A 112,572-nucleotide genomic window follows, 5' to 3' on the forward strand; every position below is an offset into this window, starting at 1 on the left:
TGCCCCACCGTGGTGAACAACGTCGAGTCCATCGCCTCGGTTCCCGCGATCCTGAACAAGGGCAAGGACTGGTTCAAGGCGATGGGGACGGAGAAGTCCCCCGGCTTCACCCTCTACTCCCTCTCCGGGCACGTCGCCGGCCCCGGCCAGTACGAGGCCCCCCTCGGCATCACCCTGCGCCAGCTCCTCGACATGAGCGGCGGCATGCGCCCCGGGCACCGGCTCAAGTTCTGGACCCCCGGCGGCTCCTCCACCCCCATGTTCACCGACGAGCACCTCGACGTCCCGCTCGACTACGAGGGCGTGGGCGCGGCCGGCTCGATGCTCGGCACCAAGGCGCTCCAGTGCTTCGACGAGACCACCTGCGTGGTGCGCGCCGTCACCCGCTGGACCGAGTTCTACGCCCACGAGTCCTGCGGCAAGTGCACCCCCTGCCGCGAGGGCACGTACTGGCTGGTCCAGCTGCTGCGCGACATCGAGGCCGGCAAGGGCGTCATGTCCGACCTCGACAAGCTGAACGACATCGCCGACAACATCAACGGCAAGTCCTTCTGCGCGCTCGGCGACGGCGCGGCCAGCCCGATCTTCTCCTCGCTGAAGTACTTCCGCGAGGAGTACGAGCGGCACATCACCGGAAAGGGCTGCCCCTTCGACCCGCGGAAGTCGACCCTGTGGGCCGACGGTCCGGCCAAGAACTCCGAGGTGAACGCATGACCGTCGCCACCAGTGCCCCCGCCGGCGGGGGCGAGGCCGCCAAGCCCCCGCAGGACGACCTGGTCACGCTGACCATCGACGGCGCCGAACTGTCCGTGCCCAAGGGGACCCTCGTCATCCGGGCCGCCGAACAGCTCGGCATCGAGATCCCCCGGTTCTGCGACCACCCCCTCCTCGACCCGGCCGGCGCCTGCCGCCAGTGCATCGTCGAGGTCGAGGGCCAGCGCAAGCCGATGGCCTCCTGCACCATCACCTGCACCGACGGCATGGTCGTCCGCACCCAGCTGACCTCCGAGACCGCCGACAAGGCCCAGCGCGGAGTGATGGAGCTGCTGCTCATCAACCACCCGCTGGACTGCCCCGTCTGCGACAAGGGCGGCGAGTGCCCCCTGCAGAACCAGGCGATGTCGCACGGCAACGCCGAGTCCCGCTTCGAGGGGCACAAGCGGACGTACGAGAAGCCCGTCGCCATCTCCACCCAGGTGCTCCTGGACCGGGAGCGGTGCGTGCTGTGCGCCCGCTGCACCCGCTTCTCCAACCAGGTCGCCGGCGACCCGATGATCGAACTGGTCGAGCGCGGCGCGCTCCAGCAGGTCGGCACCGGTGAGGGCGACCCGCTCGAGTCGTACTTCTCCGGCAACACCATCCAGATCTGCCCCGTCGGCGCCCTCACCTCGGCCGCCTACCGGTTCCGCTCCCGCCCCTTCGACCTCGTCTCCTCCCCGAGCGTGTGCGAGCACTGCGCGGGCGGCTGCGCGACCCGGACGGACCACCGGCGCGGCAAGGTCATGCGCCGCCTCGCCGCCGAGGACCCCGAGGTCAACGAGGAGTGGATCTGCGACAAGGGCCGCTTCGCGTTCCGTTACGCGCAGCGCCCGGACCGGCTGACCACCCCGCTGGTACGCGGGACCGACGGGGTCCTCGCTCCGGCGAGCTGGCCCGAGGCCCTGGAGGCCGCGGCCGCCGGGCTCACCGCCGCGCGCGGCCGCGCCGGGGTCCTGACCGGTGGCCGGCTCACCGTCGAGGACGCCTACGCGTACGCCAAGTTCGCCCGGGTGGTGCTCGACACCAACGACATCGACTTCCGGGCCCGCGTGCACAGCGCGGAGGAGACCGAGTTCCTGGCCGCCTCCGTCGCCGGCACCGGCAAGGACCTCGACGGGACGGGCGTCACCTACGCCTCCCTGGAGGCCGCCCCGGCCGTCCTGCTGGCCGGCATCGAGGCCGAGGAGGAGGCCCCCGGGGTCTTCCTGCGGCTGCGCAAGGCCCACCGCAAGCGGGGCCAGAAGACGTACGCGCTCGCTCCGTTCGCCACCCGGGGCCTGACCAAGGCGGGCGGCACCCTGCTGGCCGCCGCCCCCGGCACCGAGCCGGAGTGGCTGGACGCGCTGGCCTCCCGCACCGGTCTGGAGGCCGGCGGCGCCGAGGCCGCCGAGGCCCTCCGGCAGCCCGGGGCCGTCCTCGTCGTCGGGGAGCGGCTCGCCGGGGTGCCCGGCGCGCTGACCGCCGCCGTCCGGGCGGCCACCGCGACCGGGGCCCGGCTGGTGTGGATCCCGCGCCGGGCCGGGGAGCGGGCCGCCGTCGAGGCGGGCGCGCTGCCGTCCCTGCTGCCGGGCGGCCGCCCGGCCACCGACCCCCGGGCCCGCGACGAGGTCGCCACCGCCTGGGGGCTGGAGGCGCTGCCGCACCGCTACGGGCGCGACACCGGCCAGATCGTCGAGGCCGCCGCCACCGGCGAACTGGGCGCGCTGCTGGTCGCGGGCGTCGAGGTCGGCGACCTGCCCGACCCGCGGCGGGCCCGCACCGCGCTGAAGGAGGCCTTCGTGGTCTCCCTGGAGCTGCGGCCCGGCGAGGTCACCGACCACGCGGACGTGGTCCTGCCGGTCGCCGCCGTCGCCGAGAAGGCGGGCACGTTCATCAACTGGGAGGGTCGCGTCCGGCCGTTCGAGGCCGCGCTCAAGCCCGACCAGATGACCCGCCGGCTCGCCCCGGCCGACGCCCGCGTCCTGCACATGCTGGCCGACGCCGCCGACCGGCCGATCGCCCTGCCCGACGTGCACGCCGTGCGCCGGGAGCTGGAGCGGCTCGGCCCCTGGGAGGGCGACCTGGCCCCCGAGCGGTCCACCGGCCCGGCGCCGCTGCCGCGGCCCGGCGCGGGCGAGGCCGTACTCGCCGGCCACCGGCTGCTGCTGGACCTGGGCCGGCTCCAGGAGGGCGACGAGGCCCTGGCCGGCACCCGGCACGAGGCCGCGGCCCGGCTCTCGGCCTCCACGGCCGCCGAGACCGGCGTCAAGGACGGCGACCTCCTCGCCGTCACCGGCCCGGCCGGCTCGGTGGAACTCCCACTGCGGATCACCGAGATGCCCGACCGGGTCGTGTGGCTCCCCCTGAACTCCACCGGCTCCGGCGTCCTCGCCGACACCGGCGCACTGCCCGGCACCCTCGTCCGCATCGGACCGGCGCCGGCCCCGGCCGCCCCCGCCAAGGAGGTGCGAGCGTGAGCAGCCTCGCCCACATCGCGGCGCAGCAGCCGCACGTCCTCGCCGCAGAGGACCTGTCCCTGTTCGGCAGGGACGTCTGGTGGCTCGTCCTCATCAAGGCGGTGTTCTGCTTCGCCTTCCTGATGGTGACCGTGCTGTTCTCCATCGTGTGGGAGCGGAAGGTCGTCGCCTGGATGCAGCTGCGCATCGGCCCCAACCGGCACGGGCCCTGGGGCATGCTCCAGTCGCTCGCCGACGGCGTGAAGCTGATGCTGAAGGAAGACGTCATCGTCAAGCGGGCCGACAAGGTGGTGTACGTCCTGGCGCCGATCATCGCGGCGATCCCGGCGTTCATGGCCATCGCGGTGATCCCGTTCGGCCCGTCCGGCAACGAGGTCTCGATCTTCGGGCAGCGCACCACGATGCAGCTGACCGACCTGCCGATCGCGATGCTGTACGTCCTGGCCGTGGCCTCGGTCGGCATCTACGGCATCGTGCTGGCCGGCTGGTCCTCCGGCTCGACCTACCCGCTGCTCGGCGGGCTGCGCTCCTGCGCGCAGATGATCTCGTACGAGATCGCGATGGGCGCGGCCTTCGCCTCGGTCTTCCTCTACTCCGGGTCGATGTCGACCTCGCAGATCGTGGAGGCACAGGCGGACCGCTGGTACATCGTGCTGCTGCCGGTGTCGTTCATCATCTACGTGATCACGATGGTCGGCGAGACCAACCGCGCCCCCTTCGACATGCCGGAGTCGGAGGGCGACCTCGTCGGCGGCTTCAACACCGAGTACTCCTCCATCAAGTTCGCGCTGTTCATGCTGGCCGAGTACGTCAACATGGTCACCGTCTCGGCCGTCTCGGTCACCCTCTTCCTGGGCGGCTGGCGGGCCCCGGCGCCGATCTCCACGTACTGGGAGGGCGCGAACCACGGCTGGTGGCCGCTGCTCTGGTTCGTCATCAAGGTGCAGCTGCTGCTGTTCTTCTTCATCTGGCTGCGCGGCACCCTGCCCCGCGTGCGCTACGACCAGCTGATGAAGCTCGGCTGGAAGGTGCTGATCCCGGTCTCGGTGGTCTGGCTGATGCTGGTCGCCACCGTCCGGGCGCTGCGCAACGAGCGCTACGACTTCTCGGAGATCGTGCTCTACGTCGGCGGGGCCGTCGTGGCGATCCTGCTGCTGACCTCCGTCGCCGACCACTTCCGCGACAAGCGCGAGAAGACGGCCGCCGAGCAGGCCGGCAAGGCAGCGGCCGCCGAGCCCTTCGACCCGATGGCGGGCGGGTTCCCCGTACCGCCCAAGCCCGGCCAGCACCTGGCACCCGTACCGCGCAGGCGGCCCCGCGCCGAGCGGGAGCTGATCGCCAGCGGCGGGACGAATTCCGACAGTGACCGAGAGGAGGGTTGAGACGTGTCCGACGAAAAGTCCGAAAAGTGGCAGAACCCGGTGGCCGGCTTCGGCGTGACCTTCAAGGCCATGTTCAAGAAGCGCCTCACCGAGCAGTACCCGGAGCAGGAGAAGACCACCGCTCCGCGCTTCCACGGCAGGCACCAGCTCAACCGGCACCCCGACGGTCTGGAGAAGTGCATCGGGTGCGAGCTGTGCGCCTGGGCCTGTCCCGCCGACGCGATCTACGTGGAGGGCGCGGACAACACCGAGGAGGAGCGCTACTCCCCGGGTGAGCGCTACGGGCGGGTCTACCAGATCAACTACGCCCGCTGCATCCTGTGCGGGCTCTGCATCGAGGCCTGCCCCACCCGGGCGCTGACCATGACGAACGAGTTCGAACTGGCCGACGCCAGCCGCGAGTCGCTCATCTACACCAAGGAGCAGCTCCTCGCCGGGCTGACCGAGGGCATGGTCGACACCCCGCACTCGATCTTCCCGGGCACGGACGAGCAGGACTACTACCGGGGCCTGGTGACGGGCGCCGCGCCCGGCACCGTACGGCAGGTGGCGGTCTCCAAGGGCGAGGGCCCGGCCGGGAACGGCGCGGAGAACGGCGCGGAGAACGGCGCGGAGAACGGCGCTCCGGCCGAGGAGGTCGGAGCATGAACGCCTTCGCGGCCGCCGCCACCACGACCTCCACCGGCGAGGCCGTCCAGTTCTGGGTGCTCGCCGTCGTCGCCGTCATCGGCGCGCTCTGCACCATCCTGATGAAGAAGGCCGTGCACAGCGCCCTCTGCCTGGCGGGGACGATGATCGTCCTGGCGGTCTTCTACCTCGCCAACGGGGCGTACTTCCTGGGCGTGGTCCAGGTCGTCGTCTACACCGGCGCCATCATGATGCTGTTCCTCTTCGTGGTCATGCTCGTCGGCGTCACGGCGGCGGACTCGCTGAAGGAGACCATCAAGGGCCAGCGCTGGCTGGCCGCCCTGTGCGGGCTCGGCTTCGGCATCCTGCTGATCGCCGGCCTCGCCAACGCGAAGCTGACCCACTTCAACGGCCTCGGCCGGGTCAACTCCGCGGGGCACGTCGAGGGCCTGGCCCAGCTGATCTTCACCCGCTACATCTTCGCCTTCGAGATCACCGGCGCCCTGCTGATCACGGCGGCCGTCGGCGCGATGGTCCTCACCCACCGCGAGCGCACCGAGCGGGCCGCCACCCAGCGCGAACTCGCCGAGAAGCGGGTCCGCGAGGGCGTGCAGGTCCCGCCGCTCCCGGCCCCCGGCGTCTACGCCCGGCACAACGCCGTGGACATCGCCGGCCTGCTCCCCGACGGCACCCCGTCCGAGCTGACCGTCAGCAAGACGCTGCGCGCCCGCGGCCAGATCCGCGACGTGTCCACCGAGGCCCTGGACGACCTCAAGGCGCTGGAGCAGCGCTCCGCCGAGCGCCTCGGCCGCGACTCCCGAGAGGAGGCCTCGAAGTGAATCCGGTCAACTACCTGTACCTGGCCGCCCTGCTGTTCACCATCGGCGCGGCCGGCGTCCTCATCCGGCGCAACGCCATCGTGCTGTTCATGTGCGTCGAGCTGATGCTCAACGCCTGCAACCTGGCGTTCGTGGCCTTCTCCCGGATGCACGGCAACCTCGACGGCCAGATCATCGCGTTCTTCACGATGGTCGTCGCCGCCGCGGAGGTCGTGGTGGGCCTCGCGATCATCGTGTCGCTGTTCCGTACCCGCCACTCGGCCTCGGTCGACGACGCCAGCCTGATGAAGCTGTAAGGGGCGTTCACAGTGGAGAATCTGATTGCGCTGCTGGTGGGCGCGCCCCTGCTCGGGGCGGCGGTGCTGCTGTGCGGCGGCCGGCGCCTCGACAAGGCCGGCCACTGGCTCGGGACCCTGCTCGCCGCGGTCTCCTTCGGTATCGGCGTGGTCCTCTTCGCCGGCCTGCTGGGGCGCGGCGCCGAGGACCGCACCCTGCACCAGCACCTGTTCAGCTGGGTGCCGGTGGAGGGCTTCCAGGCGGACCTCGCCTTCCAGCTCGACCAGCTGTCGATGACCTTCGTCCTGCTGATCTCCGGGGTGGGCACGCTCATCCACGTGTACTCGATCGGGTACATGGAGCACGACGAGCGCCGCCGCCGCTTCTTCGGTTACCTCAACCTGTTCGTCGCGGCGATGCTGCTGCTCGTCCTCGCCGACAACTACCTGCTGCTGTACTTCGGCTGGGAGGGCGTCGGCCTCGCCTCGTACCTCCTGATCGGGTTCTGGCAGCACAAGCCCAGCGCGGCCACCGCCGCGAAGAAGGCCTTCCTGGTCAACCGGGTCGGCGACATGGGCCTGTCGATCGCCATCATGCTGATGTTCACCACCTTCGGGACCTTCGCCTTCGGCCCGGTCCTCGCCAACGTCGGCAAGACCTCCGAGGGCACGCTGACGGCGATCGGCCTGATGCTGCTCCTGGCGGCCTGCGGCAAGTCGGCCCAGGTACCGCTCCAGTCCTGGCTCGGTGACGCGATGGAGGGCCCGACCCCGGTCTCGGCCCTGATCCACGCGGCCACCATGGTGACCGCCGGCGTGTACCTGATCGTCCGCTCGGGCGCGATCTTCAACGGCGCGCCCGACGCCCAGCTGGCGGTCACCGTCGTCGGCGCGGTCACCCTGCTCTTCGGTGCGATCGTCGGTTGTGCGAAGGACGACATCAAGAAGGCCCTCGCCGGATCGACCATGTCGCAGATCGGCTACATGGTCCTCGCCGCGGGCCTGGGCCCCATCGGCTACGTCTTCGCGATCATGCACCTGGTGACGCACGGCTTCTTCAAGGCCGGCCTCTTCCTCGGCGCGGGTTCCGTCATGCACGGGATGAACGACGAGGTGGACATGCGCAAGTACGGCGGGCTGCGCACGTACATGCCGGTCACCTTCGTCACCTTCGGCCTCGGCTACCTCGCCATCATCGGCTTCCCGGGCCTGTCCGGCTTCTTCTCCAAGGACAAGATCATCGAGGCGGCCTTCGCGAAGGGCGGCACCGAGGGCTGGATCCTCGGCGGAGCGGCCCTCCTCGGCGCCGGCATCACCGCCTTCTACATGACCCGCGTCATGCTCCTCACCTTCTTCGGTGAGAAGCGCTGGCAGCCCGCCCCCGACGCGGACCAGGTGCCGAGCGCCGAGCCGGCCGCCGAGCACGGGGCCGGACGCATGCCGCACCCGCACGAGTCCCCGAAGTCCATGACCGTCCCGATGATCGTGCTGGCCTTCGGCTCGGTCTTCGCGGGTGGCTTCTTCGGGATCGGCGACCGCTTCCTGAACTGGCTGGAGCCGGTCACCGGGCACGCGCACGGCAACCCGCCGATCGGCGCCCTGACCGTCACCCTCTCCACGATGGCGGTCCTCGTCGTCGGCGTCGCCATCGCCTGGTCGATGTACGGCAGGAAGCCCGTTCCGGTCGTCGCCCCGCGCGGCTCGTTCCTCACCCGGGCGGCCCGCCGGGACCTGTTCCAGGACGACTTCAACCACGTCGTCCTCGTGCGCGGCGGAGAGCACCTGACCCGCTCGCTCGTGTACGTCGACCACAGCCTGGTCGACGGAGTCGTCAACGGGACGGCCGCCTCGGTCGGCGGGCTCTCGGGCCGGCTGCGCAAGCTGCAGAACGGCTACGCCCGCAGCTACGCGGTCTCGATGTTCGGGGGCACGGCGATCCTGATCGCCGCGACCCTGCTGATGAGGGCGGTGTGACATGACTTTCCCGCTTCTGACGGTGACGGCCGCGCTCCCCGCGGCCGGCGCGGTCCTCACCGCCGCCGTCCCGGCCAAGCGGCGGACCGCCGCCAAATGGCTCGCGCTGCTGTTCTCCCTGGCGACGCTCGCCCTGGCCGTGCTCGTCGCGGTCCGCTTCGAGCCCGGCGGCGCCCGCTACCAGCTCACCGAGTCCCACGCCTGGATCGCCGACTTCGGCGTCCGCTACGAACTGGGCGTGGACGGCATCGGCGTGGCGCTCATCGCGCTCACCGCCCTGCTGATCCCCTTCGTGATCGGGGCCGGCTGGAACGACGCCGACCCCCTGGAGACCAACTCGTCGCGCTGGCGCCCCACCCAGGGCTTCTTCGCCCTGATCCTGATGGTCGAGGCGATGGTGGTGATCTCCTTCGAGGCCACCGACGTCTTCCTCTTCTACATCTTCTTCGAAGCCATGCTCATCCCGATGTACTTCCTCATCGGCGGCTTCGGGGACCGGGCGCACGCGGGCTCCGACGAGAACGCCGCCGCCCAGCGCTCCTACGCGGCGGTCAAGTTCCTCCTCTACAACCTGGTCGGCGGCCTGATCATGCTGGCCGCCGTCATCGGGCTGTACGTGGTCGCCGGGAACTTCTCCCTCCAGGAGATCACCGCCGCCCGCGCCGCCGGCACCCTCGACATGGCGACCAACACCGAGCGGCTGCTCTTCCTCGGCTTCTTCTTCGCCTTCGCGGTGAAGGCCCCGCTGTGGCCGCTGCACACCTGGCTGCCGAACGCGATGGGCGAGGCCACGGCCCCGGTCGCCGTCCTGATCACCGCGATCGTCGACAAGGTCGGCACCTTCGCGATGCTCCGCTTCTGCCTCGGCCTCTTCCCCGAGGCCAGCAAGTGGGCCACGCCGGTGATCCTCGTCCTGGCCCTGATCAGCATCGTCTACGGCGCGCTGCTCGCGGTCGGGCAGCGGGACATCAAGCGGCTGGTCGCCTACGCGTCGATCTCGCACTTCGGCTTCATCATCCTGGGCATCTTCGCGATGACCTCCCAGGGGCAGTCGGGCGCGACGCTCTACATGGTCAACCACGGGATCTCCACGGCGGCGCTGATGCTCGTCGCCGGCTTCCTGATCTCGCGGCGCGGCTCCCGGCTCATCGCCGACTACGGCGGCGTCCAGAAGGTGGCCCCGGTCCTCGCCGGCACCTTCCTGATCGGCGGCCTCGCCACCCTGTCCCTGCCGGGACTGGCGCCCTTCGTCAGCGAGTTCCTGCTCCTGGTCGGCACCTTCGCCCGGTACCCGGTGGTCGGCGTCATCGCCACCGTCGGCATCGTGCTGGCCGCGCTGTACACCCTGGTCCTCTACCAGCGGACCATGACCGGCCCCGTGAAGGAGGAGGTCCGCTCCCTGCCGGACCTGCGCCCGCGGGAGCTGCTGGTGGTCGCCCCGCTGATCGTGCTGCTGATCGGACTGGGCGTCTACCCCAAGGTGCTGACCGACATCGTCAACCCGTCGGTACGGCACACGATGTCGGACGTGAAGCAGACGGACCCCAAGCCTGAGGTCGCCGTCGAAGCGAAGAACGGGGAGGCGGTCAAGTGAGCACCGCGACCACCGCCCAGGGCCTGCTGACACTGGCGGCCAACGGACCGGCCGACAGGATCCCGGCCCCGCACATCGAGTACGCGCAGCTCGCGCCCACGCTGATCGTGGTGGGCGCGGCCGTCCTCGGCGTCCTCGTCGAGGCGTTCGTCCCGCGCAGGTTCCGCCACCCCGTCCAGGTGTTCCTCGCCGTCGCCTCCCTGGCCGCGGCCTTCGCCGCCGTCGTCGGCCTCGCCGCCGGCGGGTACGGCAGCACCAAGGCGCACATCGCGGCCATGGGCGCCATCGCCGTCGACGGCCCGGCGCTGTTCCTCCAGGGCACCATCCTGCTGGCCTCGATCGTGGCCGTGTTCACCTTCGCCGAGCGCCGCCTGGACCCGAAGGCGCACGGCAACCGGGTGGACTCCTTCGCCGCCCAGGCCGCGTCCGTACCGGGCAGCGACAGCGAGAAGGCCGCCGTCAAGGCCGGGTTCACCACCACCGAGGTGTTCCCGCTGGCCCTGTTCGCCATCTCCGGGATGCTGATCTTCCCGGCGGCGAACGACCTGCTGACCCTGTTCATCGCGCTGGAGGTCTTCTCCCTCCCGCTGTACCTGCTCTGCGCCGTCGCCCGCCGCCAGCGGCTGATGTCGCAGGAGGCGGCCGTCAAGTACTTCCTGCTCGGGGCCTTCTCCTCGGCGTTCCTGCTCTTCGGCATCGCCCTGCTCTACGGCTACGCGGGCTCCGTCTCCTACGCCGTGATCGCGGACGTGGTCGACGGCACCGTCGCCACCGTCGACCCGGCCCTGGCCTCCACCATGGGCAACGACGCGCTGCTCCTGATCGGCGGCGCGCTGATCCTGATGGGCCTGCTCTTCAAGGTCGGCGCGGTCCCCTTCCACATGTGGACCCCGGACGTCTACCAGGGCGCCCCCACCCCCGTGACCGGCTTCATGGCCGCCGCGACCAAGGTGGCCGCGTTCGGTGCCCTGCTGCGCCTGCTCTACGTGGTCCTGCCCGGGCTGCGCTGGGACTGGCGGCCGGTGATGTGGGGCGTCGCGATCGTCACGATGCTCGCGGGCGCGGTGATCGCCGTGACCCAGACCGATGTGAAGCGGCTGCTGGCGTACTCCTCGATCGCGCACGCCGGGTTCATCCTGGCCGGTGTGATCGCCACCTCGGCGGAGGGCGTCAAGTCCGTCCTCTTCTACCTGGGCGCCTACTCCTTCGTGACGATCGGCGCGTTCGCGGTGGTCACGCTGGTGCGCGACGCGGGCGGCGAGGCCACGCACCTGTCGAAGTGGGCCGGTCTGGGGCGGCGTTCGCCACTCACCGCGGCCGTCTTCGCGGTGTTCCTGCTGGCCTTCGCCGGTATCCCGCTGACCTCCGGCTTCGCGGGGAAGTTCGCCGTGTTCAAGGCGGCCGCCGAGGGCGGGGCCGGGGCGCTGGTCGTCGTCGGTGTGATCTCGTCGGCGATCGCGGCGTTCTTCTACATCCGGGTGATCGTGCTGATGTTCTTCAGCGAGCCGAAGGCCGACGGGCCGACGGTGGCGGTGCCCTCGCCGCTGACGATGACCACCATCGCGGTCGGGGTCGCCGTCACCCTGGTGCTGGGCCTGGCGCCGCAGTACTTCCTGGACCTGGCCGGACACGCGAGCACCTTCGTGCGCTGACCCCGTCGCAGGCCGAGGGCCCGGTTCCCCTTCGGGGAGCCGGGCCCTCGTGCGTCCGGGGCCGGGGGCTAGCCGTGGTGGGAGTGCGCGGGGTCGGGCTTGGGGTTGCCGGGGCACTTCAGGGCGGTGTTCCAGTTGTGGAAGCGGCCCGCCGGGTTGTCCCGGTACGCCCACATGTGCAGGTCGTAGTGCTTGGGCATGCCCTCCCAGTGGCCGGGCATGGGCCCGTCGAAGGGCAGCCCGAACATGGTCGGCCGGTCGTCGGTGGTCTTCAGGTCCTGGTCCCGGTCGGCGGACATCCACTCGACCGTCTCCAGCTTGCGGCGGCCGTAGCGGTCCTTCTCCGTGCTGTAGAGGAGCGCGGTCGGGCGGGCGGGGTCCGTCGAACCCCAGTTGGACTCCTTGACGTAGTGGTAGCCCATGGCGCCCACCCCGAAGGGGTTGGTCATGCACTCCTTGCCGTGCGGGAGGTACCCGTCCTTGATCGCCTCCCGCTCGTCGACGTACTTGGCGGTCACCGCCATGGCCGTGGCCATGTCGCGCATCGCCTTCGCGTCGTGCGGGTCGGGCGCCGGTCCGTCCACGGCGTGCGCCGGGGGCAGGGCCGCCAGGACGACGGACGCGGCGGCGACGGCACAGGCGGACAGGGCCTTGAGGCCGCGGACTACGGGCATGGGAGCTCCTGGTGTTCGGGGGTCCCGGAGGGGCTGTCGTTCCACCATCCCGGCGGCTCGCGGGCCGTGCACGCGGCGGGCCGCCGAACGGGGGCCCTACGGAGAGGTGGCCGCGGCGGAGGGGGCGACCGGGGCGAGGCCCGGGGCGGCGGGGGCGACCGGGGCGACGGCCGGGGCGGCCGGGCGGGGGCGGGTGGTGCCGGGTTGGCAGACCACCTTCGGGTTGAACGGCTCGAACCGCCCGGACGGGTTGTCCTTCCACAGCCACAGGTGCAGCGAGTAGTGCACCTTCTGCCCCTTGTAGCGGGCGGGCAGCGGGCCCTTGAAGGGCTCGCCGAAGAGGCTGGGGCGGTCGTCGTCGGTGTCCGTGCGGCCGTCCTTGTCGACGACCATCCATTCGAGCCCCACCAGGTTCCAGTGGCCCTTCCCGTCACCCTCGTAGAGCAGGGCGGTGGGCTTCGCCGGGTCCACGGAACCGTCGTAGGCGTGGTTGAAGTGCGGGTAACCCAGCGCGCCGGGACCGCCGTTCGGGTCCACGACGCAGTACTGGTCGGGCACGTACCCGGCGGCGACGCCGGCGCGGTGCTCGTGGTACTTGGCGGTCGCCCGGTAGGCCAGGGCCAGTTGGGCGGAGGGCGTCAGCCGGGGCCGGGGCGCGCCGGCGGCCGCCGGCGCGGACGGTGCGGCCGCCAGGGTGGCGGCGGCCGCCAGGGCGAGGGGGAGGAGTCTGCCGGTACGAGGGACCATGCAGGCAGCGTCACCGCCCCACCCGGACCCCGCCACTCAGGTGGTGCGGGTGGAGTAGGCGCGGACACCCGGGGTGGCGGAAGGATCCGCCACCCCGGTGCTCACCCGGTGGGCTAGCGGGTGCCCACGATGCGGCCGGTGACCTCGCCGAGGCCGACGCGGGTGCCGTCCGGGCCGGGGGCCCAGGCGGTGAGGGTGACGGTGTCCCCGTCCTCCAGGAAGGTGCGCTTGCCGTCGGCGAGCTCGATCGCGTCGCGGCCGTTCCAGGTGAGCTCCAGCAGCGAACCGCGCTGGTCCACCTCCGGACCGCTGACGGTGCCGGAGCCGTAGACGTCGCCGGTGCGCAGGGAGGCGCCGTTGACCGTCATGTGGGCCAGCTGCTGGGCGGCCGTCCAGTACATGGAGGCGAACGGCGGCCGGGCCACCTCCTGCCCGTTGACGGACACGGTGATGCGCAGGTCGAAGCCGCCGGGACGGTCGGTGGCGGAGTCGTCCAGGTAGGGCAGCAGCGGGAAGTCCCGGGCGGGCGGGGCCACACGGGCCGCGTTCAGGGCCTCCAGGGGGGTCACCCAGGCGGAGACGGAGGTGGCGAAGGACTTGCCGAGGAACGGGCCGAGCGGCACGTACTCCCAGGCCTGGATGTCGCGGGCCGACCAGTCGTTGAGGAGGAACAGCCCGAAGACGTGCTCCTCGAAGTCGCCGAGGGCCACCGGACGGCCCAGCTCCGAGGGGGTGCCGACGACGAAGCCGACCTCGGCCTCGATGTCCAGCTTGACCGACGGGCCGAAGACGGGCGCCGGGTCGGTGGGCGCCTTGCGCTGGCCGGAGGGGCGCACGACGTCCGTGCCGGAGACGACGATGGTCCCGGAGCGGCCGTGGTACCCGATGGGCAGGTGCTTCCAGTTGGGGGTGAGCGCGTCGCCGTCGGGGCGGAAGATGCGGCCGACGTTGGTGGCGTGGTGCTCGCTCGCGTAGAAGTCGACGTAGTCGGCGACCTCGTACGGCAGGTGCAGCTCGACCCCGTCCAGCGGCAGCAGGTGCGGTTCGACCGTCGCGCGGTGGCCCGGGTCGGTGACCCAGGCGGTCAGCGCGCGGCGCACGTCGCGCCAGGCGGTGCGGCCGGCGGCCAGCAGCGGGTTGAGCGAACCCTGGGCGAGCAGCCCGGCGTACGGGGACCCGAGCGCGACGGCCACGGCCCCCGCGTCGAGCACGTACCCGCCGATCCGCACGCCGACCCGGCGGCGCTCCGGCTCACCGGGGGTGGAGAAGACGCCGTAGGGGAGGTTGTGCGGCCCGAACGGGTCGCCCTCGGGGACATCGAGGGGGCTCTGCTGGGGCATGGGGTACTGCCTCGCTTTCGACGCGGTCCGGGGGTGTCCCGGGGGCTGGCTGACACGTTACGTGGCGCATGGGGTCTGTGGGAGGCCGGATTCGGGCGCTATTTGTAGGACTTGTCCAAGGGGGTCCGTATCCTTGGCGCCGTGACTTCCGCCCTCCCCTATGCCTTGATCGCCACCGACCTGGACGGGACTCTGCTGCGCGCCGGTGACACCGTCTCCGCCCGCTCGTGCACGGCGCTCGCGACGGCGCGCGCGGCCGGCGCCCGCCACATCGTCGTCACCGGCCGCCCGGTCCCCCAGATCCGGCACGTCCTGGATGACCTTGGGTATACGGGGCTCGCGGTGTGCGGGCAGGGCGCGCAGGTGTACGACGCGGCGCGCGGACTACTGCTGCACTCCGTCTCCATGGACCGGGGGCTGGCCGAGGTGGCCCTCGGCAAGATCGAGGCGGAGATCGGCGAGGTGTATACGGCCGTCAACCAGGAGGGCCTGGACGCGGAGATGCTGATAGGGCCCGGCTACCGGATGTGGCACCCGCACCTGCCGACGGTCCGGGTGCCGAAGCGGGGGGACCTGTGGTCGGCCCCGATCACCAAGGTCCTGCTCCAGCACCCGAGGCTGGACGACGACGAACTGACACGGGTGGCGCGCGCGGTGGTCGGCGACCTGGTGAACGTCACCATGGCGGGCGAGCACACGGTCGAACTCCAGCCGCCGGGCATCGACAAGGCGAGCGGCCTGGCCCGGGCGGCGGAAGTGCTGGGGGTGGCCCCGTCGTCGACGATCGCCTTCGGCGACATGCCGAACGACGTCCCGATGTTCGCCTGGGCGGGGTACGGGGTGGCGATGGCGAACTCCCACCGCGAACTGGTGGCCGTGGCGGACGAGGTGACCCTGTCGAACGAGGCGGACGGCATCGCGGTGGTGCTGGAGCGGCTGTACGGGTGAGCCCCGCCCGGGAAGGGCCGGCCCCCGGGTCTCACCCCGCCGCCCGCGGCAGCCTGCGCTGCCACGTGCGGTGGTAGAGGGTCTCCTCTCCCTCGCGGCAGACGACCTCGTTCGACGTGGTGAAGCCGCCCTCGTCGCACTGGATCTCGGAGCGGGTCTCGATCCGGACGTCCCAGCCCAGGTCCGGGCGGTGGAGGCGGACGTGCCAGTCGGAGCGGGTGCGGGCGGAGAGGGGGTCCGACTGCTGGATCTCGTACACGTCGGCCGCCTCCTCCTCGTACTCCAGCCCGTCCGGGTAGATCCGCGTGCCCCCGTAGCGGGGGTCGACCTCCAGGCGCCAGGTGCCGCGCGCCACGTCGCGTACGACCAGGCGTTCCGGGCGGGGGTCGTCCAGGGTGGCGGGGTAGGAGACGCCCAGCGGTTCCGCCTGCTCCGGGGCTTCGAAGACGATGCCCTCGGGGGCGGGGGAGGCCGCGCGGACGGGGAGTTCCAGGGTGCTGCCCGCCGGGTCGACGGTCCAGCCGGCCTCCGAGCCGGCGCGCGGCCAGATCCACGGCCAGTACGCGGAGGAGAGCGAGAGGCGGATCCGGTGGCCGGGCGGGAAGCGGTGGCCGATGCCGTTCAGGTCGAAGGTGACGTCCTCCCAGGCGCCTGAGGGCCACGGCACCGCCCGCTCCCGCCCCCGCCGGGCGGAGAGGTTCAGCGCGCCCCGGGTCACCAGCGTGGAGGCCCCGTCCGGGGCCACGTCGCACAGCCGGGCCACGACCTGGCCGTACGGGACGTCCATCCGCAGCCGCAGGGTGACCGACGGGCGGCCCAGGATCTCCACCGGCTCGGCGGGGACGGGGAACTCGAAGCAGGCCGACTTCGCGTCCTCCTCCCGCTGGTCCGGCGGCAGGTCGGCGTCGTTGCCGAAGGGGAAGAAGCGCCCGGCGTCCATCCCGGTGTGCTGCGGCGAGGCCACCGTCACCGGCGCGCCCTGGAGGCCGTACGAGACGGGGACGACCGAGGGGGACGGCCAGCTCCTCTCGGCGGCCCAGTGGCCCGGCAGCCGCGCGTACGTGGTCGCCGGGGGGTGGGAGTCGCTGATCCAGGCGCGCAGCAGCGGCTCGTCCATGACGCCGTTGTCCACCCCCTTCAGCCAGTGGTCCCACCAGCGCAGGGTCTCCTGGAGGAAGCCGATCGCCGGGCCGGGCGGCAGGCCCCGGTCCGGGTACTGGTGCGACCACGGCCCGATCAGGCCCCGGACCCGGCCGTGGGGCAGGGCGGAGACCAGGCGCAGCACCGTGTCCCGGTAGGGGTCGTGCCAGCCGCCCACCGCGAGGACGGCCGCGCCGATGGCCCCGTAGTCCTCGCAGACGCTGCCGTGGCGCCAGTAGTCGTCGCGGGTCTGGTGCGCGAGCCAGGTGTGGATCAGCGGTTCCAGGCCCTCCAGCCGGTCCAGCCACAGGTCCCGCCAGCCGTCGCCGGCGTACAGCGGATCCGGCGGGCGGGCGGCGAAGGCGAGCATGGTGGCCGACCAGGCGTGCATGTCGACGGCGAGGACCGAGCCGCCCATGTAGTGCACGTCGTTGTCGAAGCGGTCGTCGGTGGAGCAGACGGTGACCACCGCCTTGAGGGCCCGCGGTGCGAGGGCGGCGATCTGGAGGCTGTTGAAGCCGCCCCAGGAGATGCCGAACATGCCGACCGCCCCCGTGCACCAGGGCCTGGCCGCCAGCCACTCCACCACCGCGACCCCGTCGGCCAGCTCGCGCGCGTCGTACTCGTCGCCGGGGCGGCCCCCGCTGCAGCCGTGGCCGCGCACGTCCACCCGTACGGAGGCGTAGCCGTGTCCGGCGTACCAGGGGTGGCGCTGCCGGTCGCGGGGGGAGGTCCAGTCGGTCAGCCGGTAGGGGAGGTACTCCAGCAGGGCCGGGACGGGCTCGTCGGTGACCGGGCGCCAGATCCGGGCGTACAGCTCCACCCCGTCGGGCATCGGGATCCGGACATCCTCGTGGACGGTCGCGTAGGGGAACTCGGTGCGGATGATCATGGGGGTTCGGTCACGCTCCCTCGGTGGACGCCTAGTGGACGGGCTGCATCGTGCGCCGCAGCCAGGGCGCCGCCGCGATCACGGCCAGGCCCGCCGCGACCGCGATAGCTCCGTTCACGCCGAAGTAGACGGGGGTGGACACGTGGCCGTAGACCTTGACCACCTGGGCCTGGATGCCGTTGGCGAGGGCCAGTGAGAGGAACCACAGGGCCATCGTCTGGCCGGCGTACGCCGAGGGCGCGAGCTTCGTGGTGGCCGACATCCCGGAGGTCTCCAGCAGGACGTCACCCAGTCCGAGCAGCAGGTACGAGCCGACGATCCACCACGCGGCCATCTTGAAGCCGTCGTCCGCGCCGTGCCCGGCCGTGGGGAGGACCATGAGGAGGAAGGAGAGGCCGCCCAGGACCACCCCGATGGCGATCTTGTTGGAGGCGTGCGGCTGGCGGCGGCCCATGCGCAGCCACAGCCCGGCGACGACCGGCGCCAGGGCCACCTCGAAGGCGCCGAGCGCCGAGGCGTACCAGCCGGCGGGGAAGTGGAAGCCGAGGATCTCGGTGCGGGCGTTCGTGGAGGCCAGCAGCATCATCGTCGAGTAGGCCTGGAAGAGGATGAAGTTGAAGGCGACCGAGGCCAGGAAGAGCACGGCGTACGGGCGCAGCCGCCCGCGCTCGGCGGCCGTCACGCGCGGGCTGCGGAACATGACGGTGAAGTAGACCACCGGGGCGATCACCGAGACGAGGGTGAGCAGGTCCACGAACCGGCCCATCGTCAACCAGCCGATGGCCGCCAGAAGGGTGGCGAGCGCGGCGAGCGCGAGACCTCCGGCGATGATCCGCCGAACGGCCGTCCGCTGCGCGTCGGGGGCCAGGGCGTACGGGGCGGAGCGGCCGCGTCCGGGCAGCCGGCGGCGGCCGAGGACGTACTGGGCGAGCCCGGCGGTCATGCCGACGGCGGCGGCGGAGAAGCCCCAGTGCCAGCCCTGGTGCTCGCCGAGCCAGCCGGTGATCAGGGGGCCGGCGAAGGCGCCGGTGTTGATGGCCATGTAGTAGAGGGCGAAGCCGGCGTCGCGCCGGTCGTCCTCCGTCCGGTACAGCCGGCCGACCATGCTGGCCACGTTGGGCTTGAGCAGGCCGGTGCCGGCGCTGATCAGGCCGAGGCCGGTCCAGGTCATGGCGGCGGTCGGCACGGCCATGGCGTAGTGGCCGCAGGCGATGAGGACGCCGCCCCACAGCACGGCGCGGTAGGAGCCGAGGATCCGGTCGGCGAGCCAGCCGCCGGCCACGGAGACGAGGTAGACCATGGTCCCGTAGGCGGCGGAGACGGAGGCGGCGGTGCCCGGGTCCATGCCCAGGCCGCCGTGGGCCACCGCGTCCGCGAAGTAGAGGACGAGGATGGCCTGCATGCCCAGGAAGGAGAAGCGCTCCCAGACCTCCAGCCCGGAGAGCGTGGCCAGGCCCCCGGGGTGGCCCAGGAAGCCGCGGTCGTCGCCGGGGGGCGAGGGCGGGGGCGGGGTGGCCTCCGGTTCCCTCGGCTCGTCTATGTCGGTCGTCATTCTGGACAAAACAGATTCTCCGGTTGTTTCGGCTCTCACTGAACATACCGGTGTGCATCGGGCGGTGCGCGCCTGTCTCCGGGAGGACCGCCCGGCCACTGCCGGGCAGGTGCTCTGCGTGATCGAAAACAGACCCGATACGCTGGCTTGAGTGATGGCAGCGACACATTGACAATCCATGTGATCGTCATCGGATCGTCAGCAGACAGGAGTACCCCTCGTGACCGTCGTCGGGCCGTTCGGACTGAGCGTGCGGGACCAGGCTCTTGAGGCCGATGTCCAGGCCGGACTGGCCGCTGTCGAAGCGGGTCTGCTGGAGGCCACCAAGAGCGAAGTCCCCTTCATCACCGAGGCCGCGCAGCATCTGGTGCGCGCCGGGGGCAAGCGGTTCCGGCCGCTGCTGGTGATGCTCGCGGCGCAGTTCGGTGACCCCTACGCGCCCGGGATCGTGCCCTCCGCCGTGGTCGTGGAGCTCACGCACCTGGCCACGCTCTACCACGACGACGTCATGGACGAGGCGGACGTCCGCCGCGGGGTGGAGAGCGCGAACGCCCGCTGGGGCAACTCGGTGGCGGTCCTGACGGGTGACTTCCTGTTCGCCCGTGCGTCGCACATCCTCGCGGACCTCGGGCCGGAAGCCGTACGCATCCAGGCGGAGGCCTTCGAGCGGCTGGTGACGGGCCAGATCCTGGAGACGGCCGGTCCGCGCGACGGCCGTGACCCCGTCGCGCACTACCTGGACGTCATCGCCGGCAAGACCGGCTCGCTGATCGCCGTCTCGGGCCGCTTCGGCGCGCTGATGTCCGGGGCCGACGAGTCGGTGGTCGACATCCTGACCCAGTACGGCGAGCGCCTCGGCACCGCCTTCCAGCTGGCCGACGACGTCCTCGACATCGCCTCGGACTCGCACGAGTCGGGCAAGACCCCGGGCACCGACCTGCGCGAGGGCATCCCGACGCTGCCCGTGCTGCGGCTGCGGGAGGCCGCCGAGCGCGAGGGGCGCGAGGAGGACCTGGAGCTCGTCCGCCTGCTGGACGGGGACCTGACGGACGACGCCCGGCACGCCGAGGTGCTCTCCCGGCTGCGGGTGCACCCCGCGCTGGAGCAGGCCCGCCGCGACACCGTCCAGTACGCGCAGGACGCGCGCGCCATGCTCGCCCCGCTGCCGGACTGCTTCGCGAAGTCGGCCCTGGAGGAGCTGTGCGACGCGGTGGTCCACCGCGCCGGCTGAGCCCGCGCGGCAGTACTCACGGAACGGGCCCCTCTGCCCCCGCGACCCCTACGGGTCGGGGGGAGGGGGGCCCTTCCCGTGTCATCCCACGGTCGTACGCGGAGTTGATCCCGGGGACTGACGCCCTCCGCCCGCCGTTTTGGTCAGATGGATCCATCGAAACCCCACCGGATCGGGTGAGTGCGGCGACAACGGTCGCCGCCCTGGACAAGAGGGCAGGGCTCTGAGATGGCAGCGAACACGAAGACCTCGCGCAAGGCCGCGCGCTACGCCGTACCGGTCGCGGTGGCGGGGGTCGCGGCGGCGACCGTCGCGATGGTCCCGGCCTTCGCCAACGCCGGCGGCCCGGACCTGCCCAAGGTGACGGCGCAGCAGCTGATCGAGAAGGTCGCGGCCTCCGACGTACAGCAGCTCTCCGGCAGCGCCAGGATCACCGCGGACCTGGGCCTGCCGAGCCTGGCCACCGGGCTGCTGGGCGGCGCCGGGGTGACGGGCGGCTCCGCCAACCCCGAGGACAAGATCGCGCAGCTGGCGAACGGCACGCACACCCTGCGCGTCGCGGCCGACGGCCCGGACCGCCAGAAGCTCACGGTCCTGGACGGCAAGGACGAGTACACCCTCGTCCACAACGGCAACGACGTCTGGGGCTACGACAGCAAGTCCCACGAGGCCTTCCACGACAAGTCCGGCCGCGCCGCCGGCCAGGACCACAAGACGGCCGACCGGCTCGCGGCCTCCCCGCAGCAGGTCGCCCAGGAGATCCTGAAGAACGCCGGTCCGACCACCGACGTCAGCGTCGGTGACACGGCGCAGATCGCCGGCCGCGACGCCTACCAGCTGGTGCTGAAGCCCAAGCAGGCCGGCTCCACCGTCGGGTCCGTCCAGATCGCGGTCGACGCCAAGAACGGCGTGCCGCTGCGGGTCCAGCTGCTGTCCAGCCAGGGCGGCAAGCCGATCGTCGACGCGGGCTTCACCCAGATCGACTTCGGCAAGCCGGCCGCCGACTCCTTCACCTTCACCCCGCCCAAGGGGGCCAAGGTCACCGAGGGTTCGCACGAGGGGCCGGCTGGCAAGGGCGGCAAGGGCGGCAAGGACGACGAGCGGTTCAAGGCGCTGGAGTCCCTGCCCGGCTTCGGCGGGCTGGCCGGCGGGGAGCACGGCAAGGGAGACGTGAAGGTCCTCGGTGAGGGCTGGTCGACGGTCGCGCGGATCGACTCCGGCGCGGGCAAGAGTCTGGGGGACGTCGAGAACGACAAGAACACCCCGAAGGAGGCAAAGCAGTTCCTGAACTCCCTCGGGGACAAGGTCCACGGGAAGTTCGGCGAGGGCCGGATCCTGTCGACCCGCCTGGTCAACGCGCTGATCACGGACGACGGCAAGGTCTACGTCGGCGCCGTCACCAAGGACCAGCTGGTGAAGACGGCCGACTCCGCCAAGTAGCCGGCGGCGGCCGGTGAGCGGCCGCGGCGATGACGAGGGTGGCCCGGGACGTGTGTCCCGGGCCACCCTCGTGCCGTTCCCCTCCTGCGTACAGCGCGGCCGCTGTACCGTGAGGGGCATGTCGAGACACGTCACCATCCGCCTGGACGAAGAGTTCCACGACCGCCTCAAGGCGCGAGCGGCGGCGTTGGGGACGACGGTCACCGCGCTGATCACCGAGGTCACCGAGCGCGAACTCGACGAGGACCGGAAGAACTTCCTGTCCGGGATAGAGGAGTTCGCGGACCACTGGGGCTACTTCCAGGAGCGGTTCGGCAATTGAAGATCACCATGGAGTGGGCCTGGACCGCGCTGGCCCACCATCTGCCGTCGGATCCCGCCGTATGGGACCCCTCCGGGGTGGCCGCCGCCGTCGCCCGCCACCAGAACGACCTGGTGCTGGTGCCCGAGCAGCCCGCCCCGGACACCGCGTGGCGGGCCGCCGCGTTCCTGCACACCCTCGCCGTCTGCCCGGCGCTGGAATCCCCGATGAACGAGTTCTACGCGGCCGCCGCGACCCGCTCGTACCTGCGGGTGGCCGGTGCGCGGCAGCTGCCCTCGCCCGAGGAGCTCGGCGACCTCGTGGAGGACGCGAAGCTGGGCCGCGCGGACGTGTCCGCGGTCGCGCACCAGCTCCGTGCCCTCATCGAGGAACCGGTCGGAAGGTGACTCAGAAAGTGATCTTCCAGCTGTTGATGTAGCCGGTGTCCTGCGCCGCCACGTCCTTGACCTGGAGCTTCCACACCCCGTTGGCCACCTCGCTGGACGCGTTCACCGTGTAGCTCGCGACCACGTTGGCGCCGGAGTCCGAGCTGGAGTTCTTCAGCCGGTACGCCGTGCCGTCCGGGGCGATCAGGTCGATCACCAGGTCACCGCGGTAGGTGTGGACGATGTTCACGTCGACCTTGGTGGTGGCCGGGGCGTTGCCGCTCACGCCGGAGACCGTGATCGGCGAGGTCACCGCGGCGCCGGGGGAGTCCGGGATGTTCACGTCGGCGGTGTTCTCGAACGACGGCCCCGGCGGGACCGGGACGGCCGCGCCGAGGGTCCAGACCGCGTAGGCGATGGCGTCGGAATTGCGGTCCAGGGCGGTGTCGTTGATGTTCGCCGCGGTGTCGCAGGAGGCGTGGTAGCAGGCGTCGAACGCCTTGCCGGAGGTACCGCCCCACTTCTGGGCCTGCGCCGCCGTCTTGGTGTAGTCGGCGCCGGAGAACAGGCCGCCGACCGGGACGCCCGCGTTCTTGAACGGCGCGTGGTCGGAGCGGCCGTCGCCCTCGGTCTCTATCTCCGTGGGTATGTTCAGGCCCGCGAAGTACGTCTTGAAGGTCTGCTCGATGGTCGGGTCGTCGTCGTAGACGAAGTAGCCCGGGTTCGGGGAGCCGATCATGTCGAAGTTCAGGTAGCCGGAGATCTTCGACTTCTCCGCCGCCGGCAGGCTGTTCACGTAGTACTGCGAGCCGACCAGGCCCAGCTCCTCCGCGCCCCACCAGCCGAAGCGCAGGTGCTTGGTGGGCTGGAGCTGCGCGCGCGAGACGGCCAGCGCCGTCTCCAGCACGGCCGCCGAGCCGGAGCCGTTGTCGTTGATGCCGGGGCCCGCCGTCACCGAGTCCAGGTGGGAGCCGGACATCAGGACCGAGTTCGGGTCGCCGCCCGGCCAGTCGGCGATCAGGTTGTAGCCGGTGGCGCCGCTGGAGGTGAAGGTCTGGAGGGTGGTGGTGAAGCCGGCCGCGTCCAGCTTGCCCTTCACGTAGTCGATCGAGGCCTTGTAGCCGGCCCGGCCGTGGGCGCGGTTGCCGCCGTTGGCGGTGGCGATCGACTGGAACTGCGACAGGTGCGCCTTGACGTTGGCCAGCGGGATGTCGGGCGGCGTCGGCGCGGCGGCGACGGCGGCGGGCGCGGCGGCCGCGGCCCCCGGGGGCGCGGCGAGCGCGGCGGGGGCGGTGGAGGCGAACAGCCCGGCGACCGCTATCGCGGTCACGGCGGTCAGGCGCCGGGAGACGGACAGGCTCATGTGGGGGCTCCGGGATTCCGTGGGGGATGAACCGTCGGGGATGGGACGGAACGTGTGGGAATCGTGCAGGTGAGCGTGAGTGCGTCAGTGCGAGCCTGATGTTCAGCGAGAGTGTGACTGACCGTCAAGAGTGCAATCCGGTCAGGGTCGTTCGGAATACGGACGAGCCCCCGTACGGACGTTCCGTACGGGGGCGCGTGGGGTGAAGGGGGAGCCGGGTCCCGGGCCGCGCGGCGGTTACGCGGGCTCGCGGCTCGGTGCCGGTGCGGAAGCGGCGTCCGCGGCGGCGGCCGCCCGGGCCCCGGCGCCGGCCAGCCGGGCCCGGGACCGGCGGGAGGTCCGCAGCGCGTCCCAGGTCAGCACGAGGAGCGCGACCCAGACCAGGCCGAAGCCGGCCCAGCGCTCGGGCGGCATGGCCTCGTGGAAGTAGAGGACGCCGAGGGCGAACTGGAACACCGGCGCCAGGTACTGGAGCAGCCCCAGCGTGGACAGCGGCACCCGTATCGCGGCGGCGCCGAAGCAGATCAGCGGGATCGCGGTGACCAGCCCCGTCGAGGCCAGCAGCGCGGAGTGCCCGAGCCCCTGTGAGGTGAACGTGGAGCGGCCCTCCACCCCCAGCCACAGCAGGTAGCCGAGGGCGGGCGGGAACAGCAGGGCCGTCTCGGCGGTCAGCGACTCCAGGCCGCCCATGTCGAGCTTCTTCTTGATCAGCCCGTACGTGGCGAAGGAGCAGGCCAGCGCCAGTGAGATCCACGGCGGCCGCCCGTAGCCCACGGCCAGCACCACGACGGCGGCGACGCACACCCCGACGGCCGCCCACTGGGCCCGGCGCAGCCGCTCGCCGAGCACCAGCACACCGAGCGCGATGGTGACGAGGGGGTTGATGAAGTAGCCGAGGCTGGCCTCCACCACGTGGCCGTTGTTGACCGACCAGATGTACAGGCCCCAGTTCAGGCTGATCACGGTCGCGGCCAGCGCGGTCAGCCCCAGCTTGCGGGGCTGTCGCACCAGCTCGGCCATCCAGCTCCAGCGCCGCAGCGCGAGGAGCGCCACCGCGACCACGGCCAGCGACCACACCATGCGGTGGGCCAGGATCTCGACCGCCCCGGACGGCATGAGCAGGGGCCAGAACAGGGGGACCAGCCCCCACATCCCGTACGCGCCGAATCCGTAGAGCAGACCCGTGCGCTGCTCGTTCTCCGCCTTCACGGGACCTCCAGTGCGACTTCCGGCCGGTTTCACAACCTCACGACGGTATCGCCGCACGAGGCTGCTGTCATGCCCGTCGCGTGGAGATACTCATGACATTGCGGAGCCGTGCCGGGTCGGCCCGCAGCCGTCCCGGTGTCGTGCCGGTGTCGCCCGGCAGCCGCCCTGGCCTCAGGCGAGGGCGGCGGTGATGGCCTCGGCGACCGGGGTGGTCGGGCGTCCGATCAGTCGCGCCAGGTCGCCGCTGGTCCCGGCCAGCCGGCCGCGCGAGATCGCCGCGTCCACGTCGACGATGACCGCCGCGAAGCCCTCGGGCACCCCGGCGCCGGTCAGCACGTCCAGGTGGGCCTCGCCCGGCAGCTCGGAGTACGCGACCTCGCGCCCGGACTGCCGCGCCACCTCGGCGGCGTACTCGGACAGGCTCCAGGCGGTGTCCCCGGAGAGCTCGTACACCCGGTTCAGGTGGCCCTCGCCGGTCAGCACCGCCGCCGCGGCCGCCGCGTAGTCGGCCCGCGCCGCCGAGGCGATCCGGCCGTCGCCCGCGCTGCCGATCACCGCGCCGTGCTCCAGGACGCCGGGGAGCTGGGCGGTGTAGTTCTCGTGGTACCAGCCGTTGCGCAGGAAGGTGTAGGGGAGGCCGGAGTCGAGGATGGCCCGCTCGGTGGTGTTGTGCTCGGCGGCCAGCTCGAAGTCCGCCTCGGGGCCGCCCAGGATGCCGGTGTAGGCGAGCTGGGCCACCCCGGCCGCCACGGCCGCCTCGATCACGGCGGTGTGCTGCGGGACGCGGCGCCCGAGCTCGTTGCCGGAGATCAGCAGGACCCGGTCGCCGGCCCGGAAGGCGCCGGCCAGGCTCGCGGGGTCGTCGTAGTCGCCGACCCGTACCTCGATGCCGCGCGCGGCCAGGTCGGCGGCCTTCTCCTCGCTGCGTACGAGGACGGCCAGCTCGGTGGCGGGGACCCGGGTCAGCAGCTCCTCGACGACGAGGCGGCCGAGGGACCCGGTGGCTCCGGTGACGACGATGCTCATGATGCGCTCCTGTGGTGGGTGCGGGGTGCAGCACTATCGTACAGAAAGCGCTAACTTTTAGAAAGCGTTAGGGGGAAGGGGTGAGTGAAGGGGGGCCGGACATGACGGAGCCCGGACCCCCTGGAACGGGATCCGGGCTCGTATGCCGTCGTGGGGCCGCGCCGGCTCTCAGCCGACCACGGTCCAGGTGTCGTTTCCGGTCAGCAGCGTCGCCAGGTCCCCCTTGCCGCGCTGGTCGACGGCCGTCTCCAGCTGCTCGGCCATGAGGGTGTCGTAGACGGGCCGCTCGATGCTGCGGAAGACGCCGATCGGCGTCCGGTGCAGGGTGTCGGGGTCGGCGAGGCGCGACAGGGCGAAGGCGGTGGTCGGGGTGGCGGCGTGGGCGTCGTGGACGAGGATCCGCGACTCGTTCTCCGCGGTGACGGCGACCACCTCCAGGTCCCCGGTCCGCTCGTTGCGGATCACGCCCTTGGCCAGGCCGGCCCCGAAGCGGATCTGCTGCCCGTGCTCCAGGCGGATCACGGCCTCCTCGGCCTGGTCCTTGTCCTTGAGGACCTCGAAGGCGCCGTCGTTGAAGATGTTGCAGTTCTGGTAGATCTCGACGAGGGCGGTGCCGGGGTGGTCGGCGGCCTGGCGCAGGACCTCGGTGAGGTGCTTGCGGTCGGAGTCGACGGTCCGGGCCACGAAGGAGGCCTCGGCACCGAGCGCCAGCGACACCGGGTTGAAGGGGGCGTCGAGGGAGCCCATGGGCGTCGACTTGGTGATCTTGCCGACCTCGGAGGTCGGTGAGTACTGGCCCTTGGTGAGCCCGTAGATCCGGTTGTTGAACAGCAGGATCTTGAGGTTCACATTGCGCCGCAGCGCGTGGATGAGGTGGTTGCCGCCGATGGAGAGGGCGTCGCCGTCGCCGGTGACCACCCAGACGGAGAGGTCGCGGCGGGAGGTGGCGAGGCCGGTGGCGATGGCGGGGGCGCGGCCGTGGATGGAGTGCATCCCGTAGGTGTTCATGTAGTACGGGAAGCGCGAGGAGCAGCCGATGCCGGAGACGAAGACGATGTTCTCGCGGGCGAGGCCGAGCTCGGGCATGAAGCCCTGGACGGCGGCGAGGACGGCGTAGTCACCGCAGCCCGGACACCAGCGGACCTCCTGGTCCGACTTGAAGTCCTTCATCGACTGCTTCGCCTCGGCCTTGGGCACCAGCGAGAGCAGGGTCGGGGCGTCGGTCACCTCAGTCATTGATGGCCTCCTTGAGAACCGTCGCGAGCTGCTCCGCCTTGAAGGGCATTCCGTTGACCTGGTTGTACGACTGGGCGTCGACCAGGTACTTCGCCCGGATCAGGCCGGCCAGCTGTCCGAGGTTCATCTCGGGCACCACTACCTTGTCGTAACGCTTCAGGACCTCCCCGAGATTCCCCGGGAAGGGGTTGAGGTGGCGCAGGTGGGCCTGCGCGACGGGGATCCCCGCGAGGCGCAGCCGGCGGACGGCGGCGGTGATGGGGCCGTAGGTGGAGCCCCAGCCGAGGACGAGGGTGCGGGCGCCGTCCGGGTCGTCGACCTCCAGGTCGGGGACGGTGATGCCGTCGATCTTGGCCTGGCGGGTGCGGACCATGAAGTCGTGGTTGGCCGGGTCGTAGGAGATGTTGCCCGTGCCGTCCTGCTTCTCGATGCCGCCGATCCGGTGCTCCAGGCCGGGCGTGCCCGGGACCGCCCAGGGGCGGGCCAGGGTCTGCGGGTCCCGCTTGTACGGCCAGAAGACCTCGGTGCCGTCCGCGAGCTCGTGGTTGGGGCCCGTGGCGAACTGGACGCTCAGGTCCGGGAGGTCGGCCACGTCCGGGATCCGCCAGGGCTCCGAGCCGTTGGCGAGGTAGCCGTCGGAGAGCAGGAAGACCGGCGTGCGGTAGGTCAGGGCGATCCGGGCCGCGTCGAGCGCGGCGTCGAAGCAGTCCGCCGGGGTGCGCGGGGCGACGATCGGGACCGGGGCCTCGCCGTTGCGGCCGTACATGGCCTGGAGGAGGTCGGCCTGCTCGGTCTTGGTCGGCAGACCGGTCGAGGGGCCGCCGCGCTGGATGTCCACGATCAGGAGCGGGAGCTCCAGGGAGACGGCCAGGCCGATGGTCTCGGACTTCAGGGCCACGCCGGGGCCGGAGGTGGTCGTCACGCCCAGGGCCCCGCCGAAGGCGGCCCCCAGGGCCGCGCCGATGCCGGCGATCTCGTCCTCGGCCTGGAAGGTGCGCACGCCGAAGTTCTTGTGCTTGGACAGCTCGTGCAGGATGTCCGAGGCCGGGGTGATCGGGTACGAGCCCAGGTAGAGCGGCAGGTCCGCCTGCCGGGCCGCCGCGATCAGCCCGTAGGAGAGGGCCAGGTTCCCGGAGATGTTGCGGTAGGTGCCGGTCGGGAAGGCCTTCGTGGCGGGCGCGACCTCGTAGGAGACCGCGAAGTCCTCGGTGGTCTCGCCGAAGTTCCAGCCGGCCCGGAAGGCGACGATGTTCGCCTCGGCGATGTCCGGCTTCTTGGCGAATTTCTGCCGCAGGAAGTTCTCCGTGCCCTCGGTCGGCCGGTGGTACATCCAGGACAGCAGGCCCAGCGCGAACATGTTCTTGCTGCGCTCGGCCTCCTTGCGGGTCAGCCCGAAGTCCTTCAGCGCCTCCACCGTCAGGGTGGTCAGCGGCACCCGGTGGATGCTGTAGGCGTCGAGGGAGCCGTCCTCCAGGGGCGAGGTGTCGTAGCCGACCTTGGCCATCGGGCGCTTGGTGAACTCATCGGTGTTGATGATGATCTCTGCGCCGCGCGGGACGTCCGCGATGTTGGCCTTCAGCGCGGCCGGGTTCATCGCGACCAGCACGTTCGGCGCGTCGCCCGGGGTCAGGATGTCGTGGTCCGCGAAGTGCAGCTGGAACGAGGACACCCCGGGCAGGGTTCCGGCAGGGGCACGGATCTCGGCCGGGAAGTTCGGCAGCGTGGACAGGTCGTTCCCGAAGGACGCCGTCTCCGAGGTGAACCGGTCACCCGTCAGCTGCATACCGTCACCCGAGTCACCCGCGAAGCGGATGATCACCCGGTCGACGCGGCGGATCTCCTTGCCGGCTCCATCGGTCCGAGGCGCGCTGCGCTGCTCACCGATGGCCCCGCCGGCCCCGTCGGCCTGCTCGGCCGGGCTACTGACCTGGCTGGTCACTGAACTGGACCTCCTTCGAGGCATGGGCGTTCGCTCCCAAGGCCAACCCTACGTCCGCGACGTCATCCGTCCCTGGGTCGCCCGCATTCTGGACCGCCCCACACGGGACGATCTGTCCGACAGACGACGTGCTCTACTCGAAATATTCCAAACCACCCGGCCGTCGTGCGGCGGCTTCGCCGTCGCGTGGCTCGATTGCTCCGTTGACAGAGTGTCAGCAGATCATGACCTCAGGTAGGTGAGAACCGCGAGTACGCGCCGGTGATCCCCGTCACTCGGAGACAGGCCCAGCTTCATGAAGATATTGCTGACGTGCTTCTCCACGGCCCCGTCACTCACCACGAGCTGCTTGGCCACAGCGGAATTCGTGCGTCCCTCCGCCATGAGTCCGAGGACCTCGCGCTCGCGCGGGGTCAGCCCGGCCAGCACGTCCTGCTTGCGGCTGCGGCCCAGCAGCTGCGCCACGACCTCGGGATCCAGGGCCGTACCGCCCCGGGCCACCCGCACGACGGCGTCGAGGAACTCGCGCACGTCGGCCACGCGGTCCTTGAGCAGGTACCCCACCCCGGTGCTGGAACCGGCCAGCAGTTCGGTGGCGTACTGCTCCTCCACGTACTGGGACAGCACGAGCACCCCGATCCCCGGGTAGTCGCGCCGCAGCCGCACGGCGGCCCGCACGCCCTCGTCGGTGTGCGTCGGCGGCATCCGCACGTCGGCCACCACCACGTCCGGCAGCGCCCCCTCGGCAGCCAGGTCGGCCACCGTCTTGACCAGGGCCTCCGCGTCCCCGACCCCGGCCACGACCTCGTGCCCGCGGTCGGTCAGCAGCCGCGTCAGGCCCTCACGGAGCAGCACTGAATCCTCGGCGATGACGACCCGCACCCTGTTGTCCACGTTGTGAAGCTCCCGCCCGTTCGCATACCCACTCGGCATGCAAGCATCCCAGCCGAACCTCCGATTCCGGTCCGGCCGGACCAAGAACGGGCGGGAACCCCGGGCCGGGACCGAGAACGGGCGGGCGTGAACCCCGGCACGAACCCCGGCGTAGATCCCGGCGTGAACCTCGGCGGCGGCCTAGTCCCGCCAGGGCAGCTCGGCCGTCACCATCGTGCCGCGGCCCTCCGCCGCGTCCACGACCAGGACGCCGTCCACCGCGTCCAGCCGCTCCGCGAGCCCGGCCGGAACCGCGCCCCGCCCGGCGGGGGCGGACCCGCCGTGGCCGTCGTCCGAGACCCGGATCATCAGCCGCCGCCCGGACCTCCACACGTCCACGGCGGCGCTCCGCGCCCCCACGTGCCCGGCGACGTCCCGCAGCAGCTCGGACACCGTGAAGTACGCGATCCCCTCGATCGCCGGCGCGGGACGGGACGGCAGGTCCACCTCCACCCGTACCGGGACCGCACACCGCGAGGCCACCGACGACAGCGCCGCGTCCAGCCCCCGGTCGGTCAGCACGGCCGGATGGATCCCGCGCGCCAGGTCGCGCAGCTCCTGGAGGGCGATCTTCACCTCCCCGTGGGCCTCGTCCACCAGGCGCGCGGCGGCCCGGGGGTCCTCGGCCAGCTTCTCCTTCGCCAGCCCCAGATCCATGGACAGGGCGGCCAGCCGCGCCTGGGCCCCGTCGTGCAGCTCCCGCTCGATGCGCCGCAGGTCGGCCGCGGCGGTGTCGACGACCACCCCCCGGCCGGACTCCAGCTCACTGACCCGGTCGTCGAGCCGGGAGCGGCCGAGCAGCCCGGTGACCAGCACCCGGTCGACGGTCACCAGACCCCGGACGACCCAGGGGGTGACGAGGGTGACCGCCAGCCCCGCCGCACACGCCCCGGCGATGGCCGGGGGCGAGTCCAGGTAGAAGGTGTAGTCGCCGTTCTGGAACAGCTGGAGCCCGGGCTGGTGGGTGAAGGCCGGGAAGACCCAGAACCAGAGCGGGTACAGCAGCATGCTCCACCCCCAGCTCCACAGCACGAGCGCGACGCAGGAGGAGAACACCGCCCAGGGGAAGTGGATCACCGAGTACAGCACGTGCCGCCAGGCGCTGCCGCTCTTCAGGAGCGCCCCCAGCACCGCCGGCACCCCGCGCTTCGCCGCCCGCACCGGCGCCGGATCCCGGACCGGCACGCGCAGCAGCCCCCGGACCCGGGCCCGCTCCACCCTCCCGAACCCCCGGCACATGGCGAGCACCCCGGCCAGGACCGGAACCCCGACGAAGGTCACGAGCAGCCCGGCCCCGGCGGACACCCCGGCGATCGCGAGCCCGAAGTACACCGTGCTCAGCGGCAGCCCGACCAGCAGGAACAGCAGCTCCCGCCAGGTCCGCCCGGCCACGGGCGCCAGCAACACGTCCCGACCCTTCCCCATACTCCCGACCCGCCCTTCGTCCCGTTCCACAACCCCTCCACCCTCCGCCGACCCCCCACCCCCGAACCATCCGGCGAGTCGGCGTCCGAACCGGGGGGTTAACCCCACCCACCCCCGGCCGAACCCAGCCCCGCCCCGGCCCAATCCAGCCCCGCCGGCGTTTGAGGCGCGGGGTTCGGGGCGGAGCCCCGAGGGCCTTCCAGCCCCGCCGGCGTTTGAGGCGCGGGGTTCGGGGCGGAGCCCCGAGAAACGGAGAAAGGGCGGGGCGGGGAGCAGCTCCGCGCAGCGGCACCCCCCGACCCCGCCCCCAGGCGGCCCCGCCCCCCAGGCGGCCCCGCCCGAAAGGGCCCCCGGTCAGCCCCCCGCGCGCCCGCGCCACGGCAGCTCGGCCACCACCACCGTTCCCGCCCCGGGGGCGGACTCCACCACGAACCCCCCGTCAACGGCCCGCACCCGCTCCGCGAGCCCCGCCAGCCCGCTCCCCCCGGACACCCGCGCCCCGCCCCGCCCGTCATCCGCGACGCGGATCAGCAGCCGCGCCCCCTCCCGCCACACCTCGACCCCCGCACCGCGCGCCGCCGCGTGCTTGCTGACGTTCTGCAGCAGCTCCGACACCACGAAGTACGCGATCCCCTCGATCGCCTCCGCCGGCCGCTCCTCCAGCCGCACCGACACCTTCACCGGCACCAGGCACCGCGCCGCCACCGAGGACAGCGCCGCGTCCAGCCCCCGGTCGGTCAGCACCGCCGGGTGGATCCCCCGCGCCAGGTCCCGCAGCTCCTGAAGCGCGAGCTTGACCTCCCCGTGCGCCTCGTCGACCATCGCCGCCGCGCCCTCGGGGTCCTCCAGCAGCTTCTCCTTCGCCAGGCCCAGCCCCATCGCCAGCGCCACCAGCCGCGCCTGCGCCCCGTCGTGCAGGTCGCGCTCGATCCGCCGCAGGTCGGCCGCGGCCGTGTCCACGACCACCCCGCGCCCCGACTCCAGCTCGGCGATCCGCCGCTCCAGCTCGTCGGACGGCGACAGCAGACCGCGTACCATCGCCCGGTCCAGGTTCGCCATCAGGCGGACGAGGTACGGCAGCACCGGCCACAGCAGGAACAGCCCCACCAGGGCGATACTGAAGGTCAGCACCCCCCACGGCAGCCGGACCAGCTCGAACAGCACGGTCCGCCACGCCACCGGGTCCTTGATCCCCGACCACAGCCAGGGGAAGAACCCGCCGGAGCGGCGCGGCCCCGGCAAGGGGCTCGGCTCGTCGACCCGCACACCCAGCAGGCCCCGCGCCCGGGCACGTTCCAGCACACCGAGCTGGCGGGACAGGTAGAGGCCCCCCACCAGCACCGGCAGGCCGATCACCGTCACGGCCAGCCCGCCCGCCGTCGCGAGCATGACGATCGTGTAGACGAACCCGATCAGCGCCACCGGGAAGTTGGTCAGCAGGTAGACGATCTCCTTCCAGGTGACCGCGTCGAAGGCGGGCCGGACGGGCGGGAGAGCGGGAGCTTGATCGTTCGCGGTCATGCGGTCAGCCTGTCAATTCCACCCCGCCAATGCCATGGGGTGGCCAGGCGCGAGTAAACGGGGGGTAACCCCACCCTGTGCGGACCAGGGCCTAGACTCCCGTCCGTACCAGATCAACGAGAACGTCGACAGTGGCCGAGGAGCGAGGAACGGACGTGCCCGAACCAACGGTATCGAGCGGCGCCGTGACGGGGACCGTGACCGCCGCGGACTACTTCCACGGCTATTCGGTCGTCGGCCTGCTCGCCGTCGTCGGCGTGCTCTTCGTCGCCGTGGCCTTCGGCGCCGGCCGCCTGCTGCGGCCCGTGGTCCCGACCCCCGAGAAGCTGCTGACGTACGAGTGCGGAGTGGACCCCGTGGGGGAGGGCTGGGCGCACACCCAGGTCCGCTACTACGTCTACGCCTTCCTCTACGTCATCTTCGCCGTCGACTCGATCTTCCTCTTCCCGTGGGCGACGGTGTTCGCCGCCGCCGGTTACGGCGCCACGACCCTGGTGGAGATGTTCATCTTCCTGGGGTTCCTGGCCGTCGGCCTGCTCTACGCGTACAAGAAGGGCGTCCTCGAATGGACGTGACACCGGCCGCCGCGGCACCGGAGCCCGTTTCCCTCCCGGAACCCAGGAGGCTGGGGGTCCTCTCCCGCCTGGCCCCCGAGCCGATGAAGGTGGTCCTGAACTGGGGCCGCCGCTACAGCCTGTGGGTCTTCAACTTCGGCCTCGCCTGCTGCGCCATCGAGTTCATCGCCGCGTCCATGGCGCGGCACGACTTCATCCGACTGGGTGTCATCCCCTTCGCGCCCGGCCCCCGCCAGGCCGATCTGATGATCGTCTCGGGCACGGTGACGGACAAGATGGCCCCGGCCGTGAAGCGGCTGTACGAGCAGATGCCCGAACCGAAGTACGTGATCTCCTTCGGCGCCTGCTCGAACTGCGGCGGCCCGTACTGGGACTCGTACTCGGTCACCAAGGGCGTCGACCAGATCATCCCCGTGGACGTCTACGTGCCCGGCTGCCCGCCGCGCCCCGAGGCCCTCCTCCAGGGCATCCTCAAGCTCCAGGAGAAGATCGCCCGGGAGTCGCTGGCCGAGCGGTACGCGGACCGGCCGTCCGTGGCGCAGCTGACCAGCGGCCTGGTGACGCCGCCGCCCGCCCCGGGGGCCGGCGCGTGAACCTCTACGACTCCCTCCCCGACGGCGCGGCGACCGTCTTCGGCGCCGAGGCCGTGGCCTCCGTCGCGTACGACGTCCTCACCGTGGACGTCCCGGCCGGCTCCTGGATCCCCTCGCTGGAGATCGCCCGCGACAAGCTGGGCTGCACCTACTTCGACTGGCTGAGCGCCGTCGACGAACCGGGCACCGGCTTCCGGATCTGCGCGCACGTCGTCGCCCTGGAGGGCGGCCGCGTACGCCGCCTCCTGCTCCGCACGACCGTCCCGCACGCTTCCCCGTCCCTCCCCTCGGCCGTCGCCGTCTACGCGGGAGCGGCCTGGCACGAGCGCGAGACGTACGAGATGTTCGGCGTGGTCTTCACCGACCACCCGCACCTCGTCCACCTCCTGCTCCCCGAGAACTTCGAGGGGCACCCGCTGCGCAAGGACTTCGTCCTGGCGGCGCGCGTCGCCAAGGCCTGGCCCGGTGCCAAGGAGCCGGGCGAGGCCCACGACCCGGACGCGCCCAAGCGCCGTCAGATGCTCCCGCCCGGCGTCCCGGACCCGAACGAGTGGGGCCCCCTCAAGGGCCAGCTCCCCCCGGCCCCGGCCCGCCCGGCCCGCACCCCCCGCGCCGCCGGCGCGGCGGCCCGCACCCCGCGCGAGGGCGCACCGGCCCGCCGCGTCCGCCCGGACGCGGAGCCCCCGACCCCGGACGCGCCCGCCCGCCCGCCCCGCCGCACCCGCTCGGTGACCGACGGCTCGGCAAGCCAAGCCGCCCCGGCGCCCGACGCCGCTGAGCTGGCGGGGGCCCCGGACGCCTCGGCCCCTGCACAGGGCGAACCGCCCGCCGAGCCCCCGCGCCCCGCGCGCCGCACCCGCTCGGCAGCGGACGGCTCCGCGAGCCAGGCGGCTCCGGAGCCGGACGCTGTGGCCCCCGCACCGGGCGAACCGTCGGCAGAGGCCCCGCGCCCCGCGCGCCGCACCCGCTCGGCGGCCGACGGCTCGGCGAGCCAGGCCGCCCCGGCGCCCGGCGCCGACGCCCCCCGCCCGGCCCGGCGCAGCCGGTCCGCCTCGGACGGGTCCGCGAGCCAGGCCTCCGCGCCGGAGCCGGAGGCTCCCAGGCGCCCGGCCCCGCGCAGCGCGGACGCGCCCTGGCACAACCCGAAGCCCGCCTTCGACGAGCCGGCCCCCGAGCCCCGCCCGGAGCCCGAAGCCGGGGCCGACCCCGAATCCGACCACGACCACGACACCACCGGAGGCGACGCGTGAACGACGTCCTCGACGTCGCCCTGCGACTGATCGTCGTCTTCGCCGTCTTCCTCGTGCTCCCGCTCGTCATCGGGCAGACCGAGCACAAGGTGATGGCGCACATGCAGGGCCGCCTCGGCCCCATGTACGCGGGCGGCTTCCACGGCTGGGCCCAGCTCGTCGCCGACGGCGTGAAGTTCGCGCAGAAGGAGGACATCGTCCCGGCCAACGCCGACCGGCGGATCTTCCAGCTCGCCCCCGCCGTCGCGCTGCTGCCCTACCTCCTCGTCCTCATCGCCATCCCCATCGGCCCCAGCGAGGGCGCCGTCGGCCAGGTCATCGACGCCGGCCTCTTCTACGCCCTCGCCGTCATGGGCGTCGGCGTCCTCGGCAGCCTGATGGGCGGCTGGGCTTCCGCCAACAAGTTCTCCCTCCTCGGAGGCCTCCGCACCGCCGCCCAGCTGCTCGCCTACGAGCTGCCGATGCTGCTCGCCGCCGCCTCCGTGGCGATGGCCGCCGGGACGGTGTCCCTGCCCGGCATCGTGAACGCCTTCGAGTGGTGGTGGCTGCCCTGGCAGATCATCGGCGCGCTCGTCTTCTTCACCGCCGGCCTCGCCGAACTCCAGCGGCCCCCGTTCGACATGCCCGTCGCCGACTCCGAGATCATCTTCGGCGCGTACACCGAGTACACCGGCCTGCGCTTCGCGCTGTTCCTGCTCGCCGAGTACGCCGGCATCGTCGTCCTCTGCGCCCTGACCACCGTCCTCTTCCTCGGCGGCTGGCACGGCCCCTTCGGAGCCGACGGCCTCGGCTGGGTGTGGACCCTCCTCAAGACCGCGATCCTGGCCTTCGTCGTCATCTGGCTGCGCGTGAGCTACCCGCGCCTGCGCGAGGACCAGCTCCAGAAGCTCGCCTGGACCGTACTCATCCCGCTCGCGCTCGCCCAGATCGCGCTCACCGGCATCGTGAAGGTGGCGATCCAGTAATGCCCCCGATCCCCGGATCCGGCCTCGCCAAGGGCCTGGCCGTCACCCTGCGCACGATGACCAAGCGCGCGCACACCGCCCAGTACCCCGAGGTACAGCCCGAGCTCCCGCCCCGCAGCCGCGGGGTCATCGGCCTGTTCGAGGAGAACTGCACGGTCTGCATGCTGTGCGCCCGCGAGTGCCCCGACTGGTGCATCTACATCGACTCCCACAAGGAGACGGTGCCCGCCGCCACCCCCGGCGGCCGCGAGCGCAGCCGCAACGTCCTCGACCGCTTCGCCATCGACTTCTCCCTCTGCATGTACTGCGGCATCTGCATCGAGGTGTGCCCCTTCGACGCCCTCTTCTGGTCGCCGGAGTTCGAGTACGCGGAGACCGACATCCACGAGCTCACCCACGAGCGCGACAAGCTGCGCGAGTGGATGTGGACGGTCCCGGCCCCGCCCGCGCTGGACCCCGGCGCGGAGGAGCCGAAGGAGATCGCCGCCGCCCGCAAGACGGCCGAGAAGGCCGAGGCGGCAGCCGCCGCGGCCGCCGCCGAGGCCGGGGCGACCCCGCCCGCCGACGGCACCCCCGACGGCACCCCCGACACCCCGGCGGGAGGCACCGCCTGATGTACGCCGCCCACCTGACCGCGGCAGCGGCCAAGGCAGCGACCGCCGTCGCGGCCGCCGCCCCCGCGGGCCCGGCCCCGGTGCCCGGCCCCGGCTTCCTCTCGCCGACCGGCGTCGAGATCGCCTTCGTCCTCGTCGGCCTCGCCACCCTCGGCGCGGCCCTCGTCACGGTCACCACCAAGCAGCTCGTGCACGCCGCCCTCTGGCTGGTCGTCGCGCTCGGCGGGATCGCCGTCGAGTACCTGCTGCTGACCGCCGAGTTCATCGCCTGGGTCCAGGTCCTGATCTACCTCGGCTCCGTGGTCGTCCTCCTCCTCTTCGGACTGATGCTCACCAAGGCCCCCATCGGCCGCTCCCCGGACGCCGACTCCGGCAACCGGTGGGTCGCCCTCGGCGTCGCCGGCGCCGCCGGCGCCGCACTCGTCTGGGTGGTCGCCGACGCCTTCCGCACCACCTGGATCGACCTCGACGGCCCCGCCCAGGGCTCCACCAAGGTCTCCGGCGAGATCCTCTTCCAGCACTGGGTGCTGCCCTTCGAGGCGCTCTCCGTCCTCCTCCTCGCGGCCCTGATCGGCGCCATCGTGCTCTCCCGCCGCAGCACCCCCGCCGAGGAGGCCGCCGACGCGGCCGACGCCGCCGCCCGCACGGGCACCGAGAAGGGGCAGAGCTGATGCACCTCGCCTACCCCGCGGTCCTCGCGGCCCTGCTCTTCGCCACCGGCCTCTACGGCGTGCTCGCCCGCCGCAACGCCATCCTGGTCCTGATGTCCGTCGAGCTGATGCTCAACGCCGTCAACCTCAACCTGGTGGCCTTCGACGTCTGGCTGCGCGACACCCTGCACGCCGGCCAGGCCCTCACCCTCTTCACCATCGCCATCGCCGCCGCCGAGATCGGCATCGGCCTCGCCATCGTGCTGATGGTGTACCGCAACCGGGGCACCTCGGACGTGGACAGGCTGCGCGACACCGCCGAGCGCCACGAGCCCGGCCGGCCCGACGAACCCACCGCCCGGCCGGAGGTCGCCGCGTGAGCACCACGACCCTCGCGGTCCTCGTCCCCCTCCTCCCGTTCCTGGGCGCGGTGGCAGGACTCCTCCTCGGCCGGACCGCCCCCGGCTTCGTCAGGCCGCTCGCCGTCCTGCCGGCGCTGGCCGCGGCCGTCCTGGCCGTGCTCGTCGCCGTCCGCCACGGCGGCGGCAAGCCGATCGACACCGCCACCGAGCTGACCCCGACCGGCTCGGTGCCCATCGAGCTCTCGCTCCACCTCGACGGCTTCGCCGTCCTGGTCGCGGCCCTGGTCGCAGTGGTCGCCACCTGCGTCCAGCTCTACTCGACGGCCTACCTCCGCGAGGACCCGCGCTACCCGTCGTACGCGGCTCTGGTCTCACTGTTCACCTCCGCCATGCTGCTCGTCGTCTACTCCGGCGACCTCATGGTGCTGCTGGTCGGCTGGGAGATCATGGGCATCTGCTCGTACTTCCTCGTCGGCCACTACTGGGAGACCGAAGCGGCCCGCTCCGCCTCCCTCAAGGCCTTCCTCGTCACCAAGCTCGGCGACGTCCCCTTCCTCATCGGACTGTTCGCGCTCGCCGCCGACGCCGGCTCCTTCCGGATCACCAAGATCCTCGGCACCGTCGCCGCGGGCGGGCTCGACCACCCGACGCTCATCGCGCTGCTCCTGCTCGCCGGCGTCGCCGGCAAGTCCGCGCAGTTCCCGCTGCACACCTGGCTGCCCGACGCCATGGCCGGCCCCACCCCGGTCTCCGCGCTGATCCACGCCGCGACGATGGTCGCCGCCGGCGTCTACTTCATCGCCCGCCTCCTGCCCGTCTTCACGGCCTCCCGGGCCGCCCTGGTGGTCATGGCCGTCATGGCCGCGACCACGATGGTCGGATCGGCCCTCGCCGCCCTGGCCCAGGACGACATCAAGCGCGTCCTCGCCTACTCCACGGTCGGCCAGCTCGGCTACATGACCGGCGCCCTGGCCGTCGGCGACCGCGGTGCCGCCGTCTTCCACCTCCTGTCCCACGGTGCCTTCAAGGCGCTGCTCTTCCTCGGCGCCGGCGTGATCATCCACGCCGCCGGCACGAACTCCCTCGCCGCCATGTCCCGCATGGACGGCCTGGCGGGGCGCATCCCCGACGCCTTCTGGACGATGACGATCGCGCTGCTCGCGCTCGCCGCCATCCCGCCCTTCGCCGGCTTCTTCTCCAAGGAAGCCGTCCTCGTCGCCGCCGAGCACGCCGCCGGCGGCCACTCCGACCTCGCCCCGAGCGCGGCCGGCTGGGTGGTCCTCGTCGCCGGCGTGCTGACCGCGCTGCTCACCGCCGCCTACGCCACCCGGCTGTGGCTGATGGCCTTCCGGGGCCGGGGCGCGGCCGCCCCCGACCACGGCAGGGAGCCCCTCGCCATGACCGGCGTGCTGTGGCTGCTGGCCGTCCCCTCGATCGCCTTCGGCCTGGCCGCCGGCCCCCTCGCCGACTGGTTCGACGGCAAGGAACTCACCCCGACCGTGACCACCTCGGTCCTCGGCACCGGCGCCGCCCTCGTCGGCGTGATGCTGACCTGGGCCCTGTGGCAGCGCGCCACCGCCAGGGCCGCCGCCGGCGTCCGCAACGGAGCCGCCGTCCCCGCGTCCGTCGCCGCGGCCGAATCCGCCGCCGAGACCCCCGAGGTCGCCGAGGTGACCCACGAGCACCCCGTCGTACCGGCCGCCCCCGCGGCCGACCCCGGCCGGGCCCTCCTCGGCCCGCTGCACCGGCACGCCGCCGACGGCTTCCACCTCGACGCCGTCTACGACCGCCTCTTCGTCCGTCCCGTCCGCGCGGGCGCGAGCCTGGTGCGCTTCCTCGACCGCGAGGTCGTCGACACGTACGTCCGCGGCGCGGGCGCCGGACCCCGGCTGCTCGGCAGCCTCGTCCGCCGGGCCCAGACCGGCAACGTGCAGAGCTACCTGAGCGCCCTGCTCGCCGGCGCCGTGGTCCTGGCGATCGCCATCGCCGTCCTCGCCAACCTCAACGCCGGATCGTGAGCCGAGAGTCAGCCGTGATCGATATCAGCCCGTCCGTGATGCAGTTCCTTCTGGCGTTCATCGTGGCCGCACCGCTCCTCGGCGCCGTCGCGGCCCTCCTCCCGGCCCCGCCCGGGCTCAAGGGCAGGAGCCCCGAACAGGCCGTGCTCCGCCACGGCGTCACCGTCACCGGCGTCATCCTCGCCGCGGCCGTCGCCCTCACCCTGGGCTTCGACCACGACGCCCCGTCCCGCTTCCAGGCGACGACGGACATCAGCTGGATCCAGGCGCTCAACATCCGGATCCACCTCGGCGTCGACGGCATCTCGCTCCCCCTCCTCCTGATGACCGCGCTGCTGTTCTTCCTCTGCGCGGTGTACAGCTACTTCAAGCTCCCCGAGGGCGCTTCCCCGAAGGCCTTCGTGGCACTGCTGCTCGTCCTCGAGTCCGGCACCCTCGCGACCTTCGCCGTCCTCGACCTGATGCTGTTCTTCCTCGCCTTCGAGACGGTCCTCATCCCGATGTACTTCCTCATCGCCCGCTGGGGCGGTGCTCAGCGGCAGGCCGCCGCCTGGAAGTTCATCCTCTACACCCTCCTCGGATCCGTGGTCATGCTCCTCGGACTGCTGCTGATCGGACTGAACAGCGGCACCTTCGACATGGTGGCACTCGCCTCTGACAACGGCCGCGGACTGAGCCACACCACCCAGATCCTGGCCGTCCTCGCCATCGGCGCCGGCCTCGCCGTCAAGACGCCGATGTGGCCGCTGCACAGCTGGCTGCCCGACGCCCACACCGCCGCCCCCACCGTCGGCTCCGTGCTCCTCGCGGGCGTCCTGCTGAAGATGGGCACGTACGGGTTCGTCCGCATCCTGCTCCCCGTCACCCCCGACGGCATGCACACCTTCGCCCCCTACCTCGGCGCCTTCGCCGCCGTCGGCATCGTCTACGGGTCCCTCGCCTGTCTCGCGCTGACCCGCAAGGGCGCCAAGGGCGACCTGAAGCGCCTCATCGCGTACTCCTCCGTCGGCCACATGGGCTTCGTCCTGCTCGGCATCGCGACGATGACCCCCACCGGCGTCAACGGCGCGCTCTTCGCGAACATCGCCCACGGCCTGATCACCGGCCTCCTCTTCTTCCTGGTCGGCGCCCTCAAGGACCGCTACGGCAGCAGCGACCTCGACACCCTCGCCGGAGCCACCGGCGCCGCCCTCTACGGCCGCGCCCCCCGCCTCGGCGCGCTCCTGGCCTTCGCCGCCGTCGCCTCCCTCGGGCTGCCCGGCCTGGCCGGGTTCTGGGGCGAGATGCTGGCCCTGTTCGGCGCGTTCGACCCGGCCGAGGGCCTGTCCCGACCGGCCTTCCTCACCTACATGGCCGTCGGCGCGTTCGGCACCCTGCTCACCGCCGCCTACCTGCTGATCGTCGTACGGCGCGTCTGCATGGGCGACCCGAAGGCCGGACCCGAGCTCACCCTCGCCGACGTCCACCGCTACGAGTTCGCCGCCTGGACCCCGCTCGTCGCCCTCACCGTCCTCGCCGGCCTGTGGCCCGCCACCCTCCTCGGCCTGACCGACCCGGCCGTCCAGAAGCTCCTCGCAGGAGGCAACGCATGACGGCCCTGACGGCCCTGGCCGCCGACACCCCCAGCCTGGTCCAGTCCGTCGACTGGCTCGCGATCACGCCCGTGGTCGTCCCCGCCGCCGTCGCCCTGCTCGTCCTGGTCGCCGACCTCTTCACGCCCGAGGCCCGCAAGCCGGTCCTCGGCTGGGTCTCCGTCGCCGGCCTGGCCGCCGCCACCGCCGCCCTGCTGCCGCTGCGCGCCGGCGACCGCACCACCTTCTGCCTCACCGCCGACCCCGGCGCGTGCAGCTACACCGCCGACCACTTCGCGCTCGTCGTCCAGTTCCTGGTCCTCGCCGGAGCCCTGGTCACCGCGCTGCTGTCGGTCACCGGCGTCCGCGACGGCCGCATCCCGGCCGGCGAGTACTGGTTCCTGCTGCTCTCCTCCGCCGCCGGCGCGGCCCTGCTGCCCGCCTCCCGCGACCTCGCCACCCTGATCGTCGCCCTGGAGGTCGCCTCCCTGCCCGCCTTCGCCCTCGTCGGCATGCGGCGCGGCGACCGGATGTCCTCCGAGGCCGCCCTCAAGTTCTTCCTGTCCTCGGTCACCGCCACCGCCGTCTCCCTGATGGGCGTCAGCCTCGTCTACGCCGCCACCGGCACCCTGCACCTGACGCGGGTCGCCGACCGGCTGGAGGACGTCCCAGGGCAGCTCGACACCCTGGCCATGGCGGGCGTCGCCCTCACCCTGGTCGGCTTCGCCTTCAAGACCGCCGCCGTCCCCTTCCACTTCTGGGTCCCCGACACCTACGTGGGCGCCCCGCTGCCCGTCGCCGGCTACCTGTCGGTGATCGGCAAGGCCGTCGGCTTCACCGGCCTCATCCTCGTCACGGTGATCGCCTTCCCCGCCTACTCCGACGTCTGGGGCCCCGCGCTGGCCGTCCTCGCCGCGCTCACCATGACGCTCGGCAACGCCGCCGCCCTGCGCCAGTCCCCGGACCGGCCGCAGAGCGCCGTCCGGCTGCTCGCCTGGTCCTCCGTCGGCCAGGCCGGCTACCTGCTGGTCCCGATCGCGGCGGCCGCGTACTCCGACCGCGACCAGATCGGCTCGACCGTCGCCTACGCGCTCATGTACGCCGCCGTGAACCTCGGTGCCTTCGCCGTCGCCGCGCTGGTCGCGCGGACCAAGCCGCTGCACCGGATCAGCGACTACCGCGGCCTGTACGCCGAGCGCCCCGCCGCCGCCCTGTCACTGGCCTTCTTCCTGCTCTGCCTGGCCGGGCTGCCGCCGGGCATCATCGGCCTCTTCGCGAAGGTCACCGTCTTCCGGTCCGCCGTCGACGCCGGCCTGGGCTGGCTCGCCGTGGTCATGGCCGTCAACGTCGTGGTCGCTCTGTACTACTACCTGCGCTGGACGGCCCTGCTCTTCCGCAGCCCGCAGACCGAGGGGCAGCCCACGGCCGTCGCGAAGGCCCCCTGGCCCCTCACCGCCGCCATCGCGCTCACCGCCGTGACCGCCCTGGCCCTGTCCGGCGCCCCGCAGCTGGTCCTGCGCTTCGCCTCGGGCGGCCTCTTCCCGCTGTAACCGGCCCCGCCCGCACGCCCTCACCCGTACGGAGCAACACCCGTCGCCGCCCCCGGCCCCTGCCGGGAGGGCGGCGGGGCCCCGCCCTGCCCCGGGAACCCGGCGCCCCCACCTCGCGTTGACAACAGAGGGAGGGTCCACTGGACCGAAGACCCTCAGATCCACGACGGGGCTCCCCTGACGCACCACTTGGAGGGCGTACCGTGCACCGCCGGCATAACGGGCTGAAGACCGCCGTACTCCTCGGCGGGATGTCCGCACTCATCATCGTCATCGGCAGCTTCTTCGGGCGGGGCGGCCTCGTCGTCGCGGTCCTCGTGGCCCTGGCGACCAACGCGTACGCGTACTGGAACAGCGACAAGCTGGCTCTACGCGCGATGCGCGCCCGGCCCGTCAGCGAGTTCGAGGCCCCCGAGCTCTACCGCATGGTCCGCGAGCTCTCCACGTCCGCGCGCCAGCCCATGCCCCGCCTCTACATCTCGCCGACCGAGGCCCCCAACGCCTTCGCCACCGGCCGCAACCCGCGCAACGCCGCCGTCTGCTGCACGGAGGGCATCCTGCGCATCCTCGACGAGCGGGAGCTGCGCGGGGTCATCGGACACGAGCTGAGCCACGTCTACAACCGCGACATCCTCATCTCGTCGGTCGCCGGGGCGCTGGCCTCCGTGATCATGTTCCTGGTGAACTTCGCCTGGCTGATCCCGGTCGGCCGCTCCAGCGACGACGAGGGCCCCGGCATCTTCGGCATGCTGCTGATCATGCTCCTCGGCCCGCTGGCCGCGTCCGTGATCCAGCTCGCCATCAGCCGCTCCCGCGAGTACGAGGCGGACGCCTCCGGAGCCCAGCTCACCGGCGACCCGCTCGCCCTGGCCGGCGCCCTGCGCAAGCTCGACGCCGGCACCAGACAGCTTCCGCTGCCCCCCGAGCCCCGGCTGGAGACGGCGAGCCACATGATGATCGCCAACCCCTTCCGGCCCGGCCAGGGCTTGTCCAAGCTGTTCTCGACACACCCTCCGATGGCCGAGCGCATCGCCCGGCTCGAACAGATGGCAGGCCGCAGCCAGTGAAAACCATCCTGAACGTCATTTGGCTCATACTCAGCGGGGTCTGGCTGTTCCTCGGCTACTGCGTGGCCGGCCTGATCCTCTGCATCACCGTCATCGGCATCCCCTTCGGCATCGCGGCCTTCCGCATCGCCGTCTACGCCCTCTGGCCCTTCGGCTACATCACCGTCGAGCGCCGCGACGCGGGCGCGCCGTCCTGCGTCGGCAACGTCCTGTGGCTGGTCCTGGCCGGCTGGTGGCTGGCGCTGGGCCACATCGCCACCGGCATCGCCCTGTGCGTCACGATCATCGGCATCCCCTTCGGCATCGCCAACTTCAAGATGGTCCCCCTCTCCCTCCTCCCCCTGGGCCGCGAAATCGTCCCGACGGACGCCCCCTTCGCCTCCCGGTGACGGCTCCCGGCCGGAGTTATCCACAGGCCGGGACGACTGTCAGAGGTCTGCGTCACCATGAACACATGAACGAGACCGAGCAGTTGCTGGAGCAAGTCACAGGCCGCGTACGAGACTCCGTGCGCGAGGACGGAAAGCCCCTTCCCGTGCCCCTGGCGGAAGGGGAGATCGACCGGGCGGCGCGCGACCTGGGCTTCGCCCCGCCGCCCCTGCTCGCCGCGCTCTACACGCGCGTCGGCGACGGCGGATTCGGGCCCGAGTACGGACTGCTGCCGCTGCGTCAGGCCATAGCGGAGTACGAGGCGGGCCGCGCGTCCGACTGGGGCTGGCCCGAGGGCGTCCTGCCCATAGCGGACCTCGGCTGCGGCATGTCCGCCTGCGTCGACTGCCGCTCCGAGAGCGCCCGCCTCCTGCTCTTCGAGCCCAACCCCGGGGATCCCGCCCTCGCCTGGTACCACCTCTCCCCGGGCCTGGATCACTGGCTGCGCGACTGGCTCGACGGCACCGGCTGGTTCCGCGAGGAGGACGAGTGGGACGGGGAGGAGGAGGAACAGGGCCTCTGGGCGGAGTTCAGCTCCCGGATCTGACCCGGCCCCGCACCGCGTAGGCCAGAGCGCCCAGCGCCAGTACCACCGCACCCGAGACCGCCGAAGCGGCGGGCAGGGCGCAGGCCAGCAGCACACAGCCGGACAGCCCCGCCGCTGCCACGGCACGCCCCTTGACATCTGAACCGAGAGTCCAGGCGGAGGCGTTCGCGATCGCGTAGTAGACCAGCACTCCGAAGGAGGAGAAGCCGATCGCGCCCCGCAGATCGGCGGTGGCCGCGAGCACCGCCACCACCGCACCCACGGCCAGCTCCGCGTGGTGCGGCACCTGATGCCGGGGATGTACGGCGGCCAGCGCGCGCGGCAGATGGCCGTCCCGGGCCATCGCCAGCGCGGTCCGCGACACCCCGAGCACGAGGGCCAGCAGAGAGCCCAGCGCGGCCAGCGCCGCGCCCACCCGGACGACCGGGACCAGTCCGGGCAGGCCGGCCGCGCGGACCGCGTCGGCCAGCGGGGCGGACGACCCCGCCAGCCCGTCGGCACCGAGCACCGACAGGGCCGCCACCGCCACGGCGGTGTACACCAGCAGGGCGATCCCCAGCGCGAGCGGCACCGCGCGCGGGATTGTGCGCTCCGGATCACGCACCTCCTCGCCCAAGGTGGTGATCCGGGCGTAGCCCGCGAACGCGAAGAACAGCAGGCCCGCGCCCTGCAACAGCCCGGCGGCGCCGCCCCACTCCCCGCCGGCCACCCGGCCCGCCCCCGCCGCGCCCGAGCTCAGGCAGGCCACGACGACCGCCGCCAGCACCGCCAGTACGGCCGCCACGGTCAGCCGGGCGATCCGGGCCGACTTCCGCACCCCGCCGTAGCCCGCGGCGGTCAGGGCCACCACCGCCGCCACGGCCGTCACATGCTCCCGGCCCGGCCACACGTACGCCCCGACGGTCAGCGCCATCGCCGCGCAGGAGGCCGTCTTGCCGACGACGAAACCCCATCCGGCCAGGTACCCCCAGAAGGGGCCCAGCCGCTCGCGCCCGTACACGTAGGTCCCGCCGGAGGACGGATAGCGGGCGGCGAGCCGCGCCGAGGAGTGCGCGTTGCAATAGGCCACGAGGGCCGCCACAGCCAGGGCGGCCAGGAGCCCGCCCCCCGCCGCGCGGGCCGCCGGGGCGAGGGCGGCGAAGATACCGGCGCCGACCATCGCGCCGAGCCCGACCACGACGGCGTCGGACACCCCCAGGGTGCGTTTCAGCTCGTTGTCCACGGCCGGGAGGGTAGCCGGGCTAGATGACGCCCTCCTTGCCGGGCAGCGGTGTCCTCTTGCGCTCCCAGCCCTCCAGCGCGGTCAGGCAGGCGTGGTCCAGGTGCCGCAGCCCGCTCAGGTCGAGCCGCACCGCCGGCCCGTGCGGCAAGGCCTCCAGGGAGTCCAGCAGCTTCGGCAGCCGCAGGAAGCTGGCGTTCCCCACCACCCGCACGCACAGCTCCTCGCCCTCCCACACCTCCTCGACGTGCACGTGGGAGGTCTCCCAGGCGGCCTTGGCCACGGCGAGGCCCAGCCCGACCAGCACCCCCTCGAAGAGACTGGTGGCCAGGATCGAGACGGCCGTCACCACCAGCACCACCGCCTCGCCCCGGTGCGTGCGCCACAGGGCGGCCACCGCCCGCGCCGGAAGCAGCTTCCAGCCCGCGTGCAGGAGCACCCCGGCGAGCGCCGCGAGCGGCACCACCTCCAGCACCTGCGGCAGCGCCACCGCGAACAGCAGCAGCCAGCCGCCGTGCAGGATCCGGGACGCCCGGGTGCGCGCCCCGGCCTCCACGTTGGCGGAGCTGCGCACGATGACGGCGGTCATCGGCAGGGCCCCGAGCAGCCCGCACACCGCGTTGCCGACGCCCTGCGCGACCAGCTCACGGTCGTAGTCGGTCCGCGGCCCGTCGTGCATCCGGTCGACGGCGGCGGCGCTGAAGAGGGTCTCGGCGGAGGCGATCAGCGCGAGCGCCACCACGGTCCCCACGGCCCCGACGGAGGCCAGCTCACCGAAGTCCGACCAGCCCGGCGGCGCCACCGCGTCCAGCACCCCGGTCACCCGGACGGTCTCCACAGGCAGCCGCAGAGTCATGGCCGCGGCGGTGGCGGCCGCGACCCCGACCAGAGCGCCCGGTACGACGCGCAGCCGGGCCGGCACCCGCCGCCACAGCACCAGGACGGCGATGGTCCCCGCCCCGAGCCCCACGGCGGCCCAGTCGGCCTGCGCCCCGAGCTCGTGCACCCCGCCCAGCTTGGCCAGGGTCTTCCCGGGGGCCGGCACCCCGCCCAGGGCGTACAGCTGCCCGGCGATCAGCACGAGCCCGATCCCGGCCAGCATCCCGTGCACCACGGCCAGGGAGATCGCCCGGAACCACCGCCCGAGCCGCAGCGCGCCCAGCCCCAGCTGGACCATGCCCGCGGCCAGCACGAGAACCCCCAGGGCGGGCAGGCCGTAGGCGCCCACGGCCTCGTAGACGAGCACGGTCAGACCGGCGGCGGGCCCGCTGACCTGGAGGGCGCTGCCCCGGAACCAGCCGGTGACCAGACCGCCCACCACCCCGGTGACGATCCCCAGCTCGGCAGGGACACCGGAGGCGACGGCGACCCCGACGCACAACGGCAGCGCCACCAGCGCGACGACGACGGACGCCCCGAGGTCCGCTCGGAAAGTGCCGGCCCCAGGCATGCGGGTACCCCCTCGTGAGGACGGTGACGGATGTCACCCAGCCTGTCGGGCGCGTCCGGCCGCGCCCAGTGGCCACCGGGGGGCCGGACGGGAGCGTGCGCCGTTCACGCCGGGCACACGCCACGGGCGCCGAAACGGCGAAGGGCACAACGCGGGCGCCCGCCGGAGAGGTCCCGGCGATCCGCCCCCGTTGTGCCCCACGGGGTCCGATCAGCGACGTACGCGCAGGTCAGCGGTAGTTCACGAACTGGATGGCGAAGTCCAGGTCCTTGCCCTTGAGCAGGGCCTGGACGGCCTGGAGGTCATCGCGGCTCTTGGAGCTGACGCGCAGCTCCTCGCCCTGGACCTGGGCCTTGACGCCCTTGGGGCCCTCGTCCCGGATGATCTTCGCGATCTTCTTGGCGTTCTCCTGGGAGATGCCCTCCTGGATCGTCGCGAAGATCTTGTACTCCTTGCCGGACAGCTGCGGCTCGCCGGCGTCCAGCGCCTTCAGCGAGATCCCGCGCTTGACCAGCTTGGTCTGGAACGCGTCGAGGATGGCCTTGACCCGCTCCTCGCCGTTCGCCTCCATCAGGATCTTCTCGCCGGACCAGGAGATGGAGGCACCGGTGCCCTTGAAGTCGTAGCGCTGCGAGATTTCCTTGGCGGCCTGGTTGAGGGCGTTGTCGACCTCCTGCCGCTCGACCTTCGAGACGATGTCGAAACTGGAGTCGGCCATGTGCTGTGGCTCCTTGAAGTCGGCTGTGGTGTGCCCCGGAGGGCCGCGGCCGGACATCCCCGGCCCGCTCCGCAAAGCCTAGCCACCGCACCCGCGTGAGGCGCTGATCAATCCGGTGGCGAAGCACCCCCGCACATCAGGTATCGTTTACGTCGTTGCCGAGGAACAACGCCGAAAGGCGGAGGAACCGAGGCGACATCCCATGGCGGTGTGCCCGAGTGGCCAATGGGAGCGGACTGTAAATCCGTCGGCTTAGCCTACCCAGGTTCGAATCCTGGCGCCGCCACGCGAGTGGAACCCCCGTTCATCTGCGGAAACGCAGTGGGCGGGGGTTTCTTCGCATAGCCGCGGACGGGCTAGGGAGCGGTCACCGTCAGGTGGTAGGTCGTGTCGACCCGGAAGCCGTCGGCGGCCGCCGCGTCGATCTCCAGGACGAACTGCCCCGCCGGGAGCGGGTCGAGGGCGCACCACAGCCCCCAGGCGACCTGGGGTATCCCCAGGGCGGGGAAGGGCTTCGAGGTGAACTCGCGCAGGGGGAGCGGAGAACCGTTCAGCGCCGCCGAGGCCCGCGTCGTCTCCAGCCGCAACGGCTTCGTCAGGAACGGCACCGCCGGGCGCCGGGTGTTCAGCACGGGGAAGAACAGCGGACGCCCCGTCGGGACGTCGCACCGGCGCACCACCCGGCCGCCGTAGGTGCCCGCCAGGAACCACACGTCCCCCGGCTGGCGCCGCCCGGCGTACGCGCCGGTCGTGTCCGCCACCGGGCTCTCCTCCTGCGGGGCCGACAGTGCCCACTTCCACCACCGGGCCGCCAGCCGGCCCCCCTCGGCCACGCTGACCTGCCAGTTCCCGTCACCCATGCCGCGTCCCGGTCCCCCCTGCGGCCGCCCCCTGCGGCCGGATTCCGGGTGACCCTATCGGCCCCCCGCCGCGCACCGAAGCGGACGGCCGGTCGTTCACGGGGCGTGAGATGGACTTCGGACACACGCGGAAAAGCCGCGGGCGGGGTACTGGCGGCCCTGCTCGGTGCCGGGATCCCGGCCCTGGTCGGGGCGGCGCTGCACGGCCACGCGGGGGAGCCCTACCGGGAGACGCGGCTCTACTTCGGCACCCAGCGCACCGACGGCCGCCCGCCCGTCGCCAAGGGGGAGTTCATGCGCTTCCTGGACCGCGAGATCACCCCGGACTTCCCCGAGGGCCTCACCCTGCGCGACGGGTACGGCCAGTGGCGCGACGGGGACGGCACGATCGTCCGCGAGGCCTCCTACGAAGTCGTGCTGCTCTACCCCGAGAAGGAGGCCGCCGCGCGCGGCAGCCGCGTGGAACGGATCCGGCGGGCCTACGAGGAGCAGTTCCGGCAGGACTCGGTCGGACGCTCCGACGACGAGCTCGAAGCCGACTTCTGACCGGCCCCGGACGGCTTCTGACAGCCCGTCGGGGACGCAGGCCGAGGGGCCCGGCTCAGTTGCCGGCCACGTCCTTCACGGCGACCGCCACCGGCGTCGAACCCGACAGCAGCTCCAGCGTCAGACCGGCCGTCGCCGGGGTCTCGACCAGCTCGGCGAGGACCGCCGCCACGTCGTCGCGCGTCACACTGCCCGGCCCGGTGCGCGCCTCCAGCCGGACCAGCCCCGTACCGGGATCGTCGGTCAGCACACCGGGGCGCACGATCGTCCACTCCAGACCCAGCCGGGTCCGCACGTGGTCGTCGGCCTCGCCCTTCGCCCGCAGGTACGCGTCGAAGACCTCGGCCCCCTCGTGCCGGGCGTCCGCACCCATCGAGGAGACCATCAGGAAGCGGCGCACTCGGGCCCGTTCGGCGGCGTCGGCGAACAGCACCGCCGCGCCCCGGTCCACCGTCTCCTTGCGCGCCGCACCGCTGCCCGGACCGGCCCCGGCGGCGAACACGGCCACGTCGGCGCCCTGCAGGATGCCCGCCACGTGCTCGACGGAGGCCGACTCCAGATCGCACAGCACTGGTTCGGCGTCGGCCTCGCGCAGATCGGCGCCCTGTTCCGGGTCCCGGATGATCCCGGCGACCTCGTACCCGCGCGCGGCGAGCAGGCGCTCCAGCCGCAGCGCGATCCGACCGTGTCCACCCGCGATGACGATGCGCATGTCCCGACCGTACGACGACCGGGCCGCCCCCGCCCGCGAACGCCCGGGCGCGTTCAGGGACCGGGCTCCATACGGCCCTGCCGGGGCAGGTCCAGGGCCACCGCGACCGCCGAGTCGCAGTACTCCCGTACGGCACTCGTCCGGGCTACCACCCGGCCCCGGTGGATCACGATCCGGCTGTAGGCCAGCGACAGCACCCCGGCGATCCGTTCCCCGCGCACGGCGAGGAGCTCCGCCGGGAAGCCGGCCTCCACCCGTACCTCCGGCAGGGCCATGACCTCGCGGGCGGCGGCGCTGACCGACGCGTACGCCTCGGCGGGGCGCAGCCCGCCCTGGGAGGCCAGCAGGTAGGCGGCTTCGAGGGGGTCGCCCCGCCCGACCGGGTTCCCCGCGTCCCGCAGCGCCCCGCTCCCGGCGGCCACCCGGACCCCGGCGGCGCGCAGCAGGCGTACGGGGGCGGTGCGCAGGCCGCGCCGCTCCAGCGCGGCGCAGTCGCCCTGGGGCAGGCAGGTGACGCGTACGCCGGCCGCCGCGAGCTGGTCGGCGGCGCGGGAGGCGGCGTCCAGCGGGAGCCGGGACAGGCCGCCGCAGGGGCCGATGGTCACCCCGGGCCTCAGCCCCCCGGCCATCGCCGCCAGCCGGGCGAGGCGGCCGGGATCGTCACCGTCCGTGTGCAGGTCCACGGGACAGCCGTGCTCGGCGGCCAGTTCCAGGACCGCCTCGACGAAGCCCGTCGGGTCGGGGTCCAGATCGGGGCAGCCGCCGATCACCGAGGCGCCCATCTTGACGGCGTCCCGCAGCATCGCGAGCCCGTCGGCGCCGGCCACCCCGGTCAGCAGCCGGGGCACGGCGACCGTGGTCAGGTCGGTGAGCCCCCGCAGGGAGCGGCGGGCCTGGAGGGAGGCCTCCAGCGGGGCCAGTCCGTGCACGTCGCCGATCCGGACGTGGGAGCGCACGGCGGTGGCACCGTGCCCGAGCTGGAGCAGTGCCGCCTCGGTGGCCCGGCGCTGGACCTCGTCCGGGGCGTACGAGACGGGGCCCTCGCCGTCGGCGGTCAGGGCGGTGTCCCCGTGGGCGTGCGGTTCGGCGGGGGCGGGCAGGAGCAGGTAGCCGCGCAGGTCCACCCTGGCCAGGGCGGGGGCGGGGAGGCTGCCCGCCGTGCCGACGGCCTGGATGCGGCCGCCGCCGAGCCGGACGTCGACGGTGCGGCCGTCGGTGAGCCGGGCCCCCGTGAGCAGGAGCCCCGTCGGCGGTTCCGCGTCGGGGGCGCCGCCGCCGGGAGTGCGGGCCGGACCGCGCCCGGGGCCGTCGGCGGGCCCACGGCCCGGGCCCCCGGCGGAAGCACGGCCCGGCCCCCCGGAGCCCCGGGAGGGGCCGCCGGCGGAGCCCTTCGGCGGACCACCGCCGTGGCCTGCGGCAGGGCCGCCGGACGGGCCCCCGGCCGGGTTGCGCGGGGAGGGGGACGGCTGCTGCGGCTGGCTGTCGGACATCGCGCTCCTGCGGGGGGCTCGGGCGGTTCCTGTGCCGTGGCCGCAGCCCGCGGCCCAAGATCACGCAGCGTGCTCAGAGCCTAGGGCGCGGGGCTGCCCGGTTCGCGGAAGAGCGCAATAGTCGTACCGGTGTGGTGCCCGCACGCCCCGGTGCTCCACGGACGCGCCCGCGCACGGTGGCCGGGGCGGGTTCGCGCAGTCGCGGCGCGGGGAGCGCTTGTGACCCCGGCCACAAAAAGGCCCGTTTGTGCCTCCCGGGGCGCCCGCGACTGATCGAGAAAGACGTGCGGAGGTCTTCCGAGCCCAGTCCCCCCAAAGGATTTGGGCGATCGGCGCGCAACCGTGTAATGTCTTCCTCGCTCGCCCCAATAGCTCAGTCGGTAGAGCGTCTCCATGGTAAGGAGAAGGTCTGCGGTTCGATTCCGCATTGGGGCTCTGGTGAGAGAGGTTCCCCGCCCTCGGGCGGGGAACGGATCTCATCAAAGCGGCGTAGCTCAGTCGGTAGAGCAAGCGGCTCATAATCGCTGTGTCACCGGTTCAAGTCCGGTCGCCGCTACCAACACCCAGTAGCCGATTGCGGGGTCGGTCTCCCGATCGGCTACTCTTTTATGCGTTCATCCGTCCCATAGTCCGTCAAGGAGCACTCACGTGGCTGCCACCGACGTCCGCCCGAAGATCACGCTGGCCTGCGTGGAGTGCAAGGAGCGGAACTACATCACCAAGAAGAACCGGCGTAACAACCCGGACCGCATGGAGATGAAGAAGCACTGCCCGCGCTGCAACTCGCACACCGCGCACCGCGAGACCCGCTAATCACTGGCGAAGTCTCCATATAGGCACAGTCACGAGGTCGTCCCCTTCCAGGGGGGCGGCCTCGTGTCGTTTCCGCACCGGTTCCTTGATCCGGAGTCCGTTCAAGCAGGAGGTAGTGAGCCATGGCCCTCGACCAGAGCTTCGTGGGGCGGACCTACCCGCCCACCGACCCGTACGAGGTCGGCCGGGAGAAGATCCGCGAATTCGCGGTCGCGGTGGGTGACCTGAATCCCGTCTACACCGACCCCGAAGCCGCCAAGGCGCTCGGCCACCAGGACGTGATCGCCCCGCCGACCTTCGTGTTCGCCATCACCTTCGCGGCGGCGGGCCAGGTCGTCGAGGACCCCCAGCTCGGGCTGGACTACAGCCGCGTCGTGCACGGCGACCAGAAGTTCGCGTACGTCCGCCCCGTGCGCGCGGGCGACCGGCTCACCGTGACCTCCACCATCGAGGCCGTGAAGTCCCTCGCCGGCAACGACATCATCGACATCCGCGGCGAAGTCCACGACGAGTCCGGCGAGCACGTGGTGACCGCGTGGACCAAGCTCGTGTCCCGCGCCCCCGAGGAGGCCTGAGATGACCGCGCAGATCCAGTACGCCGACGTCGAGGTCGGCACCGAGCTCCCGGCGGCGTCCTTCCCCGTGACCCGTGCCACGCTCGTCCGCTACGCGGGCGCCTCCGGCGACTTCAACCCGATCCACTGGAACGAGAAGTTCGCCAAGGAGGTCGGGCTGCCGGACGTCATCGCGCACGGCATGTTCACGATGGCCGAGGCGATCCGCGTCGTCACCGACTGGGTCGGCGACCCGGGCGCGGTCGTCGAGTACGGCGTCCGCTTCACCAAGCCGGTCGTGGTCCCGAACGACGACCAGGGCGCGCTGATCGAGGTCACCGCCAAGGTCGCGCAGAAGCTGGACGACAACCGCGTACGGGTCGACCTGACGGCGATGAGCGCCGGACAGAAGGTCCTGGGCATGTCCCGCGCGGTGGTCCGGCTGGCCTGAGCGGCCGCCGGCCGCCGGCCGCCGGGCTGAGGCGCGGGGGGAGACCCCCGCGCCCCCCGACCCCCAGCCCGCCCCCCCTCGACCCGCGCCCCCGACCCCTTGACTTAGTTAGTGATTGAGTACTAACTTCCTATGCATGGCAAGGATGAGTGCGGACGAGCGGCGCGAGAGCGTCATCCGCGCCGCGATCCACGAGTTCGCGCGCGGCGGCTACCACGGGACCTCCACGGAGGCGATCGCCAAGCGCGTCGGGGTCTCGCAGCCGTACCTCTTCCGCCTCTTCCCGGGCAAGAAGGCCATCTTCCTGGCCGCCGCCGGCCGGTGCCTGGAGAACACCCGCAGGGTGTTCGCCGAGGCCGCCGACGGGCTGCACGGCGAGGAGGCCCGCGCCGCCATGGGCGAGGCGTACGTCCGGCTGATCGCCGAGGAACCGGCGATGCTGCAGATGCAGCTCCAGATGTACGTCACCGTGGCCGCCGCCGAGGCCGCCGGGGACCGCGAGCTCGGTGACCTCGTGCGGGCCGGATGGCTGGAGCTGTGGGACACCGTCGGCATCCCGCTCGGCGACGTCCACCAGACCACGGCCTTCATGGCCCAGGGGATGCTCATCAACACCCTGTCCGCCATGGGGTTCCCCTCGGGCCACCGCATCTGGGACGGCTTCCCGGGCGGCGTCGACAAGGCGGCCGGCGCGGCCGGCGCGGCCGGTGTCGCCGAAGCGTCCGGCGGCAGCGCGGTCTGACGCGCGGGGTCCTGTGCGGCCCCGCGTTCTTCTTGGCCAGCAAAGTTAGTCAGCAATAACTAACAAACAGCTTCAGGGGGAAGCATGACCCAGCAGAAACTCGGACCGTCCGCGGTCTGGGCCCTCGTCCTCACCGGCGCAGCCGGTTTCATGGCCGCCCTCGACAACCTCGTCGTCACCACCGCCCTCCCCGCCATCCGCGCCGACCTCGGCGGCAGGCTGGAGGACCTGGAATGGACGGTGAACGCCTACACCCTGACCTTCGCCGTCCTGCTGATGTCCGGCTCCGCCCTCGGCGACCGCTTCGGCCGCCGCCGGCTCTTCACCGCCGGCCTCGCCCTCTTCACCGCCGCCTCCGCCGCCGCGGCCCTCTCTCCCGGCATAAGCGAGCTCATCGCCGCCCGCGCCGTCCAGGGCGTCGGTGCCGCCGTCATGATGCCGCTCGGCCTCACCCTCCTCACCGCCGCGGTCCCCGCCGCCCGGCGCGGCACGGCCCTCGGGATCTACGGCGCCGTCACCGGCCTCGCCGTCGCCTCCGGCCCCCTCATCGGCGGCAGCCTCACCGAACACGTCTCCTGGCAGTGGATCTTCTGGCTCAACGTGCCCATCGGCCTCGCCCTGATCCCGCTCGCCCGTCTGCGCCTCGCCGAGTCCGCCGTCCCGGACGCCCGGCTCGACGTCCCCGGCACCCTCCTCATCAGCGGCGGCCTCTTCGGCATCGTCTACGGCCTGGTCAACGCCAACGCGCACGGCTGGACCAGCGCCCCCGTCCTCACCGGCCTCATCGCCGGCGGCGCCCTCACCGGCGGCTTCATCCACCACGGGTTCCACAACGCCAATCCCGTCCTGCCCATGCGGCTCTTCCGGAACCGCGGCTTCCTCGGGATCAACCTCGCCAGCCTGCTGATGTACCTCGGCATGTTCGGGTCGATCTTCCTGCTCAGCCAGTTCCTCCAGGGCGTCGCCGGCTACTCGCCCACCGAAGCGGGCCTGCGCATGCTCCCCTGGACCGGCATGGGGATCGTCGTCGCCCCGCTCGCCGGGATCCTCGCCGACCGGATCGGCGGCCGTCCCGTCGTCGCGGCCGGCCTGGCCCTCCAGGCCCTCGGCCTCGGCTGGTTCGCCCTCGTCCTCAGCCCCGACGTCTCCTACGCCGCCCAGCTCCCGGCCCTCGTCCTCAGCGGGATCGGCATGTCCCTGTATTTCGCACCGGCCAACCACGTGCTCATGTCCACCGTGGCCCCCGCCGACCAGGGCAAGGCCTCCGGCACCAACAACGCCCTCCGCGAGGTCGGGGGCGCCCTCGGCGTGGCCGTCCTCGCCTCCGTCTTCTCCGCCCACGGCGGCTACCGGACCCCGCGGACCTTCACCGACGGCACCGTCCCCGCCCTGTGGATCGGCGCCGCCGCCGTCGCCCTCGCCGCCGCCCTGACCCTGCTGCTCCCGCGCCGGACGAACACCGCACCCGCCCCCGCGACGGACCCGGCCCCCGCCCCGGCCCACGCCGCCTGACCTGCGAGAAGGAGCCCCGCCATGCCCGACATCCCCTGGTCCACGCCCACCGCCCCCGCCCCGGACGCCGAGGTCTACGTCATGGCCTCCCGCTTCGAGACCGACACCCTCACCGGCGCCCTCAGGTTCTTCCTCAAGGCGCCCGGGATCATCGCCCAGATCCGCAAAGCACCCGGTGCCCACGGCGTCGCCCTGCGCGCCCGCGTCCTGCGCCGGACCTTCCTCACCCTCTCCGCCTGGGAGGACCGCGACGCCCTGTACCGCTTCGCCCGCAGCGAGCCCCACCGCTCCAGCTCCCGCGCCGCCGCCGCGTACATGCGGGAGTCCGCCTTCACCTTCTGGACCGTTCCCGCCGGCGAACTCCCCCTCACCTGGGCCGAGGCCGAGCGGCGACTGGCAGAGCGGAAGCAGGGCCACTGAGTGCCCCGCCGGGATGCGAGGGGGACGGACCGTACTCTTGTCCACGTGCAGGAACTCCACGACGCCCCCCTCGCCCCGCTGACCACCTTCCGCCTCGGCGGCCCCGCGGCCCGGCTGGTCACCGCGACCACCGACGCCGAGGTGATCGAAACCGTCCGCGCCGCGGACGCGAGCGGCACCCCGCTCCTGGTCATCGGCGGCGGCAGCAACCTCGTCATCGGCGACGAGGGCTTCGACGGCACCGCCCTGCGCATCGCCACCACCGGCTTCACCCTGGGGTCCCCCATGCCGGAGGCCAGGGGAGGCACCACCCTGGAGCTCGCCGCCGGCGAGAACTGGAGCGACGCCGTCACCCGCACCGTCGAGGCAGGCCTCGCCGGCATCGAGTGCCTCGCCGGCATCCCCGGCTCCGCCGGCGCCACCCCGATCCAGAACGTCGGGGCGTACGGCCAGGAGGTCTGCGACACCATCACCGAGGTCGTCGCCTACGACCGCGCCACCGGCGAGACGGTCACCCTCACCGCCGCCGAATGCGCCTTCCGCTACCGCAACAGCCTCTTCAAGGACCGGCCCGACCGCTACGTCGTCCTGCGCGTGCGCTTCGCCCTGGAGGACGCGGGCGGCCTCTCCGCGCCCATCAAGTACCCCGAGACGGCCCGCGCCCTCGGCGTCGAGGCCGGCGACCGCGTCCCCGCCGCCACCGCCCGCGAGACGGTCCTGCGCCTGCGCGCCGGCAAGGGCATGGTCCTCGACCCCGCCGACCACGACACCTGGTCCGCCGGCTCCTTCTTCCACAACCCGATCCTGACCGACGAGGCCTACGCGGCCTTCCTCGTCCGCGCCCAGGACCGCCTCGGCCCCGACACCGTCCCGCCCGCCTACCCGGCCGGCGAGGGCCGTACGAAGACCAGCGCCGCCTGGCTGATCGACAAGGCTGGCTTCACCAAGGGTTACGGCACCGGACCCGCCCGCATCTCCACCAAGCACACCCTCGCCCTCACCAACCGCGGCGAGGCCACCACCGAGGACCTGCTGACCCTGGCCCGCGAGGTCGTCGCCGGAGTCCGCGAGGCCTTCGGCGTCACCCTCGTCAACGAGCCGGTGACGGTCGGCGTCCGCCTCTGAGATGAACTGCCCCCTGCACGGGGCCGGCACGGACCCCACGCGCCTGGTGGGACGCCGGATCAGCCGCGTCGTCGCGTCCTGGCACATCTGCGAGGGCGAACGCTCCGAGGCCCCCCTCGACGTCTGGCTGATCGACAGCGCGGGCGAATCCACCCGGATCACCACCGGATCCGACTGGTGCCTCATCGTCGAGTCCGCCCCGCCCCACGAGCCCTACGACATGGGGGAGTGGGGCCGGGTCGAGGTCGGCGAGGACCTCGGCGACCACCCGTTCCTGCGCCACCTCGGCCAGACCGTCGAATCGGTCGCCGAGTTCGCCCTGCCCGAGCAGGGCCGCACCCACCTGGAGATCGGCTTCCCCGACGGCCGCCGGGTACGGGCCGACTGCCACGAAGGCGACCTGCGGCTCACCCGCTGAGCCAGTGCTCGATCCCGTCCAGCAGCTTCGCCTTGACCTCGTCCGGCGCCGCCGAACCCCGCACCGACTGGCGGGCCAGCTCCGCGAGCTCCGCGTCCGTGAAGGCGTGGTGGCGCCGCGCGATCTCGTACTGGGCCGCCAGCCGCGACCCGAAGAGCAGCGGGTCGTCCGCGCCCAGCGCCATCGGCACCCCGGCCTCGAAGAGGGTGCGCAGCGGGACGTCCTCGGGCCGCTCGTAGACGCCGAGCGCCACATTGGACGCGGGGCAGACCTCACAGGTGATCTGCCGGTCCGCGAGCCGCTTCAGCAGCCGCGGGTCCTCCGCCGCCCGGACGCCGTGCCCGATGCGGGAGGCGTGCAGGTCGTCGAGGCAGTCGCGGACCGAGGACGGGCCGGTGAGCTCACCGCCGTGCGGGGCCGCCAGCAGGCCACCGTCCCGGGCGATGGCGAAGGCCCGGTCGAAGTCGCGGGCCATGCCCCGGCGCTCGTCGTTGGAGAGGCCGAAGCCGACGATCCCCCGGTCGGCGTACCGGACGGCCAGCCGGGCGAGCGTACGGGCGTCCAGGGGGTGCTTCATCCGGTTGGCGGCGATCAGCACCCGCATCCCCAGGCCCGTCTCCCGGGAGGCCGCCTCGACGGCGTCGAGGATGATCTCCACGGCCGGGATCATGCCGCCCAGCAGCGGGGCGTACGAGGTGGGATCCACTTGGATCTCCAGCCAGCCGCTGCCGTCCCGGACGTCCTCCTCGGCGGCCTCGCGGACCAGCCGCCGGATGTCCTCGGGCTCGCGCAGGCAGGAACGGGCGGCGTCGTAGAGCCGCTGGAAGCGGAACCAGCCGCGCTCATCGGTCGCCCGCAGTTTGGGCGGCTCCCCGGCGGTCAGGGCGTCCGGCAGCCGGACGCCGTACTTGTCGGCCAGCTCCAGCAGGGTCGACGGGCGCATCGAGCCGGTGAAGTGCAGGTGCAGGTGGGCCTTCGGCAGAAGCGTGAGATCGCGTACGTGCTCCATCTGGTGATCCTGCCGCATCGGTCACCCGATTGGCAGCGCATTACCTGAACGGGACGTTGCCCGAACACGAATATGACGCCCGACGCGCCGGAGCGGCGCCGCCCCGCGTGGGGTGACGCCGCTCCGGAGGGGGTGTGCTTACGCCTTGGCCTCGGCCAGGAGGTTCTGGATCCGGGTCACGCCCTCGACCAGGTCCTCGTCGCCCAGGGCGTAGGACAGGCGCAGGTAGCCCGGGGTGCCGAAGGCCTCGCCCGGGACGACCGCGACCTCGGCCTCGTCCAGGATCAGCGCGGCCAGCTCGACCGAGGTCTGCGGGCGCTTGCCGCGGATCTCCTTGCCGAGCAGTTCCTTGACCGACGGGTACGCGTAGAACGCGCCCTCGGGGGTCGGGCAGAAGACGCCGTCGATCTCGTTCAGCATCTTGACCATCGTCTGGCGGCGGCGGTCGAAGGCCTTGCGCATCTCGGCCACGGCCTCCAGGTCGCCCGAGACGGCGGCCAGCGCGGCCACCTGGGCCACGTTGGAGACGTTGGAGGTGGCGTGCGACTGCAGGTTCGTCGCGGCCTTGATGACGTCCTGGGGGGCGATGACCCAGCCCACGCGCCAGCCCGTCATGGCGTACGTCTTGGCGACGCCGTTGACGATGATGCACTTGTCGCGCAGCGCCGGGACGAGCACGGGCAGCGAGGTGAACTTCGCGTCGCCGTAGACCAGGTGCTCGTAGATCTCGTCGGTCAGCACCCACAGGCCGTGCTCGGCGGCCCACTCGCCGATCGCCTTCGCGTCGGCCTCGGAGTACACCGCGCCCGTCGGGTTGGACGGGGAGACGAACAGGACGACCTTGGTGCGCTCGGTGCGCGCCGCCTCCAGCTGCTCGACGGAGACCCGGTAGCCGGTGGTCTCGTCGGCGACGACCTCGACCGGGACACCGCCCGCGAGGCGGATCGACTCCGGGTAGGTGGTCCAGTACGGGGCCGGGACGATGACCTCGTCACCCGGGTCGAGGATCGCCGCGAAGGCCTCGTAGATGGCCTGCTTGCCGCCGTTGGTCACCAGGACCTGGGCCGCGTCCACCTCGTAGCCGGAGTCGCGCAGCGTCTTGGCGGCGATGGCCTTCTTGAGCTCGGGCAGGCCGCCCGCCGGCGTGTAGCGGTGGAACTTCGGGTCGCGGCAGGCCGCGACCGCCGCCTCGACGATGTAGTCCGGGGTCGGGAAGTCGGGCTCGCCCGCGCCGAAGCCGATCACCGGGCGCCCGGCGGCCTTGAGGGCCTTGGCCTTGGCGTCGACGGCGAGGGTCGCGGACTCGGAGATGGCGCCGATACGGGCGGACACCCGGCGCTCGGAGGAAGGCGTTGCAGAGGTCATGCGGCCAATCGTCCCAGACGCTCCGGAGCCCCCGCACAACGTTTCAGTCACCGGACGGAGCAGGTCCGGATGTTCTCTGTTCGACGTCAGGCCCAGGACCACGTATGCTCTGCTGTCGTTGGTCCTCACCAAACGCCCCGGGGCGTGAGCACTCCGTGCACTCGTCCGGATGCGGTAGGTTGGGGAGCACAAAGGGTCGTAGCTCAATTGGTAGAGCACTGGTCTCCAAAACCAGCGGTTGGGGGTTCGAGTCCCTCCGGCCCTGCTCCACACTCCTCTCGGATGTGTGCGCAGGTACGTATTTCGATGCAACGCCGTGCGGCGCAACCGGGCGCGGCTACGGCCACGACCCGGATTCAGGTGAGAGACGTGACGGACGCCCTGGGCTCCATCGACATGCCTGATGCCGACAGCGACACTCGCGAGAAGAAGGCCCGCAAGGGCGGCAAGCGCGGGAAGAAGGGCCCTCTGGGCCGCCTCGCGCTTTTCTACCGCCAGATCGTCGCGGAACTCCGCAAGGTCGTCTGGCCCACGCGCAACCAGCTCTCGACGTACACCACCGTGGTGATTGTCTTCGTCGTCATCATGATCGGTCTGGTGACCGTGATTGACTATGGGTTCCAGGAAGCCATCAAGTTCGTCTTCGGCTGATCCCCGCGGAGGGCGGCGCCTTGATGGGTGCCGCCCGTTTTCGCATGTTCCACCACCTTTTGTATCCAGGAAGAAGCAGCCACCGTGTCTGACCCGAACCTGAACGCGAGCCACGACTCCGTCGAGTCCGTCGAGGACGAGCTCGACATCGTCGAGGCGGCAGACGCTGTGGACCCCGACGAGGTTGAGCTCGCCGACGCCGAGGCCGGCATCGCCGCCGAGGCCGCCGCGCTGCACGTCGAGGACGAGGCCGACGAGGCCGACGAGGACGAGGCCGACGCCGAGGAGGACGACGAGGACTCCGAGGACGAGGGCGACGTCGAGGACGCCGCGGCCGAGGACGAGGAGGAGGCCGAGGAGGCCGCTCCCGCCGAGCCCGTCGACCCGATCCAGGCCCTCCGTGACGAGCTGCGCCTGCTCCCGGGCGAGTGGTACGTCATCCACACCTACGCGGGCTACGAGAAGCGCGTGAAGGCGAACCTGGAGCAGCGCGCCGTCTCGCTGAACGTCGAGGAGTTCATCTACCAGGCCGAGGTGCCCGAGGAAGAGATCGTCCAGATCAAGAACGGCGAGCGCAAGAACGTCCGGCAGAACAAGCTGCCCGGCTACGTTCTCGTCCGCATGGACCTGACGAACGAGTCCTGGGGCGTCGTCCGCAACACCCCCGGTGTCACCGGCTTCGTCGGCAACGCGTACGACCCGTACCCGCTGACCCTGGACGAGATCGTCAAGATGCTCGCCCCCGAGGCGCAGGAGAAGGCCGCCAAGCAGGCTGCCGAGGAGGCCGGTCTGCCCGCGCCCGCCGTCAAGCGCACCATCGAGGTCCTGGACTTCGAGGTCGGCGACTCGGTCACCGTCACCGACGGCCCGTTCGCGACGCTCCAGGCGACGATCAACGAGATCAACCCGGACTCGAAGAAGGTCAAGGGCCTCGTCGAGATCTTCGGCCGCGAGACCCCGGTCGAGCTGAGCTTCGACCAGATCCAGAAGAACTGATCCAGATCTTCTGAGCGACGCTTCCGAAGCAGGTCAGACCGGCCCGAAAAAGGCGGTCTGACCTGCTCGGTTTTTAGCCCCGCACCGATACCCGTTATCGTGGTGCGGTATGCCTCCATCCGGATGACCGGAAGGCGGCTGGAAAACTCTCACTAGGACCCGGAGAGAGCAATGCCTCCCAAGAAGAAGAAGGTCACGGGGCTTATCAAGCTCCAGATCAAGGCCGGCGCGGCCAACCCGGCTCCGCCGGTCGGCCCCGCGCTCGGTCAGCACGGCGTCAACATCATGGAGTTCTGCAAGGCCTACAACGCCGCGACCGAGTCGCAGCGTGGCATGGTCGTGCCGGTGGAGATCACGGTCTACGAGGACCGCTCCTTCACCTTCGTGACGAAGACCCCGCCGGCCGCGCGCCTCATCCTGAAGCACGCTGGCATCGAGAAGGGCTCCGGCGAGCCGCACAAGACCAAGGTCGCGAAGCTCACGCGTGACCAGGTCCGCGAGATCGCCACGATCAAGATGCCCGACCTCAACGCGAACGACCTGGACGCCGCGGAGAAGATCATCGCCGGCACCGCCCGTTCCATGGGTGTCACGGTCGAGGGCTGATCAGCCCCCTCGCAGTTCCCCAGTGGTAGGGCCAAGCGCTGGTCCGTACCACGACTCCATGCCTGAAGCACTTACACAGGAGCAGAAGTGAAGCGCAGCAAGACTCTCCGCGCTGCGGACGCCAAGGTCGACCGGGAGAAGCTCTACGCTCCCCTCGAGGCCGTCCGTCTCGCCAAGGAGACCAGCACCACCAAGTTCGACGCCACCGTCGAGGTTGCCTTCCGCCTGGGTGTCGACCCGCGCAAGGCCGACCAGATGGTCCGCGGCACCGTGAACCTCCCGCACGGCACCGGTAAGACCGCCCGGGTCCTGGTCTTCGCGACCGGTGACCGTGCTGCGGCCGCGGAAGCCGCCGGCGCCGACATCGTCGGCGACGACGAGCTGATCAACGAGATCGCCAAGGGCAACCGCCTGAACGAGTTCGACGCCGTCGTGGCGACCCCGGACCTCATGGGCAAGGTCGGCCGCCTCGGCCGCGTGCTCGGTCCGCGTGGTCTCATGCCGAACCCGAAGACCGGCACCGTCACCATGGACGTCGCCAAGGCTGTCACCGACATCAAGGGTGGCAAGATCGAGTTCCGCGTCGACAAGCACTCGAACCTGCACTTCATCATCGGCAAGGTCTCCTTCTCCGATGAGCAGCTGGTCGAGAACTACGCGGCGGCCCTGGACGAGATCGTCCGTCTGAAGCCGTCCGCCGCCAAGGGCCGCTACATCAAGAAGGCCGCCCTCAGCACCACGATGGGCCCCGGCATCCAGCTGGACTCCAACCGCACCCGGAACCTCCTCGTCGAGGAAGACCCGGCTGCTGTCTGATGGGGATGAGCCTCACGGCTCGCCTGAACGGCTGAACCGGCCCCCCGCCTCCCTCACGGGAAGCGGGGGGCCGGTTTCGTTCGTCCCGGGGTGCCCCGGAAATCACGTGCGACTTTCCCGTCCCTTTACCGTATGGTCGGACGGTTGATCGAACGCACCAGGGGTGGGGACTCCATGCTCACGCACCACAAGAAGACCGCCGTGGCCGCACTGGCGGCCGTACTGCTCGTCGGCGGCGCCACGACCGCCTGTGAGGGCGGCAAGAAGGACGACGGGGGCAAGGCGGGGGCCGCTCCGTCCGCGGCGCCGTCCACCGGCGCACCGGCGGCGGGCAAGCCCGCGGGCGGGGCCGGCGAGGCCGCCCCGGCCGCGTACCTGGAGAAGGTGAAGAAGAAGTCCGAGGAGATCACCTCGCTCCGCTACACCATGACCGGTACCGCGCAGGGCCAGCCGGTCAACGCGGACGTCTCGCTGCGCGTCAAGCCGGCCGTGGCCATGTCCATGAAGATGACCACGCCGGGCGAGGACGCGGCGGCGGAGATCCGCCTCGTCGACGGGGTCATGTACATGGGCTCCGAAGGCGCGTGGCTCAAGCTCGACGTGAAGGGCGCGAATCCGGAGGCCGCCAAGCAGCTGGACGGCCTCGGCGCCGGTTCGGGCAACGCCGCCGAGAACCCCGGCGACCGCGCCGGTGACCTGCTGGGCGCCAAGGACCTCAAGACCGTCGGCGAGGAGACCATCGACGGCGTGAAGACCCGGCACGTCTCCGGCACGGTCACCGTCGAGCAGATGCGGGCCTCCCTCGCCTCCCTCGCTCCCGAGGCCAGGGAGCGCCAGGAGAAGTCCGTCAAGAAGCTGGAGGGCGAGGGCATCACCAGCATGAACATGGACATGTGGATCGACGAGAGCGACCACACCAAGCAGGTCCGCACCCGCGCCGAGTCGGCCAAGGGCCCGATGGACATGACGATGAAGTTCCTGGACTTCAACAAGCCGGCCGACATCGCCGCCCCGCCGGCCGACCAGGTCCTGGACTTCGGCGCCAAGGGCTCCGGCCAGGGCTGACCCCTCGGCCTCCGGACCCGTCGGGGGGCGGGTCCGGGGGGCGATTTGCTCCGCGTCGCATGCTTCGCGTACTCTTCCACAGAAGCCAAAGACCGCTGGTCGTTGCCGCGCCCGTAGAGGGTGTGGTGGCCGAAGGATCCGCTACTGCGGACGACCCGCGCAGGTGACTGTGGAATCGTTCCTGGAAAATTTTTCCGGTTGAGCTACGCCCTGGCGCCTGCGTCGGGGCGTTTTGTATGTCAGCCCCTTCTGAGCGGTCCTCATCACCCGGAAGGAGGCCGACGCTCTATGGCAAGGCCCGACAAGGCTGCCGACGTAGCCGAGCTTGAGGACAAGTTCCGCAGCTCGAACGCCGTTGTGCTGACCGAGTACCGGGGTCTCACCGTGAAGCAGCTCAAGACGCTGCGTCGTTCGCTCGGTGAGAACGCCCAGTACGCCGTGGTGAAGAACACGCTGACCAAGATTGCGGCGAACAACGCCGGGATCACCTCGCTCGACGACCAGTTCACTGGTCCGACGGGTGCCGCCTTCATCACCGGTGACCCGGTGGAGTCGGCCAAGGGTCTTCGTGACTTCGCCAAGGAGAACCCGAACCTGATCATCAAGGGCGGTGTCCTTGATGGTAAGGCGCTGTCCGCCGATGACATCAAGAAGCTTGCGGACCTCGAGTCCCGCGAGGTTCTGCTCAGCAAGCTGGCCGGCGCGTTCAAGGGCAAGCAGTCCCAGGCTGCCTCGCTCTTCCAGGCGCTGCCGTCGAAGTTCGTCCGCACCGCGGAAGCGCTTCGCGTCAAGCTCGCCGAGCAGGGCGGTGCCGAGTAATTCGGCTCGCGCACTGATCCACGCCGCCTAGTGCGTGGGTCGTAGCGGGCCGTTACGCCCGCCTCTCTAGACATATCGGCACCTGCCGAATTAGTGGAAGGATCGCCCATCATGGCGAAGCTCTCTCAGGAAGACCTCCTCGCCCAGTTCGAGGAGATGACCCTCATCGAGCTCTCCGAGTTCGTGAAGGCCTTCGAGGAGAAGTTCGACGTCACCGCCGCCGCGGCCGTCGCCGTTGCCGCCCCGGGTGCCCCCGGCGCCGGCGCCGTTGCCGAGGTCGAGGAGAAGGACGAGTTCGACGTCATCCTCACCGCCGCCGGTGACAAGAAGATCCAGGTCATCAAGGTCGTGCGCGAGCTGACCTCCCTGGGTCTGAAGGAGGCCAAGGACCTCGTCGACGGCACCCCGAAGCCGGTCCTCGAGAAGGCCAACAAGGAAGCCGCTGACAAGGCCGCTGAGGCCCTCAAGGCCGCTGGCGCCTCGGTCGAGGTCAAGTAACACCTCTGAGGCCGCCTGACGGCCTCAACCAAGGGCGATCACCCGTAAGGGTGGTCGCCCTTTGGCGTATTCGCAGTGCCTGACTTGCCCTGGTCTCGTTGGGGAGTAGGGTGATCTTCGTTGCCCCGACGCAGGGTCCGGAGATGATCCGCTCGGAGCACGGGGCCTTGACGAACGGCCAGCGGCGCGCAATTCTCAGACCCGTCGCGAGGTCGCCCGGTCGGATCCGGGATCCGAGGCATGGATCGACTACGAAGAGGGCAGTACTCATACGCGCTCTGTGTACGGGCGCTGCGGCAACGGCCGCGGTGTTGGTTGGACGCGGTGTTGGTTGAGGACGTGGGGAAGGGCCTGTTGCCGGTTTCCGGAAACCTGGTCTGGACATCAGTGAGCCAAGTGGCTACACTGACCCTTTGCGCTGCCTGTTAGCTGTCCCCTGCCCGTCGCCAGGGGCATGCCCACGCTCGAGCACACCGGATTGATACGCCCTGACCTGGTCTTTTAGTCCAGCTGGGGAGGCTCTGTCTTCTGTGTCGGCTGGGACCGGTACGCGCGTAGTGAGTCCGAGCCCTCGGAAGGACCCCCTCTTGGCCGCCTCGCGCAACGCCTCGACCAATACGAACACCGGTGCCAGCACCGCCCCGCTGCGCATCTCCTTTGCAAAGATCAAGGAGCCCCTCGAGGTTCCGAACCTCCTGGCGCTGCAGACCGAGAGCTTTGACTGGCTGCTCGGCAACGCCGCCTGGAAGTCTCGCGTCGAGTCGGCGCTTGAGAGTGGACAGGACGTCCCCACCAAGTCCGGTCTGGAAGAGATCTTCGAGGAGATCTCGCCGATCGAGGACTTCTCCGGGTCGATGTCGCTGACGTTCCGCGACCACCGGTTCGAGCCGGCGAAGAACTCCGTCGACGAGTGCAAGGAGCGCGACTTCACGTACGCGGCGCCGCTCTTCGTCACCGCCGAGTTCACGAACAACGAGACCGGTGAGATCAAGTCTCAGACGGTCTTCATGGGCGACTTCCCGCTCATGACCAACAAGGGCACCTTCGTCATCAACGGCACCGAGCGCGTCGTCGTGTCGCAGCTCGTCCGTTCCCCGGGTGTCTACTTCGACTCCTCCATCGACAAGACGTCCGACAAGGACATCTTCTCCGCCAAGATCATCCCCTCCCGGGGTGCCTGGCTGGAGATGGAGGTCGACAAGCGCGACATGGTCGGCGTCCGCATCGACCGCAAGCGCAAGCAGTCCGTCACCGTCCTCCTGAAGGCTCTCGGCTGGACCACCGAGCAGATCCTCGAGGAGTTCGGCGAGTACGAGTCCATGCGCGCCACCCTGGAGAAGGACCACACCCAGGGCCAGGACGACGCGCTGCTCGACATCTACCGCAAGCTGCGCCCGGGCGAGCCGCCGACCCGCGAGGCCGCTCAGACGCTGCTCGAGAACCTCTACTTCAACCCGAAGCGCTACGACCTCGCGAAGGTCGGCCGCTACAAGGTGAACAAGAAGCTCGGCGCCGACGAGCCGCTCGACGCCGGTGTGCTCACCACCGACGACATCATCGCCACGATCAAGTACCTCGTGAAGCTCCACGCGGGCGAGACCGAGACCGTCGGCGAGTCGGGCCGGGAGATCGTCGTCGAGACCGACGACATCGACCACTTCGGCAACCGTCGTATCCGCAACGTCGGCGAGCTCATCCAGAACCAGGTCCGTACGGGTCTCGCCCGTATGGAGCGCGTCGTGCGCGAGCGCATGACCACCCAGGACGTCGAGGCGATCACGCCGCAGACCCTGATCAACATCCGGCCGGTCGTCGCCTCCATCAAGGAGTTCTTCGGCACCAGCCAGCTGTCGCAGTTCATGGACCAGAACAACCCGCTGTCGGGCCTGACGCACAAGCGTCGTCTCAACGCCCTCGGCCCGGGTGGTCTGTCCCGTGAGCGGGCCGGCTTCGAGGTCCGTGACGTCCACCCGTCTCACTACGGCCGCATGTGCCCCATCGAGACGCCCGAAGGCCCGAACATCGGTCTGATCGGTTCGCTGGCCTCCTACGGCCGCATCAACCCGTTCGGCTTCATCGAGACCCCGTACCGCAAGGTCGTCGACGGTGTCGTCACCGACGAGGTCGACTACGTCACCGCCGATGAGGAAGACCGCTTCGTCATCGCCCAGGCGAACGCCCGCCTGGACGACGAGATGCGCTTCGCCGAGGGTCGCGTCCTGGTCCGCAAGCGTGGCGGCGAGGTCGACTACGTCGAGCCGTCCGACGTGGACTACATGGACGTCTCGCCGCGCCAGATGGTGTCCGTCGCGACCGCGATGATCCCCTTCCTCGAGCACGACGACGCCAACCGCGCCCTCATGGGCGCGAACATGATGCGTCAGGCCGTTCCGCTCATCAAGGCGGAGGCCCCGCTCGTCGGCACCGGCATGGAGTACCGCTGTGCGGTCGACGCCGGCGACTCGATCAAGGCGGAGAAGGACGGTGTCGTCCAGGAGGTCTCGGCCGACTACATCACCGTCGCCAACGACGACGGCACGTACACCACGTACCGCGTCGCCAAGTTCTCCCGCTCGAACCAGGGCACCTCGGTCAACCAGAAGGTCATCGTCAACGAGGGTGACCGCATCATCGAGGCCCAGGTCCTCGCCGACGGTCCCGCGACCGAAGAGGGCGAAATGGCCCTCGGCAAGAACCTGCTCGTCGCGTTCATGCCGTGGGAAGGCCACAACTACGAGGACGCGATCATCCTGTCGCAGCGCCTCGTGCAGGACGACGTCCTCTCCTCGATCCACATCGAGGAGCACGAGGTCGACGCCCGTGACACCAAGCTGGGCCCCGAGGAGATCACCCGGGACATCCCGAACGTCTCCGAGGAGGTCCTCGCCGACCTCGACGAGCGCGGCATCATCCGCATCGGTGCGGACGTCGTCGCCGGCGACATCCTCGTCGGCAAGGTCACGCCCAAGGGTGAGACCGAGCTGACCCCGGAAGAGCGCCTGCTCCGCGCGATCTTCGGTGAGAAGGCCCGCGAGGTGCGTGACACCTCGCTCAAGGTTCCTCACGGTGAGATCGGCAAGGTCATCGGTGTCCGCGTCTTCGACCGCGAGGAGGGCGACGAGCTTCCCCCGGGCGTGAACCAGCTGGTCCGCGTCTACGTCGCCCAGAAGCGCAAGATCACCGACGGTGACAAGCTCGCCGGCCGTCACGGCAACAAGGGTGTTATTTCGAAGATCCTTCCGATCGAGGACATGCCGTTCCTCGAGGACGGAACTCCGGTCGACATCATCCTGAACCCGCTGGGTGTCCCGTCCCGAATGAACCCGGGACAGGTCCTGGAGATCCACCTCGGCTGGCTCGCCAGCCGCGGCTGGGACGTCTCCGGCCTCGCGGACGAGTGGGCGCAGCGCCTCCAGGCGATCGGCGCCGACCAGGTCGCCCCCGGCACCAACGTCGCCACCCCCGTCTTCGACGGTGCGCGCGAGGACGAGCTGGCCGGCCTGCTCCAGCACACCATCCCGAACCGCGACGGCGAGCGCATGGTGCTCCCGACCGGTAAGGCGCGCCTGTTCGACGGCCGCTCCGGCGAGCCGTTCCCGGACCCGATCTCGGTCGGGTACATGTACATCCTCAAGCTGCACCACCTGGTCGACGACAAGCTCCACGCCCGTTCGACCGGTCCGTACTCGATGATCACGCAGCAGCCGCTGGGTGGTAAGGCGCAGTTCGGTGGTCAGCGCTTCGGTGAGATGGAGGTGTGGGCGCTTGAGGCTTACGGCGCCGCGTACGCGCTCCAGGAACTCCTGACGATCAAGTCCGACGACGTGACCGGCCGCGTGAAGGTCTACGAGGCCATCGTCAAGGGCGAGAACATCCCCGAGCCGGGCATTCCCGAGTCCTTCAAGGTGCTCATCAAGGAAATGCAGTCGCTCTGCCTCAACGTGGAGGTGCTGTCCTCGGACGGCATGTCCATCGAGATGCGCGACACCGACGAGGACGTCTTCCGCGCGGCGGAGGAGCTCGGTATCGACCTGTCCCGGCGCGAGCCGAGCAGCGTCGAAGAGGTCTGACGGGCCTGGCCGGGGGATCCGATCGATCCCCCGGCCGCCCCGGGACCGTTCAGACCATGATTGAGACTCGACCCCGAAAGAGGGATTGACGCACAGTGCTCGACGTCAACTTCTTCGACGAGCTGCGGATCGGCCTTGCCACCGCGGACGACATCCGAACCTGGTCGCACGGCGAGGTCAAGAAGCCGGAGACCATCAACTACCGCACCCTCAAGCCCGAGAAGGACGGACTCTTCTGCGAGAAGATCTTCGGTCCTACCCGGGACTGGGAGTGCTACTGCGGCAAGTACAAGCGTGTCCGCTTCAAGGGCATCATCTGTGAGCGCTGTGGCGTCGAGGTCACGCGCGCCAAGGTGCGTCGTGAGCGCATGGGCCACATCGAGCTCGCCGCTCCCGTCACCCACATCTGGTACTTCAAGGGCGTCCCGTCGCGCCTGGGCTACCTGCTGGACCTCGCGCCGAAGGACCTCGAGAAGGTCATCTACTTCGCCGCGTACATGATCACGTTCGTCGACGACGAGCGCCGTCAGCGCGACCTGCCGTCGCTGGAGGCCCACGTCTCCGTCGAGCGCCAGCAGATCGAGAACCGCCGCGACGCCGACCTCGAAGGCCGCGCCAAGAAGCTCGAGAGCGACCTGGCCGAGCTCGAGGCCGAGGGTGCCAAGGCCGACGTGCGCCGCAAGGTGCGCGAGGGCGCCGAGCGCGAGATGAAGCAGCTCCGTGACCGCGCCCAGCGCGAGATCGACCGCCTCGACGAGGTGTGGAACCGCTTCAAGAACCTCAAGGTCCAGGACCTCGAGGGCGACGAGCTCCTCTACCGCGAGCTGCGTGACCGCTTCGGCACGTACTTCGACGGCTCGATGGGTGCCGCGGCGCTGCAGAAGCGCCTGGAGTCCTTCGACCTGGAGGAGGAGGCCGAGCGCCTCCGCGAGATCATCCGTACCGGCAAGGGCCAGAAGAAGACCCGTGCGCTCAAGCGCCTCAAGGTCGTCTCCGCGTTCCTGCAGACCAGCAACAGCCCCAAGGGCATGGTGCTCGACTGCGTGCCGGTCATCCCGCCGGACCTGCGTCCGATGGTGCAGCTCGACGGTGGCCGCTTCGCGACCTCCGACCTGAACGACCTGTACCGCCGCGTCATCAACCGCAACAACCGCCTGAAGCGCCTTCTCGACCTCGGTGCCCCCGAGATCATCGTGAACAACGAGAAGCGCATGCTCCAGGAGGCCGTGGACGCGCTCTTCGACAACGGTCGTCGCGGCCGCCCGGTGACGGGCCCCGGCAACCGCCCGCTGAAGTCCCTCAGCGACATGCTGAAGGGCAAGCAGGGTCGATTCCGTCAGAACCTTCTCGGTAAGCGTGTGGACTACTCCGCGCGTTCCGTGATCGTCGTCGGTCCGCAGCTGAAGCTGCACCAGTGTGGTCTGCCCAAGGCCATGGCGCTGGAGCTCTTCAAGCCGTTCGTGATGAAGCGCCTGGTCGACCTGAACCACGCGCAGAACATCAAGTCGGCGAAGCGCATGGTCGAGCGCGGCCGCACGGTCGTGTACGACGTGCTCGAAGAGGTCATCGCCGAGCACCCGGTCCTGCTGAACCGTGCGCCCACGCTGCACCGTCTCGGCATCCAGGCCTTCGAGCCCCAGCTGGTCGAAGGCAAGGCCATCCAGATCCACCCGCTCGTCTGCACCGCGTTCAACGCGGACTTCGACGGTGACCAGATGGCCGTCCACCTGCCGCTCTCCGCGGAGGCGCAGGCCGAGGCCCGCATCCTGATGCTGTCCTCGAACAACATCCTCAAGCCGGCCGACGGCCGTCCGGTCACGATGCCGACGCAGGACATGGTCCTGGGTCTGTTCTTCCTGACCACCGACGGTGAGCTCCGTGACGTCAAGGGCGAGGGCCGCGCGTTCGGCTCGACCGCCGAGGCGATCATGGCGTTCGACGCCGGCGAGCTCGCGCTCCAGTCGTCCGTCGACATCCGCTTCCCGGTGGGCACCATCCCGCCGCGCGGCTGGGTGCCGCCGGTCGCCGAAGAGGGCGAGCAGGAGTTCCAGCCGGGCGACAGCTTCCGTCTGAAGACGACCCTGGGCCGTGCGCTCTTCAACGAGCTGCTGCCCGAGGACTACCCGTTCGTCGACTACTCGGTGGGCAAGAAGCAGCTCTCCGAGATCGTCAACGACCTGGCGGAGCGCTACCCCAAGGTCATCGTGGCGGCGACGCTCGACAACCTGAAGGCGGCCGGCTTCCACTGGGCGACCCGTTCGGGCGTCACCGTGGCCATCTCCGACGTCGTCGTGCCCGAGGCCAAGAAGGCCATCGTCGCGGGCTACGAGGCGATGGACGAGAAGGTCCAGAAGCAGTACGAGCGCGGTCTGATCACCAAGGACGAGCGCACGCAGGAGCTCATCGCGATCTGGACCAAGGCGACCAACGAGGTCGCCGAGGCGATGAACGCGAACTTCCCCAAGACGAACCCCATCTTCATGATGGTTGACTCGGGTGCCCGAGGAAACATGATGCAGATGCGACAGATCGCCGGTATGCGTGGTCTGGTGTCGAACGCGAAGAACGAGACCATCCCGCGTCCCATCAAGGCCTCGTTCCGTGAGGGCCTCACCGTTCTGGAGTACTTCATCTCCACGCACGGTGCCCGTAAGGGTCTGGCGGACACCGCCCTGCGTACCGCCGACTCGGGTTACCTCACCCGTCGTCTGGTGGACGTCTCGCAGGACGTCATCATCCGCGAGGAGGACTGCGGTACCGAGCGCGGCCTCAAGCTCAAGATCGGCACCAAGGACGAGACGGGTGTCCTCCGCAAGGCGGACGACGTCGAGACCTCCGTGTACGCCCGCATGCTGGCCGAGGACGTCGTCATCGACGGCAAGGTCATCGCGCCGGCGAACGTGGACCTCGGTGACGTGCTCATCGACGCCCTCATCGCGAACGGCGTCGAGGAGGTCAAGACCCGCTCGGTCCTGACCTGTGAGTCCGCCGTCGGCACCTGTGCCTTCTGCTACGGCCGCTCGCTGGCCACCGGCAAGCTGGTCGACATCGGTGAGGCGGTCGGCATCATCGCCGCCCAGTCCATCGGTGAGCCCGGTACCCAGCTGACGATGCGTACCTTCCACACCGGTGGTGTGGCCGGTGACGACATCACGCAGGGTCTGCCGCGTGTCGTCGAGCTCTTCGAGGCCCGTACCCCGAAGGGTGTCGCCCCGATCTCCGAGGCCGCCGGCCGCGTGCGGATCGAGGAGACCGAGAAGACGAAGAAGATCGTCATCACGCCCGACGACGGCAGCGAGGAGACGGCGTTCCCGATCTCCAAGCGCGCCAAGGTCATCGTGCACGAGGGCGACCACGTCGAGGTGGGCCAGAAGCTCACCATGGGTGCCACCAACCCGCACGACGTGCTGCGCATCCTCGGCCAGCGTGCCGTCCAGGTCCACCTGGTCGGCGAAGTCCAGAAGGTCTACAACTCGCAGGGCGTGTCGATCCACGACAAGCACATCGAGATCATCATCCGGCAGATGCTCCGCCGCGTGACGATCATCGAGTCCGGCGACGCGGAGCTCCTCCCGGGCGAGCTCGTCGAGCGCTCCCGCTTCGAGACCGAGAACCGTCGTGTGGTCACCGAGGGCGGTCACCCCGCCTCCGGCCGTCCGCAGCTGATGGGTATCACCAAGGCCTCGCTGGCGACGGAGTCCTGGCTGTCGGCCGCCTCCTTCCAGGAGACGACCCGAGTCCTGACGGACGCGGCGATCAACGCCAAGTCCGACAGCCTCATCGGCCTCAAGGAGAACGTCATCATCGGTAAGCTCATCCCGGCCGGTACGGGTCTGTCCCGCTACCGCAACATCCGGGTGGAGCCGACCGAGGAGGCCAAGGCCGCGATGTACTCGGCCGTCGGCTACGACGACATCGACTACTCCCCCTTCGGCACCGGCTCCGGCCAGGCTGTCCCGCTGGAGGACTACGACTACGGCCCGTACAACGGCTAACAGCTCGTAAGAGGAAGCCCCCCACCGCTCCGAGAGGAGAGGTGGGGGGCTTCTTCGTGTCCGGGGGAGGGAGGGCCGCGGGGGGTGGGAGGGGCAGGGGTGGGAGGGGCGGTGGCCGCCCCTCCCACCCCTCCCGTCAGAGGCGCTCGCGGCGGCGGCGGAGGTGGGACGCCGTGGTGACCGAGGTCAGGGTCAGGAGGGCCAGGGTGGCCGCTGCCAGGCCCGGGGTGAGGCCCTTGGGGGTGTAGGTGCAGGAGAGGTGGCGGGTGCCCGGGGTGAGGGGGATGGCCAGGAGGCCGTGGAAGTCCGTGGTGGGGGAGGAGCACTGCCAGCCGGGGATGTCCGTCGTGGCGAAGACGGCCGTGCCGGTGGCGGCCGGCGGGAGGGTGGCCTCGATGGTGTGGCCGCCGACGCGGACGTCGGTGGCGCCCGTGGTGGTGAGGTCCCGGACGCGGGTGTCCAGGGCCGTGCGGTTCAGGCAGCCGATCGGGTGCGGGCCCGCCGTGGCGTTCTCGGTGCGGGTCTCCACCGTCGCCGTGACCGTGCCGGACGCGGGGACCGGGCCCAGGGGGAGGACGCCGGTCATCCGGTCCTCCAGGGGGAGGGAGCGGTCGCCGGTGCGGAGGGTGCCGTAGAGGGCGGGGGAGTACCAGTAGGCCTCCGAGCCCGGGGTGCAGGCGGCCGTGTAGGTCTGGGAGGCCTCCGTGCCCGTGCGGGCGGCCGCGGGGACCTCGTAGACCGTCGCCCCCAGGACGTTCTCCTGGCGGGCGTAGACGCTCTCCGCCGGGTTGGGGGAGGTGTACGGGGCCGGGCGGACCGTCACCAGGGGAGGGGCGGCCTGCCTGGTCGCCGTCCAGGTGCCCGGGGCGGTGCCCGGGCGGACCCGGGCGCCGATGGAGAAGATCGCGTCGAGCACCGGGTTGTCGGCGCCGAAGAAGGTCCGGCCGTCGTTCTTGTAGCCGTAGCCCAGCGGCTCCAGGGCCTTGTACGTGGCCTCCGGCAGGTAGCTGCTGTAGTACTGCGGCCCCTCCGAGCGCAGGGCCAGGGCGTCGTTGTACGAGGTCTGCGGCGCGCCCGAATCCGTCCGGTAGGCGGGCCAGCCGTCCACCTGGCGGACCGCTTCGTAGTGGTTCGTGATCGAGCGGTTGGAGGTCGGCGCGGGCGCCGCCCAGCGTTCGCGGGACCGGCGGGCGTCCGCGTTCGCCGCCGCGACCGTGGACTCGGCGAAGACCACGCCGATCATGAGCAGCGCGGCGACCGGGATCAGCACGCGCCGCTTCTCGCCCAGCGCGAGCAGGGTCAGGGCCAGCAGGGACAGGGCGCCGCCGCCCAGGACCGCCGGCCAGGTCCAGCCGCCGAAGTCGTTCGTGTGGCGGAGCACGAAGGTGGCGACGACGAGGAGGCCGGCCGCCAGGGCCAGGTGCGGCGGGCGCGGGCGGTTGGCCAGGGCCAGCCAGGCCAGGACCACGACCATCCCGCTGAACACGAAGGTCTCGCGGTACGGGTTGCCGTTCGGCACCGCCAGGCCGTGCCACACGTACTGGGTGGGCGGGAACTGGAAGGAGACCAGGACCAGCAGGGCGGCGCCCGCCCAGACCAGGCGCGTGCGGGCGGCGATGCGGCTGTTGAGGAGGAAGGTTCCCGCCAGGATCAGGCCCAGCGAGGCCACGTACAGGCGCGGCCGGCCGCCCCACAGGTGGGTGGCCGGGAGCATGCCGGCCAGGAAGACCTCGATGCGCACCGGGTCGAAGGCCGCGGCCTTCGTGGGCTGCGAGGCGCCGCTGGAGAGGAAGGAGGGGAGGAGGAGGGGGAGGGTCAGGAGGATGCCCGTCGCCGCGGCGGTGGCCGCGCGCCACAGGGCGCGCAGGCGCTGCGCCCCCGTCATGTCGAGGGTCAGCATCCGGACGGCCAGCAGGACGCACGCGGCCATCGTGGCCATCATCGCCGTGTAGAAGTTCCCGTACCAGGCGAGAGCGACGAGCAGGGCGGCGCCCGGCCAGCGCCGGCCCTCCAGGCACCACTCGACGGCGATGCCCAGCAGCGGCAGGGCCACCAGGCCCCACAGCCACATCGGGATGTACGAGGCGTCGCTGAGCGCCCAGCCGCACAGGCCGTAGCAGGCGCCGAGGACCCCGCGCTGCCACCACGGGCCGGCCTGGAGCTTCCCCAGGTAGACGGTCATCAGCGCGGCGGCCGCGCCCATCGTCACCGGGGTGATCAGGAAGACGGCCAGGTCGACGTGGGCGCGCGGGACGAGGACGGCGAGCCAGGAGAACGGGTTGCCGAGGTAGGTGTAGTAGTCGGACAGGAACTGCTGTCCGAAGCCGCCGCGCCAGCTGAAGAGGACGTCGCCGGCGGCCTGGCCGTGCAGCAGGTCCCACAGGGCGCGGTGGAAGGGCACGTACTGGTTGGCCTGGTCGTTGATGGCCCGGCCGGTGTCGCCGAAGGGGAAGCTGCCGCGGGCCGCCCAGGCCGCGCAGAAGGCGCCCGAGGTGACGAGGAAGGCCAGCAGGGGACCGTACAGGCGGGAGAGGGCGCCGCCCCGCCGGGGCGACGGGGCGCCTCCGCCGGGGGGCGGGGATGCGGCCGTCTTCGGCTCCGAGGTGACCGTCCCCAATGTCCTGCTCCTGGCGCTCGTACGTTTTGAACTGACTCGCTGGGATTCGCTGGCAGTGTAGTTCGCCCGCACTACCACGCCGGTGTGACCTGCGCGCGCCCGCCCCGGCGACGACACGCCACACCCAAGGGGCGCCTGAGCTGCGCGGCCGTGCGGACGGTGGCGGCGAGGCTTATGTTTTGACCGGAGTGGATGCGGTGGGTACGCTCAGACCTTGTGCCTGGGGTGTGCCTGGGCTCCCGCGCGTGTCCATCAACCGCGTGGCGAGCCGCATCGGCCACCGAGATTCATGCGTCTCCGCGCTTGCGCGGAGCTCCGCCGGATCCGACACACCCGACCGCGTGGGTCGGAAAAGTTCCAGGTTAGCTTCACTACACGGCACACAGAAACCGGAGAAGTAGTGCCTACGATCCAGCAGCTGGTCCGGAAGGGCCGGCAGGACAAGGTCGAGAAGACGAAGACCCCCGCGCTCGAGGCCTCGCCTCAGCGTCGTGGTGTCTGCACGCGTGTGTTCACGACCACCCCGAAGAAGCCGAACTCGGCGCTCCGTAAGGTCGCGCGTGTGCGTCTGACCTCCGGCATCGAGGTCACCGCTTACATTCCGGGTGAGGGACACAACCTGCAGGAGCACTCCATCGTGCTCGTGCGTGGTGGCCGTGTGAAGGACCTGCCGGGTGTTCGTTACAAGATCATCCGCGGTGCGCTTGACACCCAGGCTGTCAAGAACCGCAAGCAGGCCCGCAGCCGCTACGGCGCCAAGAAGGAGAAGTAAGAATGCCTCGTAAGGGCCCCGCCCCGAAGCGCCCGGTCATCATCGACCCGGTCTACGCCTCTCCTCTGGTGACCTCGCTCATCAACAAGATCCTCCTGAACGGCAAGCGCTCCACCGCCGAGCGCATCGTTTACGGCGCCATGGAAGGCCTCCGCGAGAAGACCGGCAACGACCCGGTCATCACGCTGAAGCGCGCGCTGGAGAACGTCAAGCCGTCCCTCGAGGTCAAGTCCCGCCGTGTCGGTGGCGCGACCTACCAGGTTCCCGTCGAGGTCAAGCCGGGTCGTCAGTCGACCCTGGCCCTCCGCTGGCTCGTGGGTTACTCCCGCGCCCGCCGCGAGAAGACCATGACCGAGCGCCTGATGAACGAGCTTCTCGACGCCTCGAACGGCCTCGGTGCGGCCGTCAAGAAGCGCGAGGACACGCACAAGATGGCCGAGTCCAACAAGGCCTTCGCGCACTACCGCTGGTAGTCGCAACCCACATCGAGACCGAGAGAAGACTGAAGCCTTATGGCTACCACTTCGCTTGACCTGGCCAAGGTGCGCAACATCGGCATCATGGCCCACATCGACGCGGGCAAGACGACCACCACCGAGCGCATCCTGTTCTACACCGGTGTGTCGTACAAGATCGGTGAGGTCCACGACGGCGCCGCCACGATGGACTGGATGGAGCAGGAGCAGGAGCGTGGTATCACCATCACGTCTGCCGCTACCACCTGCCACTGGCCGCTCGAAGATGTTGACCACACCATCAACATCATCGACACCCCGGGTCACGTCGACTTCACCGTCGAGGTAGAGCGTTCGCTCCGCGTCCTCGACGGCGCCGTCACCGTGTTCGACGGTGTGGCCGGCGTCGAGCCCCAGTCCGAGACCGTTTGGCGTCAGGCGGACCGCTACGGCGTGCCGCGTATCTGCTTCGTCAACAAGCTCGACCGTACGGGCGCCGAGTTCATGCGCTGCGTCGACATGATCAAGGACCGCCTCGGCGCGGTTCCGATCGTCATGCAGCTGCCGATCGGCTCCGAGGCGGACTTCAAGGGCGTCGTCGACCTCGTCCGCATGAAGGCCCTCGTGTGGTCCGCCGAGGCCACCAAGGGTGAGATGTACGACGTCGTCGACATCCCGGACACCCACACCGAGCTGGCCGAGGAGTGGCGCGCCACCCTCGTCGAGCAGGTCGCCGAGAACGACGAAGAGATGATGGAGCTCTTCCTCGAGGGCACCGAGCCCACCGAGGAGCAGCTGCACGCGGCCGTCCGCCGCATCATCCTGGGTTCCGGCAAGGGCAAGGGCGAGCCCACGATCACCGCGGTGTTCTGCGGTACGGCGTTCAAGAACAAGGGCGTCCAGCCCCTGCTCGACGCCGTCGTGCGTTACCTCCCGTCGCCGCTCGACATCGAGGCCATCGAGGGCCACGACGTCAAGGACGCCGAGGTCGTCGTGAAGCGCAAGCCGTCGGACGAGGAGCCCCTCGCCGCGCTCGCGTTCAAGATCATGAGCGACCCGCACCTCGGCAAGCTCACCTTCGTCCGGGTTTACTCGGGCCGCCTGGAGGCCGGCACCGCGGTGCTGAACTCCGTCAAGGGCAAGAAGGAGCGCATCGGCAAGATCTACCGCATGCACGCGAACAAGCGTGAGGAGATCGACGCGGTGGGCGCCGGCGACATCGTCGCCGTCATGGGCCTGAAGCAGACCACCACCGGTGAGACGCTGTGTGACGACAAGGCGCCCGTGATCCTGGAGTCCATGGACTTCCCGGCTCCGGTCATCCAGGTCGCCATCGAGCCCGCTTCCAAGGGTGACCAGGAGAAGCTGGGTGTCGCCATCCAGCGTCTCGCGGAAGAGGACCCGTCGTTCCACGTCCACTCGGACGAGGAGACCGGCCAGACCATCCTCGGCGGTATGGGCGAGCTGCACCTCGAGGTGCTGGTCGACCGTATGAAGCGCGAGTTCAAGGTCGTCGCCAACGTCGGCAAGCCGCAGGTCGCGTACCGCGAGACGATCCGCAAGGCCGTCGAGCGTCACGACTACACCCACAAGAAGCAGACCGGTGGTACCGGTCAGTTCGCCAAGGTGCAGATCGCGATCGAGCCGATCACGGACGCCGATGGTCCGGCGTACGAGTTCGTGAACAAGGTCACCGGTGGCCGCGTGCCGAAGGAGTACATCCCTTCGGTCGACGCCGGTGCGCAGGAGGCCATGCAGTTCGGCATCCTCGCCGGCTACGAGATGACGGGCGTCCGCGTCACGCTTCTCGACGGTGGCTACCACGAGGTCGACTCCTCCGAGCTCGCCTTCAAGATCGCCGGTTCGCAGGCCTTCAAGGAGGCCGCGCGCAAGGCTTCTCCCGTGCTCCTCGAGCCGATGATGGCCGTCGAGGTCACCACGCCGGAGGAGTCCATGGGTGACGTCATCGGTGACATCAACTCCCGCCGTGGCCAGATCCAGGCCATGGAGGACCGTCACGGAGCCAAGATCGTCAAGGGCCTCGTGCCGCTTTCGGAGATGTTCGGCTACGTCGGAGACCTCCGCAGCAAGACCTCGGGTCGCGCCAGCTACTCGATGCAGTTCGACTCCTACGCCGAGGTTCCCCGGAACGTCGCTGAGGAGATCATCGCGAAGGCCAAGGGCGAGTAACTCTTCCGAGTACACGCTTTAGGCTTGCCACCGGAGCCTCTGGGGCAACAGGAGCAACCCTCCCGTTGCCCCGGGGGAGCCGGCTATCCAGCAAAGATCACCTGGCGCCGACGATCAAGGCGTACAGAACCACTCTCAGGAGGACCCCCGTGGCGAAGGCGAAGTTCGAGCGGACTAAGCCGCACGTCAACATCGGCACCATCGGTCACATTGACCACGGTAAGACGACCCTCACGGCCGCCATTACCAAGGTGCTGCACGACAAGTACCCGGACCTGAACGCGGCGTCGGCGTTCGACCAGATCGACAAGGCTCCTGAGGAGCGCCAGCGCGGTATCACCATCTCCATCGCGCACGTCGAGTACCAGACCGAGGCGCGTCACTACGCCCACGTCGACTGCCCGGGTCACGCGGACTACATCAAGAACATGATCACCGGTGCCGCGCAGATGGACGGCGCCATCCTCGTGGTCGCCGCCACCGACGGCCCGATGCCGCAGACCAAGGAGCACGTGCTCCTGGCCCGCCAGGTCGGCGTTCCGTACATCGTCGTCGCCCTGAACAAGGCCGACATGGTGGACGACGAGGAGATCCTGGAGCTCGTCGAGCTCGAGGTCCGTGAGCTGCTCTCCGAGTACGACTTCCCGGGCGACGACCTGCCGGTCGTCCAGGTCTCCGCGCTGAAGGCGCTCGAGGGCGACAAGGAGTGGGGCGACAAGCTCCTCGGCCTGATGGACGCCGTGGACGAGGCCATCCCGACCCCGCCGCGTGACACCGACAAGCCGTTCCTGATGCCCGTCGAGGACGTCTTCACGATCACCGGTCGTGGCACCGTCGTCACCGGCCGCATCGAGCGTGGTGTCCTGAAGGTCAACGAGACCGTTGACATCATCGGCATCAAGCAGGAGAAGACCACCACCACGGTCACCGGCATCGAGATGTTCCGCAAGCTGCTCGACGAGGGCCAGGCCGGTGAGAACGTCGGTCTGCTCCTCCGTGGCATCAAGCGCGAGGACGTCGAGCGCGGCCAGGTCATCATCAAGCCCGGTTCGGTCACGCCGCACACCGAGTTCGAGGCCGCCGCGTACATCCTGTCGAAGGACGAGGGTGGCCGTCACACCCCGTTCTTCAACAACTACCGCCCGCAGTTCTACTTCCGTACCACGGACGTGACCGGCGTCGTGACCCTCCCCGAGGGCACCGAGATGGTCATGCCGGGCGACAACACCGACATGTCCGTCCAGCTGATCCAGCCGGTCGCCATGGAGGAGGGCCTGAAGTTCGCCATCCGTGAGGGTGGTCGTACGGTCGGCGCCGGCCAGGTCACCAAGATCACGAAGTAATTCGTGTTCTGACCTGGTAGCCCGCACCAGCGGGCACCATGTTCGACGCGAGGGCCCCTTCCCCACCGCCAGCGGTGGGGGAGGGGCCCTCGTCATGTGAGGACGCGTACAGGGGTGGGGAGCATGGACCGGCAGATATCCGACGAGGAGTGGGCGCGCTTCAGCGAGGAGGTCGCGCGGGAGAGCGCCGACGCGCCGAAGGAGCCGTCGGCGCGGGCGCGGATGGTCACCGAGCGGCTGCGGCGCGAAGAGGCGGAACGGGCACGGGCCGGGCGCCGCCGGTTCGGCCGGGCGCCGAAGCCGGGGGCGGGGGACCCGCCCGGCTGGCGTACGGGGCCGGCCTGGCAGGAGATGCGGGGCCGCGGGCGCGCGAAGCGCCGCGTCAAGGCCGCGGCGGCGATCGTCGTCATCGCGGGGCTCGCGCTGGTCGCCCTGCGGCCGGAGCTGGTCATCGACAAGCTGACCGGGAAGGCCACGGCCCGCCAGGAGGCCCGGGACGCCGGTCCGCTGGCCGCGGAGACGGCGCGTCCGACGGCGGCACCGGGCGCGGTGCCCGCGGACCGCCCGACGCTGAAGGAGCCCTTCCGGGGCTCGCCGGCCGCGCAGTGGGCCGACGGCGCCGCCGCGATCGAGGTGCCCCCGGCCGAGGGTGTGAACGGGGTGCCCAAGGAGGGCGTCGCGCAGGGGCTGGCCATGGCGAAGCAGTTCCTGGTGGCGGCCAACCTGGACCCGGCGGTCCTGCGGGGCGAGCGGCCGACGGCGGCGCTGGACCTGCTGGACCCCAAGGACACCAAGCGGCGCCAGGAGACGGCGCGGGCGTACGAGCACCCGAGTCGGGAGAACGACCCGCTGGAGCTGTTCACCCGCTACAACCCCGCCGAGCTGAAGCCGGTCGGCGAGGTCGTGAAGGTGCGGGGCCGGATGTGGGTGGAGGCGGGCGAGAAGCCCGGCCAGGCCGACGTGAAGGTGGACTACAGCTTCGTCTACCCGTTCGTGAAGATCGGCGGCAACCCGGAGGACGTCGCCAGGACCATCGTCCGCCGCGAGATCACCTTCCAGGTCTTCCACGGCCGCGGATGGGACATGACCGAGGGCAGGCTCTGGCTGTACGGGTCCGCTCAGGACATCGCCAACAGCGACTGCGGCCGGTTCGACGGCTACGTGCACCCGAGCTTCTTCTCCGACCCGCGCGACAGCGGACCGGCGCCTTCCGGCAGCCCGGTGGACCCGTACGACCGCTCCAAGAGCATCGGGACGGACAGGACCGAGGAGTGCGGGACCGCATCCCGGTCCTGACCAGGGATCCCCGCCGCGTGCCGCGGTTTGACGTGATCGCTCGGCGGGGTATTCTCTTCGGCCCGATTGGCCAGGTACGTGTCTCGTATGGCAGACTACTCAAGTTGCTCGGCTGTGTGCCGATGCTGCGCGCCTCCCGCCGGGAGGACCGGAAGCGAGTCCCACAGTACTCGTCGTCCTTAATCTGCCTCTCGGGGCAGCAATGAGGGCGGACGTACGGGAATCTTCTGGGAAGCGTCAGCACGGTCCGCACCAGGCACTCGGTGGGTGTTTCTCCCCCCGATGCGCGGTCCAGGCCGCACCCCCTTTGATGAGGGAGTTCCCGTATGGGGATTTTCTCGGAGGGAGTGCGACACGCCCGACCGCGTGGGTCGGAGGAGAGGCCGCGGAACCCCGTTCCGCAGCCGGCCGGGAGCCAGAGCGTTTCCACATAGAGACAGGACTACGGAGTAGCCATGGCGGGACAGAAGATCCGCATCCGGCTCAAGGCCTACGACCACGAGGTCATCGACTCCTCGGCGAAGAAGATCGTCGAGACGGTGACCCGCACTGGTGCGTCGGTCGCGGGCCCGGTGCCGCTGCCCACTGAGAAGAACGTGTACTGCGTCATCAAGTCGCCGCACAAGTACAAGGACTCGCGCGAGCACTTCGAGATGCGCACGCACAAGCGCCTGATCGACATCCTCGACCCGACGCCCAAGACCGTTGACTCGCTGATGCGCCTGGACCTTCCGGCCGGCGTTGACATCGAGATCAAGCTCTGAGAGGCGTCGAGAAGATGGCTAAGCAGATCAAGGGCGTCCTGGGCGAGAAGCTCGGCATGACCCAGGTCTGGGACGAGAACAACCGTGTCGTCCCGGTGACCGTCGTCAAGGCCGGGCCCTGTGTCGTTACCCAGGTCCGTACCAACGACATCGACGGCTACGAGTCGGTCCAGATCGCCTTCGGCGAGATCGACCCGCGCAAGGTGAACAAGCCCCTCAAGGGCCACTTCGCCAAGGCCGACGTGACCCCGCGCCGCCACCTGGTGGAGCTCCGTACCTCCGACGCCAGCGAGTACACGCTCGGCCAGGAGATCACGGCTGCCGTGTTCGAGTCCGGCGTCAAGGTTGACGTCACGGGCAACAGCAAGGGCAAGGGCTTCGCCGGTGTCATGAAGCGCCACAACTTCCGGGGCCTCGGCGCCGGTCACGGTGTGCAGCGCAAGCACCGCTCCCCCGGTTCGATCGGTGGCTGCGCCACCCCTGGGCGTGTCTTCAAGGGCATGCGCATGGCCGGTCGCATGGGTAACGAGCGCGTCACCACCCAGAACCTGACCATCCACGCGGTTGACGCGGAGAAGGGTCTGCTCCTCATCAAGGGCGCGGTCCCCGGTCCGAACGGCGGCCTCGTCCTGGTCCGTACCGCGGCCAAGGGGGCTTGAGGTAATGAGCACCATTGACATCCTTTCGCCGGCTGGCGACAAGGCCGGTACCGTCGAGCTCCCCGCGGAGATCTTCGACGCGAAGACCAGCGTTCCGCTGATCCACCAGGTCGTCGTCGCCCAGCTGGCCGCTGCCCGTCAGGGCACGCACAAGACCAAGACCCGTGGCGAAGTCCGTGGTGGTGGCAAGAAGCCTTACCGCCAGAAGGGCACCGGCCGCGCCCGTCAGGGTTCGACCCGCGCTCCGCAGTTCGCCGGCGGTGGCGTCGTCCACGGCCCGCAGCCGCGTGACTACTCGCAGCGCACCCCGAAGAAGATGAAGGCCGCCGCCCTCCGCGGTGCCCTCTCGGACCGTGCGCGTCACTCCCGCATCCACGTCGTCACCGGCGTGGTCGAGGGTGCCGCCTCCACCAAGGCCGCGAAGACGCTGTTCGGCAAGATCTCGGAGCGCAAGAACCTGCTCCTGGTCGCCGAGCGCTCTGACGAGCTGGCGTGGCTGTCCGCCCGCAACCTGCCCCAGGTTCACATCCTGGAGCCGGGCCAGCTGAACACGTACGACGTGATCGTCTCTGACGACGTGGTCTTCACCCAGGCCGCGCTCGAGTCCTTCGTGTCTGGCCCCAAGGCCGATGAGACCGAAGGGAACGAGGCCTGATGTCTGAGGCGACCGTTACCAGCAAGACCTTCACCGACCCGCGCGACCTGCTGATCAAGCCGGTCGTCTCGGAGAAGAGCTACGCGCTGCTGGACGAGAACAAGTACACGTTCATCGTCGCGCCCGGCGCCAACAAGACCCAGATCAAGCAGGCCGTCGAGGCGGTCTTCTCGGTCAAGGTCACCGGGGTCAACACGATCAACCGTCAGGGTAAGCGCAAGCGCACCAAGACCGGTTTCGGCAAGCGCGCCAACACCAAGCGCGCCATCGTGACCCTTGCCGAGGGCAACCGTATCGACATCTTCGGCGGCCAGGCCTCCTAACGGAGGTCTAGTCGTCCGGAATCGGACGAGGACTGAGAAATGGGTATCCGCAAGTACAAGCCGACGACCCCGGGCCGTCGTGGCTCCAGCGTCGCCGACTTTGTCGAGATCACGCGGTCCACGCCGGAGAAGTCGCTGGTCCGCCCCCTGCACAGCAAGGGCGGCCGTAACAACACCGGTCGTGTGACCGTTCGCCACCAGGGCGGTGGCCACAAGCGCGCCTACCGCGTGATCGACTTCCGTCGTCACGACAAGGACGGCGTGCCGGCCAAGGTCGCGCACATCGAGTACGACCCCAACCGCACCGCGCGCATCGCGCTGCTGCACTACGCCGACGGCGAGAAGCGCTACATCATCGCGCCGCGCGGTCTGCAGCAGGGTGACCGGATTGAGAACGGCCCCACGGCCGACATCAAGCCGGGCAACAACCTCGCGCTCCGCAACATCCCGGTCGGTACCACGATCCACGCGATCGAGCTCCGCCCCGGTGGCGGCGCCAAGTTCGCGCGTTCGGCTGGTGCCTCCGTGCAGCTGCTGGCGAAGGAGGGCGTGATGGCCCACCTCCGCATGCCGTCCGGTGAGATCCGTCTCGTCGACGCGCGCTGCCGCGCCACGGTCGGCGAGGTCGGCAACGCCGAGCAGTCGAACATCAACTGGGGCAAGGCCGGCCGCATGCGCTGGAAGGGCGTTCGCCCGACCGTCCGCGGTGTCGCGATGAACCCGGTTGACCACCCGCACGGTGGTGGTGAGGGCAAGACCAGCGGTGGTCGCCACCCGGTCTCCCCGTGGGGTCAGAAGGAGGGTCGTACTCGCTCGCCGAAGAAGGCTTCGAGCAAGTACATCGTCCGCCGCCGCAAGACGAACAAGAAGCGCTAGGAGCGGGTTTAGATGCCGCGCAGTCTCAAGAAGGGGCCCTTCGTCGACGACCACCTCGTAAAGAAGGTGGACGCCCAGAACGAAGCCGGCACCAAGAACGTCATCAAGACCTGGTCCCGTCGCTCGATGATCATCCCCAGCATGCTGGGTCACACGATCGCGGTGCACAACGGCAAGACCCACGTCCCGGTGTTCGTCACCGAGTCGATGGTCGGCCACAAGCTCGGCGAGTTCTCGCCGACTCGCACCTTCCGCGGCCACGTCAAGGACGACCGGAAGTCGAAGCGCCGCTAATCGCGGGGTGGTTACGACTATGACTAACACCGAAGGGACAACCATGGAAGCCAGGGCCCAGGCGCGGTACATCCGCGTCACGCCCATGAAGGCCCGCCGCGTGGTGGACCTCATCCGTGGCATGGATGCCACGGAGGCTCAGGCGGTCCTGCGTTTCGCCCCGCAGGCCGCGAGCGTGCCGGTCGGCAAGGTGCTTGACAGCGCCATCGCCAACGCCGCGCACAACTACAACCACCCGGACGCCTCCACGCTGGTCATCAGCGAGGCGTACGTGGACGAGGGCCCGACCCTGAAGCGGTTCCGTCCGCGTGCCCAGGGCCGTGCCTACCGGATCCGCAAGCGGACCAGCCACATCACCGTGGTCGTCAGCAGCAAGGAAGGTTCCCGGTAATGGGCCAGAAGGTAAACCCGCACGGGTTCCGACTCGGCATCACCACGGACTTCAAGTCCCGCTGGTACGCCGACAAGCTGTACAAGGACTACGTCAAGGAAGACGTCGCCATCCGTCGGATGATGACGTCCGGCATGGAGCGCGCCGGCATCTCGAAGGTTGAGATCGAGCGCACCCGTGACCGCGTGCGTGTGGACATCCACACCGCTCGTCCCGGCATCGTCATCGGCCGCCGCGGCGCCGAGGCCGACCGCATCCGCGGTGACCTCGAGAAGCTCACGGGCAAGCAGGTCCAGCTGAACATCCTCGAGGTCAAGAACCCCGAGCTCGACGCTCAGCTGGTTGCTCAGGCCGTCGCCGAGCAGCTCTCCTCCCGCGTCTCCTTCCGTCGTGCCATGCGCAAGAGCATGCAGGGCACCATGAAGGCCGGCGCCAAGGGCATCAAGATCCAGTGCGGTGGCCGTCTCGGCGGCGCCGAGATGTCCCGCTCCGAGTTCTACCGCGAGGGTCGTGTGCCGCTGCACACGCTGCGCGCGAACGTGGACTACGGCTTCTTCGAGGCCAAGACCACCTTCGGCCGGATCGGCGTGAAGGTCTGGATCTACAAGGGCGACGTCAAGAACATCGCCGAGGTTCGCGCCGAGAACGCTGCGGCCCGTGCGGGTAACCGCCCGGCCCGTGGTGCCGGCGCTGGCGACCGTCCCGCCGGCCGTGGTGGCCGTGGTGGCGAGCGCGGCGGCCGTGGTGGCCGCAAGCCGCAGCAGGCTGCTGGTGCCGAGGCCCCCAAGGCCGACGCCCCCGCCGCCGCTCCGGCTGAGAGCACCGGAACGGAGGCCTGACCGACATGCTGATCCCTCGTAGGGTCAAGCACCGCAAGCAGCACCACCCGAAGCGCAGCGGTATGGCCAAGGGCGGTACTGAGGTCTCGTTCGGCGAGTACGGCATCCAGGCGCTCACCCCCGCCTACGTGACGAACCGCCAGATCGAGGCGGCTCGTATCGCGATGACCCGCCACATCAAGCGTGGCGGCAAGGTCTGGATCAACATCTACCCGGACCGCCCGCTGACGAAGAAGCCCGCCGAGACCCGCATGGGTTCCGGTAAGGGTTCCCCCGAGTGGTGGATCGCGAACGTGCACCCGGGCCGGGTCATGTTCGAGCTGTCCTACCCGAACGAAAAGATTGCGCGTGAGGCTCTCACTCGTGCGGCCCACAAGCTGCCGATGAAGTGCCGCATCGTCAAGCGCGAGGCAGGTGAGTCGTGATGGCGACGGGAACCAAGGCGTCCGAGCTCCGCGAGCTCGGCAACGAGGAGCTCGTTGCCAAGCTTCGCGAGGCCAAGGAAGAGCTGTTCAAGCTCCGTTTCCAGGCGGCCACCGGTCAGCTGGAGAACAACGGCCGGCTCAAGTCCGTCCGTAAGGACATCGCTCGCATCTACACCCTGATGCACGAGCGTGAGCTCGGTATCGAGACGGTGGAGAACGCCTGATGAGCGAGAACAACGTGACTGAGAAGACCGAGCGCGGCTTCCGCAAGACCCGTGAGGGTCTGGTCGTCAGCGACAAGATGGACAAGACCGTCGTCGTCGCCGTCGAGGACCGCGTCAAGCACGCGCTGTACGGCAAGGTCATCCGCCGTACGAACAAGCTCAAGGCTCACGACGAGCAGAACGCTGCCGGTGTCGGCGACCGCGTCCTCATCATGGAGACGCGTCCGCTGTCGGCGAGCAAGCGCTGGCGCATCGTCGAGATCCTCGAAAAGGCCAAGTAATTAGTCCGAGGGGCCTTCCCTCGGATTCGTTCCGCCAGGCTCGGCCGGGGCTCCGTGAAGGAGCCCCGGCCGGGAACCGGCAGACAAACAGGAGATAGACGTGATCCAGCAGGAGTCGCGACTGCGTGTCGCCGACAACACTGGTGCCAAGGAGATCCTTTGCATCCGTGTTCTCGGTGGCTCCGGTCGCCGCTACGCGGGCATCGGTGACGTCATCGTCGCCACCGTCAAGGACGCGATCCCCGGCGGCAACGTGAAGAAGGGTGACGTCGTCAAGGCGGTCATCGTTCGCACCGTCAAGGAGCGCCGCCGCCAGGACGGCTCGTACATCCGCTTCGACGAGAACGCCGCCGTCATTCTGAAGAACGACGGCGACCCTCGCGGCACCCGTATCTTCGGCCCCGTCGGCCGTGAGCTGCGCGAGAAGAAGTTCATGAAGATCATCTCGCTCGCGCCGGAGGTGCTGTAAGCATGAAGATCAAGAAGGGCGACCTGGTCCAGGTCATCACCGGTAAGGACAAGGGCAAGCAGGGCAAGGTCATCGCGGCCTTCCCGACCGAGTCCCGCGTCCTGGTCGAGGGTGTCAACCGGGTCAAGAAGCACACCAAGGCTGGGCAGAACCAGGCCGGCGGCATCGTGATCACCGAGGCCCCCGTCCACGTGTCCAACGTCCAGCTGGTCGTGGAGAAGGACGGCAAGAAGGTCGTCACCCGCGTCGGTTTCCGCTTCGACGACGAGGGCAACAAGATCCGCGTTGCCAAGCGCACGGGTGAGGACATCTGATGGCTGCCACTCCGCGTCTGAAGACGAAGTACCGCGAGGAGATCGCGGGCAAGATGCGTGAAGAGTTCTCCTACGAGAACGTCATGCAGATTCCCGGCCTCGTCAAGATCGTCGTGAACATGGGTGTCGGCGACGCCGCCCGTGACTCGAAGCTGATCGACGGTGCCATCCGCGACCTGACGACGATCACCGGTCAGAAGCCGGCCGTCACGAAGGCCCGCAAGTCCATCGCGCAGTTCAAGCTGCGCGAGGGTCAGCCGATCGGCTGCCACGTCACCCTCCGTGGTGACCGCATGTGGGAGTTCCTGGACCGTACGCTGTCGCTCGCGCTGCCGCGTATCCGTGACTTCCGTGGTCTGTCGCCGAAGCAGTTCGACGGCCGTGGCAACTACACCTTCGGTCTCACCGAGCAGGTCATGTTCCACGAGATCGACCAGGACAAGATCGACCGTACCCGGGGTATGGACATCACCGTGGTGACCACGGCGACCAACGACGCTGAGGGCCGCGCGCTCCTCCGTCACCTCGGCTTCCCCTTCAAGGAGGCGTAAGCGAGATGGCGAAGAAGGCTCTCATCGCGAAGGCTGCCCGCAAGCCCAAGTTCGGTGTGCGTGCGTACACCCGCTGCCAGCGCTGCGGTCGCCCCCACTCCGTGTACCGCAAGTTCGGCCTCTGCCGCGTGTGCCTCCGTGAGATGGCTCACCGTGGCGAGCTGCCGGGCGTGACCAAGAGCTCCTGGTAAACCCCCTTCACCCTTTGGGTGTTGAGGTTTTCCAGACGCTCTCGGTAAGCATCAGGTCGGCGGACCGCCCTGCCCGCATGCCGTAGGCTTGTGGGGTTGGGCGTCCGCCGCCCTATCGACTTACTACGCCGTAGGTCCCCGTGCCGCACCCGTCCCGCCACCGAGTGGGGAGAGGGATGGCACATACAGGAAACCCCGGCGAGAGAGGCCGAAGGCCACTTTCATGACCATGACTGACCCGATCGCAGACATGCTCACGCGTCTGCGTAACGCTAACTCGGCGTACCACGACACCGTCGTGATGCCGCACAGCAAGATCAAGTCGCACATCGCGGAGATCCTCAAGCAGGAGGGTTTCATCACCGGCTGGAAGGTCGAGGACGCCGAGGTCGGCAAGAACCTCGTCCTCGAGCTGAAGTTCGGGCCGAACCGTGAGCGCTCCATCGCGGGCATCAAGCGGATCTCGAAGCCCGGTCTGCGCGTGTACGCGAAGTCCACCAACCTGCCGAAGGTCCTCGGTGGCCTGGGCGTGGCGATCATCTCCACGTCGCACGGTCTCCTGACCGGTCAGCAGGCAGGCAAGAAGGGCGTAGGTGGGGAAGTCCTCGCCTACGTCTGGTAGTCGGGAACGGAGGAAAAGCAATGTCGCGAATCGGCAAGCTCCCCATCCAGGTTCCCGCCGGTGTGGACGTCACCATCGACGGCCAGACGGTCGCGGTGAAGGGCCCCAAGGGTTCCCTCACGCACGTCGTCAAGGCGCCGATCGAGATCGTCAAGGGTGAGGACGGCGTTCTGAACGTCACCCGCCCGAACGACGAGCGTCAGAACAAGGCCCTGCACGGCCTGTCCCGCACGCTGGTGGCGAACATGATCACCGGCGTGACCGCGGGTTACGTCAAGGCTCTCGAGATCAGCGGTGTCGGTTACCGCGTGGCCGCGAAGGGCTCCGACCTGGAGTTCCAGCTCGGCTACAGCCACCCGATCCTCGTCGAGGCGCCCGAGGGCATCTCGTTCAAGGTCGAGTCGCCGACCAAGTTCTCGGTCGAGGGCATCGACAAGCAGAAGGTCGGCGAGGTCGCCGCCAACATCCGCAAGCTGCGGAAGCCCGACCCGTACAAGGCCAAGGGTGTCAAGTACGCCGGCGAGGTCATCCGCCGCAAGGTCGGAAAGGCTGGTAAGTAGCCATGGCATACGGTGTGAAGATCGCCAAGGGCGACGCGTACAAGCGCGCTGCCAAGGCTCGCCGCCACATCCGCATCCGCAAGAACGTCTCGGGTACGGCGGAGCGTCCGCGCCTCGTCGTGACGCGTTCGAACCGCAACATCGTTGCGCAGGTCATCGACGACCTCCAGGGCCACACCCTGGCGTCCGCGTCGACCCTGGACGCTTCGATCCGCGGTGGCGAAGGCGACAAGAGCGCCCAGGCCCAGGCCGTCGGCGCGCTCGTCGCCGAGCGTGCGAAGGCTGCCGGCGTCGAGACCGTCGTCTTTGACCGCGGTGGCAACCGATACGCCGGGCGCATTGCCGCTCTGGCTGACGCCGCCCGCGAAGCCGGGCTGAAGTTCTAAGCCCCGGTTCCGGGACTCACGGACGTAACAGAGAGAGGTAATCCAATGGCTGGACCCCAGCGCCGCGGCAGCGGTGCCGGTGGCGGCGAGCGGCGGGACCGGAAGGGTCGCGACGGTGGCGCTGCCGCCGAGAAGACCGCTTACGTTGAGCGCGTTGTCGCGATCAACCGCGTCGCCAAGGTTGTCAAGGGTGGTCGTCGCTTCAGCTTCACCGCGCTCGTCGTGGTGGGTGACGGTGACGGCACCGTAGGTGTCGGTTACGGCAAGGCCAAGGAAGTTCCCGCGGCCATCGCCAAGGGCGTCGAGGAAGCCAAGAAGAACTTCTTCAAGGTTCCCCGCATCCAGGGCACCATCCCGCACCCGATCCAGGGCGAGAAGGCGGCCGGCGTTGTCCTGCTGAAGCCTGCTTCCCCCGGTACCGGTGTTATCGCCGGTGGCCCGGTGCGCGCCGTTCTGGAGTGCGCCGGCGTTCACGACATCCTGTCGAAGTCGCTCGGCTCCGACAACGCGATCAACATCGTGCACGCGACCGTGGAGGCCCTCAAGGGCCTGCAGCGTCCCGAGGAGATCGCGGCTCGCCGTGGTCTGCCGCTCGAGGACGTCGCCCCCGCGGCCCTGCTTCGTGCGCGTGCTGGGGCGGGTGTCTGATGGCCCGCCTCAAGATCACGCAGACGAAGTCGTACATCGGCAGCAAGCAGAACCACCGCGACACCCTTCGTTCGCTCGGGCTCAAGCGCCTGAACGACGTGGTCGTCAAGGAGGACCGTCCCGAGTTCCGCGGCATGGTGCACACCGTCCGCCACCTCGTGACGGTTGAGGAGGTTGACTAATCATGGCTGAGAACAGCCCGCTGAAGGCTCACAACCTCCGTCCGGCCCCCGGTGCCAAGACCGCGAAGACCCGTGTCGGTCGTGGTGAGGCGTCGAAGGGTAAGACGGCTGGTCGTGGTACCAAGGGTACGAAGGCCCGCTACCAGGTTCCGCAGCGCTTCGAGGGTGGGCAGATGCCCCTCCACATGCGCCTGCCGAAGCTGAAGGGCTTCAAGAACCCGTTCCGCACCGAGTTCCAGGTTGTCAACCTGGACAAGCTCGGTGCCCTCTACCCCGAGGGTGGAGAGGTCACGGTGGCCGACCTGGTCGCCAAGGGCGCGGTTCGCAAGAACAGCCTCGTCAAGGTCCTGGGCCAGGGCGAGATCTCCGTGGCGCTGACGGTTTCGGTTGACGCCGTCTCCGCCTCCGCCAAGGAGAAGATTGCCGCCGCCGGCGGCACCGTGACCGAGCTCGTCTAAGACGAACTCTGTGACAAATAGCTAGAAACCCGACCGGGGATGCCTCACATATGGGGCATCCCCGGTTGGTCGTTCCACGGGGGGCGCAGTCGCCGGTAAGGTGGCCTGCACCTTTGCTTGTACGTAATCGTCGATCCTCAGACCGTCACCTCTGACGCAGTAGCGCGGGGGTCGCAGGAGGCACCGTGCTCACCGCGTTCGCCCGGGCGTTCAAGACGCCCGACCTGCGCAAGAAGCTGCTCTTCACACTCGGCATCATCGTGCTGTATCGGCTCGGGTCCCACATCCCGGTACCCGGCGTGAGCTACAAGAACGTCCAGATCTGTGTGGACCAGATGGGGAGCAGCAACAGCCTCTTCGGTCTGGTCAACATGTTCAGCGGCGGCGCGCTGCTGCAGATCACGATCTTCGCGCTCGGCATCATGCCGTACATCACCGCGAGCATCATCCTGCAGCTGCTGACCGTGGTCATCCCGAAGCTGGAGAACCTCAAGAAAGAGGGACAGGCCGGCACCTCGAAGATCACTCAGTACACGCGTTATCTGACGGTCGCGCTCGCGATCCTCCAGGGCACCGGCCTGGTCGCCACCGCGCGTACCGGCGCCCTGTTCGGCACCTGCCCCGTCGCTCGCGAGATCGTCCCGGACCGCTCGATCTTCACCACGGTCACCATGGTGGTCACCATGACCGCCGGTACCTGCATCGTCATGTGGCTCGGTGAGCTGATCACCGACCGCGGCATCGGCAACGGCATGTCGATCCTGATGTTCATCTCGATCGCGGCCGGCTTCGTCACCGCTCTCTGGACGATCAAGCTCCAGGGCAAGATCGCTGATGGCTGGGTGGAGTTCGCCGTCGTCATCCTCGTCGGACTCGCGATGGTGGCCCTCGTGGTCTTCGTCGAGCAGGCCCAGCGCAGGATCCCCGTCCAGTACGCGAAGCGCATGATCGGCCGCCGTGCCTACGGCGGTACGTCCACCTACATCCCGCTCAAGGTGAACCAGGCCGGTGTCATCCCGGTCATCTTCGCCTCGTCGCTGCTGTACATCCCGGCCCTGATCGTGCAGTTCAGCGGCTCGACCGCCGGCTGGGCGACCTGGATCCAGAAGCACTTCGTCAAGGGCGACCACCCGTACTACATCGCCGCCTACTTCCTCCTGATCGTCTTCTTCGCGTTCTTCTACGTGGCGATCTCGTTCAACCCCGAGGAAGTTGCCGACAACATGAAGAAGTATGGTGGGTTCATCCCGGGCATCCGCGCCGGCCGGCCTACCGCTGAGTACCTGAGCTACGTACTCAACCGGATCACCTGGCCGGGCTCGCTGTACCTGGGTCTCATCGCTCTAGTGCCGACAATGGCGTTGGCCGGCTTCGGAGCGAACCAGAACTTCCCGTTCGGCGGGACGAGCATCCTGATCATCGTGGGTGTGGGTCTGGAAACCGTGAAGCAGATCGAGAGCCAGCTCCAGCAGCGCAACTACGAAGGGTTCCTCCGCTGATGCGAATCGTCCTCGTCGGACCCCCCGGGGCGGGCAAGGGAACGCAGGCCGCGTTCCTTGCCAAGAACCTGTCGATCCCGCACATCTCCACGGGCGACCTCTTCCGCGCCAACATCAGCCAGGGCACCGACCTGGGTGTGCGCGCCAAGGCGTTCATGGACGCCGGCGAGCTCGTCCCGGACGAGATCACCATCGGCATGGCCAAGGACCGCATGGAGCAGCCGGACGCCGCGAACGGCTTCCTGCTCGACGGCTTCCCGCGCAACGTCGCCCAGGCCGAGGCCCTGGACGAGATGCTCACCGGTGCCGGCATGAAGCTGGACGCCGTCCTCGACCTGGAGGTCGAGGAGGACGAGGTCGTCAAGCGGATCGCCGGCCGGCGCATCTGCCGCCAGGACTCCGCGCACGTGTTCCACGTGATCTACGCGGCCCCGAAGACCGAGGGTGTCTGCGACCACTGCGGTGGCGAGCTGTACCAGCGCGGTGACGACTCCGAGGACACGGTCCGCAACCGCCTCGAGGTCTACCACACGCAGACCGAGCCGATCATCGACTACTACAAGGCCCAGGGTCTGCTGGTGACCATCTCCGCCCTCGGTGAGGTGCACGAGATCACCAAGCGGGCGATGGACGCCCTGAAGAAGTAGTCACCCCCCAGTAGTGCCGGTACGGCCGCGATGTCCCCAGGACATCGCGGCCGTACTGTTGAAGCGACCCGTTTTCGAAGGTGGAAGGTCCGTCCATGGTTCAGCTGAAGACCCCCGAGCAGATCGCGAAGATGCGCGAGGCAGGGCTGGTCGTCGCCGCGATCCACGCGGCGACCCGTGAGGCGGCCGTGCCGGGCGCCACGACGCGGGACCTGGACATGGTGGCCCGCAAGGTCATCGCGGACGCCGGGGCCAAGTCGAACTTCCTCGGTTACGGCGGTTTCCCCGCGACCATCTGCACCTCGGTGAACGAGGTCGTCGTCCACGGCATCCCGGACGACAAGACGGTCCTCAAGGACGGCGACATCATCTCCATCGACGCCGGCGCGATCGTTGACGGCTGGCACGGGGACGCGGCCTACACGGCCTTCGTGGGCACCGGTCACGCTCCGGAGCTGGTCGAGCTCTCCCGGGTCACCGAGGAGTCGATGTGGGCCGGCATCGCGGCCATGAAGGCGGGCAACCGCCTCGTGGACATCTCGAAGGCCATCGAGGGCTACATCAAGCGCCAGCCCCGCCCGTCCACCGGTGAGCACAGCCTCGGCAAGTTCGGGATCATCGAGGACTACGGCGGCCACGGCATCGGCACCGAGATGCACATGGACCCCCACCTGCTGAACTACGTCTCGCGCAAGCGGGGCAAGGGCATCAAGCTGGTCCCGGGCCTCTGCCTGGCGATCGAGCCGATGGTGTCCCTGGGCACCGCCCAGACGGAGGTACTCGCCGACGACTGGACGGTCATCACCACGGACGGCACCTGGTCCTCGCACTGGGAGCACTCGGTGGCCCTCACGGAGGCCGGCCCGATCGTCCTGACCAGCCCGGACTGCGGCAAGGCGAAGCTCGCGGAGTACGGCGTGACGACGGCGCCGGACCCCCTCGGCTGATCCGGGACCCCCTCCGGCATCCGCCGGTTAATGATCTAGACTCTGGGGCAAACTTTCCGGATTCGTCTTTCTGGGTGCCCTGACGTAGACTGACTCGTCGGCTCACGTGCATTCGCATGTCCGTGGGCTGATCAAGGTAGCCGATTCGAAAGGCGAAGCGTGGCCAAGAAGCAAGGTGCCATCGAGATCGAGGGCACCGTGATCGAGTCCCTCCCGAACGCCATGTTCAAGGTGGAACTCCAGAACGGTCACAAGGTCCTCGCGCACATCAGCGGCAAGATGCGTATGCACTACATCCGCATCCTTCCCGATGACCGGGTCGTTGTGGAGCTGTCTCCGTACGACCTGACGCGTGGCCGGATCGTCTACCGATACAAGTAGATCTTGCCCCCGCACCCCGCTCCGGCGCGGGTGGTGGCACTGACCCGGAGAACCTCACCAACATGAAGGTCAAGCCGAGCGTCAAGAAGATCTGCGACAAGTGCAAGGTGATCCGCCGTCACGGCCGGGTCATGGTCATCTGCGACAACCTGCGCCACAAGCAGCGCCAGGGCTGACGCACGCCGACCGACCTGCCTTCCGCAGTTCTTCGCGCGACGTAAGAAAACGTACATAAGCAGAACCCGCCCAGCCCTCAGGGGCCGGCGGCACCTCCGGCGGGGGCCGGGGACCCGGACGTACCACCGCCCATCAGGGTGGTCGGCGGTCGGGAGCGGTTCTGTTGCAGACCCCCGAACACACAGGAGCCATTGAATGGCACGCGTTTCCGGTGTTGACATCCCGCGCGAAAAGCGTGTGGAGATCGCACTCACCTACGTCTTCGGTATCGGGCGCACCCGGTCCAAGGAGATCCTCGCCTCCACCGGCGTGAACCCGAACACCCGCGTTCGTGACCTGGCCGAAGAGGACCTCGTCAAGATCCGCGAGTACGTGGACGCCAACCTCCGTACCGAGGGTGACCTCCGCCGCGAGATCCAGGGCGACATCCGCCGCAAGATCGAGATCCAGTGCTACCAGGGCATCCGCCACCGTCGTGGCCTGCCCGTGCACGGTCAGCGCACCAGCACGAACGCGCGTACCCGCAAGGGCCCGCGTCGCGCGATCGCCGGCAAGAAGAAGCCGGGCAAGAAGTAGTCCTGTTCAGCGGTCTTGCGCTGTAGGACCGACCACCTCCCGTAGGAGTAAGAGATGCCCCCCAAGGGTCGTCAGGGCGCTGCCAAGAAGGTGCGCCGCAAGGAAAAGAAGAACGTCGCTCACGGGCACGCCCACATCAAGAGCACGTTCAACAACACCATCGTTTCGATCACGGACCCGTCCGGCAACGTGATCTCCTGGGCCTCCGCCGGCCACGTCGGCTTCAAGGGCTCGCGCAAGTCCACCCCCTTCGCCGCGCAGATGGCCGCCGAGTCGGCCGCCCGCCGCGCGCAGGAGCACGGCATGCGCAAGGTCGACGTCTTCGTCAAGGGTCCCGGCTCCGGCCGTGAGACCGCGATCCGCTCCCTCCAGGCCACCGGCCTCGAGGTGGGTTCGATCCAGGACGTCACCCCCACCCCGCACAACGGCTGCCGCCCGCCCAAGCGTCGCCGCGTCTGACGCAGCGGACGCACCCGTGCGTTCTTGAGTGTCCGGGCGGCACGAACCCTTCGGGGGACGTGCCGCCCGTACCCTTGTAAGACCGCGGCCTCCGGGCCGCACCCCGTCGGGCGTCAAATAGTGGGCGTCCACGACTTGAAGGAACAGACATGCTTATCGCTCAGCGTCCTTCGCTGACCGAAGAGGTCGTCGACGAGTACCGCTCGCGGTTCGTGATCGAGCCGCTGGAGCCGGGCTTCGGCTACACCCTCGGCAACTCCCTGCGCCGTACCCTCCTGTCCTCCATCCCGGGTGCCGCTGTCACCAGCATCCGCGTGGACGGCGTCCTGCACGAGTTCACCACCGTGCCGGGCGTCAAGGAAGACGTCACGGACATCATCCTCAACATCAAGCAGCTGGTCGTCTCCTCGGAGCACGACGAGCCGGTCGTGATGTACCTGCGCAAGCAGGGTCCCGGCCTGGTCACCGCTGCCGACATCGCGCCCCCGGCCGGTGTCGAGGTGCACAACCCGGACCTGGTCCTCGCCACGCTCAACGGCAAGGGCAAGCTGGAGATGGAGCTGACCGTCGAGCGCGGTCGCGGCTACGTCTCCGCCGTCCAGAACAAGCAGGTGGGCCAGGAGATCGGCCGTATCCCGATCGACTCCATCTACTCGCCGGTTCTGAAGGTCACCTACAAGGTCGAGGCGACCCGAGTCGAGCAGCGCACCGACTTCGACAAGCTCATCGTCGACGTCGAGACCAAGCAGGCCATGCGCCCGCGCGACGCCATGGCGTCCGCCGGTAAGACCCTGGTCGAGCTGTTCGGTCTGGCCCGCGAGCTCAACATCGACGCCGAGGGCATCGACATGGGCCCGTCCCCCACGGACGCCGCCCTGGCCGCCGACCTGGCGCTGCCGATCGAGGAGCTCGAGCTCACGGTCCGCTCGTACAACTGCCTCAAGCGCGAGGGCATCCACTCCGTGGGTGAGCTCGTCGCCCGCTCCGAGGCCGACCTGCTCGACATCCGCAACTTCGGTGCGAAGTCGATCGACGAGGTCAAGGCGAAGCTCGCCGGCATGGGCCTGGCCCTGAAGGACAGCCCGCCCGGATTCGACCCGACCGCCGCCGCCGACGCCTTCGGCGCCGACGACGACGCGGACGCCGGTTTCGTCGAGACCGAGCAGTACTAAGAGAAGACTTTCCCGGGGCGTCCGCCCCGGGGGAACTGACACCGGTACCTGACACGGCCGGTGCAGATATGAAGGAGTAACACCATGCCGCGTCCCGCTAAGGGTGCCCGTCTGGGCGGCTCCGCCGCGCACGAGAAGCACCTTCTCGCGAACCTCGCGAAGGCGCTCTTCGAGCACGGCCGCATCACCACCACCGAGGCCAAGGCCCGCCGCCTGCGTCCCTACGCCGAGCGTCTGGTCACCAAGGCCAAGAAGGGCGACATCCACAACCGTCGCCTGGTGCTGCAGACGATCACGGACAAGAGCATCGTGCACACGCTGTTCACCGAGATCGCCCCGCGCTACGAGAACCGCCCCGGTGGTTACACGCGCATCACCAAGATCGGCAACCGTCGTGGCGACAACGCCCCGATGGCCGTGATCGAGCTGGTCGAGGCCCTCACGGTCGCCCAGCAGGCCACCGGTGAGGCCGAGGCCGCCACCAAGCGCGCCGTGAAGGAGGCCGAGGCCGCTGCCGAGGCCCCCGCCGCCGAGGAGACCAAGGAGGCCTGATCCCCCGGGATCACGCTTGCTTGATCGGCTCTGAACGGGCCCGCCCCTTCCCGGGGCGGGCCCGTTCTGCATTTCCGAGCGTCTGAGAGGATCTGTCACGTGAGTGACGAGGTGGAACCCGGGCACGTCCGGGTACGGCTGGACCTGTCGTACGACGGCAAGGACTTCTCCGGCTGGGCGAAGCAGCGGACGCTGCGGACCGTCCAGGGCGAGCTGGAATCGGCCCTGAAGACCGTGATGCGGCTGCCCGACCCGGTCGAGCTGACCGTCGCCGGGCGCACCGACGCCGGTGTGCACGCCCGCGGGCAGGTCGCGCAGTTCGACATCGCGGAGGAGGTGTGGGCCGAGCACGAATCCCTGCTGCTGCGCCGCCTCGCCGGGCGCCTCCCGCACGACATCCGGGTGTGGAAGGTCGCGGAGGCCCCCGAGGGGTTCAACGCGCGGTTCTCCGCCATCTGGCGCCGCTACGCCTACCGCGTCGGCGACCACCAGGGCGGGGTGGACCCGCTGCGCCGCGGGCACGTGCTGTGGCACCAGTGGCCGCTGGACGTGGACGCCATGAACGAGGCCTCCCGCGCGCTGCTCGGCGAGCACGACTTCGCCGCGTACTGCAAGAAGCGCGAGGGCGCCACGACCATCCGCACCCTCCAGCAGCTCAGCTGGGAGCGGGGCGAGGACGGGATCGTCACCGCGACCGTCCGCGCCGACGCCTTCTGCCACAACATGGTCCGCTCGCTGGTCGGCGCCCTGCTGCACGTCGGCGACGGCCACCGGCCCGTGGAGTGGCCCGGCCGGGTCCTGGCCGCGGCCGTACGGGACTCCTCGGTGCACGTGGTCAAGCCGCACGGGCTGACCCTGGAGGAGGTCGGCTACCCGGCGGACGAGCTGCTCGCCGCCCGCAGCAAGGAGGCGCGGAACATGCGCACCCTGCCGGGCAAGGGCTGCTGCTAGCGGTTAACGCGTTTGGGTCCGGAGCCGCCGGACCGGGAGAATGCCCGGCATGGGACATCTCGAAGCCAGCCACCTGGAGTACTACCTTCCCGACGGGCGGGTCCTGCTCCCCGACGTCTCCTTCCGTGTGGGGGAGGGGTCGGTGGTGGCCCTGGTCGGCGCCAACGGGGCCGGCAAGACCACGCTGCTCAAGATGATCTCCGGGGAGCTGCAGCCGCACGGCGGCGCGGTGACCGTGACCGGCGGGCTCGGCGTGATGTCGCAGTTCGTGGGCTCGGTCCGGGACGAGACGACCGTCCGGGACCTGCTGGTCTCGGTGTCCCAGCCGCGGATCAGGGAGGCGGCGAAGGCCGTGGACCGGGCCGAGGAGCTGATCCTCACCGTCGACGACGAGGCCGCGCAGATGGCGTACGCCCAGGCGCTCAGCGACTGGGCCGACGTCCAGGGCTACGAGGCGGAGACGCTCTGGGACGTCTGCACGATGGCCGCACTGGCCATCCCCTACGACCAGGCCCAGTTCCGCGAGGTGCGCACGCTCTCCGGCGGTGAGCAGAAGCGGCTGGTCCTGGAGGCGCTGCTGCGCGGGCCGGACGAGGTGCTGCTGCTCGACGAGCCGGACAACTACCTCGACGTCCCGGGCAAGCGCTGGCTGGAGGAGCAGCTGCGGGCGACCCGCAAGACGGTGCTGTTCGTCTCCCACGACCGGGAGCTGCTGACCCAGGCCGCCGAGAAGATCATCAGCCTGGAGGCGAGCCCGACGGGCTCCGACGTCTGGGTGCACGGCGCGGGCTTCGGCACCTACCACGAGGCCCGCAAGGAGCGCTTCGCGCGTTTCGAGGAGCTCAAGCGGCGCTGGGACGAGGAGCACGCGCGGCTGAAGGCCCTGGTGCTGCGGCTGCGCAACCAGGCGGCGAGCAGCCCCGACATGGCCTCGCGCTACCACGCGATGCAGACCCGCTTCAAGAAGTTCGAGGAGGCCGGCCCGCCGCCGGAGCCGCCGCGCGAGCAGGACATCACGATGCGGCTCAAGGGCGGCCGTACCGGCGTGCGCGCGCTCACGGTGGAGAACCTGGAGCTGACCGGCCTGATGAAGCCGTTCTCCCTGGAGGTCTTCTACGGGGAGCGGGTCGCGGTGCTCGGCTCGAACGGCTCCGGCAAGTCGCACTTCCTGCGGCTGCTGGCGGGCGAGGACGTCAAGCACACGGGTGTCTGGAAGCTGGGCGCACGGGTGGTTCCCGGCCATTTCGCGCAGACCCACGCCCATCCGGAGCTGTTCGGCCGCACGCTCGTCGACATCCTGTGGACGGAGGCGGCCAAGCCCCTGGGCCAGGCGATGGGTGCCCTGCGCCGCTACGAGCTGGAGCGGCAGGCGGAGCAGCCGTTCGAGCGGCTGTCGGGAGGCCAGCAGGCCCGGTTCCAGATCCTGCTGCTGGAGCTGGCCGGCACCACGGCGCTGCTGCTGGACGAGCCCACCGACAACCTCGACCTGGAGTCCGCGGAGGCCCTCCAGGACGGCCTGGAGTCGTACGAGGGCACGGTGCTGTGCGTGACCCACGACCGCTGGTTCGCCCGCACGTTTGACCGTTACTTGGTCTTCGGTTCAGACGGTGTTGTCCGGGAGACTCAGGAGCCCGTCTGGGACGAACGTAGGGTCGACCGCAAGCGCTAGGGGGCCGACCTCCCCGCGCGGGTCGACGGGGAGGCTTCGTGGGGCTTCGGCCTAGCATCTGGCTCATGCGCATCTGGCTCACGCGGAGTGGCCGGCCGGTCACGGGCGACCGGCTCGCCGCCTGGCTGCTCGGGCCGGCGCCGCGGTCCTGGCGGGCGGTGGCGCTGGTGCTGCTGGTGTCCGTGTCGGTGTCGACGAGCCTGCGGGGGAACTGGGGCTCGGACAACGCCTTCGTGGTCAAGGCGGCGGACGCGCTGCTGGAGGGGGTCTCCCCGTACGAGGACCGGCGCTTCCTGTACCCGCCGAGTGCCGTGCTCATGGCGGTGCCGGAGGCGCTGGTGCCCACGGGGGTGCTGCGCTGGCTGCTGCCGGCCGGGATCTCGGGTCTGGTCGCCCTCGGCTGGTGGGCGGCGCTGCGGCTGTTCTCGGTGCCCTCGCGCTCGCGGTTCGCGGTCGGGGGGCTCGCGCTGCTGGGGCTGCTGTACAAGCCGTACCTGAACCTGGTGCTGATCGGGAACTGGACGGCGGTCTCGGCGGCGGCCCTGCCGGTGGCGCTGCTGCTGGCGCACCGCAGGTCCTGGGCGGCGGCGGGGCTGGTGGTGGGGCTGGCGATCGCCTGCAAGCCGATGCTGGTGCCGGCCGGGCTGCTGTTCGTGCTGGCCCGCCGGTGGCGGGGGCTGGCCGTGGCGGTGGCGGTTCCGGCGGGGCTGTCGCTGGCGGGGGCGCTGCTGATGCCGAGCCCGACGCTGTTCTTCACCAAGACGCTGCCCTTCCTGTTCCAGGGGCAGGACGGGTACGCGCTGCCGTGGGACGCCTCGCCGATCGCGGTGCTGCCACGGCTGGGGGTGCCGCAGCCGGTGGCGGTGGCGGTGGCCTTCGCGGGGGCCGGGGCCGGGCTGTGGGGGGCCTGGCGGCGCTGGCGCCGGCCGGATTCCGCCGAGGTGGACGGGGGTGAGCTGCGGCTCGCGGAGACGGCCTGCATGGTGATGCTCGCCGCATTCCTGGTCTCCCGTCCCTCCTTCGACCACTACCTCCTGGTGGTGCTCCCGCTGCTGCTGGCCTCGGGGGTCCGGCCGGGCTCGATGCCCCGCTCGCCCTGGTTCTGGCTGGCCCTCACGCCTCAGCTGGCCCTGGTCCCGTGGCCCTCGGAGCTGGCCCACAAACGGCGTGCGTTCAAGGACGCGGCGACCCTGTGCGGGCTCGCGTATCTGCTGGGGCGTCGTGCGCTGCGCTCCGGTCGGGTTATTCTGGGGCCAGTAACAACTGCGGGGTCCCCACCCAGGACCGAACCGGAGTGCGCCGCGACGCCAGCAGAATCGGCATCGCGGACCGCGTTTTGACCCGTACGGGTCTGAATGGGTATCCTGCTGGTTTGTTATGCGTATTGGCTTTCTCATTCTCACGTGAAAGGGCCTTACGCCGGTCCACCGGACCGATGACCAGCGGTTTTCGCTCGGGTGCGTCCCCGATGTGAACGAGGGCTGTCGTGATCGTCCGTGGTGACCCTGTCAGGACCCTTCCCGCGGGGCTCAGGCCCTATGGGATGACCCACCACTGAAGAAGCGAAGGCATACGCGTGCGTACGTTCAGCCCCAAGCCCGGCGACATCTCGCGCCAGTGGCTCGTCATTGACGCCCAGGACGTCGTCCTCGGCCGTCTGGCGACCCAGGCCGCCACCCTCCTCAAGGGCAAGCACAAGCCGACTTACGCCCCCCACATGGACATGGGCGACTTCGTCATCATCATCAACGCCGACAAGGTTCACCTGTCCGGCAACAAGGCCTCCCAGAAGATGGCCTACCGCCACTCCGGCTTCCCGGGCGGTCTGCGCTCCGTGCGTTACGACGACCTGCTGGCGAACAACCCGGAGAAGGCCGTCGAGAAGGCCGTCAAGGGCATGCTCCCCAAGAACTCCCTGGGCCGTCAGATGCTCTCGAAGCTGAAGGTCTACTCGGGCGACCAGCACCCCCACGCTGCCCAGCAGCCGGTGCCGTTCGAGATCACCCAGGTCGCGCAGTAGTTCCGGCCACCCCCTAAACACAGAGAATTCTGAGGAGCATCGTGGCCGAGACCACCGCCGAGACCCCCGTCGACGAGTTCGAGGGCGTCGAGGAGTACACCACCGAGTCGGACGTCGTCGTCGAGGGCGACTACACCTCCGAGTCCCTTGCCGGTCGCTTCGGTGACCCCCAGCCGGCCGCCGGCCTGGGCCGTCGCAAGAACGCCATCGCCCGCGTCCGGATCGTTCCGGGCACCGGCAAGTGGAAGATCAACGGTCGCACCCTTGAGGACTACTTCCCCAACAAGGTGCACCAGCAGGAAGTCAACGAGCCCTTCAAGCTCCTCGAGCTTGACGGCCGCTACGACGTCATCGCCCGCATCTCGGGTGGCGGCGTCTCCGGTCAGGCCGGCGCCCTGCGCCTCGGCGTGGCCCGCGCGCTGAACGAGGCGGACGTGGACAACAACCGCCCGGCGCTGAAGAAGGCCGGCTTCCTCTCCCGCGACGACCGTGCGGTCGAGCGCAAGAAGGCCGGTCTCAAGAAGGCCCGTAAGGCTCCGCAGTACAGCAAGCGTTAATCTGCGCCTGCTGTTCAGCAACGAAACCGCCCCGGCAGCACTCTCTGTGCTGTCGGGGCGGTTCGTTTACCGCCAAAAGCGGCAAACAACTGTCACTAGCGGTTACCAAGCGAAGCGTGAACTCGGGAGGACAACAGTGGGACGACTCTTCGGGACGGACGGTGTACGAGGCGTCGCCAACGCGGATCTGACGGCTGAGCTCGCGCTCGGCCTCTCCGTGGCGGCCGCGCACGTACTGGCCGAGGCGGGCACCTTCGCGGGCCACCGCCCCACCGCGGTGGTCGGCCGCGACCCCCGCGCCTCTGGCGAGTTCCTGGAGGCCGCCGTCGTCGCGGGCCTCGCCAGTGCCGGCGTGGACGTCCTGCGCGTCGGTGTGCTGCCCACCCCGGCGGTGGCGTATCTCACCGGTGCGCTGGGCGCCGACCTCGGCGTGATGCTCTCCGCGAGCCACAACGCCATGCCCGACAACGGCATCAAGTTCTTCGCGCGCGGCGGCCACAAGCTCGCCGACGACCTTGAGGACAGGATCGAGTCCGTCTACGAGGAGCACCGCACCGGCGCCCCCTGGGACCGGCCCACCGGCTCCGGCGTCGGCCGGGTCTCGGAGTACGACGAGGGCTTCGACAAGTACGTCGCCCACCTGATCGGCGTCCTGCCCAACCGCCTCGACGGCCTGAAGATCGTCCTGGACGAGGCGCACGGCGCGGCCGCCCGCGTCTCGCCGGAGGCCTTCGCCCGGGCGGGTGCGGAGATCGTCACCATCGGCGCCGAGCCCGACGGCCTGAACATCAACGACGGCTGCGGCTCCACCCACCTCGGCCTGCTCAAGCAGGCCGTCGTCGAGCACGGGGCGGACCTCGGCATCGCCCACGACGGCGACGCCGACCGCTGCCTCGCGGTGGACGCCGAGGGCAACGAGATCGACGGCGACCAGATCCTCGCCGTGCTCGCCCTCGCCATGCGCGAGGCCGGCCAGCTGCGCGAGAACACCGTCGTCGCCACCGTCATGTCGAACCTGGGCTTCAAGCTGGCCATGGAGGCCGAGGGCGTCCACTTCGTCCAGACCGCCGTGGGCGACCGGTACGTCCTGGAGGCGATGAAGGAGCACGGCTACGCGCTGGGCGGCGAGCAGTCCGGCCACGTGATCATCCTCGACCACGCCACCACGGGCGACGGCACCCTCACCGGCCTCATGCTGGCCGCGCGGATCGCCGCCACCGGCCGCTCCCTGGCCGAGCTCGCCGGGGTCATGACGCGGCTGCCGCAGGTCCTGATCAACGTCAAGGACGTCGACAAGTCCCGCGTCTCCACCTCCGCCGAGCTGGCCACCGCCGTCACCGAGGCGGAGCGCGAGCTCGGGTCCACCGGACGGGTGCTGCTGCGTCCCTCGGGCACCGAGCCGCTCGTCCGGGTGATGGTGGAGGCCGCCGACATCGAGCAGGCCCGCGCGGTCGCCGGCCGCCTCGCGGACGTGGTGAAGTCGGCCCTCGGCTAGGACGCACCCCGCCGCGGCCGCCCGGGGGATGCCCCGCGGCGGCCGCGGCGGCGTTCTCAGAGCTTGCGCAGGCTCAGCTTGGTGACCTTGTGGTCCGGTCCCTTGCGGACGATCAGGGTGGCGCGGCCGCGGGTGGGGGCCACGTTCTCCAGCAGGTTGGGCTTGTTGATGGTGCGCCACATCGTCTTCGCGTACTCCAGGGCCTCCTCCTCGGAGACCTGGGTGTACTTGCGGAAGTAGGAGAACGGGTTCTGGAACGCCGTCTCGCGCAGCTTGCGGAAGCGGTTGAGGTACCAGCGCTCGATGTCCTCGGGACGGGCGTCCACGTACACGCTGAAGTCGAAGTAGTCGGCGAGGCCGACCCGGGTCCGGCCGTCCTTGCCCGGCAGGGCCGGCTGGAGGACGTTGAGCCCCTCGACGATGAGGATGTCCGGGCGGCGGACGACGAGCCGCTCGTCCGGGACGATGTCGTAGATCAGGTGCGAGTAGACCGGGGCGGTGACCTCGTCCTTGCCGGCCTTGATGTCGGCCACGAACTTGGTGAGCGCGCGCCGGTCGTAGGACTCGGGGAAGCCCTTGCGGGAGGTCAGGCCGCGGCGCTGGAGCTCCTTCATCGGGTAGAGGAAGCCGTCCGTCGTGATCCGCTCGACGCGCGGGTGCTCGGGCCAGCGGGCCAGCAGGGCCTGGAGCAGGCGGGCCACGGTGGACTTGCCGACGGCGACCGATCCGGCGACGCCTATGACGAACGGGGTGCCCTGCTGGGCGCCGTGGCCGTTGCCGCCGGCGTCGCCGAGGAAGGTGTTCAGGGTGCCGCGCAGGTTGCTGGTGGCGCCCACGTACAGGTTGAGCAGGCGCGAGAGCGGCAGGTAGACGTCGCGCACCTCGTCGAGGTCGATGACGTCACCGAGGCCGCGCAGCCGCTCGACCTCCTCCGCCGTCAGGGGCAGGGGGGTGCGCTCGCGCAGGGCGCTCCACTCCGCCCGCGTGAGGTCGACGTAGGGGGAGGGCTCCGGTACCCGGCGGGGACCGGGACGCTCCGTCGCGTGCTCCGGAGTACAGCGCGTCGGCGATGTGATCACACCGCCCATTGTCGGGGCTCGGGGGCCCTCGTGGGTGGTGGGGTCGGTCACGTGGCGGGTCCGGGGCGCCGTAACGCCCAGGTGGCGCGGTTGTGTACGACCGGGTCTCGATCGGAAGCCCGTCCTGTCTCGTCCGGATCACGATTTCCCGGTGTGACCGGGAAGATCCCGCGGAAGTGCCTTTAACACCGGTCGCTTGATCGAGCAAGTCGTACATTGTTCGTCACCGCGACGTTGACCGGCGTCAGGCGGTGATCTGCTTCCTGGGGGAGAGCTTCACGTGGGTACCACGTCTGTGCGCCGCGGCGTCCTGGCCGCGGCCGCCGTTTCCTTGTGCCTGCTGGCCGCCGGCTGCGACTCCGGCGGTCCCGGTGCGTCGGCCGGCGGCGGGAGCGGCGCGCGTACGGAGGCCGCCCCGGGGGACAAGGCGAAGTCGGCGGCGGCGCTCACCAGGATGCTGGTCGCCCCGGCCGACCTGCCGGAGTACACGGTGGAGGAGGAGTTCCGGAAGGCCGATCCGGAGCGGAAGGCGGAGACGGACAAGGCGGCTTGCGAGCCGCTCGTGCGGGCCCAGGCGAACATGCCGGTCGGCAAGGTGGGGGGCACCGCGGCCGTCGCCGTCCTGGGGAAGGCCAAGCAGGCCGCCGCCGACGCCAGTGAGGACGAGAAGCTCGACGCGCTGCGCCAGAGCGCGGGGAGGACGGGGACCACCGTGTTCCTCGACTCCTACGCCGGCAAGGGCGCCGAGGAGGCCTTCGCGACGCTCAGGAGCGCCGTCACGTCCTGTACGGGCGGCTACACGGCCTTCGGCGGGTCCAAGAGCGTCAGGGTCGAGCAGGTGCTGCCGGTCACCCAGGACCCGGCCGGGGACGAGTCGCTGGCCTGCCGGCTGGTGCTGGGCATGAGGGACGGCCAGAAGATCAACATGCAGTTCGTGTTCGTCCGCAAGGGCGACGTCCTGGCCACCTTCGAGGTGCTGAGCGTGCTCGGCGACGCCCCGCTGCCGCCCAGGGCGGTCGTCGACGCGCAGTCCCGGAAGCTCGGATGAGAGCCGTCCGCGCGCGGCGTGCGGCCGCGCTGACCCTCTCAGGGCTCGTACTGGCCGTGCTGGCCACCGGATGCGGGACCGGCCGGCCCACGGTGATCGTGGTGGAGGCCGACGGCCCGGCCGCCGAGGTGCCCTCCACCACCGGACCGGCCCGCAAGGGGCAGCAGGCCGTCTCCCCGCCGAAGGGGTGGCCCCAGGAGGCGCCGGAGCGCCTGCTGGTGGCGCAGGGGGACCTGCTGGACCACAAGGTCACCGTGGAGCTCCACGACGGAGCGGCGGCGAGCACGGACCGGCCCGAGTGCCGGGAGCTGGCCCGTGCCGTCTCCGGGTTCCTGCCGGCGGGACGGACCGGCTGGGCCCGGGCCTCGGTGGTCGCGGTGGCGTCGGCGCTGCCCGACGACGCGTCGGAGAAGCAGAAGCGGGCGGCCGCGCTGGACACGGCGAGCTCGACGGTGACGGTGGTGACCCTCGCCTCGTACGCGGGGGAGGCCGCGCACGGGCACTTCCTCGAGGTGCAGACGGCCGGGCGGGCCTGTGAGGGCGGGTACGCGGCGACGGTGAACGGGGAGACCGTCACGGTCACCCGGATCGTCCCGCACGCGGCGTACGGCGGTGACGAGGCCCTCGCGTACACCGTGGAGGCGGAGCGCGACGGGGAGCCGTACGAGACCGAGCTGATGGTGGTGCGCAAGGGCGGCACCCTGGTGAACTTCCACGCCAGCCGGCTGTCCGGCGAGGCGCGGCTGGCGGCGCCCGCGATCGAGGCACAGGTCAGGAAGCTGGGCTGACGCCCTGACGCCCTGACGCCCTGACGCCCTGACGCCCTGACGCTCCGAAAAGGGTCAACCCCGCGCCGGTGGATTCCCCGGGCGGGGTTTTTCGTCCTGTTCGGGTACCCGACAGACACCCAACTCAGGCGTACCCTGCGGCCTATGTGCGGAATTGTGGGATACGTGGGAGCGCAGTCGGCGCTCGATGTGGTCATCGCCGGACTGAAGCGGCTGGAGTACCGCGGCTACGACTCGGCCGGGGTCGCGGTCCTCGCCGACGGGAAGCTCGTCAGCGCCAAGAAGGCCGGGAAGCTCGTCAACCTGGAGAAGGAGCTCGTCGCGCAGCCGCTCCCGGCGGGCTCCACGGGCCTCGGGCACACCCGGTGGGCGACCCACGGCGGGCCCACCGACGTCAACGCCCACCCCCATCTGGACAACTCCGGCCGGGTGGCCGTCGTCCACAACGGCATCATCGAGAACTTCGCCGCGCTGCGCGCCGAACTGGCCGAGCGCGGGCACCGGCTGGAGTCCGAGACGGACACCGAGGTGGTCGCGCACCTGCTGGCCGAGCGCTTCGAGGCGGTCCGGGGGGCCGGGGGCGCGGCGGGGCTGGCGGAGGCGATGCGGCAGGTGTGCCGACGGCTGGAGGGCGCGTTCACGCTGGTCGCGGTGCACGCGGACGAGCCGGACGTGGTGGTCGGCGCGCGCCGGAACTCCCCGCTGGTGGTGGGCGTTGGGGAGGGTGAGAACTTCCTCGCCTCGGACGTGGCCGCGTTCATCGCCCACACCCGGTCCGCGATCGAGCTGGGGCAGGACCAGGTCGTCGAACTCCGCCGCGACGGGGTCTCGGTGACCGGCTTCGACGGTGCGCCCGCGGCCGTGCGGGCGTACCACGTGGACTGGGACGCCTCGGCGGCCGAGAAGGGGGGTTATGACTACTTCATGCTCAAGGAGATCGCCGAGCAGCCGAAGGCGGTCGCCGACACCCTCCTGGGCAGGATCGACGCGAGCGGCCTGCTGACCCTCGACGAGGTGCGCATCCCCGCCTCGGTGCTCCGTGAGGTCGACAAGGTCGTGATCGTGGCGTGCGGTACGGCGTACCACGCGGGCATGATCGCGAAGCTGGCCATCGAGCACTGGACCCGCATCCCGTGCGAGACCGAGCTGGCCAGCGAGTTCCGCTACCGCGACCCGATCCTGGACCAGCGGACGCTGGTGATCGCGATCTCGCAGTCCGGCGAGACGATGGACACCCTGATGGCGCTGCGCCACGCCCGCGAGCAGGGTGCCCGGGTGCTGGCCGTCTGCAACACGAACGGCTCGACGATCCCGCGCGAGTCGGACGCCGTGCTGTACACGCACGCCGGGCCGGAGGTGGCCGTCGCCTCGACCAAGGCGTTCCTGACGCAGCTGGTGGCCTGCTACCTCGTCGCCCTCTACCTCGGGCAGGTGCGGGGCACGAAGTGGGGCGACGAGATCGAGGCGGTGATCCGGGAGCTGTCGGACATCGCCGCGGCCGTGGACCGGGTCCTGGAGACGATGGAGCCGGTACGGGCCCTCGCGCGGTCGCTGGCCGACAAGGACACGGTGCTGTTCCTGGGCCGGCACGTCGGGTACCCGGTGGCGCTGGAGGGTGCGCTCAAGCTCAAGGAGCTGGCGTACATGCACGCCGAGGGCTTCGCGGCGGGCGAGCTCAAGCACGGGCCGATCGCGCTGATCGAGGAGGACCTGCCGGTGGTGGTCGTCGTCCCGTCGCCGCGCGGCCGCTCGGTCCTGCACGACAAGATCGTCTCGAACATCCAGGAGATCCGGGCGCGCGGGGCGCGGACCATCGTGATCGCGGAGGAGGGCGACGAGGCCGTCGTCCCGTACGCCGACCACCTGATCCGCATCCCGGCGACGCCGACGCTGCTCCAGCCGCTGGTGGCGACGGTCCCGCTCCAGGTGTTCGCGTGCGAGCTGGCGACCGCGCGCGGCAACGAGGTGGACCAGCCGCGTAATCTCGCGAAGTCCGTCACTGTGGAGTAGTAGGGGTTGTTGCTGTGATTGTCGGTGTGGGGATTGACGTGGCCGAGATCGCGCGGTTCGGCGCGGCGCTGGAGCGGACGCCGCAGATGGCGGAGCGCCTCTTCCTCCACACCGAGTTGACGCTGCCGAGCGGCGAGCGGCGCGGAGTCGCCTCGCTCGCCGCCCGGTTCGCGGCCAAGGAGGCCCTGGCCAAGGCGCTGGGCGCGCCCGGCGGGCTGCTGTGGACGGACGCCGAGGTGTACGTCGAGGACAGCGGGCAGCCCCGGCTGCGGGTGTCCGGCACGGTCGAGGCGCGGGCCCGGGCGCTCGGGGTGAAGTCCTGGCACATCTCGCTGAGCCACGACGCGGGGATCGCGTCGGCGGTGGTGATCGCCGAGGGCTGATCCCCCTCGGGTGCGGCACGCTGGGGGCATGCGTACTGCTTACAGCGTGGAGACCGTACGGGCCGCCGAGCGCGAGCTGATGGCCCGTCTGCCGGAGGGCGCCCTGATGGCGCGGGCGGCGGCCGGGCTGGCCGCCGTGTGCGCGGAGCTGCTGGCGCGGGGCCGGGGACGGGTCTACGGGGCCCGGGTGGTGCTGCTGGTCGGGCCCGGGGACAACGGTGGTGACGCCCTGTACGCCGGCGCGCGGCTGGCGCGGCGCGGGGCCGGCGTGACGGCGGTCCCGATGGACCCCGAGCGGATGCACCCGGGCGGGCTGGCCGCGCTGCGGGCCGCCGGGGGCCGGGTCGCGGCGTCGGTGCCGGGGCGGGCCGACCTGGTCGTGGACGGGCTGCTCGGGATCGGTGGGCGGGGCGGGCTGCGGCCGGCCGCGGCCGCGCTGGTGGAGCGGATCCCGGCGGGGGCGGCGGTGGTCGCGGTGGACCTGCCGAGCGGGGTGGACGCGGACACCGGGGAGGTGGCGGGCCCGGCGGTGACGGCCGACGTCACGGTGACCTTCGGGGCGTACAAGCCGGGGCTGCTGACCGACCCCGGGGCCTCACGGGTGGGGGCGGTGCGGCTGGTGGACATCGGGCTGGACCTCGACGGGGCGGCCGTCGCGCTGGAGGCCCCGCAACACGCCGATGTGGCAGCGCTGTTGCCGGTGCCGACGGCGTCGAGCGACAAGTACCGGCGGGGCGTGGTCGGGGTCGTCGCCGGGTCGGAGCAGTACCCGGGCGCGGCGGTGCTCGCCGTGGCGGGGGCCCTGCGCGGCGGTGCGGGTGCGGTGCGGTACGTGGGGCCGGCGGCGGACGCCGTGCTGGCCCGCTTCCCGGAGGTGCTGGTCGGGCGGGGCCGGGTGCAGGCCTGGGTGGTCGGGCCGGGGCTGGGTTCGGGGCGCGAGGCGGAGGTCGGGCGGGCCCTGGCGGACACCGACGTGCCGGTGCTGGTCGACGCGGACGGGCTGCGCGGGCTGGACGCCGGGGTGGTGCGGGGGCGCCGGGCCGCGACCCTGCTGACCCCGCACGCGGGGGAGGCGGCCGCGCTGCTGGGGGTCGCGCGGGAGACCGTGGAGGCCGGCCGGCTGGCCGCCGTACGGGAGCTGGCGGGGCGGTACGGGGCGGCGGTGCTGCTGAAGGGGTCGACGACGCTCGTCGCCCCCGGCGGGGGCGGGGCCGTGCGGGTGAACCCGACGGGGACGCCGTGGCTGGCCACCGCCGGGAGCGGGGACGTGCTGTCGGGTCTGGCGGGGGCGTTGCTCGCCGCAGGGCTCGGCGGGGTGGACGCGGGTTCGGCGGCGGCCTATCTGCACGGGCTCGCGGGGCGGTTCGCCGCCGGCGGGGCGCCGGTGGTGGCCCAGGAGGTGGCG

General features: G+C 70.5%; 113 protein-coding genes, 4 tRNA genes and 1 pseudogene (2 of these 118 only partly in view). 95 read left to right on the plus strand and 23 right to left on the minus strand.

Going from position 1 to position 112,572, the window contains the following annotated elements; all coding sequences use genetic code 11:
* The 9 genes in view from nuoF to nuoN are tightly spaced (at most 23 nt apart) and all read left to right on the plus strand, a layout consistent with a single transcriptional unit that may run on beyond the window.
* On the plus strand, positions 1–714 hold the 3' portion of the coding sequence (gene nuoF / locus ABT403_RS06730) for an NADH-quinone oxidoreductase subunit NuoF (protein ID WP_344163267.1). It extends 651 nt beyond the left edge of the window; 714 of the gene's 1,365 nt are visible here — the last part of the coding sequence; the start codon falls outside the window, past its left edge; it ends in the stop codon at positions 712–714.
* On the plus strand, positions 711–3,215 hold the full coding sequence (locus ABT403_RS06735) for an NADH-quinone oxidoreductase subunit G (protein WP_344163270.1): 2,505 nt from the start codon (positions 711–713) through the stop codon (positions 3,213–3,215). The genes nuoF and ABT403_RS06735 overlap by 4 nt, the downstream gene beginning before the upstream one ends.
* A complete protein-coding gene (gene nuoH, locus ABT403_RS06740) occupies positions 3,212–4,597 on the plus strand; it encodes an NADH-quinone oxidoreductase subunit NuoH (protein ID WP_344163273.1) in 1,386 nt (461 codons plus the stop codon). Before ABT403_RS06735 ends, nuoH begins: the two co-directional genes overlap by 4 nt.
* Positions 4,598–4,600: 3 nt before the next feature.
* Complete coding sequence (gene nuoI / locus ABT403_RS06745; protein WP_344163276.1) at positions 4,601–5,245, plus strand: NADH-quinone oxidoreductase subunit NuoI; 645 nt, start codon at positions 4,601–4,603, stop codon at positions 5,243–5,245.
* On the plus strand, positions 5,242–6,063 hold the full coding sequence (locus tag ABT403_RS06750; protein WP_344163279.1) for an NADH-quinone oxidoreductase subunit J: 822 nt from the start codon (positions 5,242–5,244) through the stop codon (positions 6,061–6,063). The genes nuoI and ABT403_RS06750 overlap by 4 nt, the downstream gene beginning before the upstream one ends.
* Positions 6,060–6,359, plus strand: coding sequence for an NADH-quinone oxidoreductase subunit NuoK (gene nuoK / locus ABT403_RS06755; protein WP_045946785.1), 300 nt, complete (start codon positions 6,060–6,062; stop codon positions 6,357–6,359). The genes ABT403_RS06750 and nuoK (ABT403_RS06755) overlap by 4 nt, the downstream gene beginning before the upstream one ends.
* A 12-nt stretch (positions 6,360–6,371) precedes the next feature.
* Complete coding sequence (gene nuoL / locus ABT403_RS06760; RefSeq protein ID WP_344163282.1) at positions 6,372–8,312, plus strand: NADH-quinone oxidoreductase subunit L; 1,941 nt, start codon at positions 6,372–6,374, stop codon at positions 8,310–8,312.
* A 1-nt stretch (position 8,313) separates the two neighbouring features.
* Positions 8,314–9,906, plus strand: a complete 1,593-nt coding sequence (locus ABT403_RS06765; protein WP_344163285.1) for an NADH-quinone oxidoreductase subunit M — start codon at positions 8,314–8,316, stop codon at positions 9,904–9,906.
* A gap of 23 nt (positions 9,907–9,929) precedes the next feature.
* Complete coding sequence (gene nuoN, locus ABT403_RS06770) at positions 9,930–11,558, plus strand: NADH-quinone oxidoreductase subunit NuoN (RefSeq protein WP_425580270.1); 1,629 nt, start codon at positions 9,930–9,932, stop codon at positions 11,556–11,558.
* Between the two features lie 68 nt (positions 11,559–11,626).
* Here nuoN and ABT403_RS06775 read toward each other — a convergent pair whose 3' ends face one another.
* The 3 genes from ABT403_RS06775 to fahA form a co-directional block, all read right to left on the minus strand.
* Positions 11,627–12,232 (minus strand): hypothetical protein, encoded by a 606-nt coding sequence (locus ABT403_RS06775; RefSeq protein WP_344163291.1) that lies wholly within the window; start codon positions 12,230–12,232, stop codon positions 11,627–11,629.
* Positions 12,233–12,328: 96 nt separating this feature from the next.
* Positions 12,329–12,979: a hypothetical protein gene (locus tag ABT403_RS06780; RefSeq protein WP_344163294.1), complete on the minus strand. Its 651-nt coding sequence runs from the start codon at positions 12,977–12,979 to the stop codon at positions 12,329–12,331.
* Between the two features lie 113 nt (positions 12,980–13,092).
* Entirely contained in the window at positions 13,093–14,319 is a 1,227-nt protein-coding gene (gene fahA / locus ABT403_RS06785; protein ID WP_344163297.1) for a fumarylacetoacetase, read from the minus strand.
* A 141-nt stretch (positions 14,320–14,460) separates the two neighbouring features.
* Between fahA and ABT403_RS06790 the strand changes: the two genes are divergently transcribed.
* Positions 14,461–15,267: an HAD family hydrolase gene (locus ABT403_RS06790; protein ID WP_344163300.1), complete on the plus strand. Its 807-nt coding sequence runs from the start codon at positions 14,461–14,463 to the stop codon at positions 15,265–15,267.
* Between the two features lie 31 nt (positions 15,268–15,298).
* On the opposite strand, the gene ABT403_RS06795 is transcribed toward ABT403_RS06790, so the two are convergent.
* Both ABT403_RS06795 and ABT403_RS06800 read right to left on the minus strand, forming a co-directional pair.
* Positions 15,299–17,299, minus strand: coding sequence for a CocE/NonD family hydrolase (locus ABT403_RS06795; RefSeq protein ID WP_344163303.1), 2,001 nt, complete (start codon positions 17,297–17,299; stop codon positions 15,299–15,301).
* A 31-nt stretch (positions 17,300–17,330) separates the two neighbouring features.
* Positions 17,331–18,851 (minus strand): peptide MFS transporter, encoded by a 1,521-nt coding sequence (locus ABT403_RS06800; RefSeq protein ID WP_344163306.1) that lies wholly within the window; start codon positions 18,849–18,851, stop codon positions 17,331–17,333.
* A 220-nt stretch (positions 18,852–19,071) separates the two neighbouring features.
* Between ABT403_RS06800 and ABT403_RS06805 the strand changes: the two genes are divergently transcribed.
* The 4 genes from ABT403_RS06805 to ABT403_RS06820 all read left to right on the plus strand — a co-directional run bounded on the left by ABT403_RS06805 (position 19,072) and on the right by ABT403_RS06820 (position 22,230).
* Positions 19,072–20,082, plus strand: a complete 1,011-nt coding sequence (locus ABT403_RS06805; protein WP_344163308.1) for a polyprenyl synthetase family protein — start codon at positions 19,072–19,074, stop codon at positions 20,080–20,082.
* 228 nt (positions 20,083–20,310) lie between these two features.
* Positions 20,311–21,522 (plus strand): LolA family protein, encoded by a 1,212-nt coding sequence (locus tag ABT403_RS06810; protein ID WP_344163311.1) that lies wholly within the window; start codon positions 20,311–20,313, stop codon positions 21,520–21,522.
* Positions 21,523–21,640: 118 nt separating this feature from the next.
* A complete protein-coding gene (locus ABT403_RS06815) occupies positions 21,641–21,844 on the plus strand; it encodes a ribbon-helix-helix domain-containing protein (protein ID WP_344163314.1) in 204 nt (67 codons plus the stop codon).
* Entirely contained in the window at positions 21,841–22,230 is a 390-nt protein-coding gene (locus tag ABT403_RS06820; RefSeq protein ID WP_344163317.1) for a hypothetical protein, read from the plus strand. Before ABT403_RS06815 ends, ABT403_RS06820 begins: the two co-directional genes overlap by 4 nt.
* Before the next feature lies 1 nt (position 22,231).
* Here the strand turns inward: ABT403_RS06820 and ABT403_RS06825 are convergent, their stop codons facing one another.
* From ABT403_RS06825 to ABT403_RS06860, 8 genes are all read right to left on the minus strand, one after another.
* Positions 22,232–23,572, minus strand: a complete 1,341-nt coding sequence (locus ABT403_RS06825) for a M28 family metallopeptidase (RefSeq protein ID WP_344163320.1) — start codon at positions 23,570–23,572, stop codon at positions 22,232–22,234.
* A gap of 237 nt (positions 23,573–23,809) precedes the next feature.
* Entirely contained in the window at positions 23,810–24,781 is a 972-nt protein-coding gene (gene rarD / locus ABT403_RS06830) for an EamA family transporter RarD (RefSeq protein ID WP_344163323.1), read from the minus strand.
* 171 nt (positions 24,782–24,952) lie between these two features.
* Positions 24,953–25,807: an SDR family oxidoreductase gene (locus ABT403_RS06835; protein WP_344163325.1), complete on the minus strand. Its 855-nt coding sequence runs from the start codon at positions 25,805–25,807 to the stop codon at positions 24,953–24,955.
* 168 nt (positions 25,808–25,975) lie between these two features.
* Positions 25,976–27,043, minus strand: a complete 1,068-nt coding sequence (locus ABT403_RS06840) for a 2-oxoacid:ferredoxin oxidoreductase subunit beta (protein ID WP_344163328.1) — start codon at positions 27,041–27,043, stop codon at positions 25,976–25,978.
* Positions 27,036–28,982: a 2-oxoacid:acceptor oxidoreductase subunit alpha gene (locus ABT403_RS06845; RefSeq protein WP_344163331.1), complete on the minus strand. Its 1,947-nt coding sequence runs from the start codon at positions 28,980–28,982 to the stop codon at positions 27,036–27,038. The genes ABT403_RS06840 and ABT403_RS06845 overlap by 8 nt, the downstream gene beginning before the upstream one ends.
* Positions 28,983–29,204: 222 nt before the next feature.
* A complete protein-coding gene (locus tag ABT403_RS06850; RefSeq protein WP_344165775.1) occupies positions 29,205–29,864 on the minus strand; it encodes a response regulator transcription factor in 660 nt (219 codons plus the stop codon).
* Positions 29,865–30,056: 192 nt separating this feature from the next.
* Positions 30,057–31,370, minus strand: coding sequence for a sensor histidine kinase (locus ABT403_RS06855; protein ID WP_425580238.1), 1,314 nt, complete (start codon positions 31,368–31,370; stop codon positions 30,057–30,059).
* Positions 31,371–31,694: 324 nt separating this feature from the next.
* A complete protein-coding gene (locus ABT403_RS06860) occupies positions 31,695–32,861 on the minus strand; it encodes a sensor histidine kinase (RefSeq protein ID WP_344163336.1) in 1,167 nt (388 codons plus the stop codon).
* 155 nt (positions 32,862–33,016) lie between these two features.
* Between ABT403_RS06860 and ABT403_RS06865 the strand changes: the two genes are divergently transcribed.
* The 13 genes and pseudogenes from ABT403_RS06865 (at position 33,017) to ABT403_RS06925 (ending at position 45,052) form a co-directional block, all read left to right on the plus strand.
* Positions 33,017–33,436: an NADH-quinone oxidoreductase subunit A gene (locus ABT403_RS06865; protein ID WP_344163339.1), complete on the plus strand. Its 420-nt coding sequence runs from the start codon at positions 33,017–33,019 to the stop codon at positions 33,434–33,436.
* The gene (locus tag ABT403_RS06870) at positions 33,427–34,029 is read left to right on the plus strand and encodes an NADH-quinone oxidoreductase subunit B (RefSeq protein WP_344163342.1); all 603 of its coding nucleotides are present in this window, start codon (positions 33,427–33,429) and stop codon (positions 34,027–34,029) included. Before ABT403_RS06865 ends, ABT403_RS06870 begins: the two co-directional genes overlap by 10 nt.
* Positions 34,026–35,279, plus strand: a complete 1,254-nt coding sequence (locus tag ABT403_RS06875; protein ID WP_344163345.1) for an NADH-quinone oxidoreductase subunit C — start codon at positions 34,026–34,028, stop codon at positions 35,277–35,279. The genes ABT403_RS06870 and ABT403_RS06875 overlap by 4 nt, the downstream gene beginning before the upstream one ends.
* Positions 35,276–36,244: a complex I subunit 1/NuoH family protein gene (locus ABT403_RS06880; RefSeq protein WP_344163347.1), complete on the plus strand. Its 969-nt coding sequence runs from the start codon at positions 35,276–35,278 to the stop codon at positions 36,242–36,244. Before ABT403_RS06875 ends, ABT403_RS06880 begins: the two co-directional genes overlap by 4 nt.
* Positions 36,244–36,858, plus strand: a complete 615-nt coding sequence (locus ABT403_RS06885) for a NuoI/complex I 23 kDa subunit family protein (RefSeq protein WP_344163349.1) — start codon at positions 36,244–36,246, stop codon at positions 36,856–36,858. The genes ABT403_RS06880 and ABT403_RS06885 overlap by 1 nt, the downstream gene beginning before the upstream one ends.
* A complete protein-coding gene (locus ABT403_RS06890; protein ID WP_344163352.1) occupies positions 36,858–37,529 on the plus strand; it encodes an NADH-quinone oxidoreductase subunit J family protein in 672 nt (223 codons plus the stop codon). The genes ABT403_RS06885 and ABT403_RS06890 overlap by 1 nt, the downstream gene beginning before the upstream one ends.
* Positions 37,529–37,759, plus strand: a pseudogene (nuoK, locus tag ABT403_RS39010) (NADH-quinone oxidoreductase subunit NuoK); the annotation flags it as partial. The gene ABT403_RS06890 and the pseudogene nuoK (ABT403_RS39010), both read left to right, overlap by 1 nt.
* A complete protein-coding gene (locus ABT403_RS06900) occupies positions 37,678–39,888 on the plus strand; it encodes an NADH-quinone oxidoreductase subunit 5 family protein (protein ID WP_502966006.1) in 2,211 nt (736 codons plus the stop codon). The pseudogene nuoK (ABT403_RS39010) and the gene ABT403_RS06900, both read left to right, overlap by 82 nt.
* A gap of 14 nt (positions 39,889–39,902) precedes the next feature.
* Entirely contained in the window at positions 39,903–41,480 is a 1,578-nt protein-coding gene (locus ABT403_RS06905) for a complex I subunit 4 family protein (protein WP_344163361.1), read from the plus strand.
* A complete protein-coding gene (locus tag ABT403_RS06910; RefSeq protein WP_344163364.1) occupies positions 41,477–43,009 on the plus strand; it encodes an NADH-quinone oxidoreductase subunit N in 1,533 nt (510 codons plus the stop codon). Before ABT403_RS06905 ends, ABT403_RS06910 begins: the two co-directional genes overlap by 4 nt.
* A 203-nt stretch (positions 43,010–43,212) precedes the next feature.
* The gene (gene htpX, locus ABT403_RS06915) at positions 43,213–44,076 is read left to right on the plus strand and encodes a zinc metalloprotease HtpX (RefSeq protein ID WP_344163367.1); all 864 of its coding nucleotides are present in this window, start codon (positions 43,213–43,215) and stop codon (positions 44,074–44,076) included.
* Complete coding sequence (locus ABT403_RS06920) at positions 44,073–44,465, plus strand: YccF domain-containing protein (RefSeq protein ID WP_344163370.1); 393 nt, start codon at positions 44,073–44,075, stop codon at positions 44,463–44,465. Before htpX ends, ABT403_RS06920 begins: the two co-directional genes overlap by 4 nt.
* 65 nt (positions 44,466–44,530) lie before the next feature.
* On the plus strand, positions 44,531–45,052 hold the full coding sequence (locus ABT403_RS06925; protein WP_344163373.1) for an SMI1/KNR4 family protein: 522 nt from the start codon (positions 44,531–44,533) through the stop codon (positions 45,050–45,052).
* On the opposite strand, the gene ABT403_RS06930 is transcribed toward ABT403_RS06925, so the two are convergent.
* The 3 genes from ABT403_RS06930 to ABT403_RS06940 all read right to left on the minus strand — a co-directional run bounded on the left by ABT403_RS06930 (position 45,036) and on the right by ABT403_RS06940 (position 48,439).
* Positions 45,036–46,274, minus strand: coding sequence for an APC family permease (locus ABT403_RS06930; protein WP_344163376.1), 1,239 nt, complete (start codon positions 46,272–46,274; stop codon positions 45,036–45,038). The two genes, ABT403_RS06925 and ABT403_RS06930, sit on opposite strands and share 17 nt — an antisense overlap.
* Before the next feature lie 19 nt (positions 46,275–46,293).
* On the minus strand, positions 46,294–47,721 hold the full coding sequence (locus ABT403_RS06935) for a SulP family inorganic anion transporter (protein WP_344163379.1): 1,428 nt from the start codon (positions 47,719–47,721) through the stop codon (positions 46,294–46,296).
* 229 nt (positions 47,722–47,950) lie between these two features.
* On the minus strand, positions 47,951–48,439 hold the full coding sequence (locus tag ABT403_RS06940; RefSeq protein WP_344163382.1) for a YajQ family cyclic di-GMP-binding protein: 489 nt from the start codon (positions 48,437–48,439) through the stop codon (positions 47,951–47,953).
* Between the two features lie 204 nt (positions 48,440–48,643).
* Here ABT403_RS06940 and ABT403_RS06945 point away from each other — a divergent pair.
* A tRNA-Tyr gene (locus ABT403_RS06945) sits at positions 48,644–48,725 on the plus strand.
* Positions 48,726–48,795: 70 nt separating this feature from the next.
* Here ABT403_RS06945 and ABT403_RS06950 read toward each other — a convergent pair.
* On the minus strand, positions 48,796–49,299 hold the full coding sequence (locus ABT403_RS06950; RefSeq protein ID WP_344163385.1) for a hypothetical protein: 504 nt from the start codon (positions 49,297–49,299) through the stop codon (positions 48,796–48,798).
* Between the two features lie 105 nt (positions 49,300–49,404).
* On the opposite strand from ABT403_RS06950, the gene ABT403_RS06955 reads away from it, so the two are divergent.
* Positions 49,405–49,845: a DUF3574 domain-containing protein gene (locus ABT403_RS06955; RefSeq protein ID WP_344163388.1), complete on the plus strand. Its 441-nt coding sequence runs from the start codon at positions 49,405–49,407 to the stop codon at positions 49,843–49,845.
* 55 nt (positions 49,846–49,900) lie between these two features.
* On the opposite strand, the gene ABT403_RS06960 is transcribed toward ABT403_RS06955, so the two are convergent.
* Together ABT403_RS06960 and ABT403_RS06965 are read right to left on the minus strand one after the other, a co-directional pair.
* Positions 49,901–50,557: an SDR family oxidoreductase gene (locus ABT403_RS06960; RefSeq protein ID WP_344163391.1), complete on the minus strand. Its 657-nt coding sequence runs from the start codon at positions 50,555–50,557 to the stop codon at positions 49,901–49,903.
* A 53-nt stretch (positions 50,558–50,610) separates the two neighbouring features.
* A complete protein-coding gene (locus tag ABT403_RS06965) occupies positions 50,611–52,047 on the minus strand; it encodes an amidohydrolase family protein (RefSeq protein ID WP_344163394.1) in 1,437 nt (478 codons plus the stop codon).
* A 362-nt stretch (positions 52,048–52,409) separates the two neighbouring features.
* Between ABT403_RS06965 and ABT403_RS06970 the strand changes: the two genes are divergently transcribed.
* The 10 genes from ABT403_RS06970 to ABT403_RS07015 all read left to right on the plus strand — a co-directional run bounded on the left by ABT403_RS06970 (position 52,410) and on the right by ABT403_RS07015 (position 58,082).
* Positions 52,410–52,482, plus strand: a tRNA-Thr gene (locus tag ABT403_RS06970).
* A 48-nt stretch (positions 52,483–52,530) separates the two neighbouring features.
* Positions 52,531–52,606, plus strand: a tRNA-Met gene (locus tag ABT403_RS06975).
* Positions 52,607–52,695: 89 nt separating this feature from the next.
* Positions 52,696–52,860: a 50S ribosomal protein L33 gene (gene rpmG / locus ABT403_RS06980; protein ID WP_007265873.1), complete on the plus strand. Its 165-nt coding sequence runs from the start codon at positions 52,696–52,698 to the stop codon at positions 52,858–52,860.
* Positions 52,861–52,982: 122 nt separating this feature from the next.
* The gene (locus tag ABT403_RS06985; protein ID WP_344163401.1) at positions 52,983–53,435 is read left to right on the plus strand and encodes an FAS1-like dehydratase domain-containing protein; all 453 of its coding nucleotides are present in this window, start codon (positions 52,983–52,985) and stop codon (positions 53,433–53,435) included.
* A 1-nt stretch (position 53,436) separates the two neighbouring features.
* Complete coding sequence (locus tag ABT403_RS06990) at positions 53,437–53,865, plus strand: MaoC family dehydratase (protein ID WP_045945265.1); 429 nt, start codon at positions 53,437–53,439, stop codon at positions 53,863–53,865.
* A 136-nt stretch (positions 53,866–54,001) separates the two neighbouring features.
* Positions 54,002–54,607: a TetR/AcrR family transcriptional regulator gene (locus tag ABT403_RS06995; RefSeq protein ID WP_344163407.1), complete on the plus strand. Its 606-nt coding sequence runs from the start codon at positions 54,002–54,004 to the stop codon at positions 54,605–54,607.
* 84 nt (positions 54,608–54,691) lie between these two features.
* On the plus strand, positions 54,692–56,119 hold the full coding sequence (locus ABT403_RS07000) for an MFS transporter (protein ID WP_344163410.1): 1,428 nt from the start codon (positions 54,692–54,694) through the stop codon (positions 56,117–56,119).
* A 21-nt stretch (positions 56,120–56,140) separates the two neighbouring features.
* On the plus strand, positions 56,141–56,539 hold the full coding sequence (locus ABT403_RS07005) for a DUF3291 domain-containing protein (RefSeq protein ID WP_344163413.1): 399 nt from the start codon (positions 56,141–56,143) through the stop codon (positions 56,537–56,539).
* A 45-nt stretch (positions 56,540–56,584) separates the two neighbouring features.
* On the plus strand, positions 56,585–57,664 hold the full coding sequence (locus ABT403_RS07010) for a UDP-N-acetylmuramate dehydrogenase (protein ID WP_425580239.1): 1,080 nt from the start codon (positions 56,585–56,587) through the stop codon (positions 57,662–57,664).
* Between the two features lies 1 nt (position 57,665).
* Positions 57,666–58,082, plus strand: coding sequence for a hypothetical protein (locus ABT403_RS07015; protein WP_344163419.1), 417 nt, complete (start codon positions 57,666–57,668; stop codon positions 58,080–58,082).
* Here ABT403_RS07015 and ABT403_RS07020 read toward each other — a convergent pair.
* Positions 58,072–59,091 carry an adenosine deaminase gene (locus tag ABT403_RS07020; RefSeq protein WP_344163422.1) on the minus strand — a complete coding sequence of 340 codons (1,020 nt, stop codon included), beginning with the start codon at positions 59,089–59,091 and terminating at the stop codon, positions 58,072–58,074. The genes ABT403_RS07015 and ABT403_RS07020 overlap by 11 nt on opposite strands.
* A gap of 138 nt (positions 59,092–59,229) precedes the next feature.
* Positions 59,230–60,456 (minus strand): pyridoxal phosphate-dependent aminotransferase, encoded by a 1,227-nt coding sequence (locus ABT403_RS07025; RefSeq protein WP_344163425.1) that lies wholly within the window; start codon positions 60,454–60,456, stop codon positions 59,230–59,232.
* Between the two features lie 192 nt (positions 60,457–60,648).
* Between ABT403_RS07025 and ABT403_RS07030 the strand changes: the two genes are divergently transcribed.
* The 10 genes from ABT403_RS07030 (at position 60,649) to ABT403_RS07075 (ending at position 73,972) form a co-directional block, all read left to right on the plus strand.
* A tRNA-Trp gene (locus tag ABT403_RS07030) sits at positions 60,649–60,721 on the plus strand.
* Positions 60,722–60,825: 104 nt separating this feature from the next.
* Entirely contained in the window at positions 60,826–61,107 is a 282-nt protein-coding gene (gene secE / locus ABT403_RS07035; protein WP_042801552.1) for a preprotein translocase subunit SecE, read from the plus strand.
* Positions 61,108–61,191: 84 nt separating this feature from the next.
* Positions 61,192–62,103 carry a transcription termination/antitermination protein NusG gene (nusG, locus tag ABT403_RS07040; RefSeq protein WP_344163432.1) on the plus strand — a complete coding sequence of 304 codons (912 nt, stop codon included), beginning with the start codon at positions 61,192–61,194 and terminating at the stop codon, positions 62,101–62,103.
* 171 nt (positions 62,104–62,274) lie between these two features.
* A complete protein-coding gene (gene rplK, locus ABT403_RS07045) occupies positions 62,275–62,709 on the plus strand; it encodes a 50S ribosomal protein L11 (RefSeq protein WP_042818558.1) in 435 nt (144 codons plus the stop codon).
* Between the two features lie 87 nt (positions 62,710–62,796).
* On the plus strand, positions 62,797–63,525 hold the full coding sequence (gene rplA / locus ABT403_RS07050) for a 50S ribosomal protein L1 (protein WP_042818557.1): 729 nt from the start codon (positions 62,797–62,799) through the stop codon (positions 63,523–63,525).
* Between the two features lie 144 nt (positions 63,526–63,669).
* Positions 63,670–64,590 (plus strand): SCO4651 family lipoprotein, encoded by a 921-nt coding sequence (locus tag ABT403_RS07055; RefSeq protein ID WP_344163437.1) that lies wholly within the window; start codon positions 63,670–63,672, stop codon positions 64,588–64,590.
* Between the two features lie 288 nt (positions 64,591–64,878).
* Positions 64,879–65,409, plus strand: a complete 531-nt coding sequence (gene rplJ, locus ABT403_RS07060) for a 50S ribosomal protein L10 (protein WP_042818555.1) — start codon at positions 64,879–64,881, stop codon at positions 65,407–65,409.
* Between the two features lie 111 nt (positions 65,410–65,520).
* Complete coding sequence (gene rplL, locus ABT403_RS07065; protein ID WP_079429292.1) at positions 65,521–65,907, plus strand: 50S ribosomal protein L7/L12; 387 nt, start codon at positions 65,521–65,523, stop codon at positions 65,905–65,907.
* A gap of 587 nt (positions 65,908–66,494) precedes the next feature.
* Complete coding sequence (rpoB, locus tag ABT403_RS07070) at positions 66,495–69,977, plus strand: DNA-directed RNA polymerase subunit beta (RefSeq protein WP_344163454.1); 3,483 nt, start codon at positions 66,495–66,497, stop codon at positions 69,975–69,977.
* A 95-nt stretch (positions 69,978–70,072) separates the two neighbouring features.
* Positions 70,073–73,972: a DNA-directed RNA polymerase subunit beta' gene (locus ABT403_RS07075; RefSeq protein ID WP_344163457.1), complete on the plus strand. Its 3,900-nt coding sequence runs from the start codon at positions 70,073–70,075 to the stop codon at positions 73,970–73,972.
* A 136-nt stretch (positions 73,973–74,108) separates the two neighbouring features.
* Here the strand turns inward: ABT403_RS07075 and ABT403_RS07080 are convergent, their stop codons facing one another.
* The gene (locus ABT403_RS07080; protein ID WP_344163460.1) at positions 74,109–76,589 is read right to left on the minus strand and encodes a YfhO family protein; all 2,481 of its coding nucleotides are present in this window, start codon (positions 76,587–76,589) and stop codon (positions 74,109–74,111) included.
* 400 nt (positions 76,590–76,989) lie between these two features.
* Here ABT403_RS07080 and rpsL point away from each other — a divergent pair, with 400 nt between their 5' ends.
* The 41 genes from rpsL to glmM all read left to right on the plus strand — a co-directional run bounded on the left by rpsL (position 76,990) and on the right by glmM (position 105,859).
* A complete protein-coding gene (gene rpsL / locus ABT403_RS07085) occupies positions 76,990–77,361 on the plus strand; it encodes a 30S ribosomal protein S12 (protein WP_007265893.1) in 372 nt (123 codons plus the stop codon).
* Between the two features lie 2 nt (positions 77,362–77,363).
* A complete protein-coding gene (gene rpsG / locus ABT403_RS07090) occupies positions 77,364–77,834 on the plus strand; it encodes a 30S ribosomal protein S7 (protein WP_007265894.1) in 471 nt (156 codons plus the stop codon).
* A gap of 39 nt (positions 77,835–77,873) precedes the next feature.
* Entirely contained in the window at positions 77,874–80,006 is a 2,133-nt protein-coding gene (gene fusA / locus ABT403_RS07095) for an elongation factor G (protein WP_344163465.1), read from the plus strand.
* A 149-nt stretch (positions 80,007–80,155) separates the two neighbouring features.
* Positions 80,156–81,349, plus strand: a complete 1,194-nt coding sequence (tuf, locus tag ABT403_RS07100) for an elongation factor Tu (protein WP_042812325.1) — start codon at positions 80,156–80,158, stop codon at positions 81,347–81,349.
* Positions 81,350–81,472: 123 nt separating this feature from the next.
* The gene (locus ABT403_RS07105; RefSeq protein ID WP_344163469.1) at positions 81,473–82,645 is read left to right on the plus strand and encodes a hypothetical protein; all 1,173 of its coding nucleotides are present in this window, start codon (positions 81,473–81,475) and stop codon (positions 82,643–82,645) included.
* A gap of 455 nt (positions 82,646–83,100) precedes the next feature.
* On the plus strand, positions 83,101–83,409 hold the full coding sequence (gene rpsJ / locus ABT403_RS07110; RefSeq protein WP_003948644.1) for a 30S ribosomal protein S10: 309 nt from the start codon (positions 83,101–83,103) through the stop codon (positions 83,407–83,409).
* A 14-nt stretch (positions 83,410–83,423) separates the two neighbouring features.
* Positions 83,424–84,068 (plus strand): 50S ribosomal protein L3, encoded by a 645-nt coding sequence (gene rplC, locus ABT403_RS07115; RefSeq protein ID WP_045945285.1) that lies wholly within the window; start codon positions 83,424–83,426, stop codon positions 84,066–84,068.
* A 4-nt stretch (positions 84,069–84,072) separates the two neighbouring features.
* Positions 84,073–84,723 carry a 50S ribosomal protein L4 gene (rplD, locus tag ABT403_RS07120; RefSeq protein WP_007265900.1) on the plus strand — a complete coding sequence of 217 codons (651 nt, stop codon included), beginning with the start codon at positions 84,073–84,075 and terminating at the stop codon, positions 84,721–84,723.
* Positions 84,723–85,046, plus strand: a complete 324-nt coding sequence (rplW, locus tag ABT403_RS07125; protein WP_007265901.1) for a 50S ribosomal protein L23 — start codon at positions 84,723–84,725, stop codon at positions 85,044–85,046. The genes rplD and rplW overlap by 1 nt, the downstream gene beginning before the upstream one ends.
* 39 nt (positions 85,047–85,085) lie before the next feature.
* On the plus strand, positions 85,086–85,922 hold the full coding sequence (gene rplB, locus ABT403_RS07130) for a 50S ribosomal protein L2 (protein ID WP_007265902.1): 837 nt from the start codon (positions 85,086–85,088) through the stop codon (positions 85,920–85,922).
* Positions 85,923–85,934: 12 nt separating this feature from the next.
* Positions 85,935–86,216: a 30S ribosomal protein S19 gene (gene rpsS, locus ABT403_RS07135; RefSeq protein ID WP_007265903.1), complete on the plus strand. Its 282-nt coding sequence runs from the start codon at positions 85,935–85,937 to the stop codon at positions 86,214–86,216.
* A gap of 43 nt (positions 86,217–86,259) precedes the next feature.
* Positions 86,260–86,607, plus strand: coding sequence for a 50S ribosomal protein L22 (gene rplV, locus ABT403_RS07140; RefSeq protein ID WP_007265904.1), 348 nt, complete (start codon positions 86,260–86,262; stop codon positions 86,605–86,607).
* Positions 86,607–87,446 carry a 30S ribosomal protein S3 gene (gene rpsC, locus ABT403_RS07145; protein WP_007265905.1) on the plus strand — a complete coding sequence of 280 codons (840 nt, stop codon included), beginning with the start codon at positions 86,607–86,609 and terminating at the stop codon, positions 87,444–87,446. Before rplV ends, rpsC begins: the two co-directional genes overlap by 1 nt.
* Positions 87,447–87,451: 5 nt before the next feature.
* On the plus strand, positions 87,452–87,871 hold the full coding sequence (gene rplP / locus ABT403_RS07150) for a 50S ribosomal protein L16 (RefSeq protein WP_007265906.1): 420 nt from the start codon (positions 87,452–87,454) through the stop codon (positions 87,869–87,871).
* The gene (rpmC, locus tag ABT403_RS07155) at positions 87,871–88,095 is read left to right on the plus strand and encodes a 50S ribosomal protein L29 (RefSeq protein ID WP_007265907.1); all 225 of its coding nucleotides are present in this window, start codon (positions 87,871–87,873) and stop codon (positions 88,093–88,095) included. Before rplP ends, rpmC begins: the two co-directional genes overlap by 1 nt.
* Positions 88,095–88,376 carry a 30S ribosomal protein S17 gene (gene rpsQ / locus ABT403_RS07160; RefSeq protein ID WP_030008467.1) on the plus strand — a complete coding sequence of 94 codons (282 nt, stop codon included), beginning with the start codon at positions 88,095–88,097 and terminating at the stop codon, positions 88,374–88,376. The genes rpmC and rpsQ overlap by 1 nt, the downstream gene beginning before the upstream one ends.
* A gap of 100 nt (positions 88,377–88,476) precedes the next feature.
* Positions 88,477–88,845 (plus strand): 50S ribosomal protein L14, encoded by a 369-nt coding sequence (gene rplN, locus ABT403_RS07165; protein WP_003956455.1) that lies wholly within the window; start codon positions 88,477–88,479, stop codon positions 88,843–88,845.
* 2 nt (positions 88,846–88,847) lie between these two features.
* The gene (rplX, locus tag ABT403_RS07170) at positions 88,848–89,159 is read left to right on the plus strand and encodes a 50S ribosomal protein L24 (RefSeq protein WP_007265909.1); all 312 of its coding nucleotides are present in this window, start codon (positions 88,848–88,850) and stop codon (positions 89,157–89,159) included.
* Entirely contained in the window at positions 89,159–89,710 is a 552-nt protein-coding gene (rplE, locus tag ABT403_RS07175; protein ID WP_344163486.1) for a 50S ribosomal protein L5, read from the plus strand. Before rplX ends, rplE begins: the two co-directional genes overlap by 1 nt.
* A 5-nt stretch (positions 89,711–89,715) precedes the next feature.
* A complete protein-coding gene (locus tag ABT403_RS07180) occupies positions 89,716–89,901 on the plus strand; it encodes a type Z 30S ribosomal protein S14 (protein ID WP_003956452.1) in 186 nt (61 codons plus the stop codon).
* A 223-nt stretch (positions 89,902–90,124) separates the two neighbouring features.
* A complete protein-coding gene (rpsH, locus tag ABT403_RS07185) occupies positions 90,125–90,523 on the plus strand; it encodes a 30S ribosomal protein S8 (RefSeq protein ID WP_007265911.1) in 399 nt (132 codons plus the stop codon).
* 20 nt (positions 90,524–90,543) lie between these two features.
* Complete coding sequence (gene rplF / locus ABT403_RS07190) at positions 90,544–91,083, plus strand: 50S ribosomal protein L6 (RefSeq protein ID WP_344163490.1); 540 nt, start codon at positions 90,544–90,546, stop codon at positions 91,081–91,083.
* 2 nt (positions 91,084–91,085) lie between these two features.
* The gene (gene rplR / locus ABT403_RS07195) at positions 91,086–91,469 is read left to right on the plus strand and encodes a 50S ribosomal protein L18 (protein ID WP_030026334.1); all 384 of its coding nucleotides are present in this window, start codon (positions 91,086–91,088) and stop codon (positions 91,467–91,469) included.
* A 45-nt stretch (positions 91,470–91,514) separates the two neighbouring features.
* On the plus strand, positions 91,515–92,117 hold the full coding sequence (gene rpsE, locus ABT403_RS07200) for a 30S ribosomal protein S5 (RefSeq protein ID WP_007265914.1): 603 nt from the start codon (positions 91,515–91,517) through the stop codon (positions 92,115–92,117).
* Positions 92,117–92,299 carry a 50S ribosomal protein L30 gene (gene rpmD / locus ABT403_RS07205; RefSeq protein WP_005313525.1) on the plus strand — a complete coding sequence of 61 codons (183 nt, stop codon included), beginning with the start codon at positions 92,117–92,119 and terminating at the stop codon, positions 92,297–92,299. The genes rpsE and rpmD overlap by 1 nt, the downstream gene beginning before the upstream one ends.
* Before the next feature lie 2 nt (positions 92,300–92,301).
* Positions 92,302–92,757, plus strand: coding sequence for a 50S ribosomal protein L15 (gene rplO / locus ABT403_RS07210; protein WP_344163495.1), 456 nt, complete (start codon positions 92,302–92,304; stop codon positions 92,755–92,757).
* Between the two features lie 185 nt (positions 92,758–92,942).
* A complete protein-coding gene (gene secY / locus ABT403_RS07215; protein ID WP_344163497.1) occupies positions 92,943–94,256 on the plus strand; it encodes a preprotein translocase subunit SecY in 1,314 nt (437 codons plus the stop codon).
* Positions 94,256–94,903 (plus strand): adenylate kinase, encoded by a 648-nt coding sequence (locus ABT403_RS07220; RefSeq protein WP_344163500.1) that lies wholly within the window; start codon positions 94,256–94,258, stop codon positions 94,901–94,903. Before secY ends, ABT403_RS07220 begins: the two co-directional genes overlap by 1 nt.
* A gap of 95 nt (positions 94,904–94,998) precedes the next feature.
* Positions 94,999–95,850 (plus strand): type I methionyl aminopeptidase, encoded by an 852-nt coding sequence (gene map / locus ABT403_RS07225; RefSeq protein ID WP_344163503.1) that lies wholly within the window; start codon positions 94,999–95,001, stop codon positions 95,848–95,850.
* 159 nt (positions 95,851–96,009) lie between these two features.
* Positions 96,010–96,231: a translation initiation factor IF-1 gene (gene infA / locus ABT403_RS07230; protein WP_003956442.1), complete on the plus strand. Its 222-nt coding sequence runs from the start codon at positions 96,010–96,012 to the stop codon at positions 96,229–96,231.
* Positions 96,232–96,293: 62 nt separating this feature from the next.
* Complete coding sequence (rpmJ, locus tag ABT403_RS07235) at positions 96,294–96,407, plus strand: 50S ribosomal protein L36 (RefSeq protein ID WP_003956441.1); 114 nt, start codon at positions 96,294–96,296, stop codon at positions 96,405–96,407.
* Positions 96,408–96,603: 196 nt separating this feature from the next.
* Positions 96,604–96,984, plus strand: a complete 381-nt coding sequence (gene rpsM, locus ABT403_RS07240) for a 30S ribosomal protein S13 (protein ID WP_007265919.1) — start codon at positions 96,604–96,606, stop codon at positions 96,982–96,984.
* Between the two features lie 54 nt (positions 96,985–97,038).
* Positions 97,039–97,443, plus strand: a complete 405-nt coding sequence (gene rpsK / locus ABT403_RS07245) for a 30S ribosomal protein S11 (RefSeq protein ID WP_003956432.1) — start codon at positions 97,039–97,041, stop codon at positions 97,441–97,443.
* A 149-nt stretch (positions 97,444–97,592) separates the two neighbouring features.
* Entirely contained in the window at positions 97,593–98,615 is a 1,023-nt protein-coding gene (locus ABT403_RS07250) for a DNA-directed RNA polymerase subunit alpha (protein ID WP_215023456.1), read from the plus strand.
* A gap of 84 nt (positions 98,616–98,699) precedes the next feature.
* Positions 98,700–99,167 (plus strand): 50S ribosomal protein L17, encoded by a 468-nt coding sequence (rplQ, locus tag ABT403_RS07255; protein WP_045945293.1) that lies wholly within the window; start codon positions 98,700–98,702, stop codon positions 99,165–99,167.
* A gap of 99 nt (positions 99,168–99,266) precedes the next feature.
* Positions 99,267–100,118 (plus strand): tRNA pseudouridine(38-40) synthase TruA, encoded by an 852-nt coding sequence (gene truA / locus ABT403_RS07260; protein ID WP_344163511.1) that lies wholly within the window; start codon positions 99,267–99,269, stop codon positions 100,116–100,118.
* A gap of 49 nt (positions 100,119–100,167) precedes the next feature.
* The gene (locus tag ABT403_RS07265; RefSeq protein ID WP_425580240.1) at positions 100,168–101,787 is read left to right on the plus strand and encodes an ABC-F family ATP-binding cassette domain-containing protein; all 1,620 of its coding nucleotides are present in this window, start codon (positions 100,168–100,170) and stop codon (positions 101,785–101,787) included.
* A gap of 65 nt (positions 101,788–101,852) precedes the next feature.
* Positions 101,853–103,127 (plus strand): glycosyltransferase family 87 protein, encoded by a 1,275-nt coding sequence (locus tag ABT403_RS07270; RefSeq protein WP_344163517.1) that lies wholly within the window; start codon positions 101,853–101,855, stop codon positions 103,125–103,127.
* A gap of 236 nt (positions 103,128–103,363) precedes the next feature.
* Entirely contained in the window at positions 103,364–103,807 is a 444-nt protein-coding gene (rplM, locus tag ABT403_RS07275) for a 50S ribosomal protein L13 (protein ID WP_030773854.1), read from the plus strand.
* 41 nt (positions 103,808–103,848) lie between these two features.
* Positions 103,849–104,364, plus strand: coding sequence for a 30S ribosomal protein S9 (rpsI, locus tag ABT403_RS07280; RefSeq protein WP_045945298.1), 516 nt, complete (start codon positions 103,849–103,851; stop codon positions 104,362–104,364).
* Between the two features lie 136 nt (positions 104,365–104,500).
* Entirely contained in the window at positions 104,501–105,859 is a 1,359-nt protein-coding gene (gene glmM / locus ABT403_RS07285; RefSeq protein WP_344163524.1) for a phosphoglucosamine mutase, read from the plus strand.
* A 56-nt stretch (positions 105,860–105,915) separates the two neighbouring features.
* Here the strand turns inward: glmM and coaA are convergent, their stop codons facing one another.
* Entirely contained in the window at positions 105,916–106,938 is a 1,023-nt protein-coding gene (gene coaA, locus ABT403_RS07290; RefSeq protein ID WP_344163527.1) for a type I pantothenate kinase, read from the minus strand.
* Positions 106,939–107,218: 280 nt separating this feature from the next.
* Between coaA and ABT403_RS07295 the strand changes: the two genes are divergently transcribed.
* From ABT403_RS07295 to ABT403_RS07315, 5 genes are all read left to right on the plus strand, one after another.
* Positions 107,219–107,986 (plus strand): hypothetical protein, encoded by a 768-nt coding sequence (locus ABT403_RS07295; protein WP_344163530.1) that lies wholly within the window; start codon positions 107,219–107,221, stop codon positions 107,984–107,986.
* Complete coding sequence (locus ABT403_RS07300) at positions 107,983–108,774, plus strand: hypothetical protein (RefSeq protein ID WP_344163533.1); 792 nt, start codon at positions 107,983–107,985, stop codon at positions 108,772–108,774. Before ABT403_RS07295 ends, ABT403_RS07300 begins: the two co-directional genes overlap by 4 nt.
* 144 nt (positions 108,775–108,918) lie before the next feature.
* Positions 108,919–110,784, plus strand: a complete 1,866-nt coding sequence (glmS, locus tag ABT403_RS07305; protein WP_344163536.1) for a glutamine--fructose-6-phosphate transaminase (isomerizing) — start codon at positions 108,919–108,921, stop codon at positions 110,782–110,784.
* Between the two features lie 14 nt (positions 110,785–110,798).
* Positions 110,799–111,167, plus strand: coding sequence for a holo-ACP synthase (locus tag ABT403_RS07310; RefSeq protein ID WP_045945303.1), 369 nt, complete (start codon positions 110,799–110,801; stop codon positions 111,165–111,167).
* 28 nt (positions 111,168–111,195) lie between these two features.
* A protein-coding gene (locus ABT403_RS07315; protein ID WP_344163541.1) for an NAD(P)H-hydrate dehydratase crosses the window boundary here: on the plus strand, positions 111,196–112,572 show its 5' portion. Its footprint extends 39 nt past the window's final position; 1,377 of the gene's 1,416 nt are visible here — the first part of the coding sequence; its start codon is at positions 111,196–111,198; its stop codon lies beyond the right edge, outside the window.

This window comes from Streptomyces sp. NPDC000075 (assembly GCF_040301925.1).
Lineage (GTDB): Bacteria > Actinomycetota > Actinomycetes > Streptomycetales > Streptomycetaceae > Streptomyces > Streptomyces polychromogenes.

Bases quoted from the DNA above. Each gene is read 5' to 3' on its own strand.
- ABT403_RS06950 (WP_344163385.1), bottom strand. From the start codon at position 49,299: ATGGGTGACGGGAACTGGCAGGTCAGCGTGGCCGAGGGGGGCCGGCTG.
- ABT403_RS06995 (WP_344163407.1), top strand. From the start codon at position 54,002: ATGGCAAGGATGAGTGCGGACGAGCGGCGCGAGAGCGTCATCCGCGCC.
- ABT403_RS06990 (WP_045945265.1), top strand. From the start codon at position 53,437: ATGACCGCGCAGATCCAGTACGCCGACGTCGAGGTCGGCACCGAGCTC.
- ABT403_RS07020 (WP_344163422.1), bottom strand. From the start codon at position 59,091: ATGGAGCACGTACGCGATCTCACGCTTCTGCCGAAGGCCCACCTGCAC.
- rpmD (WP_005313525.1), top strand. From the start codon at position 92,117: ATGGCCCGCCTCAAGATCACGCAGACGAAGTCGTACATCGGCAGCAAG.
- ABT403_RS07270 (WP_344163517.1), top strand. From the start codon at position 101,853: ATGCGCATCTGGCTCACGCGGAGTGGCCGGCCGGTCACGGGCGACCGG.
- rpsM (WP_007265919.1), top strand. From the start codon at position 96,604: ATGGCACGCGTTTCCGGTGTTGACATCCCGCGCGAAAAGCGTGTGGAG.
- ABT403_RS07220 (WP_344163500.1), top strand. From the start codon at position 94,256: ATGCGAATCGTCCTCGTCGGACCCCCCGGGGCGGGCAAGGGAACGCAG.
- ABT403_RS06780 (WP_344163294.1), bottom strand. From the start codon at position 12,979: ATGGTCCCTCGTACCGGCAGACTCCTCCCCCTCGCCCTGGCGGCCGCC.
- ABT403_RS07265 (WP_425580240.1), top strand. From the start codon at position 100,168: ATGGGACATCTCGAAGCCAGCCACCTGGAGTACTACCTTCCCGACGGG.
- rplW (WP_007265901.1), top strand. From the start codon at position 84,723: ATGTCTGAGGCGACCGTTACCAGCAAGACCTTCACCGACCCGCGCGAC.
- rpsH (WP_007265911.1), top strand. From the start codon at position 90,125: ATGACCATGACTGACCCGATCGCAGACATGCTCACGCGTCTGCGTAAC.
- ABT403_RS07005 (WP_344163413.1), top strand. From the start codon at position 56,141: ATGCCCGACATCCCCTGGTCCACGCCCACCGCCCCCGCCCCGGACGCC.
- map (WP_344163503.1), top strand. From the start codon at position 94,999: ATGGTTCAGCTGAAGACCCCCGAGCAGATCGCGAAGATGCGCGAGGCA.
- rplK (WP_042818558.1), top strand. From the start codon at position 62,275: ATGCCTCCCAAGAAGAAGAAGGTCACGGGGCTTATCAAGCTCCAGATC.
- rpmC (WP_007265907.1), top strand. From the start codon at position 87,871: ATGGCGACGGGAACCAAGGCGTCCGAGCTCCGCGAGCTCGGCAACGAG.
- rplE (WP_344163486.1), top strand. From the start codon at position 89,159: ATGGCTGCCACTCCGCGTCTGAAGACGAAGTACCGCGAGGAGATCGCG.
- rpmJ (WP_003956441.1), top strand. From the start codon at position 96,294: ATGAAGGTCAAGCCGAGCGTCAAGAAGATCTGCGACAAGTGCAAGGTG.
- fahA (WP_344163297.1), bottom strand. From the start codon at position 14,319: ATGCCCCAGCAGAGCCCCCTCGATGTCCCCGAGGGCGACCCGTTCGGG.
- rplO (WP_344163495.1), top strand. From the start codon at position 92,302: ATGGCTGAGAACAGCCCGCTGAAGGCTCACAACCTCCGTCCGGCCCCC.
- rplP (WP_007265906.1), top strand. From the start codon at position 87,452: ATGCTGATCCCTCGTAGGGTCAAGCACCGCAAGCAGCACCACCCGAAG.
- rpsC (WP_007265905.1), top strand. From the start codon at position 86,607: ATGGGCCAGAAGGTAAACCCGCACGGGTTCCGACTCGGCATCACCACG.
- rplB (WP_007265902.1), top strand. From the start codon at position 85,086: ATGGGTATCCGCAAGTACAAGCCGACGACCCCGGGCCGTCGTGGCTCC.
- rplF (WP_344163490.1), top strand. From the start codon at position 90,544: ATGTCGCGAATCGGCAAGCTCCCCATCCAGGTTCCCGCCGGTGTGGAC.
- ABT403_RS07000 (WP_344163410.1), top strand. From the start codon at position 54,692: ATGACCCAGCAGAAACTCGGACCGTCCGCGGTCTGGGCCCTCGTCCTC.
- ABT403_RS06795 (WP_344163303.1), bottom strand. From the start codon at position 17,299: ATGATCATCCGCACCGAGTTCCCCTACGCGACCGTCCACGAGGATGTC.
- rplX (WP_007265909.1), top strand. From the start codon at position 88,848: ATGAAGATCAAGAAGGGCGACCTGGTCCAGGTCATCACCGGTAAGGAC.
- ABT403_RS06800 (WP_344163306.1), bottom strand. From the start codon at position 18,851: ATGACGACCGACATAGACGAGCCGAGGGAACCGGAGGCCACCCCGCCC.
- ABT403_RS06815 (WP_344163314.1), top strand. From the start codon at position 21,641: ATGTCGAGACACGTCACCATCCGCCTGGACGAAGAGTTCCACGACCGC.
- ABT403_RS07015 (WP_344163419.1), top strand. From the start codon at position 57,666: ATGAACTGCCCCCTGCACGGGGCCGGCACGGACCCCACGCGCCTGGTG.
- rpsJ (WP_003948644.1), top strand. From the start codon at position 83,101: ATGGCGGGACAGAAGATCCGCATCCGGCTCAAGGCCTACGACCACGAG.
- ABT403_RS06840 (WP_344163328.1), bottom strand. From the start codon at position 27,043: ATGACTGAGGTGACCGACGCCCCGACCCTGCTCTCGCTGGTGCCCAAG.
- ABT403_RS06910 (WP_344163364.1), top strand. From the start codon at position 41,477: ATGACGGCCCTGACGGCCCTGGCCGCCGACACCCCCAGCCTGGTCCAG.
- rplQ (WP_045945293.1), top strand. From the start codon at position 98,700: ATGCCGCGTCCCGCTAAGGGTGCCCGTCTGGGCGGCTCCGCCGCGCAC.
- rpsK (WP_003956432.1), top strand. From the start codon at position 97,039: ATGCCCCCCAAGGGTCGTCAGGGCGCTGCCAAGAAGGTGCGCCGCAAG.
- ABT403_RS06890 (WP_344163352.1), top strand. From the start codon at position 36,858: ATGTACGCCGCCCACCTGACCGCGGCAGCGGCCAAGGCAGCGACCGCC.
- glmS (WP_344163536.1), top strand. From the start codon at position 108,919: ATGTGCGGAATTGTGGGATACGTGGGAGCGCAGTCGGCGCTCGATGTG.
- ABT403_RS06960 (WP_344163391.1), bottom strand. From the start codon at position 50,557: ATGCGCATCGTCATCGCGGGTGGACACGGTCGGATCGCGCTGCGGCTG.
- rplD (WP_007265900.1), top strand. From the start codon at position 84,073: ATGAGCACCATTGACATCCTTTCGCCGGCTGGCGACAAGGCCGGTACC.
- ABT403_RS06735 (WP_344163270.1), top strand. From the start codon at position 711: ATGACCGTCGCCACCAGTGCCCCCGCCGGCGGGGGCGAGGCCGCCAAG.
- rpsS (WP_007265903.1), top strand. From the start codon at position 85,935: ATGCCGCGCAGTCTCAAGAAGGGGCCCTTCGTCGACGACCACCTCGTA.
- ABT403_RS06860 (WP_344163336.1), bottom strand. From the start codon at position 32,861: ATGACCGCGAACGATCAAGCTCCCGCTCTCCCGCCCGTCCGGCCCGCC.
- ABT403_RS06775 (WP_344163291.1), bottom strand. From the start codon at position 12,232: ATGCCCGTAGTCCGCGGCCTCAAGGCCCTGTCCGCCTGTGCCGTCGCC.
- fusA (WP_344163465.1), top strand. From the start codon at position 77,874: ATGGCTACCACTTCGCTTGACCTGGCCAAGGTGCGCAACATCGGCATC.
- ABT403_RS06870 (WP_344163342.1), top strand. From the start codon at position 33,427: ATGGACGTGACACCGGCCGCCGCGGCACCGGAGCCCGTTTCCCTCCCG.
- ABT403_RS06925 (WP_344163373.1), top strand. From the start codon at position 44,531: ATGAACGAGACCGAGCAGTTGCTGGAGCAAGTCACAGGCCGCGTACGA.
- ABT403_RS07105 (WP_344163469.1), top strand. From the start codon at position 81,473: ATGGACCGGCAGATATCCGACGAGGAGTGGGCGCGCTTCAGCGAGGAG.
- ABT403_RS06835 (WP_344163325.1), bottom strand. From the start codon at position 25,807: ATGAGCATCGTCGTCACCGGAGCCACCGGGTCCCTCGGCCGCCTCGTC.
- rplL (WP_079429292.1), top strand. From the start codon at position 65,521: ATGGCGAAGCTCTCTCAGGAAGACCTCCTCGCCCAGTTCGAGGAGATG.
- ABT403_RS07180 (WP_003956452.1), top strand. From the start codon at position 89,716: ATGGCGAAGAAGGCTCTCATCGCGAAGGCTGCCCGCAAGCCCAAGTTC.
- ABT403_RS06940 (WP_344163382.1), bottom strand. From the start codon at position 48,439: ATGGCCGACTCCAGTTTCGACATCGTCTCGAAGGTCGAGCGGCAGGAG.
- ABT403_RS06965 (WP_344163394.1), bottom strand. From the start codon at position 52,047: ATGTCCGACAGCCAGCCGCAGCAGCCGTCCCCCTCCCCGCGCAACCCG.
- ABT403_RS06985 (WP_344163401.1), top strand. From the start codon at position 52,983: ATGGCCCTCGACCAGAGCTTCGTGGGGCGGACCTACCCGCCCACCGAC.
- ABT403_RS06810 (WP_344163311.1), top strand. From the start codon at position 20,311: ATGGCAGCGAACACGAAGACCTCGCGCAAGGCCGCGCGCTACGCCGTA.
- ABT403_RS06885 (WP_344163349.1), top strand. From the start codon at position 36,244: ATGCCCCCGATCCCCGGATCCGGCCTCGCCAAGGGCCTGGCCGTCACC.
- ABT403_RS06750 (WP_344163279.1), top strand. From the start codon at position 5,242: ATGAACGCCTTCGCGGCCGCCGCCACCACGACCTCCACCGGCGAGGCC.
- ABT403_RS06935 (WP_344163379.1), bottom strand. From the start codon at position 47,721: ATGCCTGGGGCCGGCACTTTCCGAGCGGACCTCGGGGCGTCCGTCGTC.
- rpsE (WP_007265914.1), top strand. From the start codon at position 91,515: ATGGCTGGACCCCAGCGCCGCGGCAGCGGTGCCGGTGGCGGCGAGCGG.
- ABT403_RS07300 (WP_344163533.1), top strand. From the start codon at position 107,983: ATGAGAGCCGTCCGCGCGCGGCGTGCGGCCGCGCTGACCCTCTCAGGG.
- rplR (WP_030026334.1), top strand. From the start codon at position 91,086: ATGGCATACGGTGTGAAGATCGCCAAGGGCGACGCGTACAAGCGCGCT.
- ABT403_RS06765 (WP_344163285.1), top strand. From the start codon at position 8,314: ATGACTTTCCCGCTTCTGACGGTGACGGCCGCGCTCCCCGCGGCCGGC.
- rplV (WP_007265904.1), top strand. From the start codon at position 86,260: ATGGAAGCCAGGGCCCAGGCGCGGTACATCCGCGTCACGCCCATGAAG.
- ABT403_RS07025 (WP_344163425.1), bottom strand. From the start codon at position 60,456: ATGACCTCTGCAACGCCTTCCTCCGAGCGCCGGGTGTCCGCCCGTATC.
- rpsG (WP_007265894.1), top strand. From the start codon at position 77,364: ATGCCTCGTAAGGGCCCCGCCCCGAAGCGCCCGGTCATCATCGACCCG.
- ABT403_RS06825 (WP_344163320.1), bottom strand. From the start codon at position 23,572: ATGAGCCTGTCCGTCTCCCGGCGCCTGACCGCCGTGACCGCGATAGCG.
- rpsQ (WP_030008467.1), top strand. From the start codon at position 88,095: ATGAGCGAGAACAACGTGACTGAGAAGACCGAGCGCGGCTTCCGCAAG.
- rplJ (WP_042818555.1), top strand. From the start codon at position 64,879: ATGGCAAGGCCCGACAAGGCTGCCGACGTAGCCGAGCTTGAGGACAAG.
- rplC (WP_045945285.1), top strand. From the start codon at position 83,424: ATGGCTAAGCAGATCAAGGGCGTCCTGGGCGAGAAGCTCGGCATGACC.
- ABT403_RS07250 (WP_215023456.1), top strand. From the start codon at position 97,593: ATGCTTATCGCTCAGCGTCCTTCGCTGACCGAAGAGGTCGTCGACGAG.